This is a genomic window from Empedobacter falsenii (genome assembly GCF_019308355.1).
Lineage (GTDB): Bacteria > Bacteroidota > Bacteroidia > Flavobacteriales > Weeksellaceae > Empedobacter > Empedobacter falsenii_B.
The window spans coordinates 1-98405 of sequence record NZ_JAAGKM010000008.1 but is presented as its reverse complement, the minus strand read 5'-3'; the positions used below and the strand labels follow the sequence as shown (position 1 = coordinate 98405).

Here is a 98405-nt window from a genome sequence, read left to right as displayed (position 1 = left end):
GGTAAAGTTTTGGTTGGATAAATCTACTTTTTGCAATACATGGGCTACTTCCCACTGCGGCTGCATAAAGCAAAAACGGTATCAAGTGGACTGTGTACTTTTTGTTGCTCCAATTGGCAAACATGTAAATATTCCATAGTGGTCTCCACCCGTTCATGCCCCATCAATTTCTGAACTTGAAGGATATTTACGCCATCTTCTAATAAATGCGTGGCATAGCTATGGCGCAAAGTATGCGTGTGCACATCTTTTAAAATACCTGCTTTTTTACTGATAGATTGAACTGCCCATTGAACACCGCGTTGACTGTAACGAGAATCAAAACCCTTGGCATCTTTCGTGTTTCCTGTAAATAAAAAAGTAGTGGGATGTTCGGCTGAAATATATCTTTTTATTCCCCGTATCAAATGATCAGATAAAGGAACATATCGATCTTTTTTTCCTTTACTTTGAACGATATGAAGTTGTTTTCGATCGAAATCTAAATGCTTTAATTCTATGTTCCGAACTTCCATACAGCGTAAACCACAGCCGTAAATCAAGCCAATTAAAACACGATGTTTTAGCAGTTCTGCACTTTGAAGCATCTTCCAAATCTCTTCTCGACTTAAAACAACAGGAAGCTTTTTCTCTTTTGGAATCGATGGTAAATGAAGATAATCGTAAGGAAGATTCTCTGTTTTTAAAAGAAATCGAAGTCCGTAAACCGTATGTTTAAAGTATGATTGCGAAGGACTTAAAGAACGTTGCTGCAGTTCAAATAAGTAATCTTTAACCTGCTCGGGATGTAATTCCGTAGGAAGAATTCCAAAATGCAACGCCATTGCCGCCACATGCCGAGAATAATTCTCGAAAGTACGCTGGCTTCTGCCTAAAATGGAAATATTTCGCTGAAAACGTTGCAGAAGTTCAGAAAAACCCGTAATTTCACTACAAGCGCGATTAATGTATTTGTTCGCTCTTAATTCCTCCGGAGATTTTTTTTAGTTACCATAGTATCAATTGTTTAATATTAATATACTAAGGTACGAAATCATCGCAGCGAAAGCTACTGGAGGTTTAGTTCAACATTGGTAACTGTTGCACAACTCCAATTTACAGTAAAAAACAGAATATATGACCTCGTTTAAGCCTTTTTAAGCGAGGTTTATTTTTAGAAAAATATATTAATGTAAAATTAGGCTTGCTTAAAAACTCTCTTTTTAAGGAGTGAAGGAGTGATTTTGTAGAAGCGTAGTTCTTCCCTTGTTTTAAATAAATAACTTGGGCTAAAACACTTGATTTTTTGACTGTAAAGCGTAGATATTTCTTCAAGTTGTAAGATAAACTTGACATTAGTACATGTTTATTGGCTTTAGACATTCCTCTGCTGTTGATTCGTTTTAGGTTAAAGAAGTTAATCAACGTTCCTAAAACTGGTTCTACTGTTGCACTTCGGCGTTTAACTAACCTGCGATGATAGGCTTTGTTTTGGGTGAGTTTTTCGTGCATTTTATCGTAAAGTGGTTTATGAATACTTTCTTCCAGCTTTTTAAACTTGGTTACCTTTCCACAACACTCGGCTCTTAAGATGCATTTACCGCAGTCATGTTCAGAGCTTCTATAACTTTTCTTTTCGTAACCTTTACTATCAATTAAAGTTCGTTTAAATGGTAAAAAAGCTTTATTTCCGCCTTCTTTAATACATTCGTATCGATTCTCTTCTTTATTAAAAATAAAGCCTTCTCGTTCGGGCTTATACTGTCCAAAGTTGGGAATCCAAGCGTCTAAATTATGATTTTCACAATATTGTAAATTAGCACCGCTACTATAGCCCGCATCAGCTAAAACTTCTCCTATTTGAATCTCGTTTCGTTTAAAATTTTCAATCGTTTGATCCATAATTTCTGCAAAGATAGCACTGTCTTTACTACCAGCTGTACTAGCACAAGCTCCTGTAATCACGTGGTGTTTATCATCAACAGCTAATTGTCCAGCATAGTTCAGTTGGCGTGGTTTACCTGGTTTGGTCGAGATTTTCGCATCAGGATCTGTTGGGCTATAATGGGTATGATTACTTAAAAACTTTGGACGAATATCTTCACCATCTTCATTTTTTTGAAGCGTTTTCACATGTCCCGGCATTCCTTTAAACGCTTCCTTTTTCCAATTATGATGTTGTTCTACCAACTTCTTTCGAGTTGATGTTACAATTCGACTAGGCTCACTGCATGATTTGAATTCTGAATTTTCTTCAAACTCATTCACAAAAGCAAAAGCATCGTTTAGAACCTCTTTTTCAACCAGAGAATCCATACTTGCGTTTGCTTTGATAAAGGCAGAGTCTACCGCCTGACGTTTACCTGAAACCATGCCTTTGTTAACACACAGTTTTAAAACTAACTGAAATAATTGCAAGAAAACTTCTTGGCCAAAAAACGCTCTTGTTCGGCTAATTGTTGAATGCCAAGGCAACTCTTCATTTAAATCATAACCTAAAAATAAACGAACATCCAAGCAATTACTACAATAACGAATCAATGCTCTGTCGCTATTGATATTATTCAAATAACCCACTAACAATATTTTAAAAAACACCACAGGATCTATACTTTCTTGACCTTGAGTACCGTAATATTTTTGAGTGGATCTATACAGAAAATGTAAATCTAATACTTGATTTACTTGGCGATAAAAGTTATCAAACGGTACTAACCGATCTAAACTTAATTCATAAAAAAGTTGTGGAGTAAATTCTTTTCGTCCTTGCATACAACAAAATACGAAAAATTAGTCTATTTTAGAGTTCTGCAACAAGCACATCGCATTAACAAAATAACGAGTTTCAACTAAATAAAAATCCTTGTCAAGGTTTAGAACTTTGACAAGGATTTTTTTATGTATCAATTAAAATAATAAAAACTGAACGGGTTTGATTAAATATCTAAAAACGAAAGATTACTCTTCCCATTCTTCTTTTATTTGTCGCGCTTCATAATCTGCAACCATTTCTGCTTCATAATCTACTTTTTCTCCTTTTGAGAATCGACGAATTGCACTATCGAATAATGAATAAACCACAGGAACAATAATTAAGGTTAGGAATAATGAGGAAACTAATCCACCGATAATAACCCATGCCAAACCGTTGTTCATCTCTGCTCCTGCTCCTTCTGCCAAAGCAATCGGAATCATACCAAAAACCATGGCGATAGTTGTCATCAAAATTGGACGAAGACGTGCATGATTGGCTTGTACCAAAGCATTGTGTGTTGTTTCTCCTGCTTCTTTTCTATGGTTTGTAAAATCGACTAATAAAATGGCATTTTTGCACACCAAACCAATCAACATAATCATTCCGAGAATCGTGAAGATATTCAACGAATTATTAGTTAAAGCTAAAACCACAAAGACTCCAATTAATGATAATGGAATAGAAAACAAAACCACGAAAGGATAAATAAACGAATCATACAAAGCAACCATCACCAAATAAACTAAAATAATTGCTGCTAATAATGCGTAACCTAATGTACCAAAACCTTCGGATTGATTTTCTTCATCTCCACCCCAAACATACGATACACCGGTTGGTTTTTTACTATCAATTTTTTGTAAACTATTTTTGAAATCAGTCACAATATCACCCGTTGTACGACCAACAGATTGCGCTTGCACAGTTACAGAAGGTGTTTTATCACGACGCTCTAAGAAACTTGGTCCAGAACTTTGTGTAACCGTTGCAAATTGATCCAAACGAATTTGTTGTCCTTTATCATTCATAAATATCAAACTACGAACATCATCGATATTCGAACGATTAAAATCATTGTACTGAATATTAATATCATATTCGTATTCACCCGCTCTAAATTTACCATCTGTATTTCCAGAGAAAGCAGTTTGCATCGTCAAACCAACTGTTTGTAAATTCAATCCTAAAGCAGCCATTTTATCACGGTCAACTTGCACATTAATTTCAGGATTTCCGGCTTCTGTCGTTAATTTCACTTCCGAAGAACCCTTAATTTGCTCTAATTCGTGTTTTGCTAATTCAGCAAATTTCATGGCGCTTTCTAAATTTGGACCTGTCACAACCAACGCTATTGGCGCTTGTTCCGCTCCAATTAAACCAACTGGAACAGTTTTAACCTTAGCACCAACTAATTCTTTTTCTAAATCGCGTTTTACTTTTGCCGCATAAATAAATGAATTGTCTTCACGCTCTGATTTATCATTTAAAATAACGTCTATTTCTGCTTTATAAGCTGTTGCTTGTGCTGCTCCAAATCCTTCAGAACTTTGACCAACAGTTGTAATCATATCAACAACTTCTTTTTTACCACGTAAAAATTTTTCTGCTTTTTGCGTCATAAAATTTGATTCCTCTATTGTTGCATCTTTTGGTAACTCTATTTGAACTAAGAATTCACCTTTATCTGTTTTAGGGAAGAATTCACCACCAATATATTTTCCTCCCATTAAAACTCCAATAACTGCAAATAAAACGATAAATACCCCAATAAAAACTCCAATTCTACGAACGGTAGATTTTAAACACCATTCTAACATATCAGAAATGAAGTGGGTAAATTTCATTAATTGTTTTTCGAACCAAAGAATAAATTTCTCAAAAATATTTTTCCCTGTGATATGTTCTAATTTCCCGAAACGAGAAGACAACCAAGGAACAATTGTAAATGACGACAATAAGGATAGTAAGGTTGCGATAACGACTGTCACACAAAACTGTGCAATAATATTCGCCACCAAACCTGTACTCATTGCAATTGGTAAGAATACCACGACAATTACCAACGTAATAGCTGTTACTGTAAATCCAATTTCTTTTGCCCCATCGTATGATGCTCTAATTTTCGATTTTCCCATCTCCATGTGACGGTAAATATTCTCTAAAACAACGATAGCATCATCCACTAAAATCCCTACAACAAGCGATAAACCAAGTAACGACATCAAGTTTAAGGTATACCCCATTAAGTACATTCCGATAAAAGTCGCAATTAACGATGCTGGAATAGAAACCATTACAATAAAAGCATTACGAATACTATGTAAAAACAAAAGCATTACAATTGCAACTAAAACAACTGCTAAAACTAAATCGAAAATAACGTGATCTGCCGCAGCCAATGTAAAATCAGACGTATCATTTACAATCTGAATTTTAAGTCCTTCTTTCTTATAATCTGTTTCAACTTTTTTGATGGTTTCTTTCATCAATTCAGAAACAGCCACCGCATTTGCATCTGATTGTTTTACAACCTGAACAATAATCGCAGAACTCTGATTAACACGTGCAATTTTTTCTACTTCTTTCTGAGAATCTTGCACAAAAGCAACTTCCGATAAACGAACTTGAATTCCATTATTCGAAGAAATTACCAAATTATTTAATTCATCAACTGATTTATATTTTCCAGAAAGACGAATAATTGTAGAGTTTTCACGTGTTTTTACACTTCCTGTTGGGAAATCTAAATTCGAAGTTAAGATTGCTTGCTGAACTTGAGGCACAGATAATCCATAACCTTTCAATTTCACAGGATCTAAACTTACCTGAATTTCACGTTCTTGTCCTCCAATCAAATTTACTTGCGCAACACCTGTCACACGCGATAAAACTGGTTCTATTTTTTTATCTAACAAATCATACAAATCTTTTTCTGTCAACTTATCAGACGTTACACCAGCTGTAATAATTGGTAAATCACTTAACGAGAATTTCGTCAAAGAAGGCGGATCTACATCATCAGGTAAATCTTTCTCAATGGCATTAATCTTACGTTGCGCATCATTCAACGCTAAATCTGCATTTGCATCAGAATTCAACGTCACCATTACAACTGATAAACTTTCATAAGATTTCGATTCTACTTTCTTTACATTTTCTAAGGCTGCAACCGCATCCTCTATCTTTTTGGTTACAGAATTTTCAACTTCGTTTGGAGAAGCTCCAGGATAAACCGTTGAAATCGTAACAACATTCGTTTCAAATTTTGGGATTAATTCGTATCCCATTTGCGTATAACTAAACAATCCTCCTAATGTTAAAATCGTGAATAACACGATAATCATTGTGGGACGTTTAATTGATATTTCTGCTATTTTCATGGAAAAACTACTCTTATTTTACAACTTTCACTTTCGTTCCATCTTTCAGATTAATCTGACCACTTGTCACGATTTCAGCTCCATCTTTAATTCCACTAATAATTTCAACTTCAGTTCCAACCGTTTTCCCAATCACAACTTTCGTTAATTTCGCTGTATTATTTTCAACCACGAAAACTTGTCCAGAACTAATTCCGTTAACAAAAGCATTCGCTGGAACAACCAATACATTTTTCCCTGCATTTACATCATCTTTTGTCGAGAAAACTGCCGTTCCGTACATACCAGCTTTTAAACCAGAATTATTCGAAACTTGAATTTCTACTGGAAAGTTTAATGAAGCATCTGCTTTAGGCGCAATAAAAGAAATTTTTCCTGCAAATTCTTGATCAGGAAAAACACTCGCCAATACTTTGATTGTTTGTCCCACTTTCAAATTCACAACTTCAGCTTCTGTTACTGTAACTTGTAATTTTAGTTTTGACACATTAACAATATCAAACATTTGCGAACCCGGTGCTACTACAGATCCTGGCTCTATGTAACGCTTGTTAATCACACCAGAAATAGTTGCTTTTACATTGGTATCACGAACACGTAAATTTTGTGCAGAAACCGCTGCTCTTGCATTTTTTAATTGCAAACGCGAATTATCCAATTGTTGCTTTGTTACTCCTCCAGTTTTGTACGCATTTTCGTAACGTTGATTATCTATAATCGCATTTTGAAGATTATTTTGTGCTTGAGTTACATCAACCTCAATTGCATCTTTTTTAATCGTCGCCAATGTTTGTCCAACAGAAACATAACTACCTTCATCTACCAATACACGAACAATTCTTCCTGAAATTTCTGAAGGAAAACTCATTTCCTGAAATGGCGCAAACGTTCCGTTTGACGTATAATCTGTATTTAAGCTTTCGTATTTTGCTTTAATTGTATTTACCACAACCTCATCGTTACTAGCATTTACAATCGCAACTTCCTCTTCTTGCTTCGCTTTGTTATTTTTGATGATGTAAACTGCTCCACCAATCAAGCCAGCAGCAATTAATATATAAAGTAAAGTTTTTACTGATTTCATAAATCGGTTCTATTATTGAATTAATATTTTTAAATCTCCTTTTGCTTTGATTAATGCGATTTCGGCAATTTTATATTCTAACAAAGCATTTGAGTAATTATTTCTAGCATCTGTCAACGCATTTTCAGCGTCTAAAATTTCTGTCAAATTAGCTAAACCTTGTTGGTAATTATTTTGTGTATTTGCAAGTACTTTTTCTGCCAACGATACATTTTCTTCTTGAATATCGACACTTTTTAACGCATTTTCTATTTGCGCTTTTGCATTTTGATATTCCAAACTCAAACCAAGTTTTGTGTCATTCATTTGTTCTTCGATATCCAACAAATCAATTTCAGCTTGATTTATTTTTGCTTTTGTAGCTCCTCCAGAAAAAATCGGAACTTTTACACTCAAGCCAATCGAAGCTAAATCTGACCATGTATAAGTTTTTGAAGTAATAAATTTTTCACCAAAACCTTGCAATCCATAATTACCAGCCAAACCAACAGTTGGATAAAGATTTGCACGTTCAGCTTCTTTTGCAAAACCTAACAATTCTTTTTGTTTTGACAATACTTTAAATTCTGTTCTATTTTCTACATTAATTTGATCTTCTAACAAAACTAAATTCGGTGTGATTGTTTCTTCTGTCAACGTAATTGGCTGTTCTATTGGATAACCCATATAAAATTTCAATGCATTCTTGTTAATTTCTACTGCATTTACCAATTGTTGGCGAGATGAAGATATGTTATTTAATTGTACAACTATTCGGTCTAAATCAATAGGCTTTGCCAATCCATTATCCACTAAACTTTTGATAACATTGCGAACTTTATTCGTGTTTTCGTAACTTTTATCAATTGTTTTTAATTTCTCTTCTTGAATAAAAACTTGATAATACGCATTCGCTACTCGCTCTATAATTTGTTCATCTGTTAAATCCGCATTAATTTGGTAAAATTCACGTGTAGATTTTGCTGCTTTAAGTCCTGTAAAAACACGCTGATCAAAAATATTTTGATTAACCGTAACTCCCAAACTCGAATTCCATGGTTGTCCCATTTTAATGATAGTTGTTTGCCCTCCCATTGTCAGTGCAGTTTCTTGCACAATTGGATTATACTGTAATCCTGCATTTGCACTAACCTGTGGCAAAGCTCCTGCTCTAGCTTCATCAATTTTATATTCTGCTTTTTTGATAGCCAAATTCGCACGTTTAGCATCAGCTTTATTTTCTAATGCAAAATTTACTGCATCTTTAAGTGCAATAATTTCTTGGGCATTAGCAGAACTCATCAACGCTACAATCGCTATAGAAAGTAATTGTTTTAACCTTTTCATTGATATATTAATTATTAAAAAGTGTATTGAGAATAATTTCTTTTCGATCAGAAAGAATACGTTTGAAATCTTCGTCGCTCAATTTCAAATCCAATTGAAGTAGCGGACGAATTGTAAATGGATAATTAACCAATGAAATCATGTTTAACAAAAACTGAAGTGGCTCCATCTTTTTAATCGTTCCTTTTTCCATTTCTTCCTCTAATCTTTCGTAAAAAACATTTACAACTACATCTAAATCATCTTTCATTAACTTAGAACACATTGTATTATTTTTATTCATTTCGGTAACGATGTAAGTTTCCAAATATGGATACTTGATTGATGTTGCAATAGAATCCTCTATAAATTCGCCAATCATTTCTTTGATATCACGATTTCTATCAAAAATAGCACGCGATTTTTCATTACTTACTCGCGTAGCTTCTTCGTAAATAATACTAATTAAATTGTTTCGCGATCTGAAATAATAATTAATCAACGTTCTATTCACTTTCGCTTCATCAGCTATTTCTTGCGTTGTTGCATGAAATCTACCTTCACCAAAAAACATTCTTTTCGCTGTTTCTTTGATCAATTCTTCTGTATCGTCTTTCATATCTGTGCGGCTTTTTTATTTTGACAAAATTGTCAAACAAAATTATTAATATATTTCGTTAATCCAAATAGTTAAACATTATTTTTAAAAAAATTGAAGAAAATCATAAAGATTACCGAACTGATTATCCGTAAATTTGCTTGATGAAAGAACAATATGATTTGATAATTGTAGGTGCTGGGCCAATTGGTTTGGCTTGTGCAATAGAAGCGAAAAGAAACAATCTTTCTTATTTAATTATTGAAAAAGGTGCTTTAACAAATAGTTTGTACAACTATCCTTTGTATATGACATTTTTTTCGACTGCCGAACGATTAGAAATTGGAGAAATTCCGTTCAATTGTATTGAGACAAAACCTGGTCGACAAGAGGCGTTAGAATATTATCGAAACATTCATAAATATTTCAAATTCAATCTAAATCTATACGAAGAAGTTGAAACGATTAATAAAGTTGAAACAAATCATTTCGAAGTTAAAACATCAAAAAATAACTATTCAACTAACAATATAGTCCTTGCAACTGGTTTTTATGACATTCCAAACTTAATGAATATTGAAGGTGAAAATTTGCCAAAAGTTCATCATTATTACAAGGAAGCTCACCCTTATTCTTTTCAGAACGTAGTGGTTGTTGGAGCGAATAATTCTTCTGTTGATGCAGCTTTAGAATGTTATCGAAAAGGTGCAAATGTAACAATGGTGATTCGCGGAGAAGGTTTTACGCATCGACTAAAATATTGGGTTCGTCCAGATATCGAAAATCGAATTGCAGAAGGAAGTATCAAAGCTTATTTCAACTCGAATATTACTTCTATTGACGAAAATCAAGTTCATATCAAAACACCAGAAGGTGATATTTCAATTGAAAATGATACCGTTTTAGCTTTAACTGGTTATCATCCAAATTTCAATTTTTTGGAGAACTGTGGAATAACTTTCAGTGATGATGAATTGAAAACACCAACTTACAATCCCGAAACAATGGAAACAAATGTGGATGGTTTATATTTGGCAGGCGTTGTTTGTGGTGGTATGTTGACAAATATTTGGTTTATTGAAAATTCGCGCGTACATGCACAGCAAATTGTTGAGGCAATTTTAGCAAAAAATAATAAATAAAAGTTTCTGTATTAATCAGAAAATAAAAATAAAAATAACATGAAAGACCTTTTCGGACAGGCAATTTTAGATTATCAAACCAATCATTCGCCCGAAGATCTCTATACCGAAACATCAATTTCAGAGTTAGATGTGATGCCAATTGATTATCTTTTTCGAGAGTATGATGACATGCCTCCTCTAGAGCAAAAAGCACTTGATTTGTCAAAAGGAAAAATATTGGATGTTGGTTGTGGAGCAGGTTCTCATTCACTTTATTTGCAAGAAAAAAGTTCAGATGTTTTAGCGATTGATATTTCTCCAAAAGCGATTGAAGCTTGTTTGTTGAGAGGAATTAAAAATGCAAAAGTTCAGAATTTCCTTGAAATCAATGAAGCTGAGAAATTTGATACGATTCTATTTTTGATGAACGGAACTGGAATTTTTCAGAATTTAGTTTTAATTAATGTTTTCTTGGATAAAATCAAAAATTTATTAACCGAGAATGGTCAAGTTTTGATTGATGGAACCGACATTATTTATATGTTTGATGAAGACGAAGATGGTGGAAAATGGATTCCGAGTAATGGAAATTACTATGGTGAATTAGATTTTACGGTTCATTATAAAGGCGAGCAAGAAGAACCTATTCAATGGTTGTATTTGGATTTTGATACGTTAAAAAATGCGTGCGAATATCATAAACTAAAATGTACAAAAATAAAAACCGAAGGAGATTCTTATTTAGCAAAAATATCATTATAAAAAATTCATACTATTAAATACAAACTCACTAATTCAGATAAATTAGTGAGTTTTTTATTATGAGAAATTAAAATTTAATCGAATATTAAGCAGTATTTTATCCATTAAAAAACATTAAATTAGTAAAAAATAAACGCAATTTATGGAAGAACACCTGCCAAAACTTATTACCGATCTTGGATTAATTCTATGTGTAGGCGCTGTGACGACGCTTATTTTCAAACGTATCAACCAACCTCTTGTTTTAGGTTATATTATTGCTGGTTTTTTGGTTGGACCGCATTTCGAATATATTCCCACAGTTGCAGAAGAACATAATGTGGAGATTTGGGCGAAAATTGGTGTTATATTTTTGCTTTTTAGTCTTGGTCTCGAATTTAGTTTCAAAAAATTACTCAATGTTGGTGGCTCTGCCTCCATCACTGCAATTGTCGAAATTATTTGTATTGTAACCGTTGGTTATTTTGTTGGTCGATTTATGAATTGGTCTACAATGGACAGTATTTTCCTCGGCGGTTTATTAGCCAGTTCTTCTACAACCATTATTATTAGGGCGTTTGATGAATTAGGTTTAAAACGAAAAAAATTCGCGAATGTCGTTTTCGGAATTTTAATTGTAGAAGATATTGTGGTCATTTTATTGATGGTTATGCTTTCTACAATGGCTGTTAGCCAGCATTTTAACGGAGCAGAAATGATTAATTCTTTCGTTAAATTAGGTTTCTTTTTAGCGGTTTGGTTTATTGGAGGAATCTTTATTATTCCAACTTTTCTACGTTCAATTAAGAATTATTTAGATGATGAAACTTTACTAATTATCTCAATTGGGTTATGTCTTGGAATGGTTTACATTGCTGATAGCGTAGGTTTTTCAATAGAATTAGGTGCATTTGTAATGGGTTCTATTCTCGCTGAAACTGTTTATGCAGAAAAAATCGAACATAATTTTCAATCTGTAAAAAATCTATTCGCAACAATTTTCTTTATTTCTATTGGAATGATGATTGATCCCGTTTCGATGTACGAACACAAATGGGCAATTTTGATTGTGACCTTGTTGACGATTTTCGGAAAGTTAATTTTTACCACTTTAGGTGCTATAATTTCAGGACAACCGCTAAAACAATCTGTACAAGTAGGAATGAGCATGGCACAAATTGGTGAATTTGCTTTCATCGTTGCTGGTTTAGGACTTTCTCTTGGTGTAACAAGCGACTTCTTATTTCCTGTTGCAGTTGGTGTTTCGGCAATTACAACATTTACAACACCTTATTTAATAAAATCATCTGACAAAGTTTATACTTTATTGGAAAAAATTCTTCCGCAAAAATTCATTCAAGGTGTTGAAAATTATTCATCTGATACACAACATATTCAAAACGAAAATAAATGGAATAAAATCATCAAACAAACGGTTTCAACAATTTTCATCAATGGAATAATCATTATCGCAATCACATTAATCATAAAAAGCTACGTTTTATTCTTATTAACCGATTGGTTTACCTATTTTGGCGCAAGTTTGGTCAGCCTTACATTGACATTTGTATTGTGTATTCCATTTATTTGGGCAATTATTGGAAATCGTCCAAAAAGAGAAATTATCCGAGAGTTTTGGGATGAATCTAATTACAATCGTGCACCAATTATTGCAATTATTTCTATACGTTTAACTTTAGTTGTTGTTGCTGTAATTTTTATTTATAACCAATTTTTTTCAAGCACAATTGCCTCAATTATTTTGGTTATTGGATTATTGATTACTATGTATTTTCTTTCGAAATATTTCAATCAATTTTACAATTATATTCAAACAAAATTTATCTATAATTTAAATGAACGTGAAATTCTAACTAAAAAAATTGAAGAGAAAAAGAAACAAGATAAATTTCAATATACTTGGGATAACACGCATATTTCTGATATGATTGTTCCTCAAAATGCCAATTTTATTGGTGTTCCTTTAGGAGAATTGGATTGGCGAACAAAATTTCAGATAAATATTGCGTATATCAAACGTGGCGATCGAATTATTCAGACTCCAAATTCTGAATCTGTTTTATATCCTTTCGATAAAATTGGAATCATTGGAACGGATGAACATATTCAACGATTTGAGAAATATTTGCAAATTATTGGCGAAACTCCTCCAGAAAATACAGATCTTAAAAATACAGATAATTTTACGTTAGATAAAGTAGTTATTCCGAATGATTTTTGTGTTTTGGAACATAAATCGATCGGTTGGGTAAAAGATACGGCAAAAGGAATTGTGGTTTCGATAGAGCGCGATGGAAAAATGATTCACAATCCTGATCGAAATGTACCCATTGAATTGGGCGATTATTTGACAATTGTTGCCGATAAGAAAAACTTAAAAAACTTTATTCAGGAGTATCATTTAAAATAAAGCGAGTAATTTTGCAAAATGCAGCGTAAGATTATTCACATCGATATGGACGCTTTTTTTGCTTCTGTTGAACAACGAGATTTTCCCGAATTAAGAGGAAAATGCATTGCTGTTGGCGGAAATGAAGAGCGAGGTGTGATTGCTACCGCTAGTTACGAAGCTAGAAAATATGGAGTTGGCTCTGCAATGTCCTCTGTTGTTGCAAAGCGCAAATGTCCGCAATTAATATTTGTAAAACCTCGATTTCAAGTTTATAAAGAAGTTTCGAATCAAATTCGTGAAATATTTCTTGAATATACTGATTTGGTCGAACCTTTATCTTTGGATGAAGCTTTTTTGGATGTAACAATTAACCATAAAAACATCGAAATTGCAACGGATATAGCAAACGAAATCAAACAAAAAATAAAAGAACGAACAAATTTGACTGCTTCAGCAGGTGTTTCGTTCAATAAATTTTTAGCTAAAATTGCTTCGGACTATAACAAACCTGATGGACTTTATGTTATTACACCTAAAATGTCTGAAAGTTTTATTGATCAATTACCAATCAAAAAATTTCATGGAATTGGAAAAGTAACTGCCGAACGTATGCAAATGATGGGTATTCATACAGGTTTGGACTTGAAGAACCTAGAATTAGAAAAACTCTTACGCGAATTCGGAAAATCTGGTAAATACTATTACAATATTGTTAGAGGATTAGATTTTAGAGAGGTCAACCCAACTCGATTGCGAAAATCATCTGGTTCAGAAACAACTTTTAGCAAAGATTTAGAAACATTAGAAGAAATGCAAATCGCTTTATTTCCACTAATGGAAGATGTTTGGAACTTTTCCTTAAAAACATCAATTTACGGAAGAACAATTACTGTAAAAATAAAACACAATGATTTTTCGGTAACTACAAAAAGTAAATCAGCATCATTTCCAGTTAAAAATAGAGAACTTTTTGATCTTATTTGTTATGATTTATTAAGTGAAGGTTACTCCTTAGAAAAACCAGTTCGACTATTAGGTGTTGCTATCTCTAATTTATCCAATAATCAAAAAAAATTCGGAACTCAACTAGAAATTCCATTTAGAGAAACTATATAAAATCTTCAATATAATTTATCTTTAATAAGATATGACAAAATCAACTTTTACCATTGTTTATCAAACAAAAGTATGTTCTAATAAATTAATAAAATATGGTAAAACGAGGAACGGCAAACAACGTTATAAACGAGCTAATTATAAATTGTAATATTTTTTAAGTAAAAAAAACTAATATTTTAGATTTTTAAAAACATTATTATAACTTAAATCATATCCTAATTTTTGTATATTAGCATTAGAGTTATCGGAAATAGATTGAAATACTAAGCAATAAGAACCGTTACAAAATAATTACTACTCTTTTTCAACAATATTTATAAAATTTTGATTTTCAATAAATAGTAGCTTTTATAAATACTTTAAAATAAAAAAAAAACCAACTTTTCAGTTGGCTTATTAATTTATCTAAGTAATATCAAAAATTAACAATTCTCGATTACGCTTTTTACCACGCGAATTACATTTGGCATTGCTGTATTCGCTGCATTTAATACATCTTCGTGCGAAACATCGAATGAAATTTCTGGTCCACCTAAATCTGTAATAATAGATAAACAAAAAACGCGCATATCCATGTGACGAGCAACAATAACTTCAGGAACTGTACTCATACCAACACAATCTCCTCCAATAAAACGAACCAATCCGTATTCAGATGGCGTTTCGAAAGTTGGTCCTTGTAATCCTACATAAACTCCTTGATGAACCAGGATATCATTTGCTTTTGCAAATTCTGCAGCTTCATTCAACATTTCTCTGTCATATGCTTTAGACATATCCACAAAACGAGGTCCTAATTCGTCAATATTTTTTCCGCGTAAAGGATGTTCTGGCATCATATTAATATGATCTTTTACCAATAAAATATCTCCAACTTGGAAATTTGGATTAACACCTCCAGAAGCATTCGATAAAACAACTTTCTTAATTCCTAATCCGTTAAATACACGCATTGGGAACGTTACTTCTTCCATCGAATATCCTTCATAATAATGGAAACGACCAGCCATCATCAAAACTTTTTTACCTAAAATAGTTCCGTATACTAAATGACCTTTGTGCCCTTCTACTGTTACTTGAGGAAAGTTTGGTATATCTTTGTAGCTAATAACAACTTTATTTTCTACTTCATCTTCTAATTTTCCTAATCCAGACCCTAACACAATTACAAATTCTGGTTGATCTGGCAATAAATTATTGATGTACTTTACAGCCTCATTAATTCTGTCCAACATACTCTAAAATAGTTTGATTAAATTTTTCTTTATCGTTAATATCGATACTAATCGGAATGTAGTATAAATCGTCCTTTATCATGGATTCTTCCATCAAACGCATATAATCTTTCTCTGTTGTCATGATAATTTTATCAAAACGCTTTCTACCTTCCGTATCTTCGTATCGTTTGTAAATATACTCAATTTCTGATTGACTAAAATTATGATGATCTGGATATTCTAAATGCAAGACATTTGCAAAGTTTTCTTCCGCAAATTTTACCAAACCATCTGTTTTAGCAATTCCTGTAACTAAAATAACATTCAGATTTTTCCAAGTCGATTTCTCAACATTATCCAATTTCCCAATCAATTTGTTATCATAAACAATTTTCGAAAAAAATAATTGCTGATGAGATTTTAAGTTAATCTTTTTCGAAATTTCTTTGTGTTTTTCTTCCGAAATTCTGTCTGGACATTTCGTTACAATAATAATATCTGCACGACGAACTCCACTTCTACTCTCTCTCAAATCACCTGCTGGCAATAAAAAATCTTTGTAATATGGATTATTGTAATCAGTCAACAAAATATTGAAACCAGCTTTTATTCCACGATGTTGATACGCATCATCCAACAAAATTGCATCTGCATTGTAATGGTCAATTAATTTTTGCGCACCAAAAGCTCTATCTTCGCAAACTGCAATCAAAATTCTGTTCTTGAAACTTTGAAAAAACTGCATTGGTTCGTCTCCAATATCATAAACTTTGGATGAATAATTTGCAATCAAAAAACCTTTTGTTTTTCGTCCATATCCTCTACTCAATGTTGCAATTAATTTTTCGTCTTTCAACAAATCAATTAAATACATAATATGAGGTGACTTTCCCGTTCCGCCAACAGACAGATTTCCAACATTAATAATTGGAATTTTGAATGATGATGAACGCATCATTCCTATATTGTAAAACAGATTTCGAACCGAAGTTCCAATCCAATATAAACCAGAAAATGGAAGTAAAAATCTACGCCAATTCATTTTTATTTTTAATATTAAGCGAAAATACTATTTTCAATTTTAATTCTAAAGAAAGAAACACTTCATTTCTTTATTCAGCGAAAAAAAACCTATTCTATCGGAACAGGTTTTTAATTATTTATTAATCGTATAATTTATTCAATTCGTTGGCGTAACTCGTTTTATCCTCTATCTTCCAACCGTAGGTTTTGGCAAGGAAATACAAATCGCCAAGATTTTGAATTAATTGTTGATGTGCTTCTTGTTTTAGTTTGGTTTGATCAACGGTTTTTTCTACATGCTCCACAGCACGTTTCTTAATTCCGTTCAAATCATCTTTACTAAATTTATTGAAAACACTTTGATCCATGTCATAAAAACTAACATCTGGATATACTTGGATTTCAACTGGAGGAATAGATTTGATGATGATTTTTTTATTCACCGAATCCAATTCAATATCCATTTTTTTTAAATCATACGTTGCTTGTGCTTTGGCTTTCACCAAAAGTGTCACCTTTTTATCCGCAGAAAAAATATCAGTTAAACCTGGCAACGATTTTTTTGACGTGTGATTGTATAAATCTGAATAGGTTTGTTCTGCAACAATCATTTTATTCATTCGTTCGATTTGATACGCAATCACATGAGATTGTTCGGTATAGCTTTCAGATTTGAATTTATCCATGATGAAATACGTTATCATCACACCAAAAATAAAGGCTACAACAACAAGAATTATTTTCTTTAAATTATTCATTTGCATAATTTGGAGTCAATGGCGTACCATTCACAATCTGTGCCAAATCTTCTTCTAGATAGCCCGAAACTGGAGATTCTACAATTCTACCAACTTCTTCTTTTTTATTATTATATACGATAATTGTCGGAACGTGAGTCACATTTTTATTGATTTCTTCTCCGTTGAAACTTTTCTTTTGACGATTTACACCAATCACTTTCAAACGATTTTGAGGAAATTTAATATCATCTAAAATTTTGTACAAACGTGGTAATTCACGACGAGAATCTGGACACCAAGTTCCTACAAAAACTTCCAAACGGTAGTTACGTAAATCTTTTAAACCTTTCAATTTACTTTTCTCAACTTCGTAAGTGTCATATTCGTGGTGATACCATTCTTTAAAATCTTCTTCTTCCAAAGCTTTTCTATTGAATTCTCCCGTCAACATTTTCTTCCCATTTTCAGCTGTAATCGTACGATTCAACACTTTATTTTGAGCAAACGATTGCGTAGAAAATCCCAACATTGCAACAAGTGCAATTGCTAATATTTTTTTCATTGTATTTTTAGTTTATAGGTTAAATGTATAAATAATTATGAAATGATTTGCCCATTTTCAACTTTAATTGAGCCAATTTCGAAAGTCGCCAATTGATTCAATAAAGGATAATTTTTGGATGCTCCTTTATAAACTTGTTTTTCAGCATCAATTTCGAGATGACCAATAAATTTTCGCAAATCACCAATTTCAATAATTTTTGCGATTTGCTCTACCGAATTATTTTCTTCGTTGTATTCATCTTCAAAATAAATTCCCAAATCAACAATAGAAGAATTATCTCCATTCAGAATTTGAACATTATGAATCACAACATCCAAATATTTTTGTCCATTTTGAGGAATCGCTAAATATTCATCAAACGGAAAGTTATCTTGCGTAGCTAAAGCATTCAATCCTGCTAAAATAGCCAATGCATTGTATTTTCTTGTTGTATTACGTTGATAATCATTTGGAAAATGTCCCGCTTCAAATAATACGCACGGATAATCCATTTTTGTAAAATTATCCCCAGTAGACATCGGATAAAACTCTGATGTATAACGACCTACATGACCAGGAATTACTTTTTGCAATTCAATATTCATTGCCTGAATAATTCCCATCGTTTTTTCTCGAACTTCGTTTACATCTTCTTCAACATTGTAAGAAGGCGCCAAAAAAGAAAGCGTTGCAGGTTTTGCTGTTTGTCCAACATTGAAAATCGTACGCTGATCATGCAAATTGAATAACGTTTGATAATTTCCTTTCTCCACTTGATTCAACAAAACATGAATTTCTGTTGATTCTTTTGCTAAAAAGTCACGATTAATATCAATTCCAACCGCATTTCTACGTGTATTGACATTTGCACCATCAGGATTTAACATCGGAATAAAATCAATTGTCAATTGAGATAAAATGGTTTGAGCTAATTCAGATTTTTGTTCAAAAAAATTAATCACATCAAACATTGCACGCGTTCCAGAAGATTCGTTTCCGTGCATTTGAGACCAAATCAATAAACGTTTTTCTCCATTCCCGAAACTTAATTTATAAATCTCATTTCCTAAAAAAGATGTTCCAATTTGCTCTTTTTGACTTGATTTTAATGAAAAATAGTGATTTAAAGCTTCAAAATTTAACCATTTCGAATCAAAACCTTCTTGTCTGAAAGTTGAATATTCTTTCTCTAATTGATGAATATCAAACATATTTATTATGTTATACATTTATAATTTCTATGTTATAAATTTTGATTATCAAAATAAATAAAACCATCAATTCGAGTGAAATTCGTTTAGAATTTTGTATCGAGAATAAGGTTTTTGAAGATAAAATATATCTTAATTCTCGATACAATTTTTAAAAATAATCTTTCTAAAAATCACTCGAATTGACGAATTTTAATCCAAAATATACAACATTATTATTTATATTAAATTGATTTCTTGAAAGTTTTGCGACGTTTGTGATTTACAGGATTATATGCTTTCCATAAAACTTGAATACTTTCGTTGTCCGCTAATTCAGGGTTTGTTTCCAAAAATTTGATCCCGTTGTTTCTAAACGTATCAAACATTGCATTAAAAATCAATGCTGTAACTCCCTTTCCTTGAAATTTCGGATCAATTCCAATCAAATAAAATTGAGCAGAATCATTATTTTTACTTGCTTTCATCAAATGCCACCAACCAAACGGAAAAATTTTACCTTTCGCTTTTTGCATCGCTTTCGAGTAAGAAGGCATCGTAATTGCAAACGAAACCATTTTTCCGGCTTCATCAACAATACAGTTCACAAAATCTGGATTGATAAACGGAATATATTTCTTTTTGTAATATTCTATTTGGTAATCCGCAATTGGCACATAAGTATCCAATTCGCTATAAGTTTTATCTAACAAATCGAACATTTCGTCTACATACGGAATAATTTCAGAAGTTTTTGTAAACTTCAATTCTCGTAATTTGTAACGTTCACGAATAATTTTATTGAATTTGATAACCTTTTCTGGCAATTCTGTTGGTGCAGCTAATTCATATTCCACCCACTCATTAGCCGTTTCAAAACCTAATGATTCTAAGTGTTGCGCATAGTACGGAAAATTATATAAACCAACCATTGTAGCCAATTTATCATATCCGAAAGTTAGCAAACCTGCCTTTTCCAAATTCGAAAAACCAACTGGTCCCTCTATATATTCTAATTGATTTTCTTTACCTATTTCCGCAACTTTTGCCAAAAGTACTTTCGTGACTTCGATATCATCAATTATATCAAACCAGCCGAAACGCATTTTACGTTTTTGTTGATTATTGACTTCTTGCCAATTAATAATTGCCGCAACACGTCCCACAATCTTACCCTCTTTTTCGGCAAGAAAATAACGCGCTTCAGCATCTTTAAAAACGGGATTTTTAGAAACATCTAATGTTTCCTTCTCCTCATTAATAAAGGGTGGAACGTAATATTGATTATCCTTATACAAATTCATCGGAAACTTAATAAATGCTTCCAAATCGTGTTTTGATTGTACTTCTTTTATGCGAATACTCATAGCTTGCAAATGTAGTAAGTTTTGTAATTTCAATTCAAAAATTTTTGAGCAAAATGTCAGTTTTTGTTCATTTTTTATATGATTTAATACAGAACTCTGCCAAAAAAACAACTTTTCTGCTATTTTTGTCTCTATTCACTTAATTGGAATACTTTTTGAATTTTGAATAAATATTAAAATTGATTAAAAAATAAAATAGAAATAGATGACAGGTTATTACATTATTATTGGACTGTTTATGTTGATTAGTTGGTTTGTTAGCAACCGACTTCAAAGTAAATTTAAGTATTATTCGAAAGTACATTTGGCAAATGGAATGTCAGGAAAAGAGATAGCTGAGAAAATGCTTTCTGACAACAACATTCACGATGTACGTGTTATCTCTACCCCAGGACAATTAACAGATCATTACAATCCTGCTGATAAAACGGTAAACTTATCGGAAGTTGTTTACCACGAACGAAATGCGGCAGCGGCGGCTGTTGCAGCTCACGAATGTGGTCACGCAGTACAACATGCAGTTGGTTATAATATGTTGCAATTACGCTCGAAAATGGTTCCGATGGTAAACGTAGCATCGCGTTTAAATCAATGGATTTTGATGTTAGGATTAATCGTGATGGCTTCATCTAAAAATGCAACTTTGTTGTGGATTGGTATTTTCTTATTTGCAGTAACAACTGTTTTTGCTTTTGTTACTTTACCAGTTGAATACGATGCTTCGAACCGTGCGTTAGCTTGGTTAAAAGGAAACAACATGGTGATGCCAAACGAATATGAAGGTGCAAAAGATTCATTAAAATGGGCTGCAAGAACTTATGTAGTCGCTGCGATTGGTTCATTAGCACAATTACTTTATTTTGTCATGATGGCAATGGGCGGACGACGAGATTAAAACTTTGATTATTATAAAATTAAAAAATCCCTTCAAAATGCTTTGAAGGGATTTTTTAATTTCTTTTTTATTTACTTTTTATCGTATAATTTATTGTATAAATCTTGATATTTAGCTAGCACATTTTTACGTTTCAATTTTAATGTTGGCGTTAATAATCCATCATCAATTGTCCATTCATCAGGCGTTAATTTGAACTTTTTGATTTGTTCCCAATGTCCTAAACCTTTATTCATTTTTTCAATTTCACGACCTATAATATCTAAAATTGCAGGCTCTTTAATTAAATCTGCCTTCGTTGCAGGTTCAGCAATTCCTTTGATACGTAAATAATCTTTCAACACTTGAAAATTAGGTTGAATAATCGCACAAGGCATCTTCTCTCCTTCTCCAACAACCATTACTTGCTCGATAAAACGAGATTGTTTAAACTTATTTTCAATAATTTGAGGTGCAATATATTTTCCTCCAGAAGTTTTGAACATCTCTTTTTTACGATCAGTAATTTTAAGTAAACCTCTTTCAAGAACTCCAATATCACCCGTTTTGAAATAACCATCTGGTGTGAATGCTTCAGCAGTTTTTTCAGGATCTTTATAATAACCTTGTGTAACGTTAGGACCTTTGACTAAAATCTCTCCATCTTCTGCAATTTTAACCTCGATTCCTTTTAATGGAGCACCAACAGTTCCGATTCCGAAACCATCTTTCTTCATACAATTCACCGAAATTACAGGAGAAGTTTCTGTCAAACCATAACCTTCTAAAATTGGAATTCCAGCACCCCAGAAAATATGATTCAAACGTGCTGCTAAAGGTGCAGATCCCGACACCATACATACTAAATTTCCTCCAACTCCTTCTTTCCATTTACTGAAAACCAAACTTTTCGCGATAGAATGTTTCAACCCAAATAATCCACCTTTTGGATTATAAGGATCGTAATCTTCAACAAGGCTTAAAGCCCACATAAAAATTTTCGTTTTAAGACCTCCTGCAGAAGCACCTGTATTGTAAATTTTATCGTAAACCTTTTCAACTAATCGAGGCACAACCGTCATTACATGTGGTTTGACCTCTTTCATATTATCTCCTAATTTATCGATGCTTTCTGCATACCAAATTCCAATACTCAAATGTTGATACAAATAAATCAACATACGTTCGAAAACGTGATTAATCGGAAGAAAACTTAACGCAATCGCATGATTTGGAAAATCTGGAATACGATCAACAGACATTAAAACATCAGAAACGATATTTTCGTGCGTTAATACAACACCTTTCGGACGACCTGTTGTTCCAGAAGTATAAATCAAAGTTGCCATATCAGAAGGTTTTATCATCTCTTTGATACTATCTACTTCATGTTGTGTTGAATTATCTTCACCCAAATCTAAAATTTCTTTATAATTAGGAACTCCAGCAATTTCATCAAAACTATAAATCCCAACCAATGTTGACACTTTATCTTTTACAGCCGCAACCGTATCGTATAAACCTTTATCAGAAACAATGATAAATTTACATTCAGCATTATTTAAGATATAATCAAAATCATCTTCCGAAAGTGTTGGATATAATGGAACGGAAATCGCGCCAACTTGCTGAATACCGATATCACAGATGTTCCATTCGGTACGATTAGTTGAAGTGACTATTGCAATTTTATCTTGTGGCTTGATTCCTAATTGTAATAATCCTCGACTAAATGCATTTGCTTTGCCAACGTATTCTTGCGTAGATGTTTTCACCCAAGTTCCGTTCACTTTAGACACCAATGCATCTTCTCGAGGATTATTTTCTAATTGATTTTGCGGAAAATCAAATAATCTTTTTATTTCCATGGTTTTGAATAATTTTCTTAGTTGCAAAATACTAATAAAAAAATTATAATGCAAGCATATAAAATTATTTTAGTGTAAATCTTACACCAATAAAAACACAGAAATTTTATTTATTTAAGACTTATTCTTCATCATCTAACAAAGACATTTCTTGATCATAAAAATCTAAAGCGTCTTCAATTAAATTAGCAATTTCAGTATTAAATTCTTCGTTATCTTCTTCTTCAGAAATATCTTCAAACCATTCAATATCGTCAGTTTCTACATCTAATAAAAATCGAGGATAATCTGTATGTAAAATAAAGATTTTGTCTGGCATTGTAGAGTTATCAGCCAATAAAAATTTTGGTAATTCCATTTTATATGTTTTTTAATTTATCTTCTAAAATTATTTCTGCATTAGGATTTTCCCTAATCATTTTCTTCGTTTGACGATTGTAACGAATCATCAAAAACACTGCCGAAGCTGTTAATCCAGTTCCTAAACCAATCCACATCCCAAATGCTCGCATTTCAAATACAATAGCTAAGACTACACGCGATTAACCAATATGAAATAAACGTTAGAATAGAAGGGATTTTAACATCAGTCATTCCTCTCAAAGCACCTAGTAATACCAATTGTACGCCATCTGACATTTGGAAAAGCGAAGCAATGATTAATAAGGATGCAGCTAAATTGATAACATCTGGATTGTCTAAATAAATTGTTGGTAACTGATAACGGAAAATAATAAACAAAATTCCACACAAAATCATAAATGATAAAACCATTAAAATACAAGACCAACCTGCCTCTCTTAAGGTTTTATAATCTTTTAAACCTAATTGATTTCCAATACGAACCGTTGCTGCAACCCCAATTCCTGTACACATCATAAAAGTTGTGGAAGCTAAATTTATCGCAATTTGATGAGCTGCTAAATTTACTTTTGCTAATTCTTGATCTGCAATAGAGTTTGTAAATGTATAACCGCAAACAAAGGCTGCCAGAGAGAACGCACTCATTTCAAAGAAAGAAGTTAAGGCGGTTGGAATTCCAATTCCAGCAATTTTTCTGAAAATAGTTTTCTGAAAATTACTTGCCTTAAATTGAACTTCTTGCAAAACTGATTTCGTTTTCTTAAAATTAAACAATACAATAATTAAGAAAATCATCATCACCAAACGCGCAACGAATGTTCCCCAGGCTGCACCAGCGACTTCTAAACGTGGGAATCCCCAATTCCCGTAAATCCAACCATAGTTTAACGTAATATTAATCACGTTACTCAAAACAGTTGCAATTGTAACAGGAATCGTTAATGATAAACCTTCCGATAATTGACGAAAAGTTTGGAAAATCATCAATGGAATCATCGAAAATGTCATAATCGTTAGATATGGAATACATTTTTCCACTACATCAGCGGGTTGTCCCATGTAGAACATTAGCGGTTTCAGAAATGTAATCAATAAGAATAAACCGATTGATAGAGTAATATTCAAGACCAAACTATGCGAAAAATAATTTGCAGCCATTTTTTTATCGCCTTTCGAATCTTCTGCCGCAATCAATGGTGACAACGCAAAACTAAATCCGAAAGCAAATACTAAAACCGCAAAAAATAATGAATTTCCTAAAGAAGCTGCTGCTAAAGCTGTTTTCCCCAAAACCTCATCTTCTATATTATCATATTTTCCACCTAAACCACCAACCATAATGTTATCAATAATGTTGACAGAAATTTGCCCCATTTGAGTAATCATTACAGGAAATGCTAATTTGATATTACGCCTTAAATGCTCTTTTAATTCCAATTTATTCTCTATTTACAATTGCAAAGATACAGCAAAGGTTTTGCTTCTACATTTAAAAATTGTCATGTAATTTAAAATTAATCAATAAAAAAAGACTACTTAAATAAGTAGTCTTTAATATTTATAGAAAATTTTTCTTTTTATTTTGCAACAAATGTTGACGCAATATTCAGTTCATCCATTTGTGTTTGATCAATTGGAGAAGGTGCATCAATCATGACATCGCGACCCGAATTATTTTTAGGGAATGCGATGTAATCACGAATTGTTTCTGAACCATCTAAAATCGATACAAAACGATCAAAACCGAATGCTAAACCTCCATGAGGTGGCGCACCATATTTGAAAGCGTTCATTAAGAAACCAAATTGCGCTTCTGCTTGATCTGGCGTAAATCCTAATAATTCGAACATTCTTGCTTGAACTTCTTTATCGAAAATACGAATAGAACCTCCACCGATTTCATTCCCATTTAAAACTAAATCATATGCATTTGCACGAACTTCACCTGGATTAGTCGCAATTAATTCCATATCCTCTGGTTTTGGAGAAGTAAATGGATGGTGCATCGCGTGATATCTTTCAGATTCTTCGTCCCATTCTAATAAAGGAAAATCTACAACCCATAATGGAGCAAAAACTTCTGGATTACGTAATCCTAAACGCTCTGCGATTTCCATACGTAAAGCCGATAATTGCGCACGAACTTTGTTTGTATTACCAGACATCACCAACATTAAATCTCCTGGTTTTGCGTTCATACGCTCTGCCCAAGCTGCTAAATCTTCTTGCGAATAAAATTTATCTACAGAAGATTTAAATGTTCCATCTTCATTATAACGCGCCCAAACAAGACCAGTTGCCCCAATTTGTGGACGTTGAACCCATTCGATTAATTTATCAATATCTTTACGTGTGTAAGCATTACAACCTTCCGCAGCAATACCAACAATTAATTCTTGCTCATCAAAGATTTTGAAATCTTTTCCTTTCGCTAAGTCTGTGATTTCACCGAATTCCATTCCAAAACGAATATCTGGTTTATCATTTCCATAACGACGCATTGCATCAGCAAATGTCATACGTGGGAATTGATCAAATTCTAATCCTTTGAAAGTATGTAATAAATGTTTTGCTAAACCTTCGAAAACATTCATGATATCTTCTTGTTCAACAAACGACATTTCACAGTCAATTTGTGTAAACTCTGGTTGACGGTCTGCACGTAAATCTTCGTCACGGAAACATTTTACAATTTGGAAATAGCGGTCTAAACCTCCTACCATTAATAATTGTTTGAATGTCTGTGGCGATTGTGGTAACGCATAAAATTCACCTGGATTCATACGAGATGGAACCACGAAATCACGCGCACCTTCTGGCGTAGATTTAATTAAAACTGGAGTTTCAACCTCTACAAATTCTTGTGCATCTAAATATTTACGAACTTCCTGCGCAACTTTAGAACGGAAGATTAATTTTTCTTTTACTGGATTACGACGAATATCTAAATAACGATATTTCATACGGATATCTTCTCCACCATCTGTATTATCTTCGATTGTAAATGGAGGCAATGCAGATTCATTTAAAATTGTAATGTTTTCTGCTAAGATTTCAATATCCCCTGTTGGAATGTTTGGATTTTTTGAAGCTCTTTCGATTACAGTTCCTGTAACTTGAATTACGAACTCGCGTCCTAAATGACGAGCAGTTTCAAATAATTCTTTCGAAGAACGTTCTTCATCTAAGATGATTTGTGTGATTCCATAGCGATCACGTAAATCGATCCACATCATAAAACCTTTGTCACGTAACGTTGATACCCAACCGCTTAACGTGACTTTTTCATTAATGTTGGCTTGTGTTAATTCACCACAAGTATGAGTTCTAAACATTTGTCGTCAAATTTATAGGACAAAGGTAAAGTTTTGAGGTGAAATAAAGAAGTTATATAACTTATTTGATGAAATAATTTTAAGAAAAAAGCGATTCAAAATTGAATCGCTTTTTTACTATTATGAATTTTGATTTCTCAACTTACTATGTTTATAACCGTAGGTGAAATAAATTGTCAAACCAATTGCGATCCAAATCAAGAAAATCATCCAATTTTTCAATCCTAATTGCGCCATCATATAAAAACAACACAACATACCTGCTAACGGAATAATAGAAGTTCTTTTGAAAAATGTTCTAACTACCATAAAAACATAAATCATTAAGAATAGAATCATTGGAATTTTATGTTTGAAAACATCCCAACCTTTTTCCATCTTCTTATCTTCGTAAACTGGTAATTTGCTCAAAGTAGATTTATATTGTTCTGGTGATAATTGTGCCAAATAATCATCCAAAAATTCAATTTCAGATCCTGTTAATTCATTAATTGTTGCATAAGAATCTTTTAATTCTTTTGGCGATAACGAATTTACAAAATGTTCAATTGGCATAGGTTGCGGTTTATTCGTAAAGAAATCAATCGAATCATCTTTAAATGTTGTTGCGCATAAAAATACAATCACGGCAGTTACAATTGGCATAATGTATTTTGCATTGATAAAAGGCGTTTTAAAATTTCCTCTTTTCGCATTTGGATCGGCATCCATACGAAGTACAGCAGCACAAACTAACACAAAAGCAAACAAAGTTCCAATAGAACAAGCATCAACAACCAATTCCAAATCTGTAAATAAAATAGGAACTCCAACTACAAATCCAGTAAAAATAGTTGCAAAAGAAGGTGTTTTAAATTTCGGGTGAATAGTAGAAAATTTCTTTGGTAATAAACCATCACGAGACATTGTCATCCAAATACGAGGTTGCCCAATTTGAAAAACAATAAATACACTTGCCATCGCTACTACAGCCGAAAAAGCAATAATTCCTGCCAACCACTTTAAATCTTGAATTTTATCAAAAACATACGCCAAAGGATCTCCAACATTCAATTCAGAATAATGAACCATTCCCGTAATTACTAAAGCAATCAGCACATATAAAACAGTACAAATAATGATAGACGCAAAAATTCCACGAGGCAAATCTCGCTTCGGATCTTTACATTCTTCCGCAGTTGTGCTAATCGCATCAAACCCAATATAAGCGTAAAAAACAGACGAAACTCCAGCCAAAACACCTCCTACTCCATTCGGTGCAAAAGGATTCCAATTATCTGGATTCACATAAAAAGCACCAACCACAATTACCAAAAGTACCACAGCTAATTTTAACACAACCATTGCATTACTTGCTTTTCTCGATTCATTAATTCCACGATAAACCAAAGCTGTAATCAAAAAAGTAATGATTAATGCAGGAATATCCACCACTAAATTAAATCCTAAATATGGAGCATCTTTAAAGGCTAAATATTTTGGAATCTCTTGCGCATAAGGCGAATTCGCAATTCCTTCTAATGTTTTACCTTTCGCTAACTCATTCGAAACAAATTCAAAACCTTCTCTCGCAGTGAAATAATCCATTGTCATCCATTCTGGCAGATGCAATCCCATTCCGGAGAGCAAGGTGGTAAAATAATCACTCCACGAAATCGCGAGCACAATATTCCCAATCGCATATTCCATAATCAATGCCCAACCAATTACCCAAGCAAATAATTCTCCAAATGCAACATAGCTATAGGTATACGCACTACCCGAAACAGGCACTAACGAAGCAAATTCTGCATAAGCAAAAGCTGTAAAACCACAGGCAATTGCCGTAAAAATAAAAAGGAAGATAACTGCTGGACCGCCCTCGAAACTTGCTCGACCAATGGTACTAAAAATACCAGCTCCAACAATTGCGGCGATACCAAAACCTGTTAAATCTCGAACACCTAAAGTTCTTTTCATTGTAGTCGTGTTCTTTGCAGATTCTGCTAAAATGGATTCGACAGATTTTTTTCTGAATAATTGTGACATAATTTATTTAAAAACGGGCAAATATAAAAAAGACAATCCCAAAATCGGATAGAATCCGTATAAATATTGGTTTTTTATTCAAATTTTCTTTTTTATTCTGCTTGGTTAGATTAATTTTAAATTTAATTCAAAAAATTAACATGAAACAATTTTTATTTGCAATTGCTTTAACTGCTACTTTAGTAAGTTGTGATTCTACAAAACCAATTTCTCAGGAGAAATATCAAAAGAGTCTTGTAAAATATACAGACAAAATTTCTGAAGCTGAATTAAAAAAACAGCTTTACATCATTGCTGCGCCTGATATGGAAGGTAGAAATGCTGGAACTGAAGGCGAAATAAAAGCGGGAAACTATATCTCTAATTATTACAAAGAATTAGGAATTAATGGACCAAATAATAATTATTTCCAAATTATTCCTGCTGGAACTTTTAACCGAGTAAAAGGTCAAATGAGAAATGTGATGGGATTCATCAAAGGATCAGAAAAACCAGAAGAAATTGTGGTGATTTCGGCACATTATGATCACGAAGGAATAAAAGACGGAAAAATATATGCTGGTGCTGATGATGATGGTTCTGGAACTGTTGCTGTAATGGAAATTGGTCGTATTTTCCGCGAAGCTGAGAAGAAAGGCATTCGTCCAAAACGTTCGGTTTTATTGTTACATGTTTCTGGTGAAGAAAAAGGATTATTAGGTTCTAAATATTATTCAGAACATCCAATTTTTCCTCTTGCAAACACAGTTGCGAATGTTAATATTGATATGATTGGTCGCGTAGATTATGAGCACAACGAAAAAACAAGAGATTTTGTGTATGTTATTGGATCTGAAATGTTGTCTTCTGATTTACACAAAGCTGTTTTAGCGGCAAATGATGGATTAGGAATTAATTTAGATATGCGTTACAATACACCAGATGATCCAAATCGTTTTTATTACCGTTCTGACCACTATAATTTTGCAAAACATAACATTCCGTCGGTTTTCTTCTTTAATGGTGTACACGATGATTACCACAAACCAGGAGATACGCCAGATAAAATTGAATATGATTTATTGACGCGTCGTACAAAATTAGCTTTCAATACAATTTGGATTTTAGCAAACGTCGAAAATAGACCAGTTGTAGACAAAGAATCTCCTATGCCTTCTACAAGATAAATATAAAAAGTATACATTAAAAAATCCCTTGAATTCAAGGGATTTTTTGCTTTATAGATTTTTCTTTCTTATAAAGATAAAGTAACTCAACCCTAAAAAGAAAATATTGTATATAAGGTTGATATAATCTAATCTTTCTAAAGATGCTATTTGATTCATTAAGTTATCAAATGATTTTGGAGAACTTGAATAAGGAATGAAATCTGCAAACTTTTTACTACTAATCACAGAACAAAAAACAGTTACAAATAGAGAAAAACCTACTGGATAAATAAAACTTCTGAAGAATAAACTCAAAGCAAATTGTATCATAGATACAGCTAAACATCCAATCCATAATTTGAAAAAAGTGTAAAAAGCAATTTCTCTAAAATCAAAATTCTGAAAACCATAATTTGGTGAAATAAATTGTAATAAATATCCACTTAATAGAAAAAACACATAAGCCCCAACAACAGAAAAACTGACTATAATTAAAATAAATAAAGCTTTGGCTAAATAAATTTTAGCATGTGAAATGGGCAGTGTAAATAACAATTTATAATTGTTGTTCTTATATTCTACATCGCAACATGAATGCACAAACACAGCAATTAAAACTGGAAATAGCATATAGAAAAACATAAAAACATATCGTCCTAAAAAACCGTACCACGGATTCAAAGCAATAGGTTCCATTGGTACTTTATAAATTAAATAGAAAAAAACACCTAAAACGACTAAAGTTGGTAAAAATAATACACCAAAAATTTCTTTGTTTTTTGATAATTTATATCGTTCGGAAGCAAATGCTTTATAAAATGTATTTGTCATTTTAGTGTTGAATTAGGTTAATAAAAATTTGTTCAAGATTAGCTGTTTCAGACTGAACATCATAAATTTTAATGTTATGCTGAATTAATTGTTGTATTTTTTGATGAAAATCATCATCGTTTTCAATTTCAAAATGCATGACGTTATCTTCAATTATTACATTTTCAAAAAGTTGTTTTGCTTTCTCTGCATCATTTATTTTTATAGCAACTTTACGAACAACATTCCCAAGTAATTCTTCTTTTTTGCCTTCAAAAATCATCTTTCCTCCTTCTATAATTCCAATATGCGTAGCAACTCGTTCTAATTCACTTAAAATATGACTTGACAAAAAAATCGTTTTACCTGATGCATTCAACCTCAAAAACAATTCGCGCATTTCATAAATTCCTTGTGCATCCAATCCATTAAGAGGTTCATCTAAAATCAAAATTTCTGGATCATGAAAAATCGCTATTGCAATTCCCAAACGTTGTTTCATTCCCATCGATAAATCAGATGTTTTATAATGTTCCGCGTACAACAAATCAACCAAATCTAACACTTCACTAATTCGCTCCTCACCTTTTTGGTAAATTACATCTAAGTATTTTAGATTTTCATAAACAGTCAATTTTGTGTAAAAACAAGGCGCTTCAATCAAATTACCTGTTAAAGCATGAATCTTAATAGGATGTTTTTTGATACTCAACTCATTCAAGAAAATAGTATCTTCATTCGAATTCAATAATCCTAAAAGCAATTTTATTGTTGTCGATTTTCCTGCTCCATTTCGCCCCAAATAGCCATAAATACTTCCTTTCGGAACATTAAGATTAACTTGATTTAATATTTGTTTTGACCCGAAACTAAAATTCAAATCTTTTATTTCTATACTTTTCATTATTTCTCTTCTTTTAGTGGTGTTGGTTCTTGATTAACATCGATGTAAAAAATTCCATCTACAAAGTCACTCCATTTTGCTTTTACATTCATTCCTTGATCTATAACTGAATAATACTCAGATTTTAGTGCAGATTGATTCGGAATTTGACTAAAATCTAAAAAGAAATAAGGCTGATTAAGTTGATGAAATGCATTCTCTACCGCATATTTATTAGGTGTATTAATTATTTGTTTCAGAGGATTATAAACGCCATACGAAGTAAAACCAATTGCATACGATTGGTTCTTGTATTTTTCTTTGATATATTGTCCCAATGGTTTAAAATTATTCGGATAATATTTTTTGTAAGCATGTACATTCGCCGACCAAATAATTACTTTCTGATTTGGATAAAGAGAATCCAATTGATAAATTAAATTCTCTATCATCAAAGAATCTCTAAAATTCATACTTTCCTTAGTTCCAGATTTATACATCAAATTTTTCTGAATATGGTTTTTAATATCTTTCAGATAACGTGAATAGATTTTAGTTTCTTCAGTTTTTGGAAGCCTTGATATTCGTAATGAAATCGATTGTAACTCTTTAAGGAGTTGAGTAATTTCATTTTTTTTATATGTAGCTTCAGTAAATTTTTTATATCTAAAAATTGTAAGATTATCAATATTTTGATTTAAAAAAGGGTAATCATATAAAGATATATTTTGATTCGCTAAAAACTCTCTTAATAATTTTATACGTCTTAAATACCCATTATTTAAAATTTCTGTCAGTAAATCACCAGAATATTGCATATCAAAACCACCTAATGTGATTGGATTATTTGTTTTCTTAGTTTGTAAATAATAGTTATTTAGAGGTTGAGTTTCTTTATTATCCCACCAAAAATTAAACATACCAAGTCCCGCAATCGAATCTTTTCCAACACCTAAAGTTCCTTTTTCCATTTCTTGGTTGGTTATCCACATATCATATTGTCCAGCTTCGTACAAGACAACATTGTAATCCAAATTTTCGTGCAAATACTTTATCAAGCGTGATTTGGCTTTAAAAGTTTGTCCATCTTGATGTATACCTTCACCCAAAAAAACAATACGATTATCTTTTAACATCATTTTCAAAAATTCTAAATCCTGATTATTTTGTTCAGTCATTTCAATCGAATTTATTGGATGTTTATATTGATTTGTTTCAGCGATTATCTTCTCTGAGTCATCATTGAAAGTTTTCTTGAAAACAAAAACATTCAACAATACTGCACTGAGTAAAGTCAAAATTGTAAATAGTGTTAATTTCTTCATGAATCATTAGTGTTATTTAAAAATAGTATTTTTCGTATTACATCACGTTTTTATTTTTTCATTTATAATAATATGATTCATAAAAAAATAAAAAGGTTGGTTGAGAATCAAAAAAATTTAAAACTTCTTTAATAAAACTATATTGTCGCAATTCCGTAACTTTGAGGAACAATAAAAAACAAACAATGAATAACGATATTCTTAATTTGGAACCAAAAGCAATCTGGAAAAACTTCTCAGCATTGAATTCAGTTCCAAGACCTTCTAAGAAAGAAGAAAAAGTACGTCAGTTCATCATCAAATTTGGTGAAGATTTAGGTTTACCTGTCGAAACGGACGAAGTAGGAAATGTTTTAATCAAAAAAGCTGCTTATCCAGGAATGGAAGACCGTAAAAAAGTGATCATGCAATCGCACTTGGATATGGTTTGTCAAAAAAATAACGATGTAACATTCGATTTTGAAACACAAGGAATTGAAATGTACATTGAAGATGATAAATTTGTTACAGCAAATGGAACAACTTTAGGTGCAGATAACGGAATTGGAGTTGCGACAATTATGTCTATTTTAGAATCGAAAGATATTCCTCATCCAGCTATTGAAGCATTTTTTACAATTGACGAAGAAACTGGAATGACTGGTGCTTTAGGTTTGAAAGCTGGATTCTTATCTGGGAAAATCTTGTTGAACTTAGATACCGAAGAAGATGATGAATTAGACATTGGTTGCGCTGGTGGTGTTGATGTAACGGCGACAAAAGCTTACACTACAGAAGCTACTAACGGAACTGCTTTTACCTTAACATTAAAAGGTTTGAACGGTGGACACTCTGGAATGCAAATTCACGAAGGTTTAGGAAATTCGAACAAATTAATTGCTCGTTTATTAAATGCTGCAACTGAATTTGGTTTACAAATCGCTCATATGGAAGGTGGAAGTTTACGTAACGCTATTCCTCGCGAGTCTTGGGCTAAAATTGTGATTCCTACAGATAAAGTTGACGCTTTCAAAGCTTCTTACGAAACTTTACGCGCTGAAATTATTGAAGAATATGAAACGAAAGAACCTAAAATGGTGATTACACTAGAACCAACTGATGCAACTGATGCAATGTCAGCACAAGATTCTAAAGTTTTTGTTCAAACAATTATGGCAGCTTTCAATGGTGTTTACAGAATGAGTCCAGATGTTGAAGGTTTAGTAGAAACATCTAACAATGTGGCTCGCGTAGAAGTTATTGACGGAAACGCTCGTGTTTTATGTTTAACGCGTTCTTCTATAGAATCAGGTAAAGAAGCATTAGCACAAACATTAAAAGCTGGTTTCGAATTAGGTGGTTTTGAGGTTAAATTCTCTGGTTCTTACCCAGGTTGGAAAGCAAATACTCATTCTGAAATTTTAGAATTGATGAAAGGAATTTATGTTTCAAAATTTGGAGAAGAACCAAAAGTTGTGGCTTGCCACGCAGGTTTAGAATGCGGAATTATTGGAACAAATTATCCAGGTTTGGATATGATTTCTTTTGGTCCAAACATCTCTGGTGCTCACTCTCCTGACGAAAAAGTAGAAATTGCTTCTGTACAAAAATTCTGGGATTATTTATTAGATATTTTAAAAGATATTCCAAACGATGGTCCAGTTAATTACAGCTGTGCAAATTCAAAAAATATATAATTTAAGCTGAAAACTTAATCTAAAGACCACTTTTGCAAGTGGTCTTTTTTTACAATAATACTTTTTAAACAATTCTTTTAATCAAATTAAAATTTTTCTCTAATTCTATCTATTTTAGAAAAAAAAATCATAAATCAACCATAAGATTAAAAAACAATTATTTACAATTTTATCACCTTATTTTAACTTCTTCAAATAAGCATAATCGTTTAATAATCAAAACTATATTTGTTTAACACGTGATTAAAAATGATTGTTGAAAAATGAATCTTATAACAAAGTACAGTAAAGTTATTGTTTCTGCACTTGTTGTTCAGACAACTTTTGCACAAACAAATCCGCCAATTGAAAATCCTTTTATGCATAATTTAGGGGGCTTCAATTACGGAACGAAAGATTCTCCAGACGGTAACGAATGGTAATCTCCAATGAATTTATCCTTTAATAAAGAATTACCAAAGAGTTATTTCTTCTCTTTCGAAAATCAAAATCAAGCTGTAAAACTTTTACCAGAAAATAGCCCATACTGGATGAATTTGAATGGTATTTGGAAATTTAATTGGGCAAAAAACCCAAACGAAAGACCGAAAAATTTTTACGAAAACAATTTTGATACCTCTTCTTGGACGATGTTCCTGTTCCAATGAGTTGGAATATTTTCGGAATACAGAAAAATGGAGATTTAAAATATGGTGTTCCAATTTATGTCAATCAAAAAGTTATCTTTCAACATACTGTAAAAATAGACGATTGGAAAGGAGGTGTAATGCGAGAGCCAAATAAAGATTGGATAATATATACTTAGTTGGTTCGTACAAACGTACATTCGATGTTCCTAAAAATTGGGATGGACGTTATATTTACATGAATTTTGATGGAGTAGATTCATTTTTCTATTTATAGATTAATTGAAAATATGTTGGTTTTTCTAAAAATTCTAGAAATTTAGCTTCATTTAACATTACACCTTATCTAAATAAAAAAGGTGAAAACTCTGTAGCAGTTGAAGTCTATAGGAATTCTGACGCTTCATTCTTAGAAGCACAAGATATGTTTAGATTGCTAGGAATTTTTCGTACAGTTTCATTAACATCAAAACCGAAAATCCAAGTTAGAGATTTGGTTGTAATTCCTGATGTAACGAATAACTATAAAGATGGTGAACTAAATATTTCGGCTGATATTAGAAATTTATCAAATAAAGCCGCAAAAGGTTATAAAATTGCTTATACATTTTATCAAAATAAATTATACAGTGACGAAACTGACAAAGTTGCAACAACTGAATATATTATCAATTCTGATGCAGTTACAATCAATCCTAATTCTTCATCTATTTACAAACTAAAACTAAAGAATGCAAATCTTTGGTTAGCAGAGCGTCCTTATCGTTATACATTAGTTGGAGAATTAAAAGATACAAAGAACAAAACCATCGAAACAGTTTCGACGAATGTAGGATTTAGAAAGGTTGAAATTAAAGATACAAAAGCTGTAGATGATGAGTTTGGTTTGGCTGGACGTTATTTCTATGTAAATGGAAAAACAATAAAACTGAAAGGTGTTAACCGCCACGAAACAAATCCTGAAAAAGGAAAAGTTGTGACACGTCAACAGATGGAAGAAGAAATTAAGTTGATGAAACGTGCAAATATTAACCATGTTCGTAACTCACATTATCCAGATGATCCTTATTGGTATTATTTATGCGACAAATATGGGATTTATTTAGAGGACGAGGCCAATGCAGAAAGTCACCAATATTACTACGGTGAAGCTTCAATCTCTCATCCAAAAGAGTGGAGAGATGCGCACGTGGCACGTAATGTAGAGATGTTTCATGCAACAATCAATCATCCTTCTATCGTTATTTGCTCTTTAGGAAATGAAGCTGGTCCTGGAAATAATTTTGTTGAAGCCTACAATGCAATCAAAAAAATTGATACTTCTCGTCCTGTTCAATACGAGCGAAATAATGCAATTGTTGATATGGGATCTAATCAATACCCTTCTATCAATTGGGTTCGTGATGCTGTACAAGGAAATTATAAGTTAAAATATCCTTTCCATATTTCTGAATATGCGCATGGAATGGGAAATGCAGCTGGAAATCTGATAGATTATTGGGAAGCAATGGAATCTACCAACTTCTTTATGGGAGGTGCTATTTGGGATTGGGTTGACCAAGCAATGTATTATTATGATAAAAAGACAGGCGAAAAATTCTTCGCTTACGGAGGTAATTTCGGGGATAAACCAAATGACGGAACGTTTGTAAACAATGGATTAGTTTTCGCTGATTTAAAGGAAAAACCTTCTTACTGGGAAGTTAAAAAAGTCTATCAAAATGTTGGTGTAAAACCTGCAAATATCTTGAATGGTGAAATCGAAATTTTTAATAAAAATTATTTCATTTCGTTAGAAGATTACACGCCAGAATGGGCTTTATACGAAGATGGAATCGAAATTGAAAGAAGTACAGCTTTTATTGAGCCTAAAAAAATCATTAGTCCTCGCGAAAAACAAATCGTTCGTTTACCAATTAATCAATCAAAATTAAAACCTACATCAGAGTATTTTGTAAAAATTCAATTCAAGCAAAATCATGATCAATTGTGGGCGAAGAAAGATTATGTTCAAATGGAAGAACAAATTTTTGTGAAAGCTGCAGAACAAATTCCGACAATTCAAGAAGTTCAAAAAACAAATCAAATTACCATAACAGATTCAGAAAAACTAAAAACAATTAGTGGAAATGGTTTCGCTGTAAAATTTGATAATCAAACTGGAACTATTTATAGTTTAAATTATAATAACCAAACGATTATTAAAGATGGTGACGGTCCAAAATTAGATGCTTATCGTGCACCAATGGATAATGACAACTGGGCGTATCAGCAATGGTTTCAAAAAGGTTTACATAATTTAAAACACAAAGTTTTATCATCAACTTCTTACACAAGAAAAGATGGCGCAATTGTATTATCGTATGTTGTAGAATCACAAGCGCCAAATAGCGCATCACTTTTAGGAGGTACTTCTGGAACATATAAGATCGAAGAACACAAAGACCAAGTATTTGGGGAAAATGATTTCAAATTTACTTCAAATCAAGTTTGGACGATTTATCCAGATGGTTCAATCGAATTATCGTCAAGTATTACTTCAAATGACGAATCGCTTGCTTTAGCGCGTTTAGGTTATGAATTGAAATTACCAGAAAATTTGAGCAATTACAACTATTACGGACGCGGTCCGATTAATAATTATGCAGATCGTAAAACCGCTCAGAATATTGAATTTCATAAAAGTACAGTGAAAGATCAGTTTGTACCGTGGCCAAATCCGCAAAGTATGAGTAATAATGAGGAAGTTAGATGGAGTTCTTTAACTGATACTTCTGGAAATGGGGTTGTTTTTGTAAGCAAAGATTTGATGTCAACTTCTGTTTTGCCTTGGAGCGAATTAGAATTAACGCAAACGCCTCATTTCTATCAATTACCAAAAAGTAATGGAACGTATATGCATTTAGATGCTGGTGTTACAGGGCTTGGAGGAAATAGTTGTGGGCAAGGACCACCATTAGAACAAGATCGTGTAAAACCAAACGCAACAACTTTTGGATTTATTATTCGTCCTGTTCAAAGCAATAATTATTCAACGCAAGCAAAAGTAAAAGGAGCAGGAGATTCTCCACTTCTTATTACACGAAACAAAATTGGGGAAGTTACAATTTTGAGCCAAAATCAACATGCAGATTTGTATTACAAAATCGGGAATGGAAAAGAAACGAAGTATACAGAACCTTTCAAATTGAGAGATGCGAATACAATTGTTACTTGGGATAAAAATAATCCGAACATTAAAGTTTCTTCAAAATTTACTAAAATAGAAACGATTCCGTTACAAGTTGTTTTTGCTTCAAGTCAAGAAACTGGAGAAGGAGATGCTGCAAATCTTGTAGATCGTAATCCAAGCTCTATTTGGCATACGATGTATTCTGTCACTGTTGCGCAATATCCTCATTGGGTTGATTTTGATGCAGGAGAATTCAAGATGATTAAAGGATTTACATATTTACCTCGTCAAGATGGAGCTAATGGAAATATAAAAGATTATAGAGTTCAGATTAGTTTAGACGGAAAAAATTGGAGTAACCCTATCAAAGAAGGTTCTTTCGAGAAAAACACTAAACTGCAAACAATTTTGTTCGACAAACCAATTCGCGGAAGATATATCCGTTTCACAGCTTTAAGTTCTCAGAATGGACAAGATTACGCTGCTGGATCCGAATTTGGAGTTTTAGTTAACTAACATTTTTACTCATAGTTTTTTCAAAAGAAATTCATATCATACAAATGGTATGAATTTCTTATTTTTATACCTCACATCAATTTAACATCAAGCCAAAATGTCATCAAATCGATATCCTCAACGCATTGTTTGCTTAACCGAAGAAGGAACTGAAATTCTGTATAACATTAATGAACAACATCGTTTAGTAGGAATTAGTGGTTTTACCTATCGTCCGCCACAAGCAAGAAAAGAAAAACCTAAAGTTTCAACTTTTTTAGATGCTAAATTTGAAGATATCATCAATTTGAAACCAGATTTAGTTGTAGGATATTCGGATTTACAAGCAGATATTGCAGCAGGATTAATTAGAAGAGGAATCAATGTGTTTATCTTTAATCACCGAACAGTTGATGAAATTTTAAATATGATTGTGCAATTTACTTCATTGATTGGTTGCCAAGATAAAGGATTAAAATTAGTTGAATCTTATGAAAAGAAACTCGAAGAAGTAAAACAACAAGCTGCTCTCCTTCCCTATCATCCAACAGTTTTTTTTGAAGAATGGGACGAACCAATTATTTCGGGAAGCGCTTGGGTAAATGATTTGATAGAAATTGCTGGAGGAAAATTAGCTTTTCCAGAACTCAAAAATAAAGCTTTGGCTAAAGATCGTATTTTGTTGGCTGAACAAGTGATTGAACGTAACCCTGAAATTATTATTGGTTCTTGGTGTGGTAAAATGTTCAAACCAGAAAAAGTAAAACAACGTATTGGTTTCGAAAATGTAAAAGCAGTTCAACAAAATCATTTATACGAAATAAAATCTGAATTGATTTTACAACCTGGTCCTGCTGCTTTAACCGATGGTTTGGATAAAATTGTGGAGATTATTACAAATTATAAATAAATATATGGATCCGGATTTTTTAATTTTGTATACTAAAGTAATTTTAGTCCTTCACTTCGTATTCGATATTTTATTATTAATTATTTCTATTGTTGCTCACGGAAAAAAAATAAGTTTTAGTAATTATCTAATTTTCATAACAATTTCTATATTACTATTATCAATAATAAGATTATCTATAAAAGAATATCTTGGTGTTTCAATTTATGAACTAAATATAGTAACAAATATTCTCGAAAAACTTTTATACATAGCATTCGGAATTATATTAATAATTGGAATTTCTAAATTAAAAATCAATAAAGAAGAAGAATAAAAATCCCGCTGAAAGCGGGATTTAATTTATTGTATAATATTGACTTCTCTAACCAATGTTACGCCATATTTGGCTTTCACATCTTCTATAATTCGTTCAGACAAATCATATATTTCGCGTCCTGTTGCATTTCCATAATTCACCAAGACCAAAGCTTGTTTGTCGTGAACTCCCGCATCTCCAAAACGTTTTCCTTTCCAACCTGCGTGTTCTATTAACCAACCAGCAGCTAATTTTACACCTAAATCAGTTTTGAAATGAGAAATTTCTGGATGAAGTTTTTCAATCTCAGCAAATTCTTCATTCGAAATCACAGGGTTTTTAAAGAAACTTCCCGAATTCCCTATTTGCGAAGGATCTGGTAATTTACTTTGACGAATTTTGATCACAGCTGCACTAATTTCTTGAATCGTTGGATCAAAAATTTGCTCCTTTTCCAATTCAGATTTTATTGCACCATAATCAACATGAAGTTTATGATTTTTCTTTGTCAGTTTAAACGTAACTGCCACCAAGACATATTGACCTCTCAATTCATTTTTAAAAACAGATTCGCGATAACCAAACTGACATTCTTCATTTGTAAAAGTACGTTCATCACCCGTTTCCAGAACTAATGTCTGAACTTCTTCGATATAATCTTTTACTTCTACGCCATACGCACCAATATTTTGCATCGGTGCAGTACCAACATTTCCAGGAATCAACGAAAGATTTTCTAATCCTCCGAAATCATTTTGCAACGTCCATTCAACAAAATTGTGCCAATTCTCGCTTCCTTGCGCTTTTACATACACAAAATCATCATCTTCATTGATAATTTCGATTCCTTTCAAATTCAGTTTTAACACAATTCCAGGGAAATCGTCTACAAAAAGCATATTACTTCCTCCTCCTATAAATAAAATAGGTAAATCTTTTTGACGACGAAAAACCAAAACTTTTCGCAAATCTTGAATAGTTGCAACATCAGCAAAATATTTTGCTTTCGCTTCTATTCCAAATGTGTTATATAATTTTAATGAATAATTTTCGATGATTTCCATCTTCGTATTTTTCTTATGATCTAATTGTTCCTGGATATTGTTCTAAAGCTTCTTTCAAGATTTCGACAGAACGAACCAAATCTTCTTCTTTCAAAACATAAGCCAAACGAACTTCTTGAATTCCTGAATTTGGAGTTGAATAAAATCCTGCTCCTGGTGCCAACATTACTGTTTCTCCATTTGATGAGAAAGATTCTAATAACCAGATTGCAAATTTTTCTGCACTATCTACAGGTAATTGAATCATACAATAAAATGCTCCTTTTGGATTTGGACAAACAACACCTGGAATTTGTTGTAAACCTTTTACCAAAGTGTTGCGACGTTTTAAATATTCTGTACGACAATCTTCAAAATAAGTTCCTACGTTTCTGTGGGCTAAAGTTGCAATGTATTGAGAAATTTCAACAGGGCTTAAACGCGCTTGTGCATATAACATTGCAGCTTTTAAGAATTTCTCGTTACGTGTAATCAAAGCTCCAGAACGTGCTCCACATAAAGAAAAACGTTTCGATTCAGAATCAATTACAATTGCATTATCTTTCAGTTCTGGGAAACTTAAAACAGATGTAAATTCTTCTTCTGTATATAAATATTCTGCATAAACTTCATCCGCAATTAAATATATATCATGCTCTAAAACCAAATCTTTTAATTGATTTAATTCTTCTTTCGAATATACATAACCTGTTGGATTCCCTGGATTACAAATTAATATAGCACGTGTTTTATCTGTAATTTTTTTTGCAAACTCTTCTACTGCAGGTAATGCAAAATTATTTTCAATTGTAGATGGAACTGGAACAATATTTACATCGTTTTCACATGTAAATCCATTATAATTTGCATAAAAAGGTTCTGGAATAATAATTTCATCTCCTGGATTTGCAATAATTCCGAAAATAAATAATAAAGCTTCCGAACCTCCTAATGTTGCAATAAAATTTTCTGGGGTTAATTCAATTCCGCGATTTGTAAAATAATCTGCCAAAGCCTGACGATATTCCAACGTTCCTTCTGAGTGCGTATAAGAAATAATGTTTGAAGGAAAATTTTTCAATCCTTCTAAAACAGCTTTTGGCGACTCAATATCGGGCTGTCCAATATTTAAGTGATAAACTTTCGTTCCTCTTTTTTTCGCTGCATCTGCGTATGGCACCAACTTTCTGATTGGAGAAGCTGGCATATTTTGTGATTTTTCAGATAATATTAACATTTATTGTAATTTTTAAAATTTGATTTGAATTCTTTGGTATTGTTTTTGTAATTTTAAAGTGTAAATATAAAAAACGTTTAATCTCAAAAAAAACTTTATTATGAGTAAATTAAATAATGCAACTAAATTATTAGCAGGTTTAGCAATTGGAACAGCAATCGGAGCAGTAGTAGGTTTATTATATGCGCCAGAATCAGGGAAAGACACTCGCAAAAAATTAAAAAAAGAAGCTGACAAATACAAAAAAGAGTTAGACAAATACGCGAATGATTTTTCTGATAAAGCGAAAAAAACAAAAAAAGAATTAGAAGCTAAATTAGACGAAGTAAAATCAAAATTAGCAGAACAAAAAGACGAGTTTGTAGCAAAAGCGAAAGAAGCTGGAAAAGATTTAAAATCTAAAGCAAACCAAACAAAAGAAGATTTAAAAGACGAATTTCAAGAAAACGTAGGAGTTTAATTTCTTCGAAATACAACATTCCTTAAAATTTATAATTAACTTTGTCTGAAATAAATCAATTTTATGTTTAATGAACTAAAAGTTTATATTAATAATAGAATAACTTTAGCTAAATACGATCTCGTAGATTCGCTGAGTAATATGTTGGCGAGCGGTATTTATGTATTAATTATTGCCGTATTTTCTTTGTTTCTATTATTATTAGGAAGTTTAGCATTAGGATTTATTTTGGGAGGTTATTTTAATGATACAGGATTAGGTTTTCTTGCTGTAACTGGAATTTATTTCTTAATGATGGTTTTTTCTATTCTATTTAGAAAGAAATTAAAACTTTTCTTGACAAATATTGCCGTAGAAAACGCGATGGAAGCTATGTCTAACCAGGAAGATGACGAAGACGACGATGAAGAATAAAGAACAAATGTCTGCGATAAAAAATTTAGACGATTTGCGAATGGCAAAACGTAAACTAAAATTACAAATGAAAGTTGCTGAAAATAAACATGAAAATTCATTTGTAAATAAAGCAGTTAATCTTGTAACAAACTTAAAATCCGATACAAGTTTTACTTCTTCTAAAGTTGAAAGTGCATTAAATTGGGCTGGAGATAAAGCTTCAAAAAAATATCCAATGAAGGGAATTACAAAAATTTTAATTTCTGGATTGATTATGATAGCGGTTCCAATTATTACGAATAAAATTCAGGAATATATAGAAGAAAAATTATAAAATTATTTGATATTAAAAAACCACTTCGTTTGAAGTGGTTTTTTTGTGTGTTAATTTTAAGCTCGACTAATATTTTTCGTGAAAATATTCGTTTGGTATAATCGTTTTATTCTTTTTATCAACAGCTTCTTGGTTACGCAATTCCACTCGACGTATTTTTCCTGAAATTGTTTTTGGTAAACTCTCCACAAACTGCACAATACGTGGAATTTTGTAACGTGCTAAATGCTCTTCTGTATATCTAAAAATATCTTTTGCTAATTCTTCCGAAGCTTCATTTCCAGGTGCTAAAATAACAAAAGCTTTTACAGCATTACTTCTCAAATCATGCGGACTTGCCACAACAGCAGCTTCCATAATGGCATCATGCTCTAACAAAGCACTTTCTACTTCAAATGGTCCTACACGGAAATCAGACGCTTTTATCACATCATCATCACGCCCAACAAACCAAACATAACCATCTTCGTCTTTATAAGCTTTGTCTCCTGTATAATATAATCCATGCTTGAAAACTTTCGCCATTTTATCTTTCTGAATCAAATAAGTTTTGAAAATTCCATTGATGGTTTCTTCATTATGCACAACACAAATATTTCCTTCTTCGCAATCTTGTACAATATTTCCATCATCATCAGCAATCACAATATCGTATAAAAACGCAGGTTTTCCCATCGATCCATATTTAATCTTCTCATTTGGCAAATTCGCAATCATCGCAGTTGATTCTGATTGTCCATAACCATCACGAATCGTAATTCCTGTACCTTCTTTCCAGACATCTATAATTTCTGGATTAAGCGGTTCACCAGCTGCAACACATTGACGAAGTTTGAAATCATAACTTTTCAAATCTTCTAAAATCAATACACGCAGAGCTGTTGGTGGTGCGCAAAAAGTTGTTACACCCAAATCTTGAATGGTTTGTAATTGTTCTTTCGGAACAAATTTATCTGAATGATAACCCAAAATTGTCGCACCCATATTCCATGGAGCAAAAAAACTACTCCAAAAGAATTTCGCCCAACCTGGTTGAGAAATATTATAATGTAAATCACCTTTTTTCATTCCAACCCAAGAAGAAGTCGTGAAACCTCCAAGCGGATAAGTGTAATGCGTATGCACCACAACTTTCGGCATTCCTGTCGTTCCTGAAGTAAAAAAGTAGAATAAATCATCGTCTGGTTTTGTATCTGCAGCCTCAGCTTGAATAGATTCTTTCCATAACTCATTGATATTTATCCAACCTTCTCGCTCGCCTTCTGTGATTAATTTTACCTTAATCTTTTTATCAAATTTTGCTTCTGCTTCATCTATTTTCGATGCATTTGCTTGATCTGCTAAAGCAACTTCTGGAAAAGAAGACTCGAATCTAAACGTTAAATCCCTTGCTTCTAAAGTTGTTGCGGCTGGAATAATAATTAATCCACCTTTGATAGAAGCCAAATAACCAATCCAAGTAATCGGTAATAATGGAACTTGAGAAAACATTTTGTCTCCTTGTACAATTCCTTTGTTTCTTAAATAGTTTAAAAATTGATTGTATTTATCAGCTAAATTCTGAAAAGTATAATCTTCTCGTTCTTCATTATACTTCCAAATTAAACCTTTTTGAGTTCCTAATTGAGCAACATTATAAGGCTCAAAAATATCCTTCACCCAATTGAATTTCTCTGGTTTGAAAATTTTAATCTGTTTTAATTGCGTATAATTCTCTTCTTCGATGGATAATCGAATAGAGCTAAACAATTCTTGTACTGTCATTTATTTGTGGTTTTGAATAAATATAGAAAAATTATTTATTCAAACAGAAGTTTTATGAATAAAAAAGGATGATTTTATAAAATCATCCTTTTTGTTATTTTTTATTGAGAATATATTAATCTCTACCTCTTCTTGAGTTTCCTGTTCTATTACGGTCTCCTCCACGGTAACCACCACGATCTCCACCTCTAGAATCACGGTCACGATCACCTCCATGGAATCCACCTCTGTCTCCTCCGCGATCACGATCTCCACCACGATAACCTCCACTTCTTTCACGGTCATTATCACGACGGCTATTGAAACCACGTCCGCGAGAATCTCCTCTGTCATTACGACGACGATCTCCACCACGACGCTCACCATCACCACGTCTAGGTTCTGGTTTAGAGATTTGAACATCTAAGTCTACTCCATCACGTTGTGCATCTTTGAAAGATTCTAACACTAATGATTCGAATTGTGTATCAACTTCGAAGAAAGAGAAATTACGTAAAATTTCAATTTTTCCGATTTCGATGTTACGATTACGAGTTTGCTCGTTAATTAAACCAATTAAGTTTGGAACACGTAAATTGTGTTTTTGACCAATATTAATAAAGAAACGAGAGAAATCACGTCCACCACGACGGTTAGAAGAACGATCTCCTCTATCACCACGATCTCCTTCAGAAGAAATATCTTTCGTGTTTTTGTAATATTCTAAGAAAGAATTGAACTCAACTGTCATGAAACGTTTTAATAAATCGTCACGATCTAAGTTCGCCAATTTTTCATTTACAGTTTCCATGTAAGGCTCGATTAATTCTTCATCAACTTCGATATTTTCGATTTTATCGATTAAAGAAATTAAACGTTTTTCACAGATTTCTGCTCCAGTTGGTACATTTTTAGGCTCGATTTTAGAAGCAATTAATTTTTCTAAATCTCTAATTTTACGCGCTTCACGTCCTCCTGAAATAATGATAGAAATTCCTTTGTTACCCGCACGTCCTGTACGTCCTGAACGGTGTACATAAACTTCTGGATCATCTGGTAAATTGAAGTTGATTACGTGAGTCAACTCATTTACGTCAATACCACGAGCAGCAACGTCTGTTGCGACAAGGATTTGAATATTTTGGTTACGGAATTTCTCCATCACGTGATCACGTTGTGATTGTGATAAATCTCCATGTAATGCGTCTGCATTGTAACCATCTTGCATCAATTTATCTGCTACGTCTTTCGCTTCGCGACGAGTTCTACAGAAAACGATACCATAAATATTTGGGTAATAATCGGCCAAACGTTTTAAAGCTAAGTAACGATCAGAAGAACGTACTAAGTAAACGTGATGCTCGATATTTTTTGATGCAGTATTTACTTTACTTACAGCAATCTCAACTGGATTGTGCATATATTCTGAAGCGATACGACGAACCTCTGAAGGCATTGTAGCTGAGAATAATAAAGTTTGTTTTTCTTCTGGAGTTGTTTCTAAGATAGAATCGATTTCGTCACGGAATCCCATGTTCAACATCTCATCTGCCTCATCTAAAACTGTCCATGTGATATCATTAATTTTTAATGCACCACGTTTGATTAAGTCCATTGTACGACCTGGTGTTCCTACAACGATTTGTGGATTATCTTTTAATCCTCTAATTTGTTTAACGATGTCAGCACCACCGTAAACTGCCTGTACACGTACTCCACGCATATCAGCAGAAAAAGATTCTAATTCTTTTGCAATTTGTAAACATAATTCACGAGTAGGACACAAAATAATTGCTTGTACTGATTTTGAATTGCTGTCTAATTGATTTAAAACCGGAAGCCCGAATGCTGCAGTTTTTCCTGTACCTGTTTGCGCCAATGCAATAACATCTTGATCTGATGAAAGGATTTGAGGAATAGCTTTTTCTTGGATTGGAGATGGGTTAACGAAGCCCATTTTCTCAATTGCAGTTAGGATTTCTTCTTGAAGTCCTAATTCTTTGAATGTAATCATGTTAGATACGATACCGAGATAATGAAATTCATTTATATTTCATATCACGGTTTTATTTTAAATTATTTAACCAACAGATATGAAAGAATAAAATTAAATGGCTGAGCAGCCTAAAAAATCCCTAAATGAATATTCTTTAACATCCGTACCTTAACTCTAAAAGGCTGTGCAAATGTAAGGATTATTTTTGAAATACACAACACACATTCATAATCCTTACAATTAATACACATAATATTATTTTACTGATAATAAATAAGTTACTAACAATCTGCAATATTTACAGCAACTGCCAAACCTCCTTCAGAAGTTTCTTTGTATTTATTATTCATATCTTTTGCAGTTTCCCACATCGTATTCACAACTTTATCTAACGGAACTTTCGCAGTCAACGGATCTGTATCCAGTGCTAATTCTGCTGCATTTATCGCTTTAATCGCTCCCATTGTGTTACGCTCGATACAAGGAATTTGTACCAAACCACCAATCGGGTCGCATGTTAAACCTAAATGATGTTCCATTGCAATTTCGGCAGCCATTGTTACTTGCGCAGGAGTTCCTCCCATTAATTCGCATAATGCAGCTGCAGCCATAGCTGAAGATACGCCGATCTCAGCTTGACAACCTCCCATTGCCGCAGAAATAGTTGCTCCTTTCTTAAAAATAGAACCAATAACTCCTGCTGTTGTTAAGAATTGTTCAATCTCTTTTTGACCAGCTTTATGATTTTCGATCACCAAATAATACATCAAAACTGCTGGAATAACTCCTGCACTTCCATTTGTTGGCGCTGTTACAACTCTACCTAACGAAGCATTTACTTCATTAACAGCAAGAGCAAAACAACTCACCCATTTCAAGATTTGACGAAAATATACTTTGGTTTTTCGGATTGATGCAATCCATTCTTGTGAATTAGAATAAGGTGTTGCTCCAACCAAATTTTTGTGCATATCGTAAGCACGACGTTTCACGTTCAATCCGCCTGGTAAAATACCTTCTGTATGACAACCAATGTACATACACTCTAACATAGTATTCCAAACACGCATTAATTCGTGGTGAATTTCATCTTCAGTTCGAATTGTTTTTTCATTCTCGAACATAATTTCAGAAATCGATTTATTTTCTTTCGAACAAAATTCTAATAATTCTGTTGATGTATTAAATAAATATGGAAAAGCACAAGTGACATCTGTATTGGTAGCACTATCATCCTCTTTTGTAATAAATCCTCCCCCTATCGAATAAAACGTAGAAGATAATTCTTCGTTCTCATAGAAAGCTGTAAACATCATTCCATTAGCGTGAAAAGATAAAAACTCACGATTGAAAACGATATCAGTTTCGGGATTAAAATCAATTAAAAATTTATTTCCAAAATTTAATTGTTTATTTGTATTGATTGTATTAATAATATTCGAAATATCATCAACAGGAATATATTCAGGATCAGCACCGCTTAACCCTAACATTACTGCATAATCAGTTGCATGTCCTTTACCCGTAAGCGATAAAGAGCCGTACAAATCTACACGAACTTTTGTAATTTTATTAAAGATAGATGCAGCATCCAATTCTTTCAGAAAAGCTTCTGCAGCGCGCCAAGGACCTAAAGTATGCGAACTTGAAGGACCAACGCCAATTTTGAGCATATCAAATACTGAAATACAATCCATTTTGTACTTTTAATTTATATTTTTTCCACACAAGACAAATATAGCCGTTAAATTCTCATATTCACTTTATTTAAGCAGTTTTTTTATCAACTTAAACAATTAACATGCTTAAAATATTCATATTGAATGATATTAATACAAATAATTCAGCATCAAAAAAAGAGGTCACAACTAATTGTAACCTCTTTTCTAGACTTTATTAAGTTTTTATTTAAACTTGTGCCAATATGGATAGATAATCGCTAAACCATAACCTATAAACACAAATAATGTAAACATGGTAAAAAGTGTTCCATCTGCCATAAATTCGGGCTGCATTGCTGCTGACACAAATAATGATGTCACAACCATATATACACCAATTCTTTTATAAGATTTCACTAAAAAGATACCTATCAATGCAATAACTCCTAAAACAAGAGTCGAAATTGGATACCATTTTGGCATTTCTGGCGCATCTTCGTTCATCATTTGGCGGAACAAATAATCATTTGTCACCAATAATTGATAACCACGATAAAGAATACTCAAAATCAAGAAAACCATTATAAAGATCATTGACTTGAAAAGGAATGATGTTTTGTTTCCTTCGTGTTTCAAATCTTTTGTTTTGGTATTATCCGACATTAAAACTTTTGTGTCAAAAATATCGTCACGTTCTTGATTTTGTTCTACTTTTTGATCTGTCATAGCTTTATTTTAAAATAAGAAATCATATCCTTTCAAACTCAATTTTTCGTATTTTTCTTCATCAAAACGATACAATTTAGATACTTTACGATGTTGTTTAGGATCTGTTGTATTACCAGTTTCGATAATTAAATTTGAATTAAAGATTTTCTTTCTAAAGTTACGTTTATCCAACTCACGATTCAAGGCTTTTTCATACAAACTTTGCAATTGCGCAATTGTAAACTCATCTCCAAGTAAGTTGAACCCTACTGGACGACGCTTCACACGACGTTTTACACGCTCTTTTGCATATTTTACAATCTCATTGTGATCAAAAGCCAAATCCGGAACACGGTCGTAAGCATACCATTCTCCACCTTGTGTTTTCACTTTTTCCTCTATTTGAGGTGTCAATTTAACCAAAGCGTAATAAGCAACATTTACAACACGTCCTAATGGATTACGAAAAACTTTTGTAAAAGCTTTCAATTGTTCAATATATGTTTGATGCTCATCGTAAGCAATTTTCTCAATCAACAATTCGTGAATTGCTTGATCGTTACTTACCGTTGGCGCAATATATTTTCCTGGCAAAACCAATGCTCCTTTGAAAGGATCGTTTAGTTTTTTATACACCAATATTTTGAGATCTTCTCCATCAAACCCGAAAAGTACGAGACTTGAACATAGAGCGACCTGAAAATATTTTTCTTTTTCTTCGTCTGTCATTTTGTGGGATGATTAATAAATTGAAATTTATTTTTAATGAAAAATTGAATGCATCAATCTATTTTTATCGTTAAAAGATTCTTCTAACGAAATCATAGATTCTGTTCTCAATACATCATCAATTTGATCAATTTTGTAGATAACATCTTTCGCATCAGAAGTATCTCTTGCACGAATTTTACAGAAAATATTATATTTTCCAGACACAACGTGAACCACTGTTACGTTAGGAATTTTATATAATTCATCTATCACTTTCTGAGTTTTGTTTGTTTTTGTAAGTAACAATCCTACATACGCAACAAACTGATAACCCATTTTATCATAATCTGTAATTAGTGTAGTTCCTTTGATGATTCCAGCCTCCTCTAATTTCTTGACACGTACGTGAATAGTACCAGCAGAAACATTCATTTTCTTTGCAATTTCTGTAAATGGCATTCTTGTATTGTCAATCAAATACATCAAAATTTTCTTATCAACATCATCAATTATGTAATTCATTTTCCTAATTTTTGATTATTATTATTATTTTAATAAAAAATCGAATTAATTTTTAGCAAAATTATAAATAAAACAAACAAACTTCAAAATATTTTTTAATGATTTATTTAATATTTTACTTTTGTTATAATAATAGTTCAAAAAAGAAAGAACTAATCACTTTTGTTTGTTTGCGCGAGTTTATTGTCTAACCACAATAAACTCATTTTTTTTTATTTAATTTTGACTAAACCACGACGTTTTTGTTCCACTTTAGGTTGAGTACTTTTTTGATACGTAACTTTGACCGTATCTTTTGTAGTTTGACGAGTAGAATCTATTCTTCTTTCCTCACTTTTAAACTGTTTCGGAAGTACAATCGAATCAAATCTTTCTTGCTGTTGCTCTTCTTTTTTAGCTTTTGCTTTTCGTTTATTTTCATCTAAACCTAAAAATCCTCTAAACGTATCGAAGCTTTTGTTGTACTGAATTCCTACTCCGAAACTTTGATTTAAGTTATTTTCCATTCCTGGCAATAAACCGAAAGTTGTAGGTTTTGTAAATGCTTTTAAGACCAAAGATCCATTGTTTAATTTCGAGATATCATAAGAAACATCAAAATTCCCATCGAAGTTCTCTTGTACATTTCTATTATTTGTAACCGCAATTCCATACGAACCACGTAAACTTAAACGATTATTAACCCGATAAGAAACAGAAGTTCTAATTTTATCATTTGTCTCCGATTGCGCACTACCACCGACATACTCCATTTGTATATCTACATTGTTCGCAATAGAAGACAACATACCCGCAATTGTCGATAAACCAATATCAGCAGCTGTACTTGTTACACCAGATTGAACAGCCGAAGCATCACCAAATTTACCTGTCAATAAGATATAACTAAACTGAAGCATCTGTTCTTCTGTATTTGAACGGAATTTTGATTGTAACTGCGAATTGATATCCGAACCTGCATTAGGAATTGTTAATCCAAAATCGATAATAGGTTTTTTCAACGTTTCAGAAATATTAATTGATAAGAGAGCATCATAAATTTGCGAATATCCTACACCTAAATAGTCTCCAACATTTGACACCGAACGTTGATATTCAGCTGTAATATTAAGTGTTGCATCAAGTGGATTTCCTGCAAATTGTACCGAAGATCCTTTTTTGATTTTAAAATCTTTTGGAATCAGCGGAAATTGTCTAAACTCATATGTTCCACTTTCTATATTATATACCCCTGTAATACTCAATCCTGCTTTATTCATTAAGAATCTAAGATTTTCTGCAGTTCCTCGCGCTGTTGCTTTATCATTTGTAGCTGCATCAAAAATCAAATTCACCATCGCATTTGGATACGCATTGATGTTGACATCTATCGACATTCCTTTTGGTGCGTGAGGCTCGTTATTTTTCGATTTTTCATCTAGATGTTGGTTAGGAACAAAACGTACCAAATTATTTTCTGACTCAATTGTTGTACTTCCTGTATTTATCGTTAACTCAGAATTTCCAACCACTGTCGCATCTCCAGCAATCTCCAATTCCTCTACCGCACCAAACATAGATACATTTCCTTTCGCAAATACTTTTCCATAAAACAATTCATTGTCTTTAATAGATGTGTTCATCACCAATAAATTATCGGTATCAAAATCTAAGTTGAGACCCCATTTAGATAAGTTGCGGAAAAGAATTGCTCCATCAACTTTTCCTTTTGTATTGAAAGTTGTGTCTTTGAACGCAATATCATTCAACATAATAATCCCTTGTCCTTTTCCTTGTTTCGAAACAAGTAATTCATTTTCTCCTTCAAATAAATAATCAGTTCCTAAGAAATTAACTTTTAATCCAAGATCTTTTGCAATCATATTTCCGCTAAGATTTGGTAAATCAATTGGTCCAGTAATTTTTAAATCACCAGATAACGTTCCACGCATATTAGAGAAAACAGATTTTAAGAATCCTTCTAAGAAATCGATATGAAACTCATCAAAATTGGCATCTACATCGACTTCAGGACCTGTTGGTTTATTAATAATATTACCATAAGCAACCAACGATTGAATTTGCTCTTTCTGTAAACTTGTTTCAAAATTAAATTGTTTATCCGCTACATTATAACCTCCTTGTAAAGTCAAATTACCAAGCTCAAAATCATTTAAACCTAACTTATCAATTTTAGCTTCAAGTGTTGGTTCTAACTTTTCTTTTGTTCTAATAATATCTACTTTACCGTTCGCTATACCGACAATTTTTAGATTATTCAATAATGTTTTAGGAATGATTTTTTCTAAATGCAAATCTTTAAAATCAGCATTGAAATTGTAATCTACATTGTTATTAAATAAACCACTTACTTTTAAATATTGTTCTTCCGATTCTAATGACAAATCTTCAACTTTTAATGATTTATTGATTCGATTAAAAATTACCCGATTAGAATTTGCATCATTCAAATGATTAATTGTCCATTGTGTCGAATCTATTTGTATTGTCGAAGGTGAAAATCCAAAAATCAAATCATTATTATTCTGAACTGTGTGAAAAAGATTTAGATTAAATAAAATTGGATTCTTACGACCTATATTAAAGTCTGTTTTGACAATCATTGTATCATTCTTCGGAATCGAATTTACGTTAATTGCATTAATCGTAACTCCACTCACTTTCATACTATCAATTTTCGCATTAAGTGTTGGTAGTTCTGCAATTGTATTTAGATTAACATTCGACTGAAACAATTGAATTCCTGCATATTTTATACCTGGAGTATCCAATGTCGCTTCCAATTGATTTTTCGTACCATCAATATAACCTTTAACATGTGTATCTGGCTCAATAGAAATCGATGGATCGATATATTGTAATAAATTTTCTTGCACATAAACATCAAACGAAAAAGCCTGATTTGGCGAAACTTTTTTATGGCGGAAAGATGGCACTAGATCTACAAGTGAATTATTGATAACATTTGCAACTTCTGTAATATTAAATTTCCCATCAACAGTGGCTTTCATATAATCTGGCACATCTAATGTCATAATTTTGTGAGAACCATCTATTTGAGAACTCAACATGACATGAGCCAATTCTAACGTATCTTTTTTAGAACGGAAATAAAGATTTTTGACATCAATATTTCCCCTGAAATCATTAATATTTGTCAGCTTAAAATTCCCTTCAACATCGCCACGTACAATTGCATTTAGATTTTTTGTAACTCCAAGAAAATCTAAATTAATTTGACGAATATTCGAAGTAAAATCAAAATCATATGGCTTTCCACTAAAATTTATTTTTCCATTCAATTTCGCATTTAGATTAGGATCTTTAATATCAAATAAACCTTTAAACTGATAATTTTTGACCAAACCATCTACCTTAATATTTTGATATCTTTTTCCAATCAAATCGATATAACGAAGATTTCCATCCAAATTTAAATTGATATTTTTCAGGTCTGTTCCTTTTCCATCAAATCTAAATTTTCCGCTTACATAACCCAAATCTTTTGCATTTGTTAATTGACGAAGATTAAGATTTTTCGCATCTAAAGTTCCTTTATAAATTAACGATTTTACATCTTTGTAATTTCTAATTTGTGCATTTAGATCTGCATCGCCAAGTCCAGAAACGGCGTAACCATTCGCATGAATTTCATTCGGATTTAATGAAATATCACCACGATAATTTAAGTTTCCAAAACGAGTCAACATATTCGGAATTTTCTTCGAAACAAAGGTTGGAAGTAACTTTACAATTTTTTGATAGGATGTATTGATTTTTACATTTCTTGTCGAAAATCTCAACGAAGAACCATGCGTTACATCTTGCAATAGCAAACGAGAAGCACCCACATAATTATCTTCACCTTTCAGTTCGAAATCTAAAAATGTCAGGTTATTCAATGTTCCGTTCACTTTTCCATATAAATCAACCGAAGAATTTTTATCAAATAAATCAGTGAAATAGCGAATTTCTTTAAAATTAATTTTAGATCCTCGATCAAAAAAAACGTCCCAACGAACTTTATTATTAAAATCAGACATATCCGAAGGTTGATCGTAACTCAATAATAAATTTCCGTTTAAAACAGACGTATCCGTTCGTAAATTTAAATTCTCAACTCGAATTTCTTTTTTCGAATAATGAACTTTTCCTGTGAAATTTTGTACGTTATACGTTTCTTTATTTTTTGTCGCAACAAAGCAGAAGTTTTCTAAATCGGCCGTAATATCAGAATCAACTAATCGAAACTTTTTTACCGTCATGTTCAACTGCTTCGAATCCAACCAAACATTTCCAGAATTTTGATTAACAATTGAAACTTTTCCGTCCTGTAAAATAAAATCTCCATCTAATTTGAAAATCTTTTTCGGATCTTTTGGTTTATCAGAACTAAAACCGTTCACAAATTTGATGAAATTCGAAATCGAATCACCTTTGTAGGTAATCACACGAATTTCAGGTTCAATCAATTTCACTTCACTCAAATTGATATGATCTTTTTTGATTCCTGGAATTAACGACCAAACATTTATTGTTGTTTCTAAAGTCTTCGACTTCAAAAAATCATATTTGTGATCGTCTTTAATATGTACACCATAGAAATAAATACGTCCAAAAAAATCAATATCAACCGCATCTACATACATTTGTGTGTTCAACGATTTATTTAATTTTTCTAAGGCAAAGTGAGCTATTTTTGTCTGTACCGCAGGGATTTGTATTGCGATTGCTACTGTTAAAACAAGGGTTAAAACGAGTATAATCAACGACAATAAAAATCTTCCTATTCGTCTGACTATTTTCAATGGTTTAAATTTACGATATTTGCAGGGTAAAAATAAGTTATAAATTTTATTCTACAAGGAATTATGAGCGATAAAAACTACATTTTAGCCATAGAATCTTCTTGTGATGATACAGGCGCAGCAATTATTGACGGAAATAAAATTATTTCTAATGTTGTGGCAAGCCAAAAAATTCACGAAATATATGGTGGCGTAGTACCAGAATTAGCTTCGAGAGCACATCAACAAAATATTGTTCCCGTCGTAGATCAAGCCCTAAAACAGGCAAATATTAACAAAGAAGAACTTAAAGCAATCGCGTATACACGTGGTCCAGGATTGATGGGTTCGCTTTTGGTTGGCGGAAGTTTTGCGAAATCTTTCAGTCAATCATTGGATATTCCGTTGATTGAGGTTAATCACATGCAAGCACATATTTTGGCAAATTTTATTGAAGATGCCAACGACGAAAAACCAACTTTTCCATTTTTATGTTTGACTGTTTCTGGTGGACATACACAAATCGTGAAAATCAACAGTTATTTTGAGATGGAAATTTTAGGTGAAACAATTGATGATGCAGCTGGTGAAGCTTTTGATAAAGCAGGTAAAATTTTAAACTTACCATATCCTGCAGGTCCAATTATTGACAAAAAATCTAAGATTGGAGATCCTACAAAATTCAAATTTGCAAAACCAAAAATTGATGGTTTAAACTTTAGTTTTAGCGGTTTCAAAACGTCAATTTTATATTTTATTCAGAAAGAGGTCAAAGCAAATCCAAATTTTATAGAAGAAAATATTGATGATTTGTGCGCTTCTATTCAACGTTCTATCGTAAATATTTTGATGGAAAAAGTAAAAAAAGCATCGGACGAAACTGGAATTAAACAAATTGCAATTGCAGGTGGAGTTTCTGCAAATTCTGAAATTCGTCAACGATTAAAAGATGGAGAAACTGAATTTGGTTGGAAAACTTTTATACCAAAATTTGCTTATACAACAGACAATGCAGCGATGATTGCAATGGTTGGAAGTTTAAAATTTGATCAAGAGTTATTTACAGAAAACACAGCGAAATCTGTAGCTAAATACCATATTTAATGAAATTATTTTTTGGAGAAATTCATCATGACACAGCTATTCTCAACGAAGAAGAAAGTCATCATTTTGCAAAAGTTTTACGCGGAAATGAAGGCGATTTGGTGCACGTGACAGATGGAAAAGGAAATTTGGCTGAAGTTGAAATTACATCAATTTCTAAAAAAGCAGTTGAAGGAAAAGTTGTTGACTTAAAAGTAAATTTCGAGCAGAAAAATTACTATTTACATGTTGCAATTGCACCAACAAAAACAATGGAACGTTTGGAATTTTTCTTAGAAAAAGCAACTGAAATTGGTATTGACGAAATTACTTTTTTACAGACTTTTCATTCGGAACGAAAAAATATTAAAATCGAGCGAATTGAAAAAATTGTACAATCTGCAACCAAACAATCGTTGAAAGCGTATTTGCCAAAAGTAAATGATTTGACAAAATTCAATGAATTTATCAAACAGGATTTTGAAGGTTTCACGAAATGTATTGCGCATTGCGAAGCGGATATTGAACGTACGCCTTTACGAACAGTTTTGGAAAATAATCCGCAGAAAATTTTGATTATGATTGGTCCTGAAGGTGATTTTTCGAGAGATGAAATTTTCGCTGCAGAAGATCACAATTTCACAGGAATTAGTCTTGGATATCAACGTTTCCGTACTGAAACTGCAGCTTTACAAGCTGTTTTTGCCGTTGATTGGGGATTGAAATAATATAATTAAGAAAGTTGTTTCAAAAATGTCATTTCGAATGAAACGTAGTGAAATGAGAAATCTAAATTACAGATTTCTCCATGCGTCGAAATGACATGACTAATTTTAGTCTTTTGAAACAGCTTTTTTCTTTCATTCGAAAATAAATATCTTTATCAAAATTTAAAACTTATGAAAAAATTAGCACTTATTTTGGGATTATTCATCGGTAATTTTTCGGTTGCGCAAACTGTAAATGATGTTCCGATTAAAGATATCAATGTTGATTATGTACAGATTATTGGAACTGGGCGAGGTTTGAGTACAAAAATGAATATTCGATTGGATTTTGGACAAGAAACCAAATCAATTTCTTTTAAAACTGGTTTGAAAATAAAAGATGAACGCGGAATTGCAGTAAAATTTAATTCAATGATTGATGCGTTGAATTTTATGTCTGAAAACGGATATGAATTTCAGTTTGCCTACACATCAAAAGAAAATGATAACGATGCGCTTTATTATATTTTAAAGAGAAAAAAATAAAAAAATCCTCAACTTATGTTGAGGATTTGTGTTTTATATTAAATTCTAATTTTCAACTTTCTTTTTCTTCAACATAAAAAATATGCAGAATATAAACGTTACTGAATAAATAATACCTAATGCTGTATTTTTAAACGTAAAATCTTGAAAATTAAACTCTCTTAACAAAGCTAGTCCTATTGGAAATGCAATAAGCGCAAAAATAATATTGAAACCTATTTTATTTTTCATATAATTATGGTTATTTAAATATGTGTTAAACTATTAATGTATAATCAAATATACAAAAACAACAAAGTTGTAAAAACAAAAAAATCCCCAACTTATGTTGAGGATTTATATTGAGAGAAATTCAATTCTTAATTAATTTTTTGAGCAACGTAATCACTTTCGTTTCCTAAACGATCGACAGCTTTTAGTGCAACTGCTGTTAAACTTTTACCATCTTTGTGTTTCAAAATTGTTTGGTTTGTTTTGGTTTTATCCAAAATAGACGTTTCCCAATCGTTGTTGTAACGTGTGTATAAAATCCATTTCGAAACATTTGAATTCATTTTATAATCATTCCAATTCATCACAACTTCTGACGCTTTCATATTTACAGTCAAACTTGGTTTTACCAAACGATCTGCTTTTATCCAATTCATAGTTGGCACCAAAGCTTTAGCTTTGTATGGACCTTCTTTCAGATAACTCAACATCGAAGGATTTTTCGTTAATCCAGCAATACTCCAGTGAATAACACCCACATTGTTTTGTAAAATTTCTCCAGCCATTTTTACCTGATTTGTAATCTCAGTTGTTCTATCCGAAACTTTCACTTCTACAGTATTCAAACCTGGCCAAAGATGACGATTATGTGTGTTTTCTGATTTCCACCATTCTAATAATTTCGGAAAACTTTGTCCTGTCGAATTAATTGGCCAATACAATTGTGGCGAAAAATAATCAACCCAACCTTTGTTCAACCATAATTTTGCATCTGCATACAATTCATCATATTGCGAAGAACCTGTAATTCCAGCAGGATATCCTGGTTTCCAAATTCCAAAAGGACTAATACCAAATTTTACAAAAGGTTTTTCTGCTTTGATTTCTTTATAAATACGCTCAATAATTGTATTCACATTTTGACGACGCCAATCTGCTCTCGACAACATTCCTCCATTATTCTTGTAAACATTCCAAGTTGAATTATCTGGAAAGTCTGCACCACCATTATACGATGCATATGGATAGAAATAATCATCAAAATGAACACCATCAATATCATAACGCGAAACGATATCACGAACAACTTCCGAAACGTGATCTTGCGTTTTTTTGTCAGCAGGATCAAACCAATACATGCCATTTTTCAATCTCACCACATTACTTGGCGATCTTTTCACCATCGATTCGTTTGTCACTGGACCTCCACTACTGTGATGCGCTCTGTAAGGATTTAACCAAACATGCAACTCAATTCCACGTTTGTGTGCTTCTTCCACCCAAAATTCTAACGGGTCATAATATGGCGAAGGCGCCTTACCTTCTTCTCCAGTTAAAAAGTAAGACCAAGGTTCGAAATTACTTTTATACAAAGCATCTGCCGCTGGGCGAACCTGAAAAATAACAGCATTAAAATTGTTTGCTTCTAACATATCCAACAACTTTATTGCTTCATCTTTTTGTTGCGTTGTTGTCAAATCTTTTTTAGAAGGCCAGTTAATATTTGCAACAGAAGCTACCCAAGCTGCACGAAACTCACGATTTACTTCAGGTAGTTTTACTGTAAAAACTTCATCTTTCTTGTTCGGAATTTCAGTTTTTGGCGTAGTAGCAATGGTTGACTTCGTAGATTCGACAGGTTTTATAGGCTGCTTAGATTCTACTTTTTTATAAACTATTTTTTTCGAATTTTTATTTGAAGCACACGAAGATAAGCCAATTGTAGCTATTCCGAAACACATCAAAATATATTTAAAATTAATTTTCATTCGTTGAAATATGTATTTTTAGCGTTACAAAATTAGTAATAAAGCTTTATTAATCCAGATTTTATCAAATATTTAGGATATCTAGATTTTCCTTCTGTATTAAATTTACAAAATTTTTAGCTTCAAAAAGTATTTTATAAATTTTATTCTTTACATTTTTGTATTCATCTATAATTGATAAAAATATGTTTCTAATTATATGTTTTGGCATATTGATTATTTGTGTGAATGTTATTTTACAATCAACTGTCACGGTTTATTCGCTAAAATATCTACATAAATTTAATCTCAAAAAACAACGTTTAACGTTTAGTCAAGTAATTTGGCAAATGGCATTATCTGTTTCTTTGCTTACTTTGTTACATGGCGCACAATGTACAATTTGGGCGGCTACTTTTTATTTCAATCCAAATATTGACAATTTATATAGTTTTCAAGAAGCAATCTATTTTTCATTAATCACATTTACAACCGTTGGTTATGGTGATGTTGTGATTGATAGTGAATGGAAAATCATGGCTGGGTTAGAAGCTATAAACGGAATTATGATGGTAGGCTGGTCAACGGCGTTGATGTTTTCTTACCTACAAATTATCTTAAAAAAGAATATTTCTGAATAAAAAAATCCCTTCAAAAATTTTTGAAGGGATTTTTAGTTAATATTTATTTTTTTCCAAATTAGCTTTCAATTCTTTGTAATAATCTGGTGCATTAGCATCTTTTTCTAAAGCTGTATTGACCCATTTCAACGCTTGATTTCGATCCAATTTATTCGAATAATAGAAGTTTGCCGAATTGTAAAAATCTCTTGCAGAAGAATTTTCGTTCAATTGATCTCCAATCATTTTTAAAACTTCGTTAATTGTATTCGTTTCAATATCCAAAACAACCGTTGTGTTATCCCAAGCTAATACCAAATTCGCTGATTTTTGCGTCACATTTGTAAAACGAATCTCAAACGTTTCTGTCTTATTGTTCATCGATTTTGTTGACGGAGCTTTCACTTTCAAAGCGATATTCGACTCCTTCCACTCTTTCGGATTTCCCCAGTTTTTCGTGTCTTTGTAAAAAATTACCTCCCACTCCTCTTTATTCGGAATGCTATACAACGCATATTCGCCAGCAGCCAACTCTTGTCCATTCACTTTGATTGGTTTATCAAATTTGATGACCGTATTTTCATTCGCACCAGTTCGCCAAACTTCTCCATTCGGTACCAATTTTCCAAATACTTTTCTTCCGTTTACATTTGGTCGATTATATTCAACTTCAAATTCTGTTAAACCTACTTTTTGTTCAACTTCAGCATGAGAACTTACCGCGGGAAATTTCATTTGAGCAAAAGCACAACTTCCTATTAACAAAGCTAAAACTGTTGATGTTATTTTCATATAATTATTTCTTATTCTTTATTTTATCTGTTTTTTTATCGTATCCATACGGACAATGTTTGCATCCACTTTTACAACAATACCCTCTTTTTTTTAGATATTGTTCAGTAAATATTCTGAAACCTTCTGGAGATAAATAATAATCTCCTTCTTCAAACTTTTTCATTTCTAACGCTGTGAATTTACAACTTTTATCTATAAACTATCATTAATTTTGGTATGATAATTATTTGCGAAACTTCTTCTAAATTTACGCTTTTTAACGCTTTTTAAATCAATATCTTTTCAGATTGATTAATTTTGCAATAAAATCGAATTACCTAAATCATGTTTGTAGTTGTTTTGCGTCATTTATTCCGAAAGAATTTTATTGGAATTACCATTTTTCCTTTCATTTTTTTGAGAGATAAAAAACTGAAAAATGATGAAGTTTTAATCAATCACGAAACCATTCATATCATTCAACAACTCGAACTTTTGGTCGTTTTTTTCTATCCTTTTTATTTTATTGAATATGCCATTCGATTGATTCAATATCGCGATCAACACAAAGCATATCGCAATATTAGTTTTGAGCGTGAAGCTTATGCAAACGAACACAATTTGAATTATTTAAAAAAACGAAAATTTTATAATTTTCTAAAATATATCTAAATGATTTGGAACGATTTTAAAGCTCAAATTCAAAACATTGACATCAAACATTTAACTTCTCAAAATATTCAACTTTCTATATTAAGAGAAGATTTGATTCATCCAGAAATCTCTGGAAACAAATACCGAAAACTGAAATATAATTTTATTGAAGCTGAAAAACAAGGTTTCAAAAAATTGATAACATTTGGAGGTGCTTTTTCTAATCATATTGCGGCAACGGCAGCAGCTGGACTATTACATCATTTCGAAACTATCGGTTTTATTCGCGGAGAAGAATTGAAGGATAAAATCGATGAAAATCCTACATTACGTTTTGCAAAAGAATGTAGAATGCAATTGCATTTTATTTCGAGGGAAGAATACCGAAAAAAGGATGAAGTAGAATTTATTAATCATTTAAACACTAAATATCCAAACACTTACGTTATTCCAGAAGGAGGTACAAATGATTTTGCAATAAAAGGTTGTGAAGAAATTCTGTACGATGATTGTTTCGAATATGATTTTATTGCTTCGGCAATCGGAACTTGTGGAACAATTGCTGGATTGATTGAAAGCTCGAAACCTCATCAAAAAGTTTTAGGTTTTCCGAGTTTAAAGGGAGATTTTATCCAAAATGAAATCGAAAAATTGACAAATAAAACGAATTTCACTATTTTTAATGATTATCATTTTGGCGGATATGGGAAAGTTTCGGATGAATTAATTACTTTTGTAAATGATTTCAAGCGAATTAACCATATTCAATTGGATCCTATTTACACTGGAAAAATGGTTTTTGGTATTTTTCAATTAATTAAAAATCATTATTTTAGTGATAATTCTAAAATTCTTTTGGTTCATACAGGCGGATTGCAAGGAATTGAAGGAATGAACAAACTTTTAAAGAAGAAGAACAAAAATATTATAGAATGAAAAAATTGTTATACATTTTTAGCTTAGTGTTGTCGATTTCGACGCAAGCACAAGAAAGTAGAGACATAACTTACATTCGAAAACATGCTATTTTAGCTGTTGAAGAAATGCAACTTTACAAAGTTCCAGCAAGTATTACGTTAGCACAAGGATTATTGGAAACTGGAGGCGGACAAAGTAAATTAGCCGATCAAGCCAATAATCATTTTGGAATAAAATGTAAAGGTCCTGAAGAATGGTCGTTGGATAAACCTCGTATTTATCACGATGATGATTCGAAAGGAGAATGTTTTAGAAAATATTCTTCAGTTGAAGAAAGTTATAGAGATCATTCTAAATTTTTGGCTTTAAGACCTTATTACAAAGCTTTATTTTTCTTAGATCCGACAGATTATAACGCTTGGGCAAATGGTCTGAAAAAATCTGGTTATGCAACTGATCCAAAATATGCTTCAAAATTAATTTCGAGAATTGAGAAATATAATTTAGATCAATTTGATAAGATTTCTCCAGAAGAAGTTTATACAAAATTGTATACATTATACAACAATCAGGATGATATGATGATGGCAAATAATTCATCGAAATCTAAAACGAAGAAAGAATCTAAAACAATCAAAGAAGAAATTGCATTAGCGTCTTATCAACCAAATAATAATAGTATAGAGAAAAATGAGCCTAGTGTAAATAACAAAACAATTGCTTACGAAACTCGTCCTCAAAATCCTACAACTCGCATTAAAAATCACAAGAATAATATTCCTTATATTGTTGCTCAAGCGGGAGAAACAATTGCGACTATTTCTAAAACATACAACAAAGTTCCTTCGGATATTGCGAATTTCAATGAAATACAAATGGGTTCTAAATTGAAAGATGGACAAATTGTATTTTTCGGAAAAAAGAAAACAAAAGGTTCTGATTATTCATACAAAGTACAAGAAGGTGATGATATGTACACGATTTCGCAACGTTTTGGTGTAAAAGTAAACAACCTATATAAACTAAATCGTATGGAACCAGGTGAACAACCTAAAATTGGTCAACGTATTAATTTGAAAACAAAAGTTAGAGCATAATGAGCTCAATAATAAAAAAAAGCTTCCAAATGGAAGCTTTTTTTATTTCATCATTTTGAGAATATCAACCAATTGTTGATTGATTCCTCCTGTTTGATAATCCATCGGTGCAGGCGCGCGATCAATCATAATATTTCCTTCTTTGTCTAAAATAATAAAAGTCGGAATGTATTCTATCTTATAATCAAAGCCAAAGTTATCTTCTCTTCCTGCAAATAACTGTACACCAGACATCTGATTTTCTCTCACCATTTTTTCCCAAATTGGCTTATCTTCTAATTTATCCAAAGAAACACTTACAAAATGAATTGGTGCATTATGAAATTGTTTTTCCAATTCTTTCATAAAAGGAATTTGAACTTTGCAAGGTCCACACCATGTTGCCCAAATATCCATGTAGACATATTTTCCTTTGAAATCTGATAAGTCAAATCGTTTTCCATTGATATCAGCCAAAGAAAAATCTGGTGCTTTTATCAATTCTTTCGGAATTTCTGATTCTGGTGATTCTTTTTTTGCAACAGAATCAATCTTTTCTATTTCAGCAGATTCTTCAATTTTTTGTTCGGATTTATTACAACTAAAAAATGTAAAAAACATTGATAGTAATAGTAGTTTCGTTTTCATTTTATTTTTCAAATAAGTATTAAAAAACTTGATAATATCTATAAGTCTTTCGTCAAAAATAAACATTTAAACGTTAGCAATTTCATAAAATACCTCAATTCACTTGACAAAGGGGTATCTGACATCGTATATTTGCAAAAAATTGTACAATTATGAAAATGAAAACCTCCGATTTCGACTTTACTTTACCTGAAGAACTTTTAGCAGATCGCCCTTCTGAAAACAGAGACGAAGCTCGCTTAATGGTTGTTCACCGTGACACCGGAGAAATTGAACATAGACAATTTAAAGATCTTATCGAGTATTTCGACGAAGGAGATGTAATGATTCGTAACAATACGAAAGTTTTCCCTGCTCGTTTGATGGGTAACAAAGAGAAAACTGGTGCTCAAATCGAAGTTTTCTTGCTAAGAGAATTAGATGCTGAGACTCGTTTATGGGATGTTTTGGTTGATCCAGCGCGTAAAATCCGTATCGGAAATAAATTATTCTTCGATAATGATGATACATTAGTTGCAGAGGTTGTTGACAATACGACTTCTCGTGGACGTACTTTACGTTTCTTATTTGATGGATCTTACGAAGAATTCCGTGCAAAATTGAAAGAATTAGGAGAAACTCCACTTCCAAAATATATTTTACGTGATGTTGAACCAGAAGATGCAGAGCGTTACCAAACAATTTATGCAAAACACGAAGGAGCTGTTGCTGCACCAACAGCTGGTTTACACTTTTCTAAACACTTATTAAAACGTTTAGAAATTAAAGGTGTTGATTTTGCTGAATTAACATTACACATTGGTTTAGGAACTTTTCAAGCTGTAGAGGTTGAAGATTTATCTAAACACAAAATGGAGTCTGAGCAAGTTATTATTCCTCAAGAATCTGCTGATCTTGTAAATCGTGCAATTGACGAGAAGAAAAAAGTTTGTGCTATTGGTACAACTTCTATGCGTTCTATCGAATCTTCTGTTTCTGCAGATGGTCATTTAAATGCATTTGATGGTTGGACGAACAAATTTATTCACCCACCATACGATTTCTCTATTGCAAATTGTATGATTACAAACTTCCACACACCAAAATCTACATTAATCATGATGATTTCTGCGTTTGCTGGACACGATTTAACAATGAAAGCATACAACGAAGCTGTAAAAGAAGGATACAAATTCTACTCTTACGGAGATGCAATGTTAATCTTATAAGACAAGTTTGAGTACAACAAAAAAAGATATACGAAAGCTTTCACAAGCTGAGATTGAAGATTATTTCAAAGAGATTGGAGAAAAATCATTCCGCGCAAAACAAGTGTACGAATGGTTATGGAAAAAGAATGCGCATCAATTTGATGACATGACGAATATCTCAAAAGCTCTACGTGAGCAATTGGGAGAATCTTTCCAAATTCAACCTGTTGAAGTTGATCTTCTACAAAAATCTAACGACGGAACCATCAAGAATGCGGTTAAACTTCATGATGGTAACGTTGTGGAATCTGTTTTAATTCCGACTGATTCTCGCACAACTGCATGCGTTTCTTCGCAAGTTGGTTGTAGCTTGGATTGTACTTTTTGTGCAACAGCGCAATTAAAACGTATGCGTAACTTAACAGCTGCCGAAATCGTCGATCAAGTTGTGATTATCGATGAAGAAAGTAAACGTTATTTCAATCGTCCTTTAAGCAATATCGTATTTATGGGAATGGGAGAACCTTTGTTAAATTATAACGAAGTAATTTCTGCCATCAAAAAAATCACATTGCCAGAAGGACTAGGAATGGCTCCAAGACGAATTACAGTTTCTACTTCGGGAATTCCTAAAATGATTGAAAAACTGGCTGACGAAGATTTACGTGTTAACCTTGCGGTATCTTTACATTCGGCTCGAGAAGAAGTTCGTAATGTGATTATGCCTTTTTCTGTTAAATTTCCGTTGACGGATTTAATGGATAGTCTTCAATATTGGTACCAACAAACAGGTTTACGAATTACGTTCGAATATATTGTTTGGGGCGGTGTTAATGATAAAAAAGAAGATATCGATGCATTGGTAAAATTCTGTCGAAAAATTCCTTCTAAAGTGAATATTATCGAATATAATTCGATTGATGACGGAATCTACAAACAAGCATCAGAAGAAGCAGTTAACAATTATATCAAAGCTTTAGAATCCAACAATATTGTGGTAAATGTACGTCGTAGTCGCGGAAAAGATATTGATGCTGCTTGTGGACAATTAGCCAATAAAACTGGAAATGATTAAAAAAATAATCAAATGAAATATTTAGCCATATTTTTATTTTTGATTCTAACTAAATTCTCTTTCGCGCAAATAGTAGAAAACATCGATACAATTTCTATTGATGATTATAAAATGGAAAGTATCAACTTACCTCCTACTTTGAACGAAATTTCGACTTTAGAATATGAAAAAGAAGATAAAAATGTGGCTTCTTTTTGGGGTTTAAACGATTCTGATTCCAAACCAGAATTGTATCGTTTTGATGCAAAAACAGGTGAAATTATCAATACAATTTTCATCACAAATGCTCCAAATATCGATTGGGAAGAAATGTCTTCGGATGATAATCGAATTTATTTTGCTGATTTTGGAAATAATTTGGGCAAACGAAAAGATTTAGCTATTTATTTTATCGAGAAATCAAACATCGATTATTCAAAATCTTATCAGCAATTAAAAGCTGAAAAAATAGAATTTTATTATCCAGAACAAGAAACTTTTCAGTTCAAAAATATGACGACAAATTGGGACGCAGAAGCATTTTTTGTCTACCAAAATCAATTGCATATTTTTACAAAAGAATGGTCAAATATGTCAACGTCTCATTATGTTGTTCCTATTGACTCTTCTAAAAAACACGCAGCCAAAAAGTTAGAAACTTTTCCTACAAATTACGCTGTAGCTGCTGCTTATATCGATGCTGATGTAAATAGTTCTACCAAAGGAATTTATCTATTGGGCTACACAAAAGAAGCGTTAACTTTTATCAATTGGTTCGATTTGCCAAAAGATAACAATCAGTTATTCTTCACTTCTCAAGTTAAAAAAATAAGTTTACCTTTGGGCTTCACGACACAGTTGGGACAATTGGAAGGTATTTCAGTTTTGCCAACCGAAAACAAAATTTGTTTTAGCGGAGAGGAATTTAACTATAAAGGATTCTATGCAAAACAGGTTGTACATTGCATCAATAATTTTACGAATTAAAAAAATAAATTTTGGGTAACACGGTAGATTTGATTAAAGCTCCGATCGCGGAGGAAATGAAATTGTTTGAACAGAAATTCTTCGAATCGATGAAGAGTAATGTTTCGCTTCTTGACCGTATTTCCAATTATATCGTGCGCAGAAAAGGAAAACAAATGCGTCCGATGTTTGTATTTTTAACTGCAAAATTAAATGGCGAAGTACAAGAACGTACCTATCGTGCAGCTTCTTTTATCGAGCTTATTCACACCGCAACTTTAGTACACGATGATGTAGTGGATGATAGTACATTGCGTCGTGGTTTCTTTTCACTTAATGCGATTTGGAAGAATAAAGTAGCTATTTTGGTGGGAGATTATTTTTTGTCAAAGACCTTAATTATTTCGACTAAAAACAAAGATTTTGATTTACTTGAAGTTGTTTCGGTTGCGATACAGGAAATTTCGGAAGGTGAATTATTGCAAATCGAAAAAGCGCGAAAACTTGATATTACAGAAGATGTATACTTCGAGATTATTCGAATGAAAACGGCAACGCTTATCGCAGCTTGTTGTGAGGCTGGAGCACGTTCTGTTGGTTGTTCGGAAGAAGTAGCGAAAAAAATGCATCGTTTTGGTGAATTGGTTGGAATTGCCTTTCAGATTAAAGATGATTTGTTTGATTATACCACTTCTAATGCAATTGGAAAGCCTGTCGGAATTGACATCAAAGAACAAAAAATGACGTTACCGTTGATTTATTCAATCAATACAGCGAATGAAAAAGACAAAAAATGGTTGATTAATTCGGTAAAACGTTACAACAATGACAAAAAACGTGTACGAGAAATTATTCAGTATGTAAAAGATCACGGCGGAATTGAGTACACGCAAAAAATGATGAAACAATATAGCCAAGAGGCTTTAGATATACTATACGAATTCCCAGAAAGTGAATTTCGAAATTCATTGGAAACAATGGTGAAATACGTTATCGAAAGAGAAAAATAACAAAAGGACTTCTAATTGAAGTCCTTTTTGTTTTACATTAAGAATTAACAGTTCTAAGCTCTGGATGCGATATTGAAACAAGTTCAATATGACTCCGATAAATTAAGATCTATTTTCAATAATAAATTAGCGGAAAATGTCAAGCTGAATTGAATTCAGCTTCTCATCACTTTAAAAACTAAATCAACCTCACGACATTACGAATTAAGTCAGCTTGGTTCTAGACACTTTGTTTACAACATAAAAAAAGCCATTACAAACCGTAATGACTTTATATTTTGATTAAAACCTTATTTTTAAATGGATTTCTGATAAATATAATCATCCATAATATATCCATTTCCAATGTCAAATGTTTTTGATTCCATATTCTTGAAACCATTTTTCTCATAAAAACGAATTGCTTTCGCATTGTGTTTATTCACCGTTAAATGAACAGCTTTTGCTCCTTTTTCTCGCGCATAATCTACAACTCTATTCAACATCAATTGTCCAATTCCTTTGGTTTGATTAGACTCTTTCAAGTAAATTTTGGATAAGAAAACAGTATTATTTTCATCTAATTTGTAATGCAAATAACCAGACGGAACATTATCAATTTTCAGGATTTCCCAAACATCTCCATTTGCAATTCCTTCGTTTACTTTGTCAGTATTATACATCATATCAATCATATAATTGATTTGATCTTGGGATAATAAATCTTTGTAACATTCGTTCCAAATCTCATTTGCTAAAGGTTGAACCAAATGAATATTTTTTTCATTAACCGTATGAAAATGAGGATAAACGTCCAATTTTACTGGATTTATTTTTTGATTAACTTCTAAATTTTGTAGAATTTCATCTTTACGCTTTTCGATATCTGCAGAAAACATTTCCATTGTCCATTTACGTTTAAGATGATAGTAATAGAAAACACCAATAAATAGAAAAATAATTGTTTCTCCAATCCAAACAAATTTTGACTTACTCAATTCAACAGGATTCATGATATCAATATCAATTATACTAGTTACTTTAAGAGCCACTAATGCAAATACTAATAGAACAATTCCAAAAAAATACATTCCAATAACACTTAGAATTGTTTTAACTTTGTTCTTCTTAAAAAACTTAGCTAAAAAATAATATTGTACCGAGAACAAAAATAATATAATAAAATCCACTTAATTTAAATTTTTATATCTCACAAAAATACGAAAAATATGCCCGCAAACATTTATATTTGTATGAAACATATCAAAACAAAAAGTGATTTATTATGTATAGCGATAAATTTCAAAACTACTTACAAACGCAATTGAATGATTTAGAAGAACAAGGATTATTCAAAAAAGAACGCATCATTGCTTCTCCTCAAAGTGCAGAAATTACATTAGAAAATGGTAAAACATTACTTAATTTTTGTGCGAACAACTATTTAGGATTATCTGATAATAAAGACGTTATCTCAGCTTCTCAAAAAATGTTAGATGACCGCGGATACGGAATGTCTTCGGTTCGTTTTATTTGTGGTACGCAAGATGTACACAAACAATTAGAGAAAAAAATCGCTAATTTCTTAGGAATGGAAGATACGATTTTATATGCTGCTGCTTTTGACGCAAATGGTGGTGTTTTTGAGCCTTTGTTTACAGAAGAAGATGCTATTATTTCTGATGAATTAAACCACGCTTCTATTATTGATGGTGTTCGTTTATGTAAAGCTGCTCGTTATCGTTATAAAAACAATAATATGGCTGATTTAGAGGCTCAATTAATTGTAGCTTCAGAAAAAAATCATCGTTTCAAAATTATTGTAACAGACGGAGTTTTCTCTATGGATGGTATCGTTGCAGACTTAAAAGGTGTTTGTGATTTAGCTGATAAATACGATGCTTTGGTAATGGTTGATGATTCTCACGCAACTGGTTTTATTGGAAAAACTGGACGTGGAACACATGAGCACAACGAAGTAATGGGACGTGTAGACATCATTACATCTACTTTAGGAAAAGCTTTAGGTGGTGCAATGGGTGGATTTACTTCTGGTAAAAAAGAAGTCATCGAAATGTTACGTCAAAAATCTCGTCCATATTTATTCTCTAACTCTTTAGCTCCTGGAATCGTTGGCGCTGCTTTGCAAGTGTTAGAAATGTTAGAAAATGACACAACTTTACGTGATAAAGTAATGTGGAATGCTGAATATTTCCGCAAAGAAATGGTTGCTGCTGGTTTTGATATTCCAGAAGGTGATGCTGCAATTGTACCTGTTATGTTGTATGATGCAAAATTATCTCAAGTAATGGCAGACAAATTATTAGATGAAGGTGTTTATGTAATCGGATTCTTTTTCCCTGTTGTTCCTCGTGATAAAGCACGTATTCGTGTACAATTATCTGCAGCACATACAAAAGAGCAATTAGATCATACAATTGCTGCTTTTACAAAAGTTGGTAAAGAATTAGGAGTGATTAAGTAAGAATTTCTTTTTTTCAATATTATATTAGCGACTAAAAATATTTAGTCGCTTTTTTATATATTTAACTTATGCTTTTCAAAAATAAAACATATCAAATAACGACAAATCTTTCTGAACAAGAAGTTTTTAAAATACTAAATGATAATACAGAAGAAAAAAGAATTCGTTTTTCTAAAAGTAAATATGAATTTGAAGGGATAGTTTATAAAGATCATTTCAATTTGATGAAAACGATTAGCGGACGAAATAGTTTTAATCCTCAAATTATTGGTCATTTCAATACCAACGACAATAAAACCACTATTGTTTACAATTTAGAATTAAACTCTTTTGTTTCAATATTTTTCATTGTTTGGATAAGTATTGTGACTTTATTTTTTATAATCTCACTTTTTCAAATTATTACTAATGGAATTCATAATTTTTTACCTTTAATTTCTATTCCGATGTTATTTTTTGGATTCATATTATATTTTGTTGCTACAAAAATGTCTGAGGATAAAATCACTGAAACTTTTGAAAAATTATTTCAAGAAAAAGTTCAAGAAGTAAAATAATTCAACGCCACGAATTGTCTCTCAAAATCCTTACTTTTACAACAATTCAACGAAAGAAAATTTCAAAATGGCTCAATTCATAGAAAATGTTGTAAAAGATTTAGTCCAAAATCAAAAAAACTTTATCAACACCACTTTAGTTTTACCAGGAAAACGTCCAATGTTATTCTTCAAACAAGAATTTCAGCGTGAAGCGCAAAATATCATTCTTCCACAAATGAAAAGTATCGAAGAATTGATGAGCGAACTTTCTGGTTTAGAAATTATTTCTGGAATTAATCTATGGTTCAAAGCGTATCAAGCCTATAAAAAAATCGTTGACAAGCCTGATTCTTTCGAAGATTTTATCAAATGGGGACCAACTGTTTTGAAAGATTTCGATGATATCGATGCTTCTTTGCAACCTGCGCATAAAGTTTTAGACTATTTGATTTCGGTAGAACGAATTAGTCAATGGGGAGATGGAAAAATTGAGATTGGGAAAAATGAAATCATTCAAAATCACTTAACGTTTTGGGGAATTGTTTCAAAATTATATTTTCAATTACAACAAGATCTGTTGGATTCGAAAGAAGGTTATGCTGGGATGGTTTTTAGAATCGCAAGTGAAAAGGTTGAAGAGATTGTCGAAAACAGAACTTCACATTATGTTTTTGCTGGTTTTAATGCCTTGACAAAAGCAGAACAAGCACTAATTTTTCGATTAGAAAAAGAAAAATTAGCCACTTTATATTGGGATGCAGATAAATATTATTACGAAAATCCGAATCAAGAAGCTGGTTCTTTTCTAAGAAAATACAAAGAAAAAATAAAACCTATCAATTGGGTGGTTGATGAATTTTCGAGACCAAAAAATTTACAGACAATTGGTGTTGCAAAACAAGTTGGACAAGCAAAATATATTGCAGATTTAATTAGAAATCTCAACGAAGATGAGATAAAAAATACCGCGTTGATTTTGGCTGATGAATCTATTTTACCAGCAATTCTCAATTCGTTGCCCGAAAATATCACACATCTCAACATTTCGATGGGAATTCCGTTACGTTCTGTTCCGTTAGCGCAATTTTTCAAATCAATTTTTGAGTTGCAAATGAATCGGGAGAAGTTAGGAAAAGGAACCATGTTTTATTTCAAAAATGTCTTACAAATTCTTGAAAATAAAACATTATCTCTTTTTAGCACAGAAGAAAGTCGAAGATTAATCGGTGATATTCGTTTACAAAATAGAATATTTAATTCTCAAAATTCGATTCAAAATGCCTTAAGAGAATCAATCTTTAAATCTATTTTTCATATTCCGAAAAGCATCACTGAATTTATTCATCATCTAAAAAATTGGACAGACGAATTACTGCATCATCCTTCGATGAACGATTTGTTGACAAAAGAATATTTGTTCTTTTTCAAAAAAGTTTTCAATCAATTGCACGAAAATTTGTTGAGTGTTGATGATATCAAAGATTATAGAACCTTATTTTTATTATACAACAAAATCGTTTCTTCTGAGACAATTTCCTTTATTGGAGAACCTTTGAAAGGTTTACAATTGATGGGATTATTGGAAACTCGTTTATTGAATTTCGATAATATTATCATGACTTCTGTAAATGATGAAATTTTACCTTTGGGACGACAAAACAATACATTTATTCCGTACGACATTCGCAAACAAATGAAATTGAATACATTTACTGAAAATGATTCTATTTATGCTTATCACTTTTATCGTTTGATTCAGCGTGCGAAAAATGCTTATTTCGTGTATGATACCGAAGCTGATGGAATGGGTTCTGGAGAAAAATCTCGCTTTTTAGCTCAAATCAAATTTGAAAGTAATCATGAAGTAAAAGAAACTTTTGCTGCACCAAGTTTTGTCACAAAACCTTTGAAAGAAATCATTGTTCCAAAAACTGACGAAACAATGGCAAAGCTTCAAAATTGGGCTGAATATGGAATTTCACCTTCTTCACTTTCGACCTATTTACGCAATCCGTTAGATTTTTATGAGCAACGTGTTTTTAATGTAAATGAAGTCGAAGAAGCCGAAGAAATTGTAAGCGCAAGAACATTAGGAAACATTGTACACGGCGCATTAGAGGATTTGTACACGCCTTATATTGGACATATTTTGCATGAAAATGATTTCAAAAATATCGAAAAAATAAAAGACAAAACCTTACAAGAACATTTTAGTAAAGAATATAAAGATGGGCATTTGGATAAAGGACCAAATTATTTAATTTATAAAATTGCTGAGCGAATTGTAGATGGCGTTTTGTCTAAAGATACAACTACTGCAAAGGAAAATGAATTTGTAATTCGAGCTTTGGAAAGCAAACACGAAGTTGATTTTGCACTTACAAATGGTAAAATTGTAAAACTGAAAGGTGTGATTGATAGAATTGATTCTGTGAATAATCAAATCCGAATTATTGATTACAAAACTGGTTATGCGAAAGATATTTCGGTGAAAACCGAAGAAATAGAAACCGTTTACCAAAAAGAAGATAAAGCCAAACAATTGCAATTAATTTTCTACGCACATTTATTTTATGCAGACAAAGAGAACTTAACTAAAGACATTGAATTGTGTATTTATCCAATCAAATTTCCAAATAAAGAATTGATTAAGCTTTCTGTAGATAAAAATACCACCATCGATTATTCGATTGTCGAAAATTCTACCGCGCCAATGTCAACATTAATCGAAGAGATTTTAAATCAGGAAATTCCGTTCAAACAGCCAGAATAGTACTCAATACACCATAAAGAAAACCCTTTGTAAACACTACATACAAAGGATTTTATATTTAATTTGGTGTATAAATCGATTTATATTCTTAATAATTTGCTAAAAAATAGTAGTTTTGGAAAAGTTTAAAATCGCATAATGAAAAACAATAAACTTTTTATAGCTATTATTATTGCCCTACTTATCGGGGTTGCGCTTGGAGGATATGTACATTATAATACCTCGCCAGAATTTATTAAAACATTTTCGACTAACATAAAACTTCTTGGTACTGTTTTTATTCGTCTTATTCAGATGATTATTGCTCCTTTAGTTTTCTCAACTTTAGTAGTTGGTATTGCTAAAATGGGTGATATGAAAATGGTTGGACGAGTTGGTGGACGTGCAATGGGGTGGTTTATCACAGCTTCACTTACTTCTTTGGTGATTGGTGCTATTGTTATCAATATAATGAAACCTGGAGAAGGATTGAATATTGAGATCGATGCAAGTTCTGCTCAAGATTTATTAAAAGGTCAAGCTTCGCTTACATTAGAGCATTTCATTACACATATGATTCCTAAATCTGTTTTCGAATCATTTGCAACAAATGAAATCTTACAAATCGTTGTTTTCTCTATTTTCTTTGGTGTCGCAATGGCAGCTTATGGAAAAGAAGGCGAAATGATTACGAAAGCGTTAGATAAAATTTCGCATATCGTTTTAATCATGGTTGGATATGTAATGTGGACTGCGCCATTAGGAGTTTTAGGAACTATTTCTGCTGCTATTGCAACGTACGGATTCGGTATATTCTTACTTTATGTTAAATATTTAATCGCCTTCGTAATTGGTATTTTGCTTCTTTGGGCTGTTTTAATTTTGGTTGGATATTTCATCTTAGGAAAACGAGTAATCGACTTATTAAGACACATCAAAGCGCCATTATTAATCGCTTTCTCTACAACTTCATCAGAAGCTGTATTCCCAAAATTAGTTGAAGAATTAGAAAAATTTGGGGCTCAAAAGAAAATTATTTCGTTTACTTTACCGCTCGGATATTCCTTCAATTTAGATGGATCGATGATGTACATGACGTTCGCGTCGCTATTTATCGCGCAGGTTTATGGAATTCACATGCCGATCGAGAAACAAATTTTGATGTTATTAGTCTTAATGCTTACTTCAAAAGGTGTTGCAGGTGTGCCAAGAGCTTCATTAATTGTAGTGGTTGCAACTTGTTCGATGTTTGGAATTCCACCAGAAGGAATTGCGTTGATTTTACCTATTGACCATTTCTGTGATATGGCTCGTTCGATGACAAATGTACTTGGGAACGCCTTATCTACAGTTGCTGTAGACAAATGGGAAGGACACGTCGCAATTGAGCAAACATATACACACGATGATGATCATCACAAAGCTTAAAATTGCTTTTCAAAAATATAATAAGAAATGCGACCCTATACAGGTCGCATTTCTTATTATAATCTCATTCGTTAACCGATTACAATTCATTATATTTTGGGAATTTAGGATGAACAATTCGTTTCCATTCCGGATGCTTTTTGATGTAGGCATACACATAAGGACAATACGGAAACAAAGGATTTTTATGTTCCTCCAAATAAACCAATGTTTTTTCTACCAAAGCAGCTGCAACGCCTCTTCCTCCTAATTCTTCAGGAACTTCGGTATGAATCAATTTGATAATATCATCTTCTTCTTTATAATCTATAAAAGCGATGTATCCGTCTACATTCAGCTCAAAACGAAAAGCTGATTCATTTTTTACAACCTGTAAAGGAATTAATTCTTCATTCATATTATTTCTTTTTTTATGACAATAATCCGATAAAAATCTGTTTTCAGAATTGATATACATCAAAAAAGCAATCAAAAACTTTGATTGCTTTTTCCTAATACTTTATACTGATTTCAACTCTATTAATGTTATTTCTGGCCAAACACCTACTCTTCCTGGGTAAAAATGATAACCAAATCCGCGATTTACATTGATAATCTTTCCTTCAAAATCATAAAAACCTGCCCATTGCGGATACACATATTGCGCCGGACTCCAACGCAAACCAATTTTCGGAACTTCAATTCCTAATTGCATTCCATGCGTATGTCCAGACAAAGTCAAGTCAAAATGTTTCGGATGATTTTTCAATATCTCATTCCAATGCGAAGGATCATGAGACATCACAATTTTAAAATCTTCTGTATTTACATAATTCGAAGCTGCATCAATATCACCTAATTTCTTAAATCGTGTTCCCCAATTCTGAACGCCAATCAATGCAATTTTTTCACCATTCTTTGTAATAAATCGGTTTTCATTCAATAATAATTTCATTCCAATCTTAGGGAAAATCGCTTTAATTTTCTCAAAATTATCTTGCTTTTCTTCCTCCGTTTTCCAATCCGAATATTCTCCATAATCATGATTTCCTAGCACTGCAAAATTTCCGTGCGGCGCTTGTTTTATTTTAGAAAAAACATCGTACCATTTGTCCATTTCCCAATGAAAATTATTCACAATATCACCCGTAAACAATAGTATATCAAACTCTTGTTGATTAATTAAATCCACTGCATATTCTATTTTCTCACGATTGTCCAAACTTCCCGAATGAATATCCGTTATATGTAAAATCTTGAAACCATCAAACGATTTTGGTAAACGTTGATATGCCAATTTTTTCTTGATTACCTTGAAATTATATTTTCCTAAAGTCATTCCATAAATCAAACTAAAAAAAGGTATTGAAGCTACTGTTAATCCAGAAATCATTACAAATTTTCGACGAGAAGGTAAATAAGAATCTTCTTTTGTTGAATGATTTGTTGCGCGATTAAATAACCACCCAAATCCTCTAAAAATATCTTGAACCAAGAAAAATAGAACCAGAATAATTCGAGGAAAACCAAACAACATAAACAAACCTGTTGCCCACATTGTCGTTTGTGTTTGACCAACATTACGATCAAAAAAGATTAGATTATATCCAAAATTACCCAAAACAAGTAACCACAAAAGCATATTCCCTAAAAGAATATACTTATTTTGAATGAATTTTTTAAAATTAAAATACAGGTAAATTTCAAGTACGATTGAAATAATTATTGACGTGATAACACTATAAACAAACATTATTTTATTTGATTTTGAACAAAAATAAAAGAAATCTTTCTAACAGTGATTTATTATTAAATTCTTAACAGAACATTATAAAATTTATAGATGATTCTACGCAAAAATTTGCGTGATAAAAACGTAACTTTGTAGCATATTTTTAAGCATAAATTATGAAAAATAGACTACCTGTAACGGTACTTTCTGGATTTCTTGGAAGCGGAAAAACGACACTTCTTAATCATATATTACACAACAAAAAAGGACTAAAAGTAGCAGTTATCGTGAACGATATGGGCGCAGTAAATATTGATGCCCAAATGGTTTCTCGCGAAAATGATTTAATTCAAACGGATGAAAAATTAGTTGAATTGAGCAACGGTTGCGTTTGTTGTGAATTACGAGAAGATTTGATCGTAGAAATCGAGAAGTTGGCACAATCAGGGAAATATGATTATTTGGTTATCGAAAGTTCTGGTATTTCTGATCCAGGTCCTATTGCGCAGTCATTGGATTTTGTTTCGCCAGATGGTAAAATTGATTTGCCAAAAGTTGCACGTTTAGACACGTTGGTAACAGTAGTTGACGCTTATAATTTCTTCAAAAACTTAGGAACTGATGAAGATGTTTTTGATCGTGGTTTTACAGAAAACAGAGAAGATAATCGTCCGATTGTGAATCTTTTAATTGATCAAATTGAATTTTCGAATGTGATTATTCTAAATAAAATGGATTTGGTTGAAGAAGAAACGTTGATGAATATTGAAGCGTTTGTGACTAAATTAAATCCTTCTGCTAAAATAATTCCTGCAAGTTTTTCTCACGTTGAATTAACTGAAATTTTGAATACCAATCTATTCGATTTCGAAAAAATTCAGGACATGGATGCTTGGGTAAAATTATTAGAAGAGCAAGAAAAAGAGGAACATCATCATCACGACCATGATCACGAATGCGGCGAACATTGTACGCACGAACACCACGATCATTTGGAAGAAAAATATGGAATGACTTCTTTTGTTTACAGACAAAAAATTCCGTTTCATGCAGAACGTTTTTTAACCTATTTGAATGATAATTTTCCTCCAACTATTTACCGTTCAAAAGGTTTATTTTGGTTAGCAAATCGTCCTGATGAAGCTATTTTCTTGAGTCAAGCTGGTGGTAGTATCCGAATTGATCCTGCGGGGGCTTGGTGGTGCTCGATACCATATGACGAAAGAATTCAGTTTGCAGCTTATCAATTCAATCAAAAAACAATTGACGCCAAATGGTCGAAAGAATGGGGAGATCGAATGATAGAACTTGTTTTTATTGGTCAAGGTTTGGACAAAGAAAAAGTTACACAAGAATTAAACTCTTGTTTGCTGAATGAGCAAGAAATTGCAGAATGGCAAGCAAAACATAATTAAAATAAAAGAGCCTTATTTCGAATTGAAATAAGGCTCTTCTCTATCATCCTTGTTCTGAAGATTTAAACAGATTATTGTATTTACCAAATTCACTTGTCCTTTCCTAAAGGCTCGGTTAATTACAAACAAGTATGTTTGTAATCAAATTTGGAACGAGTATTTATATTTTTTGCTTCTGATTAAATGAATAAATTAAGTAAAATAGAAATGGTAAAATAAATATCGAGCCGAGTAATAATGCCCAAGCTAACATATTTATTGTACTCATTGCGCCATAATCTGTCAATAAAGATAATGTTGAACCATCTTTGAATAATACCAAATTCGGAAAATGCGAATATGATGCTGCAAACAAAATCATCATCACAATTATTCCTGCATAAACTTTCAACAAAGAATCCTTCGCTTTATTTAAGGCTGAAAGTAATAATACAATCGAAATTGAAGCAATTGCAATTGCGATATAACCGTAAATTTCTGATGTTATCCAACTAAATAATGGAATGTTTTTCCAAAGTGAAACTGCAAATACCAATGCACCAGCAACAAAAATTAAAGCTGTATAAAGCTTCGCACGTTTTCTTAAAATCACTTTATCTTCTTCGTTTTTAACAGTTTGAATTGAATAAACCGAAGCCAAGAAAGCACAAATCACAACAGTAAAAATTCCAACTGAAAAATTAAACCAACTTAGCCACGAAAATATATATGCATCTTGAAACGAAAATGCATTATCATCAATACTTCCTGAAACGATAGATCCTGCAATTATTCCCAAAAACAAAGGCGTCACAACACTTGAATAGGTAAAAATGACATCGTACAGATTGTGCCATTTATCATTGATTGCATCATAATTTCTGAAAGTAAACGATGTTCCTCTTGCAATAATTCCCAATAACATGATTACTAACGGGATGTGCAAATAATTTGAGATTTCTGCATACATCTTAGGAAAACCAACAAATAAAATAACAATGACAATGATTAACCACATGTGATTTGCCTCCCAAATAGGTCCAATCGAATTGTACATAATCTTCTGCGTACGTTTTTTGTAACTCTTTTCAGAGAATAATTCGACAATTCCAGCACCGAAATCTGCTCCACCTAAAATTAAATATAAACAGATGGCAACCCACAAAAATGCTATTACTACGTAAATCATACTTAATGTTTTTCTGGTTTATAATTTGGATCTTCTGGATCGTAAAGCTTCGCAACCATTTGTATTTGTCGATTCATTAAGAACACTAAAATAATGGACAATGTAATGAATACAAACGTGAAAATGTAAAACGAATATTGTATTCCTGGCATTGGCGTGATGGAATCTACCGTTCGCATAATTCCGTAAATAATCCACGGTTGACGACCGACTTCTGTTACCGTCCAACCTGCTTCTAAAGCGATGTATCCGAAAGGTGTCGCAATCATAAACAATTTATAAAACCAGCGTTTTGTTCGCCAATCTTTCTTAAAAAATTGCGCAATCAAATAAATAACAGCTATTCCCATCATCAACATTCCGAATGTTATCATAATCTGAAAAGCATAATGTACAACTGCCACAGGCGGCCATTCATCTTTCGGAAATTCTTCTAGACCTTTTACAGGTGTTTTGAAATCTGAATGAACCAAGAAACTCAATACACCCGGAACTTTTATCGCATATTTAATCTCTTCTTTTGATTCGTCCACTATTCCACCCAAAACAAATGAAGCACTTTCTTCTGTTTTGAAATGCGCTTCCATCGCAGCCAATTTAATCGGTTGACGTTTTGCTACATCTTTCGCCGAAATATCACCACTCAAAGGTGCTAACATTGCTGCTGTAATCGCTAAAACAGAACTAATTTTGAATGCTTCGCGATGAAAATTTACATTCTTACCTTTCAAAATAAGATAAGCATGTAAACCCGCAACCGCAAATCCAGTCGCACAAAAAGCTGCAATTGTCATGTGCAACGCTTGTGAAAACCACGCATCGTTGAACATAGCTTTTACAGGATCTATGTTTAAATATTCGCCATTTATAAAATCGAAACCTGACGGAGAATTCATCCAAGCATTTGCAGCAACAACCAAAATCCCTGAAGCTAAACCACTAATCCCTACAATTACACCACAAATCCAATGAAACCATTTATTGAATTTGTCCCAACCATAAAGGAAAAAACCTAAAGCAATGGCTTCAATAAAAAAAGCTGTTCCTTCTAACGAAAATGGCATTCCGAAAATTGGTCCAGCGTGTTCCATAAATTTAGGAAACAATAATCCTAACTCAAACGAAAGCATTGTACCAGAAACTGCTCCCGTAGCAAATAAAATTGCAACTCCCTTACTCCAAGCTTTGGTTAACCCTTTGTAAATTTCGTTTTTAGTTTTGAGGTATTTGTAGTGAGCAATTGCCATCATAAAAGGCATCACCATTCCAACACACGAAAAAACAATGTGAAAGGCAAGCGACATCGCCATCTGACTTCTGGCAGCAATAAAATCGTCCATAAGTAATTGTTTATAATTTGTTTTGTTGGTTAAAGTTACTAAATAAAAAGAGGCAATTCGATTTTGAATTGCCTCTTTTTTATATGATTTTGATTATAATAATCTATTTAGACGTAGCTGGTAATAACCATTTGAATTGTGGTCCATCTTCAGGAATCACAATACGTTGCGAAATTCTATCCATTCTATCTGGGAATTTCATGATATAATCTCTTGCTTTTTCAGCCTCTGCATTCAATCCAGAGATTTTATCCAATTGCCAAGCTTCAATTAATTTTCGCATAATATCGATGTAATCAAACGCTGTGTACACACCAATACGTTGCGCTGCATCTGAAAACGCATCAAACAAAGTACCTCTTTCTTCTCCAGAAGCTCTTAAGAAATGCGCTGGCATTACAATCTTAAGTTTGAACATATGTTGAACAGCTAACATCATTTCTGAAGGATCAGCTTCGAAAATACGACGAACGAACTCTGTGTAAGCTAAATGGTGACGCATTTCATCTCCTGCAATGATTTTACACATACGCGATAATTTTTTCGCTCCGTATTTTTTTGCAATTGCTGATACATTATTATGCGATACATAAGTTGCTAATTCTTGAAAACTTGTATAAACAAAGTTTTTGTAAGGATCGTGTGCTGTTCCAATGTCAAAACCGTCATTTATCAAATGCTGCGTTGTTACTTCAACCTCGCGCATATTGATACGTCCTGATAAATACAAAAATTTATTCAAAACATCACCGTGACGATTTTCTTCTCCTGTCCAATGGCGAATCCATTTTGCCCAACCATTTTCTAGGTAATTTCCTTCTTCATCTACCACACCGTCCATTTGCATCAACCAAGATTCGTAGGTTGGCAAAGCTTCTTCAGTAATGGTATCTCCAATCAATGTAATCCAGAAATCATCTGGCAAATCTTTCGAAAGCTCTTGTAATTCTTTGATTTCGTCAAAAAAAGAATCTGTTTGAGAATTCGGTAAAAAATCTGTTGGTTGCCAAATTTTATCGGCTGGAACTAAGAATTTGTCCATATAAGCATCAATATCTTTCTCAAGAAATTGCATTACTTCCAGGCGAACATTTTTTATTGACATATAATTATTTTATGCGGTTATACTACTTTTTACAGTTTTTTCGGTAAGCTCGAATATTTCATCAAACTTATAATCACTCACTTTTAAGGGTTTATGGTATTGTATCGTTACTTTCGCGCCCAGATACATCGGGAATTTACCCCACTTTTCTATTTCCCACGTATTATTTAGCGTAACGGGAACAACATAAGCGTCTCTAGCATATTTCGTCAAAACTTTCAATCCATTTTCTTTGAAAGCCTTTGGTACTCCATTTTTGCTTCTTGTACCTTCTGGAAAAATAATAGCTGAATAATTATTTTTCTGAATGTATTGCGCTAATTTTTTTATTTCCTCTATTGCTTGTTTTCCGTTTTTACGATCGATTAATGCAGAACCTCCATGCGTCAAATTGTACGATACACTGGGAATTCCTTTTCCTAATTCTATTTTCGAAATAAACTTTGGATGATAATCAGCTAAATCATATTCCAACGGAGAAATATCATACATACTTTGGTGATTACTCACAAAAATTAATGGTACATTTTGTATCAAATTTTCGTGTCCCTTATAGGTATATGTTGTACCCAAAATTCTTGTCCAAAAAACCAAAAGACCATTCATCACTTTTACACTTTTGTGATGAGCAGCATACCCTCCCAAATTGTAGCACAACCATTGCACAACATGCATTACCAACAACGTTAATCCATAAAAAATATAAAAGATTATAGATAACGGATAACTTAAAACTTTCTTCAACATTAGAAATTTAGACAAATTTAATAAAAAATTATGCTAAGCATAATATATTTTTCTTGGCGATTTACTTTATTAATTTCAAAGTTAGCTTTTCTAGATGAGCTTCATCATAAAAAGTAATTTGATTTGATGATTTTACTTTAAAATATGCAGTTTTTTGCAAATTTTGAATCATATTTTGAGGAATTTCACAATCAGAATTCACTTGTTTTAAATGATTAAAAATTATTGCTTGATTTATTTTGGTATAATCAGCCGTAATAATTCCGCAAACCGTTTTCATTACCATTTTTTTCGTTGCATCTTCAAAAATAATGTAATCTCCTCCATCATTTATATTCCATTTACCCGACAAATCGCTAATTTCTGAAGTCACAACTTTAGTTTCGGAAACTGTTTTGGTTGGTAAACAACTTGTTAATCCTAAAACAAAAAACAAAAGTATTGCTTGAATTGTATATTTCACGTGGTTTTATTTGTAACGAAGGTAGAAATATTTTGAATATTACGGATTGATTTTTTAAATATTCAATTTTATTAAGAAATTTGTTCTCTAAATAAGAAACAATGGCGAACACAAAGAAAGGAGAAGTTTTTACTGATCAAAATAACATCAAAAAAGTAAAAATAGAACGAAAACCAAGTTTTCCTAAAATCTATATTTTAACCGATGATTGTCAATTCGTGGAAGATGGTTTGTACGAATTAGATTTTTTTGAAACGCCAAGTGTGACTAATTTCAAATCTAAATTGAATCCAACTATTCCTGCAATTAACTTTAAACAATTGAGTGAAAAAGGAAAAGATTTTTTACAATAATATGCTGAAATAATTTTCTCTAAAAACACAATTAAATAACAACACAATATCCATTGTTGAAAAAATAGAATTCTACATTTTTTCTCCTACTTTCCTTCGAGGTTTCTTCGACCGTTGTTCGACGAAAATGCCGTTTCGTCGAACAACGGTCGAAGAATGGTCGAACAACAATCGAACAAACTAAAAAACAACTAAAAATTCATATCGCTCAAAACGATGATAAATAGAGGCATAAAAAAGAATTTTTCTTTTTACTAATTGAATAAATAATGATAGGACAAATACGGACACAAAAAATGTTTTTTTTATAATTATTCTAACTTTTTAGTATCTTTATGAATCTTCGTTTTTTGAAAAATCAATAAAAGACGAAAATTTATTAAAAACTTCCTCCGAAATTAGCACCTTCAAATAGTTTTAAAATTCCAAAAAAAGGAATAAAACTTAAAAGTAATACAAGATATAATATCCTATTTTTATAGTTAAAAATAATGGATATTACTGAAAAAAGTGGACATAAAATAAAAGACCCAAATCCAGTAATAGCTATAAAATCGAACATAAAATTTTGATTTCTTGCTATTTCAGTTCCATCAATACTATACATAACAATAAAGCATAGAAAGAAGAATATTGTCAATCCTATAAATACTCTTGATATGTTGATTTTGGTTGGCTGATTCATACAATTTATTTGAATAAAAATAAGTAAACTTTACAGAAAGCATCTCACTGAAAATAGTGATTTACAATTTTGCTTAAAATTTGATTGTATTGAAGCAGTAATAAACAAAAAACCCATACTGATAATCAGTATGGGTTTTCTTTAGATTGTGATCCAGTCAGGATTCGAACCTGAGACCTACTGCTTAGAAGGCAGTTGCTCTATCCAGCTGAGCTACTGGACCAATCCAAAATTCTATTACTAAAATTCGTCGGGGTGGCAGGATTCGAACCTGCGACCTCCTGCTCCCAAAGCAGGCGCGATGACCGGGCTACGCTACACCCCGAGTGGTGTTTTATTTCTAGCTTTAAAAAAGCGGAGAGACAGGGACTCGAACCCTGGCATCGGTTTCCCGATGACAGATTAGCAATCTGCTCCATTACCGCTCTGGCACCTCTCCTAACTTTTAAAAATAAGACTGATTAGTCTCATAAAGCGGTTGCAAATATATATTGACTTTTATTGCAAAACAAGTCTTTTTAGAAAAAAAATTAAATTATTTGGCTTAATTTTGGCTATTCAAAAGACTATTTAGAACTAAAAGAATGAATTTTAAAGGATTAGTATTTTCGGCAATTTCTTGTTTTTTTATTTTGGCTAGTTGTGCAACTAAAACAGTTCCACCAAAAACAATTACAAAAGTAATTCGTGACACAGTCATTATCAATTCAAAAACAGATCAACCGGAAATGACTCGAGCTGCAAAACTCGACAAGTACAAGGTGACAACAGATTATTATCCATCTATTTCGCAAGATGAACGTGTACGATTTTTAGTGTTACACTACACAGCAATCAACACAGAGTTATCGTTAAAAGTATTGACTCAGAAAGATGTAAGTGCACATTATTTGGTAAATGATTATGATGACAAAACAATTAATCTTTTAGTTGACGAAACAAAACGTGCATGGCATGCAGGTGTTAGTAGTTGGAAAGGATTGGATAATATAAACTTTTCTTCTATTGGTATCGAAATCGTTAATCTTGGAAACAAAGGAACGGATGCTTATCCAAATTACACGCCTTATCCAGATTATCAAATCAAAAAAGTAGGTGAATTGACAAAAGATATTGTAAAACGTTATAATATTTCTCCTTTTAATGTAATTGGGCATTCTGATGTTGCGCCAGGAAGAAAACCAGATCCGGGTCCACTTTTCCCTTGGAAAAAATTATATACAGATTACGGTGTTGGTGCTTGGTACGATGATACAGACAAGTATGTATTTATGCAACAATATCCTTGGGATACAACAAGTTCCGTTTTTATCACACAAGTGCAAACTGATCTTAAGAAATATGGGTACAACGTTCCTACAAATGGAATGATAGACGCGCAAACAAAAAATGCAATTGTGGCATTTCAGATGCATTTCCGTCCAGAAAAATACGATGGAGTTGTAGATGCTGAAACTTGGGCAATCTTGAAAGCATTAAACAAAAAATATAATCCATAAATCAATTTTGATTTATAGTATGAAACTCCTACGTGTTAGGAGTTTTTTATGGAATAAACTTTCAGTAAAATAATATGAATAAATAGCTTAATTTTCATTAAAAATGGAATTGAGAGTTAAGAAAAATTGAAGTAATTTTATCCAAAATAATATAACATGGCTTTTAAAAGTTTGCGCCCAATTATTTGGACGAAAGATTTACAAAAAACAACAAAATTCTATAAAAAATTAGGATTTAAGATTGCTGATCAAAATGAAGATTGGATTTGGGCTTGCTTGCAAAAAGACGATGTAGAAATTATGTTGGCTTATCCAAATGAAGGAGCAGATTTTGAACGAGCTAATTTCACAGGTTCTTTTTATTTTGTTGTAGACAACGTAGACGAGTTGTGGAATCAAGTAAAAGATGATTGCGAAGTTGTATATGAAATTGAGACCTTTGAATGGGATATGCGCGAGTTTGCAATCTACGACAACAATGGTTATATCTTACAATTTGGACAAGAAATAGAAGTTACATTCGAAGATTAATTATGATCTCAAAACGATATTACAACATTATTTTAGCGATAATTATTCTTATTATTCCAATTGTTTTTTACATGATTATTAACACTATGGTTAGTATAAAATATGAAACCGACGGAGTTGACACTTGTATTTCTACTGTAACAGGAAAAAATCTTTGTTCGCAAATCGATCAACTAAAAGTTACTATTTATATTGACATGATTGTGATGATTTTCTGGTTAGCCTTAAGAAACTTAATCGTAAAAAAATAACTTATGGATTATCATTTCGAAGAAAAATTTGAACAAATTAATTTCTCAGAAAATCAAAATATATCTGGTGAATACGAGAATTGCGAGTTTATAAATTGTGATTTGAATGGATTAGATTTAAGCGATATCAAATTTATTCAATGTCAATTTATCGAATGTAATTTGAGTAATGTAACTTTAGAAAACACAAGCTTTCAGCAAGTTGAGTTTATGAATTGTAAAATGATAGGTTTTAATCTCGAAAATTCGAACAAATTTGGGTTAAGCATTTCATTTGAAAATTGTACGTTAAACGACTCATCTTTTTATGAATTACCGCTAAAAAAGACAAAGTTTAGCAATTGTTCTTTACAAAATGTAGAATTTTCTTTCGCAGATCTTAGTCAAGCTTATTTTATGAATTGTAATTTGGCTCACACCATTTTCTATCAGACCAATTTAAAGCAAGCCAACTTCAAAACGGCTTATAATTTCACGATAAATCCGAATGATAATCAATTGAAAGGCGCGCAGTTTTCCAAAGAAAATTGTGTTGGATTATTAGATTATCTTAGAATTACAATAAATTAAAAAAAGGTTTCGAATAAAATCGAAACCTTTTTTATGCTTTCTACTTATACTATTCTAATCAGAATAAATAATTTCAGATTATATTTTACTAAATCATAACATTTTAGAATAAATTACTTCTATATTTTATCAATTAGTCAATAATTATTTCTTGATTTAATAAATAATAAGATTATTATTGCATCTTTTTTTGATAAATTTTCTGAAATAAATCCAACTCAGATTATCAACTTAAAACTTTTCTTGACATTTTTTTAAGAAATTAAAAAAAATATTAGCGTATTATTTACACTAATAAAATAAAAAAGAAATTCTTTATCAAAAAAAGCATTATTATTATTCAATACATTATTTTAGATAAACTTAAGTCTATTAATTAAGTCAATACAAAATCACAAATAATGTACAACTAACACCATTTATTAAAAAATGAAAAAAATTTTTGTCGCAATTGCTCTACTATCCATTTTTGGAGCCACGGAATTGAAGGCTCAATATGCTTCTGAATATGACGGCGGTTTGGTCGTTAAATTAAATCCAGAAGGAAGTAAATATGTCCGATTTATTCTTTGGGGACAAACTTGGTTTCAGGATTACGAAGGAAAACACGCCAATGATGGATTTTCTATCAAACGAGCGCGCGTTCTTGCTTATTCACAAATCAATGATCGATTTATGATTTTAACACATTTTGGTGCAAATGGAATCTATGATAATAATCTTTCTCCGATGGGAAAAAGTACAGATGTATCGTTTTTCTTGCATGAAATGTTTTTACAATATAAGGTAACAAACAATTTAGCAATTGGTGCTGGAGTTCACAATTTTGGTGGAATTTCTCGTGGAAATGGTCAAGGTTCTATCAATATGTTGACCTTAGATAATAACAGAGCTGACTGGTCAACACTTGGTTTGTCTGATCAATTTTCAAATCATTTGGGAATGTTTGCAAAAGGGCGAATTGGAAAACTGAATTATCGTTTAGCATTAAGTGATGCTATTACTAATACTTTAGATGGAAACTCTTCGACAGTTTTAGAAAACGGACAAGAAAAGTATTTAGGAAAAGCGATACTTGGAGAAGGAAAATATGCGGTTTCAGGATATTTTGATTATCAATTTTTAGATCAAGAATCAAATGCTTTACCTTATCGCGTTGGAACCTATTTAGGAACTAAAAAAGTATTTAACATCGGAGCAGGATTTTTCAATCAAAGTAATGCAATTGTCAAAAAAGAAAATGATAATTTGATTGGAGAAAATGTAACTCATCTTGCTGTTGATGCTTTTTATGATGCGCCAATCGGAAAATCTTCTTCGATAACAGCTTATGCGAAATATCAAAATTCGGACATGGGCGAAAATTATGTACAAGGAAATGTTGTAGGAGATGGAAATCAGTTTTCTGGACATGTCGGGTATTTATTGCCTAAAAACATCAAAGAAGGAGAAGGAAAATTCCGTAATAGAATTCAGCCGTATGTAGGATATTCTTACAGAGATTTCAAAGGTCTAGTAAAGCCTGCAAACGAATTAAAATTAGGTGGAAACTGGTACATTGATGGTCAGAATGCTAAAATTTCTGTAGAATATCAAAAATCTTTCGATCAACCAAAACACATGGACGACATGATAACAATACAAGCAATGATATTATTATAAAAAAACACACAAGAATTAACACAAAAACACATTATTTATGAGCGAAACTGCTAACAAAAAAACAATCTGGAAAGTGATTGGTGCTTCCTCGATGGGAACGCTAATTGAATGGTATGACTTCTTTATTTTTGGAAGTTTAGCTGTTGTAATTTCTACTAAATTTTTCCCTGCTGACAATCCTACAGCTGCCTTTTTATCAACATTAGCAACATTTGCTGCTGGATTTGTTGTACGTCCATTTGGCGCGTTATTCTTTGGTCGATTAGGAGATATTATTGGTCGTAAATATACATTTATGGCAACTTTAGTATTAATGGGAGGAGCAACTTTTTTAATAGGATGTATTCCATCTTACGAATCAATTGGTTTTATCGCACCTTTATTAGTATTAATCTTACGTTTATTACAAGGTTTAGCACTTGGAGGCGAATATGGAGGTGCTGCAACATACGTAGCAGAACACGCACCAGACGGAGAAAGAGGATATTGGACTTCTTGGATACAAACCACTGCAACAGTTGGTTTATTTGTTTCGTTATTGGTTATTTTATTAACGAAAACATTATTATCAGAAGAGCAGTTTGACCTTTGGGGATGGCGAGTTCCATTTATCTTATCAATCTTAATGGTTTACGTTTCATATTTGATTCGTAAAAATATGGACGAATCGCCAGCTTTCAAAAAAGCAAAAGATGAAGGAACAACTTCTAAAAATCCTTTGAAAGAATCTTTCGGGAATCGTTACAATATGAAATTCGTTTTATTAGCACTTTTTGGAGCTGTGATGGGACAAGGAGTTGTGTGGTATACAGGTCAGTTTTACTCGATGAGTTACATGAAAACGGTGATGAATGTAGAATCTGATCAAGTAGATTCTTTGTTAGGAATTGCTTTATTATTTGGTACACCTTTCTTTGTGTTCTTTGGATGGCTGAGTGATAAAGTTGGTCGAAAATGGGTGATGTTAATCGGAATGATTGTCGCTGTATTCTCGTATCGACCAATTTACGAATCAATGTATCAAACAACAAATCTTGAAAATAAAGAAGTAATTGCAGCACAAACAATTGAAAAAGCTGAAATCAAAAATGTTGACGAAAAATCTGATTCTATTTATACAATTCAAAAATCATTTACAGATGGCACGACTTATAAACAAGTTACAACGCTTCATTTAGAAAATGGTCAAGCAAAAATTGTAGATGGAAAAGTAAGTGAAATTGTAAAAAAATCGACACATATTAATAGTGGTGATAAATGGAAATTAGTTGGATTAATTTGGATTCAAATTATTTTTATCACAATGGTTTATGGTCCAATTGCTGCGTTCTTAGTAGAAATGTTCCCTGTTAAAATTAGATATACATCGATGTCTTTGCCTTACCACGTAGGAAACGGAATTTTTGGAGGTCTTTTACCTGCTGTTTCTACTTATTTGGTAACAAATGCCAAAAACAACGGAGATCCACAGTTTTACTTAGAGGGTCTTTGGTATCCTATTGGAATTGCGGCTGTTTGTTTTATCATCGGAGCAATTTATATCAGTAATAAAGACAGAAATGTTAACTAAAAAACTAATTAGAAATGGAAACAATTAAAAAAATATTAGGAATCGTTTGGATCGCATTATCACTTGTTTTAGCCTACTTTTGTATCATGGAATTTGGAATTCCAAAATTATCATCAGGTTCGCAAGATGATTTAGTATTCGGAATTATTATTCTATTTGTCCTTACACCAATTATAGTTATTGGAATGGCACTTTTTGGATATTATGCTTTACTCGGCGAATATAGCGAAGAAAAAATGTAAAAAACTACACACGAAATCCTCAACACATGTTGGGGATTTTTTATATAAAATGTATTTTCAATAAACGTTTTTATTAAATCCATAAAAAACAAATCATAAAACGTTAATATCTTTTTAAGAGTTTTAGCATAGTTTATGTCAATTAATTTTAAAATCAACAAAGGTACTCGAAGTTAAACTGAAATATAATTCAAATACAAAAAACCTTGCAAATACAAAGCTTTTCATTTATAATATAATTTCTAAAATTGTTTTATATCTGTTCTTTTTCCGTGATAGAAAAGTATTTTCCAGTGTTCTGTTTTCGCATCAACTTCCCACCGCAAACGATCTTCCATCGCTTTTACACCATCTACATCATTCTTGAAAGCAGCATGATATTTAAAATAATTTAATTGAGGTAGATTGTCAGCTCCATAAAATACAATTTCATCATTTTCTTTGATCCAAAAAACTTGTTGAAACGGAACGTGTCCTCCTGTTACTTCGAATTTGATATTATCCGTTATATTTCCACTATCATCATTCATCCATACAATATTTTTGAATGATTTCAACTTTTCTAAACGATCATAGTTATAAGAATTATTTGTTTGAACAACCGCATAATCATACTCGCGTTGTTGAATATAAATTTTTGCTTCAGGAAAGTTACATACAAACTGATCCCCTACCCAATTTCCAATTCCGTTGATATGATCTTTATGTAAATGCGAAATCAATACTTTCGTAATTTGATTTGGATTAATATTATATTCGCGTAATTTTTTTAGAATGATAGGTTCACAATCTACTTCAGTTCCGAAACCACAATCAATCAAAATATTTTCATCTCCAATTTGTATCAAAAATGGACGAACAATAAGATTATATCCGTCAGCGGGATTTTTAACATCAATATTATCACCTAAATAATGAAACTCTTTTTTTGCATCAACATGAAAAACACCTTCTAAAAGAGGAATAACTTTCATTTACTTTTATTTTTTACAAAGGTAATTCGTTTAGATTCTCTCTACAAAAAAAGGCTTCCAAAATAGGAAGCCTTAAAAATTATTATGATTCAAATCTTATTTTACAATTGTCATTTCATCAACGATGTGTTTTGCTCCAGCAAATTTATCAACAACCCATAAAACATAACGAATATCTACAGAAATCGTACGTTGTAATTTAGGATCAAAGATAACGTCACCAGCCATTGCTTCAATGTTTCCGTCGAATGCAATACCGATTAATTCACCTTTACCATTCATTACCGGAGAACCAGAGTTACCTCCTGTAATATCATTGTTTGATAAGAAATTTACGTGTAAATATCCATCTTTATCTCCATATTGTCCATAATCTTTCGCTTTCGCTAAATCTAATAAACGTTGTGGATTTTCGAACTCTTCGTCACCTGCGATGTGTTTTGCAACTGTACCTTCTAATGTTGTGAAATAGTTAGAAGCAACATCTGGTTGACGTTTTGGATTTGTACTTTTTGGTAAATTTTGAATAGAACCGTAAGTTAAACGTAACGTAGAGTTAGCATCTGGATATAAAATATTTCCGATTTTAGACTCACGTAAACCTTTTACCAATAAACGGAAGTTTTTAGAATAAACATCATTCAATTTTGCTTGTTCATCAGTTTGCTTAGAAGCTCTTTCTACTAAAGCATTTGACAAAACATATAAAGGATCTTTTTTCAAGACTTCTACATCTGGAGAAATTAAGAAATTCTCAACTTGTTTTTGATCAGCGAAGAAACTTCTTTCAACAGCATCATTTACATAAGCTGTAAAGTTCTTGTTATTTTGCTTCGCTAAATCAGCAACATAAGGCGCTAAACCAGCTTCGCTCGCTTTAGAAGCATAAAGATTTAATTGAGCAGCCAATAAATCTTTTTCTAAAGGTAAATACATTTTTTCGTAATATGCATTGATTGCATTCTGAATTTTCGGACGCATTTCATCACGTTTTGCATCATTCGCTGCTGCATAGTTTTCTAATGCTTTTCCAATAGAATATGGCGCACTTGCTAAAGTTGAGTAACGTAATAAAATGTTGATGTAATTGTTATGACGAGCATCTAAATTTGTTTTCGCATAATAATTATTCAAATTCGAAACAACATCACCATATTCGGCTTTGTTTGCTCCTTTTTGAGCCCATTTATTGAATTTTTCTTCTTCTTTTGTTTTCTTCGCAACAGTTCCGTGAAGTTTTAAAGCTTCGATCATTCCATCACGATTTTTCCAATAGTTCGCAACTCCAGCATATTTAGAAGCATAATCAATATTTACTTTTTGATTTTGCTCCATATATTTTTTCATTTGATCCATTGTCACTTTAGAAGCTTCAACCCATGCAGGATAAGCGTACTCTACATTTTGAGCAACACCTTGCGCTGGCATCCAACGATTTGTACGACCTGGATAACCTAAAATCATAGCGAAATCATTTGGTTGATATCCTTTTAAAGAAACTGGTAAATGATGTTTTGGTTGCAACGGAACATTGCTTGTAGAATAAGCTGCAGGATTTCCATCTTTGTCACCATATACGCGGAACATAGAGAAATCTCCTGTGTGACGTGGCCATTCCCAGTTATCTGTATCTCCACCATATTTTCCAATAGAACTTGGAGGTGTTCCTACTAAACGTACATCCTCATAGTCTTGGTAAACAAAATAGTAATATTCATTTCCTTGGAAGAATGAACGAACAGAAACAACATATTTTCCGTTTTCACTGTTCTCTTTTTCAATTTTTGCAATCTCTTGGTTAATCGCTTTTTCACGATCTAACTCAGACATTTTATCATTTACAACACCTAAAATACGTTTAGAAACATCATCCATACGAACGAAGAAACGTACTTTTAAGCTTTTTGGTTTTAACTCAGCAGCTTTATCTTTCGCCCAAAAACCATCTTTTAAGTAATCATGTTCTGGAGCAGATAATTCAGCAATAGCACCATAACCACAGTGGTGATTTGTCAAAACTAAACCTTGTCCAGAAACCATTTCAGCAGTACATCCACCACCAAATTGTACAATAGCATCTTTTAAAGAGTTATTGTTGATACTATAAATTTCTTCTGAAGTTAATTGTAAACCTTGTTTTTGCATATCACGGTGATTCAGACGCTCGATGAACATCAAAAACCACATTCCTTCGTCAGCTTTCACTTTAAAAGGAAAAAGCATAACCACTAAAAGCGTGGATAATAAAAATTTTTTCATTATTTGTTTGTCTTCAATTTTACGATTTGCTAAAATAATTGATTATCTGAAGTTCTCCTAATCTTTAAGTATTTAATAAAGTTTTACTGAGGTTTTATTGTTAAAAAAAGATTATTTTTATTTAATTAACACAAAATTTGAATCGTGAAAGTAAAAATTAAAATCATTAATCTACTTTAGGTTATGATTGGTTTTATAGAACAAAAAAATCCGAGAAAATCTCGGACTTTTTACTTTATATCAAAACTTAATTAAGCTTCTTTATTATCTTGAGGTTTATCCTCTTTTTTCTCTGCTGATTTAGCAGGTTTTTCTGTTCTCTCTGGTTTTGGCAACAAAGCTTTACGAGATAATTTCATTTTCTTTTTATCATCGTAACCTAAGAATTTAACATCAATTTTATCACCGATGTTTACAGAATCTTCAACTTTTTCAAGACGTCTGTGCTCTAATTCAGAAATGTGAACTAAACCTTCAACTCCTTTTGCAATCTCTACAAACGCTCCAAATGGTTTGATAGATTTTACAACTGAATGATATGTTTCACCAACTTCTGGAACGAAAGCAATTTGTTTGATTCTTTCTACAACACGATCGATGTTTTCTTGAATCACACCATTGATTTCTACACGTCCTGTTGTATCTAACTCAGTAATTGCAATAACTGTTTCAGTTTCTTTTTGCATTTCTTGAATTACTTTTCCTCCAGGTCCGATTACTGCTCCAATGAATTCTTTAGGAATTTCAATTACAACAACTTTTGGTGCATTTGGTTTCAATTGTGGACGAGGTGCTGGTAAAGTTTCTAATAATTTACCTAAAATGTGCTCACGACCTTCTTTTGCTTGTAACAAAGCTGTTTCCATGATTTCCATAGATAAACCTTGTACTTTAATATCCATTTGACAAGCTGTGATACCGTCTGCAGTTCCTGTTACTTTAAAGTCCATATCTCCTAAGTGATCTTCATCTCCTAAGATATCAGACAATACTGTAAATTTCCCTGATTTAGTATCTGTGATTAACCCCATTGCAATACCTGAAACTGGTTTCTTCATTTGTAAACCAGAGTCCATAATTGCTAATGTTCCTGCACAAACTGTTGCCATAGAAGAAGAACCGTTAGATTCTAATACTTCAGAAACAATACGAACTGTATAAGGACAATCGTCAGGTAACATTTGCGCTAAAGCACGTTGTGCTAAGTTTCCGTGACCAACTTCACGACGAGAAGTTCCTCTTAATGGACGAGCTTCACCTGTTGAGAATGGAGGGAAATTATAGTGTAAAAAGAATTTTTCGTCGAAGTTTGTTACAACTCCATCAACCATATTAGCATCTTTAGAAGAACCTAAAGTTACTGTAGCTAATGCTTGAGTTTCCCCACGTGTGAAGATTGCAGAACCATGAGTTGATGGTAAATAATCAACTTCTGTCCAAATTGGACGAATCGTTTTTGGATCACGTCCATCTAAACGAATTCCTTCGTTTAAGATTAATTGACGTACAGCTTCTTTTTGTACATCGTGGAAGTAAATGTGAGCAAAAGGAGTTACACGAGCTAACTCTTCTTCATCTCCTTCGTATTGAGCTAAGAAATCTGCTTCAACTTGAGCAAATTTATCACCTCTTTCGTGTTTATCAGATGGGTGTTTAGCGATATCATAAAATTTATCATATCCATAAGCCCATACTTTTTCGCGAATTTCTTCGTCGTGTGTTTCGTGGCTATATTCACGTTTTGGTAAAGATTTACCTACTTTCGCTGCTAAACTTTCTTGTGCTTCAATTTGATTTTTAATCTCAGCATGAGCAAATTCAATTGCGTCTAACATTTCACGTTCAGAAATTTCGCTCATCTCCCCTTCTACCATTACAACAGAATCTTTAGAAGCACCAACCATAATGTCGATATCTGCTTGGTCTAATTGTTCTTTTGAAGGATTAATCATTAACTCACCATTCAAACGAATAACGCGAGCTTCTGAAATTAATGTGAAAGGAATATCTGTAATTGCAATGGCTGCTGATGCAGCTAAACCAGCTAAAGCTTCTGGCATTACATTTTTGTCGTAAGAAATAAGTGAGATCATGACCTGAACCTCAGCATGGAAGTCTTCTGGAAACATTGGGCGTAAAACACGGTCTACAAGACGCATTGTTAATACTTCATCATCTGATGGTTTTGCTTCTCTTCTGAAGAAATTCCCTGGGATGCGTCCTGCAGCGTAAAATTTTTCTCTATAATCTACTGTTAAAGGTAAAAAATCTACACCTGGATTTGCTTCTTTGTTTGCTACAACTGTAGCTAATAACATGGTGTCGCCCATGCGTACAACCACAGATCCGTCAGCTTGTTTTGCTAATTTCCCTGTTTCGATTGTAATTTCTCTTCCGTCTGAAAGAGTAATTTTTTCTGTGATCGCCTGTGGAATCATTCGTCTTCTTAGTATTTAATTCGTCTAAAGTTAAAGCCGTTTGCTTTAACTGCATTATATAAAGATAAATATCTTATTTTAATTTATAACAAAAAAAAAGGCAATTTCTACGTAATTGCCCTTTTATATTGTGTTTAAAATTACTTACGTAATCCTAATTCAGCGATAATCGCACGGTATCTTGTGATATCTTTTTTCTTTAAGTAGTTTAATAACGCTTTACGCTTACCAACTAACATAACTAATGATCTTTCTGTATTAAAATCTTTGTGATTTTTTTTCAAGTGACCAGTTAAGTGGTTAATTCTGTAAGTGAATAATGCGATTTGCCCTTCTGCAGATCCTGTATCTGTTGCAGATTTACCATGCTTTGCGAATAATTCGCTTTTTACTTCTGATGTTAAGTACATGCCAATATTATTTAATAATTATTATGTAATGAGGTGCAAATGTACAACTATTATATGAAATAATAAACTTTGTACAAAAATAAAAGTGACCGATTGGTTAATTCGGTCACTTTTTAAAAATTTGGTTTAGTTTGATTTAGATAGATAATAGAAAGTGATGTTTTAATTTTCTACTAAATCAAATAGGTTTGTTAGTTGTAAAAGACTAGCTTTCACGGTTGTTGGTTGATAGGTTAAAGTCGGCTTAGTTTTTTTTAATAAGTAATTAATAGGTTGGTTAATAATTATTAAAAATAGGTTTGGGTAGGTAAGATTAATCTTCTATAATTCGTATTTTTTTATTCGTGATAACTTTTATCGGATACACAATTTTTTCATTTTCTGTTTGTATTGTCATACATATATTATTAATTGCAATTATCACGCCTTTTGTCTCATCTTCTATGATTACTTTTTGTCCAATTTCAAAATTCCTATTTGTGTAAAACGACAATAATAATCTATAAATAAACCCGTTGTGCATTTTGATTACTAAATAATAAAGTTGTTCATTTCATTGAAAATCAGTAAATTGTTTTAACTACAAAACATTTACAATGAACAACTTACTTGCAAATTACGAAAGAATATTGGAAGT

83 protein-coding genes, 3 tRNA genes and 1 pseudogene are annotated in these 98405 nt (G+C 32.1%); 37 read left to right on the top strand and 50 right to left on the bottom strand.

The window, feature by feature from the left end; all coding sequences use genetic code 11:
• Positions 1-44: 44 nt before the first annotated feature.
• From G0Q09_RS05650 to G0Q09_RS05625, 6 genes are all read right to left on the bottom strand, one after another.
• A complete protein-coding gene (locus G0Q09_RS05650) occupies positions 45-947 on the bottom strand; it encodes a tyrosine-type recombinase/integrase (protein ID WP_114999197.1) in 903 nt (300 codons plus the stop codon).
• A gap of 148 nt (positions 948-1095) precedes the next feature.
• A complete protein-coding gene (locus G0Q09_RS05645) occupies positions 1096-2751 on the bottom strand; it encodes an IS1182 family transposase (protein WP_219034227.1) in 1656 nt (551 codons plus the stop codon).
• 186 nt (positions 2752-2937) lie between these two features.
• Positions 2938-6114, bottom strand: a complete 3177-nt coding sequence (locus G0Q09_RS05640) for an efflux RND transporter permease subunit (RefSeq protein ID WP_219034226.1) — start codon at positions 6112-6114, stop codon at positions 2938-2940.
• Positions 6115-6127: 13 nt separating this feature from the next.
• Positions 6128-7198, bottom strand: coding sequence for an efflux RND transporter periplasmic adaptor subunit (locus tag G0Q09_RS05635; RefSeq protein ID WP_219034225.1), 1071 nt, complete (start codon positions 7196-7198; stop codon positions 6128-6130).
• Positions 7199-7210: 12 nt separating this feature from the next.
• On the bottom strand, positions 7211-8524 hold the full coding sequence (locus G0Q09_RS05630) for a TolC family protein (RefSeq protein WP_219034224.1): 1314 nt from the start codon (positions 8522-8524) through the stop codon (positions 7211-7213).
• A gap of 7 nt (positions 8525-8531) precedes the next feature.
• Positions 8532-9122, bottom strand: a complete 591-nt coding sequence (locus G0Q09_RS05625) for a TetR/AcrR family transcriptional regulator (protein ID WP_219034223.1) — start codon at positions 9120-9122, stop codon at positions 8532-8534.
• 143 nt (positions 9123-9265) lie between these two features.
• On the opposite strand from G0Q09_RS05625, the gene G0Q09_RS05620 reads away from it, so the two are divergent.
• From G0Q09_RS05620 to dinB, 4 genes are all read left to right on the top strand, one after another.
• Positions 9266-10243, top strand: a complete 978-nt coding sequence (locus G0Q09_RS05620; protein ID WP_180904757.1) for a YpdA family putative bacillithiol disulfide reductase — start codon at positions 9266-9268, stop codon at positions 10241-10243.
• Between the two features lie 39 nt (positions 10244-10282).
• Positions 10283-10987, top strand: a complete 705-nt coding sequence (locus G0Q09_RS05615) for a class I SAM-dependent methyltransferase (protein WP_219034222.1) — start codon at positions 10283-10285, stop codon at positions 10985-10987.
• Positions 10988-11129: 142 nt separating this feature from the next.
• Positions 11130-13397: a cation:proton antiporter domain-containing protein gene (locus tag G0Q09_RS05610; protein WP_219034221.1), complete on the top strand. Its 2268-nt coding sequence runs from the start codon at positions 11130-11132 to the stop codon at positions 13395-13397.
• A gap of 18 nt (positions 13398-13415) precedes the next feature.
• Positions 13416-14495, top strand: a complete 1080-nt coding sequence (dinB, locus tag G0Q09_RS05605; RefSeq protein WP_219034220.1) for a DNA polymerase IV — start codon at positions 13416-13418, stop codon at positions 14493-14495.
• 425 nt (positions 14496-14920) lie between these two features.
• Here the strand turns inward: dinB and G0Q09_RS05600 are convergent, their stop codons facing one another.
• From G0Q09_RS05600 to G0Q09_RS05575, 6 genes are all read right to left on the bottom strand, one after another.
• Complete coding sequence (locus tag G0Q09_RS05600) at positions 14921-15733, bottom strand: purine-nucleoside phosphorylase (RefSeq protein ID WP_115001055.1); 813 nt, start codon at positions 15731-15733, stop codon at positions 14921-14923.
• Positions 15717-16757, bottom strand: a complete 1041-nt coding sequence (gene lpxK / locus G0Q09_RS05595; protein WP_219034219.1) for a tetraacyldisaccharide 4'-kinase — start codon at positions 16755-16757, stop codon at positions 15717-15719. The genes G0Q09_RS05600 and lpxK overlap by 17 nt, the downstream gene beginning before the upstream one ends.
• A gap of 121 nt (positions 16758-16878) precedes the next feature.
• On the bottom strand, positions 16879-17496 hold the full coding sequence (locus tag G0Q09_RS05590; protein WP_052217853.1) for a DUF4230 domain-containing protein: 618 nt from the start codon (positions 17494-17496) through the stop codon (positions 16879-16881).
• Positions 17489-18040: a TlpA family protein disulfide reductase gene (locus G0Q09_RS05585; protein ID WP_219034218.1), complete on the bottom strand. Its 552-nt coding sequence runs from the start codon at positions 18038-18040 to the stop codon at positions 17489-17491. The genes G0Q09_RS05590 and G0Q09_RS05585 overlap by 8 nt, the downstream gene beginning before the upstream one ends.
• A 35-nt stretch (positions 18041-18075) precedes the next feature.
• The gene (locus tag G0Q09_RS05580) at positions 18076-19251 is read right to left on the bottom strand and encodes a M14 family zinc carboxypeptidase (protein WP_257468077.1); all 1176 of its coding nucleotides are present in this window, start codon (positions 19249-19251) and stop codon (positions 18076-18078) included.
• Between the two features lie 206 nt (positions 19252-19457).
• Positions 19458-20579 (bottom strand): GNAT family N-acetyltransferase, encoded by a 1122-nt coding sequence (locus tag G0Q09_RS05575; RefSeq protein ID WP_219034228.1) that lies wholly within the window; start codon positions 20577-20579, stop codon positions 19458-19460.
• Positions 20580-20784: 205 nt separating this feature from the next.
• On the opposite strand from G0Q09_RS05575, the gene G0Q09_RS05570 reads away from it, so the two are divergent.
• Entirely contained in the window at positions 20785-21474 is a 690-nt protein-coding gene (locus tag G0Q09_RS05570) for a zinc metallopeptidase (RefSeq protein ID WP_115001061.1), read from the top strand.
• 71 nt (positions 21475-21545) lie between these two features.
• Here the strand turns inward: G0Q09_RS05570 and G0Q09_RS05565 are convergent, their stop codons facing one another.
• The 6 genes from G0Q09_RS05565 to G0Q09_RS05545 all read right to left on the bottom strand — a co-directional run bounded on the left by G0Q09_RS05565 (position 21546) and on the right by G0Q09_RS05545 (position 29047).
• Entirely contained in the window at positions 21546-23321 is a 1776-nt protein-coding gene (locus tag G0Q09_RS05565; RefSeq protein ID WP_219034217.1) for an AMP-dependent synthetase/ligase, read from the bottom strand.
• Between the two features lie 121 nt (positions 23322-23442).
• Positions 23443-23679 (bottom strand): DUF8828 family protein, encoded by a 237-nt coding sequence (locus G0Q09_RS05560; RefSeq protein WP_038336082.1) that lies wholly within the window; start codon positions 23677-23679, stop codon positions 23443-23445.
• 1 nt (position 23680) lies between these two features.
• On the bottom strand, positions 23681-23833 hold the full coding sequence (locus G0Q09_RS14970) for a hypothetical protein (protein ID WP_257468076.1): 153 nt from the start codon (positions 23831-23833) through the stop codon (positions 23681-23683).
• 1 nt (position 23834) lies between these two features.
• Complete coding sequence (locus G0Q09_RS05555; protein WP_257468075.1) at positions 23835-25121, bottom strand: MATE family efflux transporter; 1287 nt, start codon at positions 25119-25121, stop codon at positions 23835-23837.
• Positions 25122-25261: 140 nt separating this feature from the next.
• Positions 25262-27019 carry an aspartate--tRNA ligase gene (gene aspS, locus G0Q09_RS05550; RefSeq protein WP_219034216.1) on the bottom strand — a complete coding sequence of 586 codons (1758 nt, stop codon included), beginning with the start codon at positions 27017-27019 and terminating at the stop codon, positions 25262-25264.
• A 120-nt stretch (positions 27020-27139) separates the two neighbouring features.
• Positions 27140-29047 carry an amino acid permease gene (locus tag G0Q09_RS05545; protein ID WP_219034215.1) on the bottom strand — a complete coding sequence of 636 codons (1908 nt, stop codon included), beginning with the start codon at positions 29045-29047 and terminating at the stop codon, positions 27140-27142.
• Positions 29048-29187: 140 nt separating this feature from the next.
• On the opposite strand from G0Q09_RS05545, the gene G0Q09_RS05540 reads away from it, so the two are divergent.
• The gene (locus tag G0Q09_RS05540; protein WP_219034214.1) at positions 29188-30213 is read left to right on the top strand and encodes a M28 family peptidase; all 1026 of its coding nucleotides are present in this window, start codon (positions 29188-29190) and stop codon (positions 30211-30213) included.
• A gap of 51 nt (positions 30214-30264) precedes the next feature.
• On the opposite strand, the gene G0Q09_RS05535 is transcribed toward G0Q09_RS05540, so the two are convergent.
• The 3 genes from G0Q09_RS05535 to G0Q09_RS05525 are packed head-to-tail and all read right to left on the bottom strand — an operon-like array spanning position 30265 to position 33213.
• On the bottom strand, positions 30265-31026 hold the full coding sequence (locus G0Q09_RS05535; protein WP_219034213.1) for an ABC transporter permease: 762 nt from the start codon (positions 31024-31026) through the stop codon (positions 30265-30267).
• Between the two features lies 1 nt (position 31027).
• Positions 31028-31909: an ABC transporter ATP-binding protein gene (locus G0Q09_RS05530; RefSeq protein WP_125350228.1), complete on the bottom strand. Its 882-nt coding sequence runs from the start codon at positions 31907-31909 to the stop codon at positions 31028-31030.
• On the bottom strand, positions 31909-33213 hold the full coding sequence (locus tag G0Q09_RS05525) for an erythromycin esterase family protein (protein ID WP_125350227.1): 1305 nt from the start codon (positions 33211-33213) through the stop codon (positions 31909-31911). The genes G0Q09_RS05530 and G0Q09_RS05525 overlap by 1 nt, the downstream gene beginning before the upstream one ends.
• Before the next feature lie 185 nt (positions 33214-33398).
• On the opposite strand from G0Q09_RS05525, the gene G0Q09_RS05520 reads away from it, so the two are divergent.
• From G0Q09_RS05520 to G0Q09_RS05490, 4 genes and pseudogenes are all read left to right on the top strand, one after another.
• Positions 33399-34889, top strand: a complete 1491-nt coding sequence (locus G0Q09_RS05520) for an aminoacyl-histidine dipeptidase (RefSeq protein ID WP_219034212.1) — start codon at positions 33399-33401, stop codon at positions 34887-34889.
• 359 nt (positions 34890-35248) lie between these two features.
• A pseudogene (locus G0Q09_RS15185) lies at positions 35249-39203 on the top strand (glycoside hydrolase family 2 TIM barrel-domain containing protein).
• 97 nt (positions 39204-39300) lie between these two features.
• On the top strand, positions 39301-40092 hold the full coding sequence (locus tag G0Q09_RS05495) for a cobalamin-binding protein (protein ID WP_219034207.1): 792 nt from the start codon (positions 39301-39303) through the stop codon (positions 40090-40092).
• Positions 40093-40096: 4 nt separating this feature from the next.
• Positions 40097-40408, top strand: a complete 312-nt coding sequence (locus G0Q09_RS05490) for a hypothetical protein (protein WP_219034206.1) — start codon at positions 40097-40099, stop codon at positions 40406-40408.
• A gap of 26 nt (positions 40409-40434) precedes the next feature.
• Here G0Q09_RS05490 and murB read toward each other — a convergent pair whose 3' ends face one another.
• Positions 40435-41454, bottom strand: a complete 1020-nt coding sequence (murB, locus tag G0Q09_RS05485) for a UDP-N-acetylmuramate dehydrogenase (protein WP_219034205.1) — start codon at positions 41452-41454, stop codon at positions 40435-40437.
• 13 nt (positions 41455-41467) lie between these two features.
• Positions 41468-42670 carry a pyridoxal phosphate-dependent aminotransferase gene (locus G0Q09_RS05480; RefSeq protein ID WP_219034204.1) on the bottom strand — a complete coding sequence of 401 codons (1203 nt, stop codon included), beginning with the start codon at positions 42668-42670 and terminating at the stop codon, positions 41468-41470.
• Positions 42671-42770: 100 nt separating this feature from the next.
• Between G0Q09_RS05480 and G0Q09_RS05475 the strand changes: the two genes are divergently transcribed.
• The 3 genes from G0Q09_RS05475 to G0Q09_RS05465 all read left to right on the top strand — a co-directional run bounded on the left by G0Q09_RS05475 (position 42771) and on the right by G0Q09_RS05465 (position 43860).
• Complete coding sequence (locus tag G0Q09_RS05475) at positions 42771-43130, top strand: YtxH domain-containing protein (protein ID WP_125350224.1); 360 nt, start codon at positions 42771-42773, stop codon at positions 43128-43130.
• A 63-nt stretch (positions 43131-43193) separates the two neighbouring features.
• Positions 43194-43544 (top strand): phage holin family protein, encoded by a 351-nt coding sequence (locus G0Q09_RS05470; protein ID WP_219034203.1) that lies wholly within the window; start codon positions 43194-43196, stop codon positions 43542-43544.
• Positions 43534-43860 (top strand): hypothetical protein, encoded by a 327-nt coding sequence (locus tag G0Q09_RS05465; RefSeq protein ID WP_115000004.1) that lies wholly within the window; start codon positions 43534-43536, stop codon positions 43858-43860. The genes G0Q09_RS05470 and G0Q09_RS05465 overlap by 11 nt, the downstream gene beginning before the upstream one ends.
• Positions 43861-43926: 66 nt before the next feature.
• Here G0Q09_RS05465 and G0Q09_RS05460 read toward each other — a convergent pair whose 3' ends face one another.
• From G0Q09_RS05460 to G0Q09_RS05430, 7 genes are all read right to left on the bottom strand, one after another.
• The gene (locus G0Q09_RS05460) at positions 43927-45624 is read right to left on the bottom strand and encodes an AMP-binding protein (protein WP_219034202.1); all 1698 of its coding nucleotides are present in this window, start codon (positions 45622-45624) and stop codon (positions 43927-43929) included.
• Positions 45625-45739: 115 nt separating this feature from the next.
• A complete protein-coding gene (locus G0Q09_RS05455; RefSeq protein WP_219034201.1) occupies positions 45740-47617 on the bottom strand; it encodes a DEAD/DEAH box helicase in 1878 nt (625 codons plus the stop codon).
• Positions 47618-47880: 263 nt separating this feature from the next.
• Positions 47881-49296 carry an L-serine ammonia-lyase gene (locus G0Q09_RS05450; protein ID WP_125350222.1) on the bottom strand — a complete coding sequence of 472 codons (1416 nt, stop codon included), beginning with the start codon at positions 49294-49296 and terminating at the stop codon, positions 47881-47883.
• A gap of 207 nt (positions 49297-49503) precedes the next feature.
• Positions 49504-49986 carry a hypothetical protein gene (locus tag G0Q09_RS05445; RefSeq protein ID WP_219034200.1) on the bottom strand — a complete coding sequence of 161 codons (483 nt, stop codon included), beginning with the start codon at positions 49984-49986 and terminating at the stop codon, positions 49504-49506.
• Positions 49987-49995: 9 nt separating this feature from the next.
• A complete protein-coding gene (locus tag G0Q09_RS05440; RefSeq protein WP_038336322.1) occupies positions 49996-50697 on the bottom strand; it encodes an NUDIX hydrolase in 702 nt (233 codons plus the stop codon).
• A 33-nt stretch (positions 50698-50730) separates the two neighbouring features.
• Positions 50731-51201, bottom strand: coding sequence for an Lrp/AsnC family transcriptional regulator (locus G0Q09_RS05435; RefSeq protein ID WP_038336320.1), 471 nt, complete (start codon positions 51199-51201; stop codon positions 50731-50733).
• Between the two features lie 212 nt (positions 51202-51413).
• Positions 51414-56009, bottom strand: a complete 4596-nt coding sequence (locus G0Q09_RS05430) for a translocation/assembly module TamB domain-containing protein (RefSeq protein WP_219034199.1) — start codon at positions 56007-56009, stop codon at positions 51414-51416.
• 63 nt (positions 56010-56072) lie between these two features.
• Here G0Q09_RS05430 and tsaD point away from each other — a divergent pair, with 63 nt between their 5' ends.
• From tsaD to G0Q09_RS05415, 3 genes are all read left to right on the top strand, one after another.
• Entirely contained in the window at positions 56073-57092 is a 1020-nt protein-coding gene (tsaD, locus tag G0Q09_RS05425) for a tRNA (adenosine(37)-N6)-threonylcarbamoyltransferase complex transferase subunit TsaD (protein ID WP_219034198.1), read from the top strand.
• Complete coding sequence (locus tag G0Q09_RS05420; protein WP_219034197.1) at positions 57092-57799, top strand: RsmE family RNA methyltransferase; 708 nt, start codon at positions 57092-57094, stop codon at positions 57797-57799. The genes tsaD and G0Q09_RS05420 overlap by 1 nt, the downstream gene beginning before the upstream one ends.
• A gap of 171 nt (positions 57800-57970) precedes the next feature.
• The gene (locus G0Q09_RS05415; RefSeq protein WP_219034196.1) at positions 57971-58324 is read left to right on the top strand and encodes a hypothetical protein; all 354 of its coding nucleotides are present in this window, start codon (positions 57971-57973) and stop codon (positions 58322-58324) included.
• 359 nt (positions 58325-58683) lie between these two features.
• Here the strand turns inward: G0Q09_RS05415 and G0Q09_RS05410 are convergent, their stop codons facing one another.
• Positions 58684-60303: a glycoside hydrolase family 10-like protein gene (locus G0Q09_RS05410; protein WP_114999991.1), complete on the bottom strand. Its 1620-nt coding sequence runs from the start codon at positions 60301-60303 to the stop codon at positions 58684-58686.
• A 329-nt stretch (positions 60304-60632) separates the two neighbouring features.
• Here G0Q09_RS05410 and G0Q09_RS05405 point away from each other — a divergent pair, with 329 nt between their 5' ends.
• Positions 60633-60923 (top strand): potassium channel family protein, encoded by a 291-nt coding sequence (locus G0Q09_RS05405; RefSeq protein WP_219034195.1) that lies wholly within the window; start codon positions 60633-60635, stop codon positions 60921-60923.
• Between the two features lie 36 nt (positions 60924-60959).
• Here G0Q09_RS05405 and G0Q09_RS05400 read toward each other — a convergent pair whose 3' ends face one another.
• Positions 60960-61694, bottom strand: coding sequence for a DUF2911 domain-containing protein (locus G0Q09_RS05400; protein WP_219034194.1), 735 nt, complete (start codon positions 61692-61694; stop codon positions 60960-60962).
• A 4-nt stretch (positions 61695-61698) separates the two neighbouring features.
• Entirely contained in the window at positions 61699-61860 is a 162-nt protein-coding gene (locus G0Q09_RS05395) for a DUF5522 domain-containing protein (RefSeq protein WP_160279602.1), read from the bottom strand.
• Between the two features lie 161 nt (positions 61861-62021).
• Between G0Q09_RS05395 and G0Q09_RS05390 the strand changes: the two genes are divergently transcribed.
• Genes G0Q09_RS05390 through G0Q09_RS05380 form a run of 3 tightly spaced genes read left to right on the top strand, consistent with a single transcriptional unit; the run spans position 62022 to position 64345 of the window.
• Positions 62022-62348 (top strand): hypothetical protein, encoded by a 327-nt coding sequence (locus G0Q09_RS05390; protein ID WP_038336313.1) that lies wholly within the window; start codon positions 62022-62024, stop codon positions 62346-62348.
• A complete protein-coding gene (locus tag G0Q09_RS05385; RefSeq protein ID WP_219034193.1) occupies positions 62349-63266 on the top strand; it encodes a 1-aminocyclopropane-1-carboxylate deaminase/D-cysteine desulfhydrase in 918 nt (305 codons plus the stop codon).
• The gene (locus tag G0Q09_RS05380; RefSeq protein ID WP_219034192.1) at positions 63263-64345 is read left to right on the top strand and encodes a glucosaminidase domain-containing protein; all 1083 of its coding nucleotides are present in this window, start codon (positions 63263-63265) and stop codon (positions 64343-64345) included. The genes G0Q09_RS05385 and G0Q09_RS05380 overlap by 4 nt, the downstream gene beginning before the upstream one ends.
• A 42-nt stretch (positions 64346-64387) precedes the next feature.
• Here G0Q09_RS05380 and G0Q09_RS05375 read toward each other — a convergent pair whose 3' ends face one another.
• Complete coding sequence (locus tag G0Q09_RS05375) at positions 64388-64972, bottom strand: TlpA family protein disulfide reductase (RefSeq protein ID WP_181816294.1); 585 nt, start codon at positions 64970-64972, stop codon at positions 64388-64390.
• A gap of 158 nt (positions 64973-65130) precedes the next feature.
• Here G0Q09_RS05375 and queA point away from each other — a divergent pair, with 158 nt between their 5' ends.
• Genes queA through G0Q09_RS05355 form a run of 4 tightly spaced genes read left to right on the top strand, consistent with a single transcriptional unit; the run spans position 65131 to position 69192 of the window.
• A complete protein-coding gene (gene queA / locus G0Q09_RS05370; protein ID WP_038336356.1) occupies positions 65131-66180 on the top strand; it encodes a tRNA preQ1(34) S-adenosylmethionine ribosyltransferase-isomerase QueA in 1050 nt (349 codons plus the stop codon).
• A gap of 7 nt (positions 66181-66187) precedes the next feature.
• The gene (gene rlmN / locus G0Q09_RS05365; RefSeq protein WP_038336309.1) at positions 66188-67237 is read left to right on the top strand and encodes a dual-specificity RNA methyltransferase RlmN; all 1050 of its coding nucleotides are present in this window, start codon (positions 66188-66190) and stop codon (positions 67235-67237) included.
• A 12-nt stretch (positions 67238-67249) separates the two neighbouring features.
• Positions 67250-68203 (top strand): hypothetical protein, encoded by a 954-nt coding sequence (locus G0Q09_RS05360; protein WP_219034191.1) that lies wholly within the window; start codon positions 67250-67252, stop codon positions 68201-68203.
• Positions 68204-68259: 56 nt separating this feature from the next.
• On the top strand, positions 68260-69192 hold the full coding sequence (locus G0Q09_RS05355) for a polyprenyl synthetase family protein (RefSeq protein WP_180906365.1): 933 nt from the start codon (positions 68260-68262) through the stop codon (positions 69190-69192).
• Positions 69193-69488: 296 nt separating this feature from the next.
• Here the strand turns inward: G0Q09_RS05355 and G0Q09_RS05350 are convergent, their stop codons facing one another.
• Positions 69489-70262 (bottom strand): GNAT family N-acetyltransferase, encoded by a 774-nt coding sequence (locus tag G0Q09_RS05350; protein ID WP_257468073.1) that lies wholly within the window; start codon positions 70260-70262, stop codon positions 69489-69491.
• 194 nt (positions 70263-70456) lie between these two features.
• Here G0Q09_RS05350 and kbl point away from each other — a divergent pair, with 194 nt between their 5' ends.
• The 4 genes from kbl (at position 70457) to G0Q09_RS05330 (ending at position 76375) form a co-directional block, all read left to right on the top strand.
• Positions 70457-71656, top strand: a complete 1200-nt coding sequence (gene kbl, locus G0Q09_RS05345; RefSeq protein WP_114999975.1) for a glycine C-acetyltransferase — start codon at positions 70457-70459, stop codon at positions 71654-71656.
• 68 nt (positions 71657-71724) lie between these two features.
• Complete coding sequence (locus G0Q09_RS05340) at positions 71725-72213, top strand: hypothetical protein (protein ID WP_219034190.1); 489 nt, start codon at positions 71725-71727, stop codon at positions 72211-72213.
• A gap of 67 nt (positions 72214-72280) precedes the next feature.
• Positions 72281-74968, top strand: coding sequence for a PD-(D/E)XK nuclease family protein (locus G0Q09_RS05335; protein WP_219034189.1), 2688 nt, complete (start codon positions 72281-72283; stop codon positions 74966-74968).
• A 138-nt stretch (positions 74969-75106) separates the two neighbouring features.
• Complete coding sequence (locus G0Q09_RS05330) at positions 75107-76375, top strand: dicarboxylate/amino acid:cation symporter (RefSeq protein WP_219034188.1); 1269 nt, start codon at positions 75107-75109, stop codon at positions 76373-76375.
• Positions 76376-76454: 79 nt separating this feature from the next.
• Here the strand turns inward: G0Q09_RS05330 and G0Q09_RS05325 are convergent, their stop codons facing one another.
• Both G0Q09_RS05325 and G0Q09_RS05320 read right to left on the bottom strand, forming a co-directional pair.
• Positions 76455-76772 carry a GNAT family N-acetyltransferase gene (locus G0Q09_RS05325; RefSeq protein ID WP_219034187.1) on the bottom strand — a complete coding sequence of 106 codons (318 nt, stop codon included), beginning with the start codon at positions 76770-76772 and terminating at the stop codon, positions 76455-76457.
• Positions 76773-76874: 102 nt separating this feature from the next.
• Positions 76875-78107: a metallophosphoesterase gene (locus G0Q09_RS05320; protein WP_219034186.1), complete on the bottom strand. Its 1233-nt coding sequence runs from the start codon at positions 78105-78107 to the stop codon at positions 76875-76877.
• A gap of 155 nt (positions 78108-78262) precedes the next feature.
• Between G0Q09_RS05320 and G0Q09_RS05315 the strand changes: the two genes are divergently transcribed.
• Complete coding sequence (locus G0Q09_RS05315) at positions 78263-79501, top strand: GTP-binding protein (RefSeq protein WP_219034185.1); 1239 nt, start codon at positions 78263-78265, stop codon at positions 79499-79501.
• Between the two features lie 160 nt (positions 79502-79661).
• Here G0Q09_RS05315 and G0Q09_RS05310 read toward each other — a convergent pair whose 3' ends face one another.
• The 5 genes from G0Q09_RS05310 to G0Q09_RS05290 all read right to left on the bottom strand — a co-directional run bounded on the left by G0Q09_RS05310 (position 79662) and on the right by G0Q09_RS05290 (position 84324).
• On the bottom strand, positions 79662-80669 hold the full coding sequence (locus G0Q09_RS05310; protein ID WP_114999965.1) for a cytochrome d ubiquinol oxidase subunit II: 1008 nt from the start codon (positions 80667-80669) through the stop codon (positions 79662-79664).
• 2 nt (positions 80670-80671) lie between these two features.
• Positions 80672-82009: a cytochrome ubiquinol oxidase subunit I gene (locus G0Q09_RS05305; protein ID WP_114999963.1), complete on the bottom strand. Its 1338-nt coding sequence runs from the start codon at positions 82007-82009 to the stop codon at positions 80672-80674.
• 103 nt (positions 82010-82112) lie between these two features.
• Positions 82113-83114 (bottom strand): acyl-ACP desaturase, encoded by a 1002-nt coding sequence (locus G0Q09_RS05300; RefSeq protein ID WP_038333672.1) that lies wholly within the window; start codon positions 83112-83114, stop codon positions 82113-82115.
• Between the two features lie 9 nt (positions 83115-83123).
• Positions 83124-83858 (bottom strand): lysophospholipid acyltransferase family protein, encoded by a 735-nt coding sequence (locus G0Q09_RS05295; RefSeq protein WP_115002023.1) that lies wholly within the window; start codon positions 83856-83858, stop codon positions 83124-83126.
• Positions 83859-83922: 64 nt separating this feature from the next.
• The gene (locus G0Q09_RS05290; protein WP_219034184.1) at positions 83923-84324 is read right to left on the bottom strand and encodes a hypothetical protein; all 402 of its coding nucleotides are present in this window, start codon (positions 84322-84324) and stop codon (positions 83923-83925) included.
• 101 nt (positions 84325-84425) lie between these two features.
• Here G0Q09_RS05290 and G0Q09_RS05285 point away from each other — a divergent pair, with 101 nt between their 5' ends.
• On the top strand, positions 84426-84677 hold the full coding sequence (locus tag G0Q09_RS05285; RefSeq protein ID WP_219034183.1) for a hypothetical protein: 252 nt from the start codon (positions 84426-84428) through the stop codon (positions 84675-84677).
• A 379-nt stretch (positions 84678-85056) separates the two neighbouring features.
• Here the strand turns inward: G0Q09_RS05285 and G0Q09_RS05280 are convergent, their stop codons facing one another.
• From G0Q09_RS05280 to G0Q09_RS05265, 4 genes are all read right to left on the bottom strand, one after another.
• Entirely contained in the window at positions 85057-85362 is a 306-nt protein-coding gene (locus tag G0Q09_RS05280) for a hypothetical protein (protein WP_180906354.1), read from the bottom strand.
• 149 nt (positions 85363-85511) lie between these two features.
• A tRNA-Arg gene (locus G0Q09_RS05275) sits at positions 85512-85585 on the bottom strand.
• A gap of 27 nt (positions 85586-85612) precedes the next feature.
• Positions 85613-85687: transfer RNA gene (locus tag G0Q09_RS05270), tRNA-Pro, on the bottom strand.
• 30 nt (positions 85688-85717) lie between these two features.
• A tRNA-Ser gene (locus G0Q09_RS05265) sits at positions 85718-85801 on the bottom strand.
• A gap of 145 nt (positions 85802-85946) precedes the next feature.
• Here G0Q09_RS05265 and G0Q09_RS05260 point away from each other — a divergent pair.
• From G0Q09_RS05260 to G0Q09_RS05230, 7 genes are all read left to right on the top strand, one after another.
• Entirely contained in the window at positions 85947-86861 is a 915-nt protein-coding gene (locus G0Q09_RS05260; protein ID WP_219034182.1) for an N-acetylmuramoyl-L-alanine amidase, read from the top strand.
• 156 nt (positions 86862-87017) lie between these two features.
• Positions 87018-87392, top strand: coding sequence for a VOC family protein (locus G0Q09_RS05255; protein WP_038333665.1), 375 nt, complete (start codon positions 87018-87020; stop codon positions 87390-87392).
• Between the two features lie 71 nt (positions 87393-87463).
• Positions 87464-87643 (top strand): hypothetical protein, encoded by a 180-nt coding sequence (locus G0Q09_RS05250; protein WP_185655206.1) that lies wholly within the window; start codon positions 87464-87466, stop codon positions 87641-87643.
• 3 nt (positions 87644-87646) lie between these two features.
• The gene (locus G0Q09_RS05245) at positions 87647-88213 is read left to right on the top strand and encodes a pentapeptide repeat-containing protein (protein ID WP_180906343.1); all 567 of its coding nucleotides are present in this window, start codon (positions 87647-87649) and stop codon (positions 88211-88213) included.
• Positions 88214-88642: 429 nt separating this feature from the next.
• Positions 88643-89875 (top strand): hypothetical protein, encoded by a 1233-nt coding sequence (locus G0Q09_RS05240; RefSeq protein ID WP_114999950.1) that lies wholly within the window; start codon positions 88643-88645, stop codon positions 89873-89875.
• Between the two features lie 37 nt (positions 89876-89912).
• Positions 89913-91445 carry an MFS transporter gene (locus G0Q09_RS05235; RefSeq protein ID WP_180906341.1) on the top strand — a complete coding sequence of 511 codons (1533 nt, stop codon included), beginning with the start codon at positions 89913-89915 and terminating at the stop codon, positions 91443-91445.
• Between the two features lie 14 nt (positions 91446-91459).
• The gene (locus tag G0Q09_RS05230; RefSeq protein ID WP_125350389.1) at positions 91460-91687 is read left to right on the top strand and encodes a DUF6814 family protein; all 228 of its coding nucleotides are present in this window, start codon (positions 91460-91462) and stop codon (positions 91685-91687) included.
• A gap of 242 nt (positions 91688-91929) precedes the next feature.
• On the opposite strand, the gene G0Q09_RS05225 is transcribed toward G0Q09_RS05230, so the two are convergent.
• From G0Q09_RS05225 to rpsO, 4 genes are all read right to left on the bottom strand, one after another.
• Positions 91930-92661 (bottom strand): MBL fold metallo-hydrolase, encoded by a 732-nt coding sequence (locus G0Q09_RS05225; protein WP_038333657.1) that lies wholly within the window; start codon positions 92659-92661, stop codon positions 91930-91932.
• 96 nt (positions 92662-92757) lie between these two features.
• On the bottom strand, positions 92758-94920 hold the full coding sequence (locus G0Q09_RS05220; protein WP_038333656.1) for a S46 family peptidase: 2163 nt from the start codon (positions 94918-94920) through the stop codon (positions 92758-92760).
• 251 nt (positions 94921-95171) lie between these two features.
• Positions 95172-97358: a polyribonucleotide nucleotidyltransferase gene (locus G0Q09_RS05215; RefSeq protein ID WP_219034181.1), complete on the bottom strand. Its 2187-nt coding sequence runs from the start codon at positions 97356-97358 to the stop codon at positions 95172-95174.
• Between the two features lie 140 nt (positions 97359-97498).
• Positions 97499-97768 carry a 30S ribosomal protein S15 gene (rpsO, locus tag G0Q09_RS05210; RefSeq protein ID WP_038333654.1) on the bottom strand — a complete coding sequence of 90 codons (270 nt, stop codon included), beginning with the start codon at positions 97766-97768 and terminating at the stop codon, positions 97499-97501.
• Between the last annotated feature and the right edge of the window lie 637 nt (positions 97769-98405).

Bases quoted from the DNA above. Each gene is read 5' to 3' on its own strand.
- G0Q09_RS05645 (WP_219034227.1), bottom strand. From the start codon at position 2,751: ATGCAAGGACGAAAAGAATTTACTCCACAACTTTTTTATGAATTAAGT.
- G0Q09_RS05640 (WP_219034226.1), bottom strand. From the start codon at position 6,114: ATGAAAATAGCAGAAATATCAATTAAACGTCCCACAATGATTATCGTG.
- G0Q09_RS05635 (WP_219034225.1), bottom strand. From the start codon at position 7,198: ATGAAATCAGTAAAAACTTTACTTTATATATTAATTGCTGCTGGCTTG.
- G0Q09_RS05630 (WP_219034224.1), bottom strand. From the start codon at position 8,524: ATGAAAAGGTTAAAACAATTACTTTCTATAGCGATTGTAGCGTTGATG.
- G0Q09_RS05625 (WP_219034223.1), bottom strand. From the start codon at position 9,122: ATGAAAGACGATACAGAAGAATTGATCAAAGAAACAGCGAAAAGAATG.
- G0Q09_RS05620 (WP_180904757.1), top strand. From the start codon at position 9,266: ATGAAAGAACAATATGATTTGATAATTGTAGGTGCTGGGCCAATTGGT.
- G0Q09_RS05615 (WP_219034222.1), top strand. From the start codon at position 10,283: ATGAAAGACCTTTTCGGACAGGCAATTTTAGATTATCAAACCAATCAT.
- G0Q09_RS05610 (WP_219034221.1), top strand. From the start codon at position 11,130: ATGGAAGAACACCTGCCAAAACTTATTACCGATCTTGGATTAATTCTA.
- dinB (WP_219034220.1), top strand. From the start codon at position 13,416: ATGCAGCGTAAGATTATTCACATCGATATGGACGCTTTTTTTGCTTCT.
- G0Q09_RS05600 (WP_115001055.1), bottom strand. From the start codon at position 15,733: ATGTTGGACAGAATTAATGAGGCTGTAAAGTACATCAATAATTTATTG.
- lpxK (WP_219034219.1), bottom strand. From the start codon at position 16,757: ATGAATTGGCGTAGATTTTTACTTCCATTTTCTGGTTTATATTGGATT.
- G0Q09_RS05590 (WP_052217853.1), bottom strand. From the start codon at position 17,496: ATGAATAATTTAAAGAAAATAATTCTTGTTGTTGTAGCCTTTATTTTT.
- G0Q09_RS05585 (WP_219034218.1), bottom strand. From the start codon at position 18,040: ATGAAAAAAATATTAGCAATTGCACTTGTTGCAATGTTGGGATTTTCT.
- G0Q09_RS05580 (WP_257468077.1), bottom strand. From the start codon at position 19,251: ATGTATAACATAATAAATATGTTTGATATTCATCAATTAGAGAAAGAA.
- G0Q09_RS05575 (WP_219034228.1), bottom strand. From the start codon at position 20,579: ATGAGTATTCGCATAAAAGAAGTACAATCAAAACACGATTTGGAAGCA.
- G0Q09_RS05570 (WP_115001061.1), top strand. From the start codon at position 20,785: ATGACAGGTTATTACATTATTATTGGACTGTTTATGTTGATTAGTTGG.
- G0Q09_RS05565 (WP_219034217.1), bottom strand. From the start codon at position 23,321: ATGGAAATAAAAAGATTATTTGATTTTCCGCAAAATCAATTAGAAAAT.
- G0Q09_RS05560 (WP_038336082.1), bottom strand. From the start codon at position 23,679: ATGGAATTACCAAAATTTTTATTGGCTGATAACTCTACAATGCCAGAC.
- G0Q09_RS14970 (WP_257468076.1), bottom strand. From the start codon at position 23,833: ATGCGAGCATTTGGGATGTGGATTGGTTTAGGAACTGGATTAACAGCT.
- aspS (WP_219034216.1), bottom strand. From the start codon at position 27,019: ATGTTTAGAACTCATACTTGTGGTGAATTAACACAAGCCAACATTAAT.
- G0Q09_RS05545 (WP_219034215.1), bottom strand. From the start codon at position 29,047: ATGTCACAATTATTCAGAAAAAAATCTGTCGAATCCATTTTAGCAGAA.
- G0Q09_RS05540 (WP_219034214.1), top strand. From the start codon at position 29,188: ATGAAACAATTTTTATTTGCAATTGCTTTAACTGCTACTTTAGTAAGT.
- G0Q09_RS05535 (WP_219034213.1), bottom strand. From the start codon at position 31,026: ATGACAAATACATTTTATAAAGCATTTGCTTCCGAACGATATAAATTA.
- G0Q09_RS05530 (WP_125350228.1), bottom strand. From the start codon at position 31,909: ATGAAAAGTATAGAAATAAAAGATTTGAATTTTAGTTTCGGGTCAAAA.
- G0Q09_RS05525 (WP_125350227.1), bottom strand. From the start codon at position 33,213: ATGAAGAAATTAACACTATTTACAATTTTGACTTTACTCAGTGCAGTA.
- G0Q09_RS05520 (WP_219034212.1), top strand. From the start codon at position 33,399: ATGAATAACGATATTCTTAATTTGGAACCAAAAGCAATCTGGAAAAAC.
- G0Q09_RS05495 (WP_219034207.1), top strand. From the start codon at position 39,301: ATGTCATCAAATCGATATCCTCAACGCATTGTTTGCTTAACCGAAGAA.
- G0Q09_RS05490 (WP_219034206.1), top strand. From the start codon at position 40,097: ATGGATCCGGATTTTTTAATTTTGTATACTAAAGTAATTTTAGTCCTT.
- murB (WP_219034205.1), bottom strand. From the start codon at position 41,454: ATGGAAATCATCGAAAATTATTCATTAAAATTATATAACACATTTGGA.
- G0Q09_RS05480 (WP_219034204.1), bottom strand. From the start codon at position 42,670: ATGTTAATATTATCTGAAAAATCACAAAATATGCCAGCTTCTCCAATC.
- G0Q09_RS05475 (WP_125350224.1), top strand. From the start codon at position 42,771: ATGAGTAAATTAAATAATGCAACTAAATTATTAGCAGGTTTAGCAATT.
- G0Q09_RS05470 (WP_219034203.1), top strand. From the start codon at position 43,194: ATGTTTAATGAACTAAAAGTTTATATTAATAATAGAATAACTTTAGCT.
- G0Q09_RS05465 (WP_115000004.1), top strand. From the start codon at position 43,534: ATGAAGAATAAAGAACAAATGTCTGCGATAAAAAATTTAGACGATTTG.
- G0Q09_RS05460 (WP_219034202.1), bottom strand. From the start codon at position 45,624: ATGACAGTACAAGAATTGTTTAGCTCTATTCGATTATCCATCGAAGAA.
- G0Q09_RS05455 (WP_219034201.1), bottom strand. From the start codon at position 47,617: ATGATTACATTCAAAGAATTAGGACTTCAAGAAGAAATCCTAACTGCA.
- G0Q09_RS05450 (WP_125350222.1), bottom strand. From the start codon at position 49,296: ATGGATTGTATTTCAGTATTTGATATGCTCAAAATTGGCGTTGGTCCT.
- G0Q09_RS05445 (WP_219034200.1), bottom strand. From the start codon at position 49,986: ATGACAGATCAAAAAGTAGAACAAAATCAAGAACGTGACGATATTTTT.
- G0Q09_RS05440 (WP_038336322.1), bottom strand. From the start codon at position 50,697: ATGACAGACGAAGAAAAAGAAAAATATTTTCAGGTCGCTCTATGTTCA.
- G0Q09_RS05435 (WP_038336320.1), bottom strand. From the start codon at position 51,201: ATGAATTACATAATTGATGATGTTGATAAGAAAATTTTGATGTATTTG.
- tsaD (WP_219034198.1), top strand. From the start codon at position 56,073: ATGAGCGATAAAAACTACATTTTAGCCATAGAATCTTCTTGTGATGAT.
- G0Q09_RS05420 (WP_219034197.1), top strand. From the start codon at position 57,092: ATGAAATTATTTTTTGGAGAAATTCATCATGACACAGCTATTCTCAAC.
- G0Q09_RS05415 (WP_219034196.1), top strand. From the start codon at position 57,971: ATGAAAAAATTAGCACTTATTTTGGGATTATTCATCGGTAATTTTTCG.
- G0Q09_RS05410 (WP_114999991.1), bottom strand. From the start codon at position 60,303: ATGAAAATTAATTTTAAATATATTTTGATGTGTTTCGGAATAGCTACA.
- G0Q09_RS05405 (WP_219034195.1), top strand. From the start codon at position 60,633: ATGGCATTATCTGTTTCTTTGCTTACTTTGTTACATGGCGCACAATGT.
- G0Q09_RS05400 (WP_219034194.1), bottom strand. From the start codon at position 61,694: ATGAAAATAACATCAACAGTTTTAGCTTTGTTAATAGGAAGTTGTGCT.
- G0Q09_RS05395 (WP_160279602.1), bottom strand. From the start codon at position 61,860: ATGAAAAAGTTTGAAGAAGGAGATTATTATTTATCTCCAGAAGGTTTC.
- G0Q09_RS05390 (WP_038336313.1), top strand. From the start codon at position 62,022: ATGTTTGTAGTTGTTTTGCGTCATTTATTCCGAAAGAATTTTATTGGA.
- G0Q09_RS05385 (WP_219034193.1), top strand. From the start codon at position 62,349: ATGATTTGGAACGATTTTAAAGCTCAAATTCAAAACATTGACATCAAA.
- G0Q09_RS05380 (WP_219034192.1), top strand. From the start codon at position 63,263: ATGAAAAAATTGTTATACATTTTTAGCTTAGTGTTGTCGATTTCGACG.
- G0Q09_RS05375 (WP_181816294.1), bottom strand. From the start codon at position 64,972: ATGAAAACGAAACTACTATTACTATCAATGTTTTTTACATTTTTTAGT.
- queA (WP_038336356.1), top strand. From the start codon at position 65,131: ATGAAAACCTCCGATTTCGACTTTACTTTACCTGAAGAACTTTTAGCA.
- G0Q09_RS05360 (WP_219034191.1), top strand. From the start codon at position 67,250: ATGAAATATTTAGCCATATTTTTATTTTTGATTCTAACTAAATTCTCT.
- G0Q09_RS05355 (WP_180906365.1), top strand. From the start codon at position 68,260: ATGAAATTGTTTGAACAGAAATTCTTCGAATCGATGAAGAGTAATGTT.
- G0Q09_RS05350 (WP_257468073.1), bottom strand. From the start codon at position 70,262: ATGTATTTTTTTGGAATTGTTCTATTAGTATTTGCATTAGTGGCTCTT.
- kbl (WP_114999975.1), top strand. From the start codon at position 70,457: ATGTATAGCGATAAATTTCAAAACTACTTACAAACGCAATTGAATGAT.
- G0Q09_RS05340 (WP_219034190.1), top strand. From the start codon at position 71,725: ATGCTTTTCAAAAATAAAACATATCAAATAACGACAAATCTTTCTGAA.
- G0Q09_RS05335 (WP_219034189.1), top strand. From the start codon at position 72,281: ATGGCTCAATTCATAGAAAATGTTGTAAAAGATTTAGTCCAAAATCAA.
- G0Q09_RS05330 (WP_219034188.1), top strand. From the start codon at position 75,107: ATGAAAAACAATAAACTTTTTATAGCTATTATTATTGCCCTACTTATC.
- G0Q09_RS05325 (WP_219034187.1), bottom strand. From the start codon at position 76,772: ATGAATGAAGAATTAATTCCTTTACAGGTTGTAAAAAATGAATCAGCT.
- G0Q09_RS05320 (WP_219034186.1), bottom strand. From the start codon at position 78,107: ATGTTTGTTTATAGTGTTATCACGTCAATAATTATTTCAATCGTACTT.
- G0Q09_RS05315 (WP_219034185.1), top strand. From the start codon at position 78,263: ATGAAAAATAGACTACCTGTAACGGTACTTTCTGGATTTCTTGGAAGC.
- G0Q09_RS05310 (WP_114999965.1), bottom strand. From the start codon at position 80,669: ATGATTTACGTAGTAATAGCATTTTTGTGGGTTGCCATCTGTTTATAT.
- G0Q09_RS05305 (WP_114999963.1), bottom strand. From the start codon at position 82,009: ATGGACGATTTTATTGCTGCCAGAAGTCAGATGGCGATGTCGCTTGCC.
- G0Q09_RS05300 (WP_038333672.1), bottom strand. From the start codon at position 83,114: ATGTCAATAAAAAATGTTCGCCTGGAAGTAATGCAATTTCTTGAGAAA.
- G0Q09_RS05285 (WP_219034183.1), top strand. From the start codon at position 84,426: ATGGCGAACACAAAGAAAGGAGAAGTTTTTACTGATCAAAATAACATC.
- G0Q09_RS05280 (WP_180906354.1), bottom strand. From the start codon at position 85,362: ATGAATCAGCCAACCAAAATCAACATATCAAGAGTATTTATAGGATTG.
- G0Q09_RS05260 (WP_219034182.1), top strand. From the start codon at position 85,947: ATGAATTTTAAAGGATTAGTATTTTCGGCAATTTCTTGTTTTTTTATT.
- G0Q09_RS05255 (WP_038333665.1), top strand. From the start codon at position 87,018: ATGGCTTTTAAAAGTTTGCGCCCAATTATTTGGACGAAAGATTTACAA.
- G0Q09_RS05250 (WP_185655206.1), top strand. From the start codon at position 87,464: ATGATTATTAACACTATGGTTAGTATAAAATATGAAACCGACGGAGTT.
- G0Q09_RS05245 (WP_180906343.1), top strand. From the start codon at position 87,647: ATGGATTATCATTTCGAAGAAAAATTTGAACAAATTAATTTCTCAGAA.
- G0Q09_RS05240 (WP_114999950.1), top strand. From the start codon at position 88,643: ATGAAAAAAATTTTTGTCGCAATTGCTCTACTATCCATTTTTGGAGCC.
- G0Q09_RS05235 (WP_180906341.1), top strand. From the start codon at position 89,913: ATGAGCGAAACTGCTAACAAAAAAACAATCTGGAAAGTGATTGGTGCT.
- G0Q09_RS05230 (WP_125350389.1), top strand. From the start codon at position 91,460: ATGGAAACAATTAAAAAAATATTAGGAATCGTTTGGATCGCATTATCA.
- G0Q09_RS05225 (WP_038333657.1), bottom strand. From the start codon at position 92,661: ATGAAAGTTATTCCTCTTTTAGAAGGTGTTTTTCATGTTGATGCAAAA.
- G0Q09_RS05220 (WP_038333656.1), bottom strand. From the start codon at position 94,920: ATGAAAAAATTTTTATTATCCACGCTTTTAGTGGTTATGCTTTTTCCT.
- G0Q09_RS05215 (WP_219034181.1), bottom strand. From the start codon at position 97,358: ATGATTCCACAGGCGATCACAGAAAAAATTACTCTTTCAGACGGAAGA.
- rpsO (WP_038333654.1), bottom strand. From the start codon at position 97,768: ATGTACTTAACATCAGAAGTAAAAAGCGAATTATTCGCAAAGCATGGT.